General features: G+C 23.4%; 75 protein-coding genes, 6 tRNA genes and 4 pseudogenes (1 of these 85 running past the window's edge). 58 read left to right on the forward strand and 27 right to left on the reverse strand.

From position 1 onward, the window contains the following. Positions 1 to 181: 181 nt before the first annotated feature. From WEOB_RS01595 to WEOB_RS01605, 3 genes are all read right to left on the reverse strand, one after another. A complete protein-coding gene (locus WEOB_RS01595; RefSeq protein ID WP_281263802.1) occupies positions 182 to 1,096 on the reverse strand; it encodes a 5'-3' exonuclease in 915 nt (304 codons plus the stop codon). Positions 1,097 to 2,154: 1,058 nt separating this feature from the next. Beyond that, positions 2,155 to 2,868 carry an NAD(P)H-flavin reductase gene (gene fre / locus WEOB_RS01600; protein WP_281263803.1) on the reverse strand — a complete coding sequence of 238 codons (714 nt, stop codon included), beginning with the start codon at positions 2,866 to 2,868 and terminating at the stop codon, positions 2,155 to 2,157. A gap of 431 nt (positions 2,869 to 3,299) precedes the next feature. Continuing rightward, positions 3,300 to 3,372, reverse strand: a tRNA-Arg gene (locus WEOB_RS01605). A 168-nt stretch (positions 3,373 to 3,540) separates the two neighbouring features. Here WEOB_RS01605 and folD point away from each other — a divergent pair. Beyond that, complete coding sequence (gene folD, locus WEOB_RS01610; protein WP_281263804.1) at positions 3,541 to 4,389, forward strand: bifunctional methylenetetrahydrofolate dehydrogenase/methenyltetrahydrofolate cyclohydrolase FolD; 849 nt, start codon at positions 3,541 to 3,543, stop codon at positions 4,387 to 4,389. Between the two features lie 212 nt (positions 4,390 to 4,601). On the opposite strand, the gene cysS is transcribed toward folD, so the two are convergent. The 3 genes and pseudogenes from cysS to dnaX all read right to left on the reverse strand — a co-directional run bounded on the left by cysS (position 4,602) and on the right by dnaX (position 9,083). Further along, complete coding sequence (gene cysS, locus WEOB_RS01615) at positions 4,602 to 5,993, reverse strand: cysteine--tRNA ligase (RefSeq protein ID WP_281263805.1); 1,392 nt, start codon at positions 5,991 to 5,993, stop codon at positions 4,602 to 4,604. 482 nt (positions 5,994 to 6,475) lie between these two features. Continuing rightward, positions 6,476 to 7,122 (reverse strand): annotated as a pseudogene (gene adk, locus WEOB_RS01620) (adenylate kinase). An 833-nt stretch (positions 7,123 to 7,955) separates the two neighbouring features. Continuing rightward, on the reverse strand, positions 7,956 to 9,083 hold the full coding sequence (dnaX, locus tag WEOB_RS01625; RefSeq protein WP_281263806.1) for a DNA polymerase III subunit gamma/tau: 1,128 nt from the start codon (positions 9,081 to 9,083) through the stop codon (positions 7,956 to 7,958). A gap of 716 nt (positions 9,084 to 9,799) precedes the next feature. Between dnaX and rplY the strand changes: the two genes are divergently transcribed. Beyond that, positions 9,800 to 10,084, forward strand: a complete 285-nt coding sequence (rplY, locus tag WEOB_RS01630) for a 50S ribosomal protein L25 (RefSeq protein WP_281263807.1) — start codon at positions 9,800 to 9,802, stop codon at positions 10,082 to 10,084. A gap of 254 nt (positions 10,085 to 10,338) precedes the next feature. Here rplY and WEOB_RS01635 read toward each other — a convergent pair whose 3' ends face one another. Then, positions 10,339 to 11,445, reverse strand: a complete 1,107-nt coding sequence (locus WEOB_RS01635; protein ID WP_281263808.1) for a D-alanine--D-alanine ligase family protein — start codon at positions 11,443 to 11,445, stop codon at positions 10,339 to 10,341. Positions 11,446 to 12,346: 901 nt separating this feature from the next. Here WEOB_RS01635 and tkt point away from each other — a divergent pair. Continuing rightward, positions 12,347 to 14,359: a transketolase gene (gene tkt, locus WEOB_RS01640; RefSeq protein WP_281263809.1), complete on the forward strand. Its 2,013-nt coding sequence runs from the start codon at positions 12,347 to 12,349 to the stop codon at positions 14,357 to 14,359. Positions 14,360 to 14,745: 386 nt separating this feature from the next. Continuing rightward, on the forward strand, positions 14,746 to 15,735 hold the full coding sequence (ygfZ, locus tag WEOB_RS01645; protein WP_281263810.1) for a tRNA-modifying protein YgfZ: 990 nt from the start codon (positions 14,746 to 14,748) through the stop codon (positions 15,733 to 15,735). Positions 15,736 to 16,207: 472 nt separating this feature from the next. Here the strand turns inward: ygfZ and zapA are convergent, their stop codons facing one another. Next, a complete protein-coding gene (gene zapA / locus WEOB_RS01650) occupies positions 16,208 to 16,516 on the reverse strand; it encodes a cell division protein ZapA (RefSeq protein WP_281263811.1) in 309 nt (102 codons plus the stop codon). Positions 16,517 to 16,826: 310 nt separating this feature from the next. Next, entirely contained in the window at positions 16,827 to 17,372 is a 546-nt protein-coding gene (gene orn, locus WEOB_RS01655) for an oligoribonuclease (protein WP_281263812.1), read from the reverse strand. A gap of 638 nt (positions 17,373 to 18,010) precedes the next feature. On the opposite strand from orn, the gene asd reads away from it, so the two are divergent. The 3 genes and pseudogenes from asd to WEOB_RS02090 all read left to right on the forward strand — a co-directional run. Further along, positions 18,011 to 18,736 (forward strand): archaetidylserine decarboxylase, encoded by a 726-nt coding sequence (gene asd, locus WEOB_RS01660; protein ID WP_281263813.1) that lies wholly within the window; start codon positions 18,011 to 18,013, stop codon positions 18,734 to 18,736. A 1,003-nt stretch (positions 18,737 to 19,739) separates the two neighbouring features. Further along, entirely contained in the window at positions 19,740 to 19,943 is a 204-nt protein-coding gene (locus tag WEOB_RS02075) for a hypothetical protein (protein WP_420885192.1), read from the forward strand. Positions 19,944 to 20,354: 411 nt separating this feature from the next. Next, a pseudogene (locus tag WEOB_RS02090) lies at positions 20,355 to 21,511 on the forward strand (mechanosensitive ion channel domain-containing protein); the annotation flags it as partial. Between the two features lie 392 nt (positions 21,512 to 21,903). On the opposite strand, the gene rplS reads toward WEOB_RS02090, so the two are convergent. The 3 genes from rplS to rpsP all read right to left on the reverse strand — a co-directional run bounded on the left by rplS (position 21,904) and on the right by rpsP (position 23,512). Continuing rightward, the gene (rplS, locus tag WEOB_RS01685; RefSeq protein WP_281263817.1) at positions 21,904 to 22,257 is read right to left on the reverse strand and encodes a 50S ribosomal protein L19; all 354 of its coding nucleotides are present in this window, start codon (positions 22,255 to 22,257) and stop codon (positions 21,904 to 21,906) included. A 76-nt stretch (positions 22,258 to 22,333) separates the two neighbouring features. Next, complete coding sequence (trmD, locus tag WEOB_RS01690; protein ID WP_281263818.1) at positions 22,334 to 23,086, reverse strand: tRNA (guanosine(37)-N1)-methyltransferase TrmD; 753 nt, start codon at positions 23,084 to 23,086, stop codon at positions 22,334 to 22,336. 183 nt (positions 23,087 to 23,269) lie between these two features. After that, positions 23,270 to 23,512, reverse strand: coding sequence for a 30S ribosomal protein S16 (gene rpsP, locus WEOB_RS01695; protein WP_281263819.1), 243 nt, complete (start codon positions 23,510 to 23,512; stop codon positions 23,270 to 23,272). Positions 23,513 to 23,970: 458 nt separating this feature from the next. Between rpsP and WEOB_RS01700 the strand changes: the two genes are divergently transcribed. Continuing rightward, the gene (locus tag WEOB_RS01700) at positions 23,971 to 25,017 is read left to right on the forward strand and encodes a 3-deoxy-7-phosphoheptulonate synthase (protein ID WP_281263820.1); all 1,047 of its coding nucleotides are present in this window, start codon (positions 23,971 to 23,973) and stop codon (positions 25,015 to 25,017) included. Positions 25,018 to 25,046: 29 nt separating this feature from the next. Continuing rightward, a complete protein-coding gene (gene tyrA / locus WEOB_RS01705; RefSeq protein WP_281263821.1) occupies positions 25,047 to 26,165 on the forward strand; it encodes a bifunctional chorismate mutase/prephenate dehydrogenase in 1,119 nt (372 codons plus the stop codon). Between the two features lie 243 nt (positions 26,166 to 26,408). On the opposite strand, the gene bamD is transcribed toward tyrA, so the two are convergent. Further along, a complete protein-coding gene (bamD, locus tag WEOB_RS01710; RefSeq protein WP_281263822.1) occupies positions 26,409 to 27,077 on the reverse strand; it encodes an outer membrane protein assembly factor BamD in 669 nt (222 codons plus the stop codon). Positions 27,078 to 27,231: 154 nt separating this feature from the next. On the opposite strand from bamD, the gene rluD reads away from it, so the two are divergent. From rluD to WEOB_RS01730, 4 genes and pseudogenes are all read left to right on the forward strand, one after another. Beyond that, positions 27,232 to 28,182, forward strand: coding sequence for a 23S rRNA pseudouridine(1911/1915/1917) synthase RluD (gene rluD / locus WEOB_RS01715; RefSeq protein WP_281263823.1), 951 nt, complete (start codon positions 27,232 to 27,234; stop codon positions 28,180 to 28,182). A 216-nt stretch (positions 28,183 to 28,398) separates the two neighbouring features. Next, positions 28,399 to 30,486 (forward strand): annotated as a pseudogene (locus WEOB_RS01720) (ATP-dependent Clp protease ATP-binding subunit); the annotation flags it as partial. 694 nt (positions 30,487 to 31,180) lie between these two features. Continuing rightward, a tRNA-Asp gene (locus WEOB_RS01725) sits at positions 31,181 to 31,254 on the forward strand. 23 nt (positions 31,255 to 31,277) lie between these two features. Then, positions 31,278 to 31,351, forward strand: a tRNA-Trp gene (locus WEOB_RS01730). 195 nt (positions 31,352 to 31,546) lie between these two features. Here WEOB_RS01730 and map read toward each other — a convergent pair. Then, on the reverse strand, positions 31,547 to 32,338 hold the full coding sequence (map, locus tag WEOB_RS01735; protein WP_281263824.1) for a type I methionyl aminopeptidase: 792 nt from the start codon (positions 32,336 to 32,338) through the stop codon (positions 31,547 to 31,549). A gap of 372 nt (positions 32,339 to 32,710) precedes the next feature. Between map and rpsB the strand changes: the two genes are divergently transcribed. From rpsB to tilS, 13 genes are all read left to right on the forward strand, one after another. After that, entirely contained in the window at positions 32,711 to 33,412 is a 702-nt protein-coding gene (gene rpsB / locus WEOB_RS01740; protein WP_281263825.1) for a 30S ribosomal protein S2, read from the forward strand. Between the two features lie 65 nt (positions 33,413 to 33,477). Continuing rightward, a complete protein-coding gene (tsf, locus tag WEOB_RS01745) occupies positions 33,478 to 34,287 on the forward strand; it encodes a translation elongation factor Ts (RefSeq protein WP_281263826.1) in 810 nt (269 codons plus the stop codon). A gap of 123 nt (positions 34,288 to 34,410) precedes the next feature. Continuing rightward, complete coding sequence (pyrH, locus tag WEOB_RS01750) at positions 34,411 to 35,190, forward strand: UMP kinase (protein WP_281263827.1); 780 nt, start codon at positions 34,411 to 34,413, stop codon at positions 35,188 to 35,190. Positions 35,191 to 35,232: 42 nt separating this feature from the next. After that, entirely contained in the window at positions 35,233 to 35,790 is a 558-nt protein-coding gene (gene frr / locus WEOB_RS01755; RefSeq protein ID WP_281263828.1) for a ribosome recycling factor, read from the forward strand. A 626-nt stretch (positions 35,791 to 36,416) separates the two neighbouring features. Then, complete coding sequence (gene uppS, locus WEOB_RS01760) at positions 36,417 to 37,133, forward strand: polyprenyl diphosphate synthase (RefSeq protein ID WP_281263829.1); 717 nt, start codon at positions 36,417 to 36,419, stop codon at positions 37,131 to 37,133. Positions 37,134 to 37,173: 40 nt separating this feature from the next. Continuing rightward, positions 37,174 to 38,037, forward strand: a complete 864-nt coding sequence (locus tag WEOB_RS01765; RefSeq protein WP_281263830.1) for a phosphatidate cytidylyltransferase — start codon at positions 37,174 to 37,176, stop codon at positions 38,035 to 38,037. A gap of 34 nt (positions 38,038 to 38,071) precedes the next feature. After that, a complete protein-coding gene (rseP, locus tag WEOB_RS01770) occupies positions 38,072 to 39,439 on the forward strand; it encodes a sigma E protease regulator RseP (protein WP_281263831.1) in 1,368 nt (455 codons plus the stop codon). Positions 39,440 to 39,476: 37 nt separating this feature from the next. Continuing rightward, entirely contained in the window at positions 39,477 to 41,903 is a 2,427-nt protein-coding gene (gene bamA, locus WEOB_RS01775) for an outer membrane protein assembly factor BamA (RefSeq protein WP_281263832.1), read from the forward strand. 150 nt (positions 41,904 to 42,053) lie between these two features. Next, positions 42,054 to 42,515: an OmpH family outer membrane protein gene (locus tag WEOB_RS01780; protein WP_281263833.1), complete on the forward strand. Its 462-nt coding sequence runs from the start codon at positions 42,054 to 42,056 to the stop codon at positions 42,513 to 42,515. A 279-nt stretch (positions 42,516 to 42,794) separates the two neighbouring features. After that, positions 42,795 to 43,250, forward strand: a complete 456-nt coding sequence (gene fabZ, locus WEOB_RS01785; RefSeq protein WP_281263834.1) for a 3-hydroxyacyl-ACP dehydratase FabZ — start codon at positions 42,795 to 42,797, stop codon at positions 43,248 to 43,250. A gap of 1,120 nt (positions 43,251 to 44,370) precedes the next feature. After that, the gene (gene dnaE / locus WEOB_RS01790) at positions 44,371 to 47,895 is read left to right on the forward strand and encodes a DNA polymerase III subunit alpha (protein ID WP_281263835.1); all 3,525 of its coding nucleotides are present in this window, start codon (positions 44,371 to 44,373) and stop codon (positions 47,893 to 47,895) included. Further along, positions 47,892 to 48,851 (forward strand): acetyl-CoA carboxylase carboxyl transferase subunit alpha, encoded by a 960-nt coding sequence (accA, locus tag WEOB_RS01795; protein WP_281263836.1) that lies wholly within the window; start codon positions 47,892 to 47,894, stop codon positions 48,849 to 48,851. Before dnaE ends, accA begins: the two co-directional genes overlap by 4 nt. A 148-nt stretch (positions 48,852 to 48,999) precedes the next feature. Beyond that, the gene (gene tilS, locus WEOB_RS01800) at positions 49,000 to 50,535 is read left to right on the forward strand and encodes a tRNA lysidine(34) synthetase TilS (protein WP_281263837.1); all 1,536 of its coding nucleotides are present in this window, start codon (positions 49,000 to 49,002) and stop codon (positions 50,533 to 50,535) included. 392 nt (positions 50,536 to 50,927) lie between these two features. Here the strand turns inward: tilS and dapF are convergent, their stop codons facing one another. Together dapF and WEOB_RS01810 are read right to left on the reverse strand one after the other, a co-directional pair. Continuing rightward, positions 50,928 to 51,767 (reverse strand): diaminopimelate epimerase, encoded by an 840-nt coding sequence (dapF, locus tag WEOB_RS01805; protein ID WP_281263838.1) that lies wholly within the window; start codon positions 51,765 to 51,767, stop codon positions 50,928 to 50,930. Between the two features lie 264 nt (positions 51,768 to 52,031). Further along, the gene (locus WEOB_RS01810; RefSeq protein WP_281263839.1) at positions 52,032 to 53,828 is read right to left on the reverse strand and encodes a proline--tRNA ligase; all 1,797 of its coding nucleotides are present in this window, start codon (positions 53,826 to 53,828) and stop codon (positions 52,032 to 52,034) included. A 1,729-nt stretch (positions 53,829 to 55,557) separates the two neighbouring features. Here WEOB_RS01810 and prfB point away from each other — a divergent pair. The 6 genes from prfB (at position 55,558) to WEOB_RS01840 (ending at position 63,379) form a co-directional block, all read left to right on the forward strand. Further along, entirely contained in the window at positions 55,558 to 56,691 is a 1,134-nt protein-coding gene (prfB, locus tag WEOB_RS01815; RefSeq protein WP_281263840.1) for a peptide chain release factor 2, read from the forward strand. Next, complete coding sequence (gene lysS, locus WEOB_RS01820) at positions 56,675 to 58,195, forward strand: lysine--tRNA ligase (protein WP_281263841.1); 1,521 nt, start codon at positions 56,675 to 56,677, stop codon at positions 58,193 to 58,195. Before prfB ends, lysS begins: the two co-directional genes overlap by 17 nt. 528 nt (positions 58,196 to 58,723) lie before the next feature. Then, complete coding sequence (gene alaS / locus WEOB_RS01825) at positions 58,724 to 61,366, forward strand: alanine--tRNA ligase (protein ID WP_281263842.1); 2,643 nt, start codon at positions 58,724 to 58,726, stop codon at positions 61,364 to 61,366. Between the two features lie 331 nt (positions 61,367 to 61,697). Beyond that, positions 61,698 to 61,786, forward strand: a tRNA-Ser gene (locus WEOB_RS01830). A gap of 17 nt (positions 61,787 to 61,803) precedes the next feature. Further along, positions 61,804 to 61,877 (forward strand) — tRNA-Arg (locus WEOB_RS01835). A gap of 1,429 nt (positions 61,878 to 63,306) precedes the next feature. After that, positions 63,307 to 63,379: transfer RNA gene (locus WEOB_RS01840), tRNA-Arg, on the forward strand. A gap of 329 nt (positions 63,380 to 63,708) precedes the next feature. Here the strand turns inward: WEOB_RS01840 and rpiA are convergent. The 4 genes from rpiA to aroQ form a co-directional block, all read right to left on the reverse strand. After that, a complete protein-coding gene (gene rpiA / locus WEOB_RS01845) occupies positions 63,709 to 64,377 on the reverse strand; it encodes a ribose-5-phosphate isomerase RpiA (protein ID WP_281263843.1) in 669 nt (222 codons plus the stop codon). Between the two features lie 362 nt (positions 64,378 to 64,739). Further along, on the reverse strand, positions 64,740 to 66,077 hold the full coding sequence (gene accC / locus WEOB_RS01850) for an acetyl-CoA carboxylase biotin carboxylase subunit (RefSeq protein ID WP_281263844.1): 1,338 nt from the start codon (positions 66,075 to 66,077) through the stop codon (positions 64,740 to 64,742). Positions 66,078 to 66,090: 13 nt separating this feature from the next. Next, positions 66,091 to 66,570 (reverse strand): acetyl-CoA carboxylase biotin carboxyl carrier protein, encoded by a 480-nt coding sequence (gene accB / locus WEOB_RS01855; RefSeq protein WP_281263845.1) that lies wholly within the window; start codon positions 66,568 to 66,570, stop codon positions 66,091 to 66,093. 18 nt (positions 66,571 to 66,588) lie between these two features. After that, positions 66,589 to 67,044: a type II 3-dehydroquinate dehydratase gene (aroQ, locus tag WEOB_RS01860; RefSeq protein ID WP_281263846.1), complete on the reverse strand. Its 456-nt coding sequence runs from the start codon at positions 67,042 to 67,044 to the stop codon at positions 66,589 to 66,591. A gap of 795 nt (positions 67,045 to 67,839) precedes the next feature. Here aroQ and WEOB_RS01865 point away from each other — a divergent pair. The 5 genes from WEOB_RS01865 (at position 67,840) to WEOB_RS01885 (ending at position 75,102) form a co-directional block, all read left to right on the forward strand. Then, on the forward strand, positions 67,840 to 68,883 hold the full coding sequence (locus WEOB_RS01865; RefSeq protein ID WP_281263847.1) for a rod shape-determining protein: 1,044 nt from the start codon (positions 67,840 to 67,842) through the stop codon (positions 68,881 to 68,883). 87 nt (positions 68,884 to 68,970) lie between these two features. Further along, on the forward strand, positions 68,971 to 69,789 hold the full coding sequence (gene mreC, locus WEOB_RS01870) for a rod shape-determining protein MreC (RefSeq protein WP_281263848.1): 819 nt from the start codon (positions 68,971 to 68,973) through the stop codon (positions 69,787 to 69,789). 61 nt (positions 69,790 to 69,850) lie between these two features. Beyond that, positions 69,851 to 70,363: a rod shape-determining protein MreD gene (gene mreD, locus WEOB_RS01875; protein WP_281263849.1), complete on the forward strand. Its 513-nt coding sequence runs from the start codon at positions 69,851 to 69,853 to the stop codon at positions 70,361 to 70,363. 1,428 nt (positions 70,364 to 71,791) lie between these two features. Further along, positions 71,792 to 73,090 (forward strand): phosphopyruvate hydratase, encoded by a 1,299-nt coding sequence (gene eno, locus WEOB_RS01880; RefSeq protein WP_281263850.1) that lies wholly within the window; start codon positions 71,792 to 71,794, stop codon positions 73,088 to 73,090. 1,094 nt (positions 73,091 to 74,184) lie between these two features. Beyond that, positions 74,185 to 75,102 carry a peptidoglycan DD-metalloendopeptidase family protein gene (locus WEOB_RS01885; RefSeq protein WP_281263851.1) on the forward strand — a complete coding sequence of 306 codons (918 nt, stop codon included), beginning with the start codon at positions 74,185 to 74,187 and terminating at the stop codon, positions 75,100 to 75,102. A gap of 237 nt (positions 75,103 to 75,339) precedes the next feature. Here WEOB_RS01885 and aroC read toward each other — a convergent pair whose 3' ends face one another. Next, positions 75,340 to 76,419, reverse strand: a complete 1,080-nt coding sequence (gene aroC / locus WEOB_RS01890; RefSeq protein ID WP_281263852.1) for a chorismate synthase — start codon at positions 76,417 to 76,419, stop codon at positions 75,340 to 75,342. 267 nt (positions 76,420 to 76,686) lie between these two features. Then, the gene (gene rpoH, locus WEOB_RS01895; RefSeq protein WP_281264080.1) at positions 76,687 to 77,547 is read right to left on the reverse strand and encodes an RNA polymerase sigma factor RpoH; all 861 of its coding nucleotides are present in this window, start codon (positions 77,545 to 77,547) and stop codon (positions 76,687 to 76,689) included. A 1,249-nt stretch (positions 77,548 to 78,796) separates the two neighbouring features. Between rpoH and fabB the strand changes: the two genes are divergently transcribed. The 4 genes from fabB (at position 78,797) to folC (ending at position 84,135) form a co-directional block, all read left to right on the forward strand. Further along, positions 78,797 to 80,008, forward strand: a complete 1,212-nt coding sequence (gene fabB / locus WEOB_RS01900) for a beta-ketoacyl-ACP synthase I (protein WP_281264081.1) — start codon at positions 78,797 to 78,799, stop codon at positions 80,006 to 80,008. Positions 80,009 to 80,856: 848 nt separating this feature from the next. Further along, the gene (gene truA, locus WEOB_RS01905) at positions 80,857 to 81,642 is read left to right on the forward strand and encodes a tRNA pseudouridine(38-40) synthase TruA (RefSeq protein WP_281263853.1); all 786 of its coding nucleotides are present in this window, start codon (positions 80,857 to 80,859) and stop codon (positions 81,640 to 81,642) included. 284 nt (positions 81,643 to 81,926) lie between these two features. Beyond that, on the forward strand, positions 81,927 to 82,790 hold the full coding sequence (gene accD, locus WEOB_RS01910; protein WP_281263854.1) for an acetyl-CoA carboxylase, carboxyltransferase subunit beta: 864 nt from the start codon (positions 81,927 to 81,929) through the stop codon (positions 82,788 to 82,790). Positions 82,791 to 82,860: 70 nt separating this feature from the next. Continuing rightward, positions 82,861 to 84,135, forward strand: a complete 1,275-nt coding sequence (gene folC, locus WEOB_RS01915) for a bifunctional tetrahydrofolate synthase/dihydrofolate synthase (RefSeq protein ID WP_281263855.1) — start codon at positions 82,861 to 82,863, stop codon at positions 84,133 to 84,135. A 333-nt stretch (positions 84,136 to 84,468) separates the two neighbouring features. Here folC and pta read toward each other — a convergent pair whose 3' ends face one another. Together pta and WEOB_RS01925 are read right to left on the reverse strand one after the other, a co-directional pair. Then, positions 84,469 to 86,607, reverse strand: coding sequence for a phosphate acetyltransferase (gene pta / locus WEOB_RS01920; protein WP_420885196.1), 2,139 nt, complete (start codon positions 86,605 to 86,607; stop codon positions 84,469 to 84,471). Positions 86,608 to 86,659: 52 nt separating this feature from the next. Beyond that, entirely contained in the window at positions 86,660 to 87,883 is a 1,224-nt protein-coding gene (locus tag WEOB_RS01925; RefSeq protein ID WP_281263857.1) for an acetate kinase, read from the reverse strand. Between the two features lie 1,112 nt (positions 87,884 to 88,995). On the opposite strand from WEOB_RS01925, the gene ndhC reads away from it, so the two are divergent. From ndhC to WEOB_RS01990, 13 genes are all read left to right on the forward strand, one after another. Beyond that, the gene (ndhC, locus tag WEOB_RS01930; RefSeq protein ID WP_281263858.1) at positions 88,996 to 89,382 is read left to right on the forward strand and encodes an NADH-quinone oxidoreductase subunit A; all 387 of its coding nucleotides are present in this window, start codon (positions 88,996 to 88,998) and stop codon (positions 89,380 to 89,382) included. A 60-nt stretch (positions 89,383 to 89,442) separates the two neighbouring features. Beyond that, the gene (locus WEOB_RS01935) at positions 89,443 to 90,114 is read left to right on the forward strand and encodes an NADH-quinone oxidoreductase subunit B (RefSeq protein WP_281263859.1); all 672 of its coding nucleotides are present in this window, start codon (positions 89,443 to 89,445) and stop codon (positions 90,112 to 90,114) included. A gap of 73 nt (positions 90,115 to 90,187) precedes the next feature. Next, positions 90,188 to 91,990, forward strand: a complete 1,803-nt coding sequence (gene nuoC / locus WEOB_RS01940) for an NADH-quinone oxidoreductase subunit C/D (protein ID WP_281263860.1) — start codon at positions 90,188 to 90,190, stop codon at positions 91,988 to 91,990. 57 nt (positions 91,991 to 92,047) lie between these two features. Beyond that, positions 92,048 to 92,527, forward strand: coding sequence for an NADH-quinone oxidoreductase subunit NuoE (nuoE, locus tag WEOB_RS01945; RefSeq protein ID WP_281263861.1), 480 nt, complete (start codon positions 92,048 to 92,050; stop codon positions 92,525 to 92,527). Continuing rightward, positions 92,527 to 93,816: an NADH-quinone oxidoreductase subunit NuoF gene (gene nuoF, locus WEOB_RS01950; RefSeq protein ID WP_281263862.1), complete on the forward strand. Its 1,290-nt coding sequence runs from the start codon at positions 92,527 to 92,529 to the stop codon at positions 93,814 to 93,816. Before nuoE ends, nuoF begins: the two co-directional genes overlap by 1 nt. Positions 93,817 to 93,914: 98 nt before the next feature. Next, positions 93,915 to 96,668, forward strand: a complete 2,754-nt coding sequence (gene nuoG / locus WEOB_RS01955) for an NADH-quinone oxidoreductase subunit NuoG (RefSeq protein ID WP_281263863.1) — start codon at positions 93,915 to 93,917, stop codon at positions 96,666 to 96,668. Continuing rightward, positions 96,665 to 97,633, forward strand: a complete 969-nt coding sequence (gene nuoH / locus WEOB_RS01960; protein ID WP_281263864.1) for an NADH-quinone oxidoreductase subunit NuoH — start codon at positions 96,665 to 96,667, stop codon at positions 97,631 to 97,633. The genes nuoG and nuoH overlap by 4 nt, the downstream gene beginning before the upstream one ends. Next, positions 97,620 to 98,189 carry an NADH-quinone oxidoreductase subunit NuoI gene (gene nuoI, locus WEOB_RS01965; protein ID WP_281263865.1) on the forward strand — a complete coding sequence of 190 codons (570 nt, stop codon included), beginning with the start codon at positions 97,620 to 97,622 and terminating at the stop codon, positions 98,187 to 98,189. Before nuoH ends, nuoI begins: the two co-directional genes overlap by 14 nt. A gap of 19 nt (positions 98,190 to 98,208) precedes the next feature. Beyond that, positions 98,209 to 98,709 (forward strand): NADH-quinone oxidoreductase subunit J family protein, encoded by a 501-nt coding sequence (locus tag WEOB_RS01970; protein ID WP_281263866.1) that lies wholly within the window; start codon positions 98,209 to 98,211, stop codon positions 98,707 to 98,709. Between the two features lie 28 nt (positions 98,710 to 98,737). Further along, positions 98,738 to 99,049, forward strand: a complete 312-nt coding sequence (gene nuoK, locus WEOB_RS01975; RefSeq protein ID WP_420885185.1) for an NADH-quinone oxidoreductase subunit NuoK — start codon at positions 98,738 to 98,740, stop codon at positions 99,047 to 99,049. Positions 99,050 to 99,063: 14 nt separating this feature from the next. Beyond that, the gene (gene nuoL, locus WEOB_RS01980; RefSeq protein ID WP_281263867.1) at positions 99,064 to 100,935 is read left to right on the forward strand and encodes an NADH-quinone oxidoreductase subunit L; all 1,872 of its coding nucleotides are present in this window, start codon (positions 99,064 to 99,066) and stop codon (positions 100,933 to 100,935) included. A 76-nt stretch (positions 100,936 to 101,011) separates the two neighbouring features. Continuing rightward, positions 101,012 to 102,529 (forward strand): NADH-quinone oxidoreductase subunit M, encoded by a 1,518-nt coding sequence (gene nuoM / locus WEOB_RS01985; protein WP_281263868.1) that lies wholly within the window; start codon positions 101,012 to 101,014, stop codon positions 102,527 to 102,529. A 35-nt stretch (positions 102,530 to 102,564) separates the two neighbouring features. After that, on the forward strand, positions 102,565 to 104,049 hold the full coding sequence (locus WEOB_RS01990) for an NADH-quinone oxidoreductase subunit N (protein WP_281263869.1): 1,485 nt from the start codon (positions 102,565 to 102,567) through the stop codon (positions 104,047 to 104,049). A 44-nt stretch (positions 104,050 to 104,093) separates the two neighbouring features. On the opposite strand, the gene nrdB is transcribed toward WEOB_RS01990, so the two are convergent. Both nrdB and nrdA read right to left on the reverse strand, forming a co-directional pair. Then, a complete protein-coding gene (nrdB, locus tag WEOB_RS01995; protein WP_281263870.1) occupies positions 104,094 to 105,218 on the reverse strand; it encodes a class Ia ribonucleoside-diphosphate reductase subunit beta in 1,125 nt (374 codons plus the stop codon). 43 nt (positions 105,219 to 105,261) lie between these two features. Beyond that, entirely contained in the window at positions 105,262 to 107,553 is a 2,292-nt protein-coding gene (gene nrdA, locus WEOB_RS02000; RefSeq protein ID WP_281264083.1) for a class 1a ribonucleoside-diphosphate reductase subunit alpha, read from the reverse strand. 898 nt (positions 107,554 to 108,451) lie between these two features. Here nrdA and gyrA point away from each other — a divergent pair. The 3 genes and pseudogenes from gyrA to ssb all read left to right on the forward strand — a co-directional run. Next, positions 108,452 to 111,001 (forward strand): annotated as a pseudogene (gene gyrA / locus WEOB_RS02005) (DNA gyrase subunit A); the annotation flags it as partial. Between the two features lie 329 nt (positions 111,002 to 111,330). Beyond that, positions 111,331 to 112,692, forward strand: coding sequence for a replicative DNA helicase (gene dnaB / locus WEOB_RS02010; protein ID WP_281263871.1), 1,362 nt, complete (start codon positions 111,331 to 111,333; stop codon positions 112,690 to 112,692). Between the two features lie 626 nt (positions 112,693 to 113,318). Next, positions 113,319 to 113,807: a single-stranded DNA-binding protein gene (ssb, locus tag WEOB_RS02015; RefSeq protein WP_281263872.1), complete on the forward strand. Its 489-nt coding sequence runs from the start codon at positions 113,319 to 113,321 to the stop codon at positions 113,805 to 113,807. Positions 113,808 to 113,908: 101 nt separating this feature from the next. Here the strand turns inward: ssb and WEOB_RS02020 are convergent, their stop codons facing one another. After that, positions 113,909 to 114,340 (reverse strand): rhodanese-like domain-containing protein, encoded by a 432-nt coding sequence (locus WEOB_RS02020; protein ID WP_281263873.1) that lies wholly within the window; start codon positions 114,338 to 114,340, stop codon positions 113,909 to 113,911. 588 nt (positions 114,341 to 114,928) lie between these two features. Here WEOB_RS02020 and tal point away from each other — a divergent pair. Continuing rightward, on the forward strand, positions 114,929 to 115,343 hold the beginning of the coding sequence (tal, locus tag WEOB_RS02025; protein ID WP_281263874.1) for a transaldolase. Its footprint extends 548 nt past the window's final position; the window shows 415 of its 963 coding nt (coding positions 1–415); its start codon is at positions 114,929 to 114,931; the stop codon falls past the right edge of the window.

Raw genomic sequence — 115,343 nt, forward strand, 5'->3', positions numbered from 1 at the left:
TATGTAAATAAAAATAGTAAATTTATACTTACAAATTTCATTTTAACAACAAAATACTAATTTCTAATTAAACTATATAAATATATTATTATTTAGATTCCAAAACATAATACAAATATTTTGTTATAAAATACAAAAACCCATTATTCAATTAAAATTATTTTTATTATCATATTCATCATTATGACATTTTATTATAAAATTTCCATGGCCATTTTTTATTTTTTAAAACATTTAACCAATTTTTAAACTCATATTTTTGAAATAAAGAATAAAGAATATCAAACTTGGGTTTATCAACTATTAAATTTTCATAAGAAACATTTATTGCAACATCAGTTTTTATTTTAGCTAATTGATAAGAAAGTAGAGCAACATTATAATTTTTTTTTAATGTTAAAATTATTGATTTAGAATTACGTATATTTAAAAAATAAATTTTTTCTAAATTTTTATAAATATTTTTCAAATTACCAAAATTACATAACAAAATTTTAGCAATTTTTTTTCCAATTCCAGGAATACCTGGTATATTATCAGAATAATCCCCTACTAACGCCAAATAATCAACAAAACAATTTGGAAAAACACCAAATTTAACAAATATTTCCGTTGAACCAAAAACAGTTTTTGAAATTAAATTAAATAAAAAAACTTCTTCTGATACTAATTGCGCTATATCTTTGTCGCAAGTGCTAATTAACACACGAACATGGTTTTTTCGTAATAATGTCAAAGTCCCAATAGTATCATCAGCTTCCACACCAGACACCACTAATATACGCAACCCCATGGCTTTAATAATAGTTTGTAAAGGAATAATTTGTTTATATAAATCTTCAGGCATAAAAGGACGATGAATTTTATAATATTTAAACAATTTATTCCTAAAATTCACCCTTCCGTAATCAAATACAACAGCTACATGACTAGGGTTATATCGAGATAATAAACTAGATAGCATATTTAATACACAATATATTGCTCCAGTAGGCTCCCCAGAAACATTTTTTAAAAATGGAAAAGCATAATAAGCTCGATACAAATAAGAAGTTCCATCTATTATAATAAATGGATATGATAAAGAATCAATCAAAACACAATCCAATTTTCATAAAAACAACTTTATTAACATTAAACATCGAATTAAAAAATACCATTAAATACAATTTATTTTATTAAACATAAAATAATAAATACATAATTCATATTTATACAAAACAGAGATTATTTTATTAAATAAAAAATTATCTAATTAAAAATCATTATTTATAACAATAAATAAATTCATGTTCTTAATCATCTTAAGCAAATATATTTCTTCAAAAATAAATATAAAATCACTAAAATAACAAATTTTAAATATTACAAATAATTATTAAATAATTGCTTATTCTTAAAAATAAAAATTTTATAATTTAACAAATTAAACTCATTATAAAATAACATAAATTATTCATTATATTTACACATATTTTGTAATTTTAAAATTAATGAATACATAATAATGTTCAATATATAATTATTATAACTACGAAATAAAATACCTACTTTAACAAAATTAATAATTCAATATTAATTTTAATCTAACAAAAACATTTCAATTTAGTTTTATTATCAAAAAAAATAAAAAATATTTTACATATTAATTTTAAAATAAATTTATTTATCTTTCTTTCATATCAAAATTTATCCATTCAAATTAAATTCTAATTAATTTTTCATTTAAAAAATTAAAAAACTAACACAAAATTTTTGTATTTATTTTATATAAAATATTTAATTCATTATAAATAAGTAAATTAATTTAAATTAAAATAATAAAAGTACGATGCTAAAATAAAATTTCGAATTAATAAAACTATGAAAAATATTTATTTCTTCATAAAAAATTCACAACAATTACAAAAAATATATTCATAACAAACATTATAGACCTTTAACATTATGTACAAAATAAAATACAACTCAAAAATTAAACATAAATAAAATAAAAACTATAAATCATTTAATTACAATATCATAAATTAAAAAAATATACAATTTCAATCAACAAATATTTATTTTAAATAAAAAAATATAAAATTTCTATTCAAAAGATTTAAAAACATTTTATTTAACTATATTCAAATTTAATATTAGCTACTATAAAATTTAGTAATTCAATTCATAAAAAGAAAAAGCATCGCTAAATATACGATCCTCTTTAGCATCTCTCTCATTACAAAAACGATAACGAGCAGACATTGCAATTTCAAATTTTCCAGAAATATAAATATCATAAGGATTTAGTGTATGAAAATCTTGTATTATTATATTTAACAAATTACCAAATCGACCTTTCCAATACTCATCAAAAGTTTTTACAACTGGAATAAAAAATAACTGAGAATTTATTAAAACAAGTTTCTTTAATTCTTTTAAGTTATATAAGTGATACCACTTTTTTACACCCCAATATATTATAATTTTTCTATTAGGCTGATATTTTAATACTGTCAATAAAATAGAATGAACATAAGAAAAACCAATTCCTCCAGCAATTAGGATAATTGGTCTATTAGTATTATAGCGCAACCATGCCTTTCCGTTTGGCGCGTCTATCAAAATATCACGACCAGAACGAATATGTTGTATTACTCTAATAACATATTTATCATTTTTTTTAAAAGATTTCATATGTAATTCAATAAATCTATGCTCCATAGGAATTGAAGCTAAAGAAAAAGGACGAATACTCTCTTTATTCATTATAATAAACAAATATTGTCCAGCAAAAAAATGCAAAATTTTTTCTGGAATTAATCTAATTTTATAAATATTATTTGCAACAATATCTATAGAAAACAACTTGCAAAAAAATCTCATTAAATATTCTCTAATTTTCAAAAAATTCTATTTAAAATTTACAATTAAAACTTAATCAATATTTTTTAAAATTATATAAAATAAAATTTATATAAATAAAATCTTACATTTTAAAAATAAAATCTGAAATTTCATTTATATAAAATAAATACATATTTCAACAAATTTATCACAAACTTCACAAAATAATAATTACAAACTTAAATTTCATTTAAATAAAAATTTCATATATTTTAAAATTTAAATAATAAACTCTGTATTTACAAAAAATTAACTTTATAAAATACATAATAAAATACACTGAATTTAAAAAATATAAGCACACAACAAATATTTCAATATACTTTAAACTAATTAATTTTATATATTAATAAATATATAAAATATAAACTAATTATATCTGACAAACCAAAATTCTATTTTAAAATTCACGCGTCCTATAGGACTCGAACCTATGATCTACGACTTAGAAGGTCGTTGCTTTATCCACTAAGCTAAGGACGCACAAAATACATTAAAATAACACATAATACATAATCTAAAATTAATCAAAATCAACAAAATATAAACCTTTATAAAATATTGAAATTTTGTTCAAAAAATATTATTATTTACACACTTTATAAATTTCATAAACAAACATTTTATATTATACTACTAATACTTTTAGCAATGATAGCAAAAATTATTGATGGTAAACTTATTTCTAAAATAATTAGAAAAAAAATCATAAAAAAAATACAAAAAAATAAAAAAAAACGTACGCCAGGGCTTGCTATGATTCTAATAGGAAACAACCCTATTTCAACATTATATGTTTCTAATAAAAAAAAAGCTTGCAAAGAAATTGGAATTTTATCATTTTTTTATAATTTTCCTTCTTCTATTTCTGAAAAAAAATTACTTATTTTTATTGAAAAACTAAATAATGACAAACGCATAGATGGAATTTTAATACAACTACCACTTCCAAAAAATATTAATTATGAAAATATATTTAACAAAATACAACCAGATAAAGATGTTGACGGATTACATCCATATAACATTGGAAAATTATGCCAATCTCTTCCAATATTACGACCATGTACTTCAAAAGGAATTATTACATTATTAAAAATGTACAACATCGATATATCTAAACTATATTCTGTTGTAATAGGAAAATCTAATATTGTCGGAAAACCCATGATTATGGAATTACTCTTACAAGGTTGTACAGTCACAATAACACATGAATCAACAAAAAATTTACAAAAATATGTCAAAGAAGCTGAACTACTCATAGTAGCTATTGGAAAAGCAAAATTTATTCCTGGAAATTGGATAAAAATTGGATCAATTGTCATAGACGTAGGAATAAACCATTTAACAAACGGAAAAATAGTAGGAGATGTGGAATACAAAAACGCTATAAAAAGAGCATCATATATTACCCCAGTACCTGGGGGTGTAGGCCCAATGACCGTAACTACATTAATTCAAAATACTTTACTGGCATATGAAAAACATAACGAATAATAAAATTTTTATTTTATATGATAAGGTTTTTTAAACATAAATAAATTTACTTTTATACACCATGTTATTATACAAAATGTAAAAACAATTCAAATACAAAAATTAAACACATAATTAACATATATCCACACATTTACTATTTAAACAACTATTACAATACAACATAAAATTTACACATTTAAATTATATAAAAAAATAAAATTAAAATTTTATTAACGACGCCAAATTGTTCCATGTTCCGTATCTTCTAAAATAATTCCTATATCAGATAAGTTTTTCCTTATTTTATCTGCTAAACCCCATTTTTGAAACGCACGAGCTCTATTTCTTTCTTGAATCAACATTTCTATTTCATTACCATGTTTCTGCATCTTTTTTATATTCTCTTTTCTTAAAAATATTTCTGGATCTTGTTGTAATAATCCTAAAACTTTAGCTAATTGTCTTAATCTTGCAGCCATTTCTTGTGCTTTTTTAAAATCATCAACTTTCAATTTATTAATCTGATGAGAAATATCAAATAATATAGAAAAAGCTTTAGAAACATTAAAATCATCATTCATAGCTATACAAAACTTTTTTAAATAATGTTTGCTATTATCTAATGGTATAACATTTTTATTCATTCCAAGCAAAGAAATATATAAGCGATTTAACGAAATACATGCGTTATTTAAACTACTTTCTGTATATTCCAGCGGTTTTCGATAATGCGCTGAAATCAAAAAATAACGTATCACCTCCCAATCATAAAATTTCATAATATTACGCAAAGTTAAAAAATTTTGTAAAGACTTAGAAATCTTTTTTTTTCTCATAGTTACTAAACCAATATGTATCCAAACATTAACATAAGGGGAACCATACAAAGAAACAGATTGAGCAATTTCATTTTCATGATGTGGAAAAATTAAATCTGATCCTCCTCCATGTATATCAAAATGACAACCTAATTGACTAATACTCATAGTAGAACATCCGATATGCCAGCCGGGTCTGCCATGACCCCAAGGAGATGGCCAACCAAATTCATTATATCTAGAAATTTTCCACAACACAAAATCCATAAAATTATATTTTTTTTGACTATGAATATTTCGAGAATAATTTAAATGAAATTTTGTAAAATCTTGATGAGATAACATCCCATATTTGGTATAACTTGATATTGCAAACATAACATCACCATCATCAGATATATAAGCAAATTTTTTTTGCAAAAGTCCCATAATAAATTTTATAATTTCATTTATATATTCAGTCATTCTAGGTTCTTTATTAGGACACAATATATGCAACAAAGAAAAATCTTTATGCATTTCACTAATCATTCGATTAGTGAACATAGAAATTGTTTCATTATTTTTAATAGATTGATAAATAATTTTATCTTCAATATCAGTAATATTTCGTATATAATTTACCCGATATCCTTTAAAATTAAAATAGCGTATTATTATATCAAAAATTATAAAAGTACGTGCATGACCAATATGACATAAATCATGCACAGTAACACCACATACATAAATATTCACTATTCCAGGAATGATAGATGAAAAAACCTCTTTTTTTTTTGTTAATGTATTAAAAATTTTTAACATAGAAATCATTTAATCATCTTGTTATAATATAACTTATAAAATTAATATAAATTATTTAATAAATAATTTATAAAAACTTCAATTCTACTTAATTAAATAAAAAATAAAATTGTTTTTATAATTTAACAAAATTAAATTTATAATTCATTATTTAACTTATAATATTTAAAGATAAACTATATAAAAATCATACTACTTAATTATAAAATTAACTTTTACAATAAATAAACAACAACATTTACTATCTACACTAATTAACATATTATATTTACTAAACCACTATTTATATGAAACTTATACTTTATATTATTAATATAATATCTAATTTCGTATAAGACATATTTATTATCACTAATAAAGAAATAATTCAATTTTAATAAAAATTTTAAATTAAATTCAATATTTAAAAAACTTTAAAACAATAATTAAAATTAATTAATAAAATTTACAAAAATCCAATCATAATACATGTGTATACAATTTTATCCAATAATACTAGTCAATTCAGAATTAACCTCTAATATTTTTCTAGATCCATTAATTCTAAAAAATCTTAAATTTTGGTATAAAAAAGACTCTTTTTGATAAAAATTCTTCAACAACATACTTTGTTTATGGTATTCTATCAAACGATTTTTTACAATTTTTTCGATATCGTCTGTTCGAAACACTAAAGAATCTCCGGTAAAATCATCTTTATCTTTATTTTTCGGAGGATTAAATTTCGTATGATAAACTCTACCAGAAGGAATATGAATTCTTCTACCCTCAATTCTCTTTATAATAAAACTATCAGGAACAAAAATCTCAAATACAAAATCAATTTTTATACCTTCTTTTTTTAAAGAATGAGCTTGAAAAATAGTACGAGGAAACCCATCTAACAAAAAACCATTACAACAATCAATTTGATTAAGTCTATTCTTGATCAAAGAAATCATCAATATATCTGGAATTAATTTTCCAGAATTCAAAAATATTTCAACTTTTTTTTTAAATCGGATTCTTTTAATAATAAAAATCGCAATATTTCCCCACTAGAAATATGCGGAATACCATATCTTTCTGAAACCAATTTTGCTTGAGTACCTTTTCCAGACCCTGGAGCTCCAAAAAAAACAATACGCATATAAAATTTCCTATAAAAATCAACTCTCAATTAATTAAAAATAAAAAATAAAATTAACATAATCACAAATGATTATCTAAACATAAAATTTTTATAACAAAAAACTTTATTAATATTAAAAATTTAATATAAATCAAAATAATTCAATATTAAATTAAAAAACACCAAAAATAACGTATATAATTTAATATTAATTCTAGAACAATATTTTATTAATACAACATTAATTTTCTAAAACTAACTAAAATAAAATTAATACAAGATTTTATTCAAAAAATTTTTAATAATTAATTTATTTATACAAATCTCCTTTCATTATTTATTTTTCAAAAAAATTTTTACATTTTTTATATTCTAATAAAATAAAACGAGCTTTCAACAAATCATTAATAATTTCATTTTCTGATATTATTATTTTTTTTTTAAAAGATAAAAACATTTTTTCCCATAATTTATTATTAATTTTCATAATATAAGAATTTCTCTTTAAATATTATACATACATATAAAGTTTTATATAAACAAATTTATGATTTTATAAATATACAAAAATTTTATAGAAACACTAATTTATAACTTATATTTCAATATACTAAAATAAAATACATATTCATATCTAAAACATAATTTAAAACAAATTTAAAAATATAAAAAACCAAAAAATATTAACAATTTACAAATAACACATAAATACTTATCAAATATGTCAAACTGCCAACTTCATTCTGAAATTTTTGTTTTATAAAAATTTTATTAAAACATACAAAATCAACACATTAATTAAAATACCACTAATAATTATATAAATAATATATCATAAATATAAAAAATTACTATTTATCATAGAAAAAATTCTTCTTTTTATTAGAACGATGAATAATTATTTTAAATAAAATCATTTCAAAACCAATTCGACAATTAGGTGCATATAATAAATCCTTTCTCCCACGCAACAATATCTGATAATAAAGTTGCAAATCTGTTTTATTAATACAAAAAGCCAATCTATTTAAACGATACAAAGAAAAACCTTTTTCATAATCTTCTTTATTAATACAATCTTTAGAAAATAATTGAATAAGAGAAATACTATGTAAAACAAAAATCATATCTACTAATAAACCATCCCAATTCAAACCAAGTAAAAAATACTCTTCAAGTTTCTTCAATATTTTTTGTACATTTAAATTAATCAAAGATTCTAACAAAGATAAAGAATAACCTTTATGGATTATGCCTAACATGTGAAACACTGTATTTTCGTTAATTACACCATTCCCTAATGCAATCGCTTGATCAGCTAAACTAAGAGCATCGCGCATACTACCTCTAGATTCCCTAGAAATAGAATATAATGCACAATATTCAAATTGAATATCTTCTTTTAATAATATAAATTCCAACCTGTTTTTAATTTGATCAACAGACAAAGCTTGTAAATAAAACAATAAACAACGAGACAATATTGTGATTGGTAATTTTTGTAAATCAGTTGTGGCTAAAAAAAATTTTACATATGATGGAGGTTCTTCTAAAATTTTAAGTAATGCGTTAAAACTATAACGGGATAACATATGAACTTCATCAATTAAATAAATTTTAAATCTTCCTTTAATAGGCATATATTGTACATTATCTAATAATTCTCTAATATCTTCAATTTTCGCGCGAGAAGCAGCATCAATTTCAATAAAATCAACAAAATTACCATGTTCAATTTGCAAACAATGATCACAAGATCCACAAGATGTTATATTAATGCCTTTTTGACAATTCAAACTTTTTCCCATCAAACGAGCAATACTAGTCTTTCCAATTCCATGCATCCCAGAAAATAAATAAGCATGATGTACTCTTTTAAGAAAAAAACTATTTTTTAACGCCGTTAATATATGATTCTGACCTATAACATCATCAAAATTTTTTGGGCGCCATTTTCTAGCAAGAGCTTGATAAACCATTTTATTAATTCCCAATAATAATCTTATAAATAATAAAATTAACCTACAAAATTTTTTAAAAATTATTCAATTAATATTTTAAAATAATTTATACATACATATATTACAAATTATCCTAAATATTATATTAATTTATTAATAAAAATTAATTCCTTAACATACAAAATAAAACTTGTATACTTTATATATCCAATAAACTCAATTTTATTCCAAACAAAATAAATTAATAAAATATTTAATTAAATAATACTAATAATTTTATTACTCAAATCTTAATAAATTTAAATTAAAATGATATCATAAAATAAACTAATATTATTAAATTTACTAATATAATTGAGATTCATATAACAAAATTATTAAAAAAATATGTAAATTATACTAATATTATATAAAAATAAAAAATAAGCTCAAAATATTTTATTTAGAACTTATTATAATATCAGCTTTAAATATATAAAATTTAATAAACAAATACCTATAATTTTAACTAAATCAAATTAAAAACCTGCTAAATTTTTCACAATATCAAAAATCTACTTTTACTATCAAAAAATAGAATCTTAAATAAATTTAAACTAATAAACCAAATAATTCTATATATTTATAAATAAAATTTTACTTTACACAAATCAAAAAAATAGCAATAATATAATTTTTCCATATAAAAATTTATAAGATAAACTATTCTTTATAACTAATGAAACTATATAATTATGCTAACAATTCATGCAAAGATAAAAACAAAAAATGGGACAAAAGAAAGTCGTAAACTTCGAATTAAGAATAATATTCCAGCTATTATTTACGGAAAAAATAACATACAAATTTCAATTATACTAAACTATAATGATGTTACAAACATGCAAAGTAAAAACGAATATTCTGAAAAACCCCTTAAAATACTTATTGGAAAAAATGAAATATTAGTAAAAATTCAAAAAGTACAACATCATCCATTTCAAAAAAAACTAATACACATTGATTTTATTCGAATTTAAACACAAAAACAATTTTTTTTACTTTAAAATCATTTTTGATCTTAAAACGTTTATTTAATACATTTCAGTAACTATTTATAAACTCAACATTAAACACCCTGTGGAATATTACCTTAATTTTCTATATATATCAAAATATAAAATTTTTTATTTTCAATTAATCAATATAAAAATTAAAAATATCAAATTAAATTCTAAAAAATATCTTTTTATACATCAATATAAATTTTCACTTTCTTAATAAATATTTAATATTAAAAACTAAATTTTTTACTATCTCTTCCATAAAATCGTTCCAACGCTAATTTAATTACACGTGTAATAAGATCAGTATAACTTAAATTACTTTTTTTCCACAATTTTGGATATAAACTATCTGCAGAAAAACCAGGTAATGTATTAATTTCGTTAATAACTATTTCTTCATCCGCAGTTAAAAATAAATCCACTCTAATCATTTCATAAAAATTTAAACTCAAAAAAATTTTTTCACAAATATCCTGTATTCTATTATTAATATTATCGTTAATTCTTGCTGGAATTATTATTTTAACATTTTTATTATCAATATATTTTATATTATATGAATAAAAATCATCAGATAACAAAACTATTTCTCCACAAAAACTAATACATAAATTATTCTTATTTCCCAAAACAGCACATGTTATCTCCATTCCATGAATAAAACGTTCTAACAAAATTTCAGAGTCAAAATTAAACGCATTAACAAGAGATTGATAAAAATTATTTTGACTAATAACTTTTGATATTCCTAAAGAAGATCCTTGATTAACAGGCTTAACCAAAAACGGTAATCCAATACGCTTAACAACACTATCAAATGAAATATTATTTAATTCCGAATAAGATAAAGAAAAAGAAGGTGAAACCATCAAACCAATATCTCGTAAAAAACATTTTGTCATATTTTTATTCATACATATAGCAGAACTTAAAACCCCAGAACCAACATAAGGAACACCTAAAATTTGTAAAAATCCTTGTAAAGTTCCATCTTCTCCTAACATTCCATGCGTTACTGGAAAAACAATATCTAATTGATAAAAACAAACTATATCATTAATTTTCATAAATTTCCTTGGAAAACCAGGAAATAAAACAACCCCCTTTTGTATATTGTCAAAGTGAAAAATATTGTTATTTTCGAAATTATTTTTATAAACAAATTCGTCGATAGAATTTAAAACATACCATGTTCCATATCTATTAATTCCAAACAAAACAACCTTAAATATATTTTTGTTAATAGCACCAACAATACCTTTCGCAGAATTAATAGAAACACAATATTCTGCTGAACAACCCCCAAAAAGTATACCTACACATATTTTACGCATATTATCAAATATAGAATTTCAATATAATTTTGTTGCTGATTATTAAAAACAAAAACACACACTCAAATATTAAAAATTATAATAAATTTCATTTCTATAATTTATAATTTAATTAATTTAATCTCAATAAAAGGCATTATTTTAATAAAACATAAAATTTATTAAATTAAAAGTACAAATTTATTATTTAGCTAAATTAACAAAACATAAAAAATAATTCATTGATTCTTTAAAAATTTCCTAATATTATTTACATAATTTAAAATACAATAATTTTATATTACAATTAAAAATTACGAAATATTTATTCACAAAATTATCAAAATACATTTTGACACTTATAAAAAATAAATAATCTAATTTTTATTCCAACGCTCTACACAAAATTTCACACATCTTTAAAATAGATTTTCGAAATTTTATATATTATACAAAACACATCAAAAAGAAAATTCGAAAATCACTTAATCTTTATTAAAATTTTATCAAAAATAAAAACTAATAAAAACTTAATATAAAATAAGATATAATTATATTAGACTAATGTAAACAAAAACTAAAAATTATTACCATAAATTTAATACTTTCTATTGACAATATTTATCTTTCTATGAAAGAATCATGAAATAAATATCATTATATTGAAAAATATAATAAAATATTTAAAATTATAAAATTATTCACAGTTTTTCATAAAAACACAATTTTTATAAAAAAAAGACATAATGAGAAAAATATAATAAAATTACATAAAATATCTAATTGGAATTAGAAATATATACAAAGAAATTTTAATATCAAATTTACAAATTAATTATTAACAATTCATCATATTAATACTAAGATAAATATTTTTTTATAATTGTAAATTCATCTAAAAATAAAAATTTAGGAGATTTATATGCAATCAAGAAAAAACCTCGCTAATGCTATTCGATTTTTATCTATAGATTCCATTCAATACGCCAACTCAGGGCACCCAGGTGCTCCTATGGGAATGGCTGACATAGCTGAAGTCCTATGGAGAGATTACATGAATCATAACCCAAACAATCCTAAGTGGATAAATCGAGATCGTTTTGTACTTTCCAATGGACATGCATCTATGTTGATATACAGCATATTACATTTAACAGGATATAATATTTCAATAGAAGAACTAAAAAAATTTAGACAATTACATTCTAAAACCCCAGGACATCCTGAATATAAACAAACAGAAGGTATTGAAACTACTACTGGTCCTTTGGGACAAGGTCTAGCTAATGCAGTAGGATTTGCGATTGCAGAAAAAATACTAGCAACACAATTTAATAAACCAAATAATGAAATAATAAATCATTATACTTATGTATTTGCTGGGGACGGATGCATGATGGAAGGCATCTCTCATGAAGTATGTTCTTTAGCAGGAACATTAAAATTAGGAAAATTACTAATTTTTTATGATGACAACGGAATTTCCATTGATGGAAAAGTAAAAAATTGGTTCACAGATGATACCGCCTTACGATTTAGTTCCTATGGTTGGCATGTTATAAAAAATGTTGACGGACATAATAGTTATTCAATTAAACAAGCAATAGAAGAATCCCGATCTATTAAAGAAAAACCATCCCTATTAATATGCAAAACTACTATCGCGTATGGATCACCAAATAAATCTGGTACACATCACGCTCATGGAGCTCCTTTAGGAAAGGAAGAAATTCTTAATACAAGAAAACAACTAGAATGGAATTTTCCACCATTTATTATACCGGAAAATATCTATAAAAATTGGAATGCTAAAAAAGAAGGACAAAAAAAAGAAGATGATTGGAAAAAAAAATTTGATTTTTATAAAAAAAATCATCCAAAATTAGCAAAAGAACTAATAAGAAGAACAACAAACCAACTTCCAAAACAATGGAAAAAAAATAGTACAGCTATCATAGAAAAGTTAAAAGAAAATCAAAAACATATTTCCACCCGTCAAGCTTCCAATAACATATTGAATAAATTTTTTCCAATGCTTCCGGAAATTTTAGGTGGTTCAGCAGATTTAGCCCCTAGTAATCTCACCATTTGGTCAGAATACAAACCAATAAACAAAAATTTTTCTGGGAATTATATTCACTATGGTGTAAGAGAATTCGGAATGACAGCCATTGGAAATGGGATAGCAAATTACGGAGGATTTTTACCTTACACAGCAACCTTCTTAATATTTACAGAATATGCTCGTAACGCAATTAGAATGGCAGCATTAATGAAATCAAAACATATTATGATTTATACACATGATTCTATTGGATTAGGAGAAGATGGGCCAACCCATCAACCAATAGAACAATTATCAAATATAAGAATGATTCCACACATGAATGTTTGGAGACCATGCGATCAAATAGAAACAGCTATAGCTTGGAAAAATGCCATTGAACATCAAGGACCAACTGCGCTTATATTATCTAGACAAAATTTAAAACAACACCATCGAACAAAAAAACAAATAATGAATATTTATAAAGGGGGGTATATTATAAAAGGAGATTATAAAAACAATGAATTAGACCTAATTATTATATCCACCGGTTCTGAAATAGAATTAGCAATTAAAGCTTATGAAATATTAACAAATGAAAAATATAAAATTCGAGTTGTATCATTACCATCTACTAATATTTTCGATATACAAGATAAAAAATATAAAGAATCGGTATTACCAAAAAAAATTACCGCTCGTTTAGTAATTGAAGCGGGACATACAGAGTATTGGTATAAGTACATAGGATTAAACGGATATATCATAGGAATAAACACATTTGGAGAATCCGCACCAGCAGAAAAATTATTCACATTCTTCAATTTCACTCTTGAAAATGTACTAAATAAATCATACGAATTAATAAAAAAACATCATATTAATTAAATAACGCGTATATTTATACAACCAAAGATTTAATTAATATAAATTATTTTTTTAAAGTATAATTTTTATTCAAATAATATTATTTGAAATTAAACATAATATATATTGCATTTTTTATGAACATAAAAATTTGTATAAAATTTAAAATACAATTATAAAAATAATTAAAAATTATTCTTAAAATATCATTTTTAAATTTAAATATATAATTTTTGTTAAAAAAGATAACTTTCAATGTTACAATAAATTTATTAAATGTTATCAATATATCAAAAATCTTCACTATATAACACCTAAAAAAAATTACACCAAATTCTAACAATATTATTACTAATATAAAATTAAAATTTAAATATCTTCTATAAATTTTAATATGGAAATATTAAATGAATCGCACAACATTATGTAAATTATCTTCTTTTCCTGTTTCTTCTAAAAAATTACCTTTTACTATAATATCATTAAAAGATTGGAAACTAATTACAATTAAAGGAACTGACAATATACAATATTTACAAGGACAATTAACTTGCAATTTATTTTTTCTAAAAAAAAACCAATTTAGTTTTTCTGGACACTGCAATGAAAAAGGAAAGATTTTAAGTAGCGTTTACATATTTTATTACAAAAAAGAAAAATCCTTAGCTTACATTGTGAGAAAAAGTATATATCATAATCAGATGAAAATATTAAAAAAATATGCAATATTCTCTAAAATTACTATAACTGCTCATAACGATATTGTATTATTTGGTGTATCCGGACATAACACAAAAAAAATAATATCAACACTTCTTAATAAATTCAAAACATTACAACCTGTTATGCAAAATCCAGATTATACACTGCTATATTTTAATTTTCCTATTCCAAGATTTTTATTCATTACTTCAATTCAAACATCTAACATGCTAAAACACCGTTGGAAAAATTTTGCAAAATTTAATAATAGTAAACAATGGTTATCGTTAGAAATAGAAGCAGGATATCCAATTATAGACACAGTTTCGCAAAACAAATATCTTCCGCAAGATATCAATTTACAAATATTGAAAGGTGTTGATTTTAATAAAGGATGTTATATGGGACAAGAAATAATAACAAAATATCAATATCAAAAAATAAAAAAATACTCCTTATATTTTTTATCAGGGGAGGGAACAAATATTCCACATCCAGGAGATACATTAGAAGTAAAAATAGAAAATGACTGGTATTTTATAGGAACAATACTAACTTCTTGTAAAATGTTGAATAATATTATATGGATACAAGCAGTATTAAATAACAAATTAACATCGCATAAAAAAATCCGTGCAAAAAATAACAATACAATTTTATCTATAAAAAACCTTTATTATAAAAAATTTCTTTAACGTAAAAATAAAGAAAATATAAAAACATCTTATACAAATTTCACATTAAATAAACATGTAAAAATATGTATTTTATTATATAAATTAACACAATACCTTTATATTAAAATAATATGTCAATAGAAACCATCCTAATATTTCAAACATTTATTTTAATTACTGTTAAAAATTCTCAGAAAATACAGATTATCTATTTTATTATAAAATAAAAATCTTATCTTTACAAAAACCAAAACAAAAAAATAAATTTTTATATAAAACTCATATGAAATATAAAACAACTTTATTTAATAAAATAAATTCCAAACATTTAATAAAAACAAATTTCATAAAATATTTTTTTAAAAAATTCAATAAAACAAATATCCAAAAATTCAACTTAAATAACATAAATAATCAACATAAAAAATAAAAAAATAAATATTTATTCATTAAAAATTTACACAAAATTATATTCTTTTTATACACCATATTATTCAACTAAAACCTTATCAATCATATTATGTAACAAACAAACATATTTTTTCATATCATTAACATAATTTCTAACTTTCAATTTTTCCTTTATTAATTCATGAGAAATATTAAGAGCAACAATAAACATTAAATGTTCCGTATTTGCAGCTTTATTTTTAATTTTTAAATCATATAATCTTTTATTTATATCTTCCGCTGCTTGATCCAATTCACTTTTATGTTCCAATGGACAATTAACACGCAATGTACGACCAAAAATCTGTACCTCTACTGACTGTAACAAAGGAACTTGATCTTTACACATATTTTAAATATATCACACTCCTTTAATAAAAATACAAAAACAATCCTGTAAATAAATATTACAAATATTTATACATTTTAAAAATATAATTTTCTTTACTAAATTTTTTCAACTTAAAACATTTTCATATCCATATTCAAAATTAAAATTTAAAAAAACATAAGCAAAATTTTAACAAAAAAACAATTAAACAACTAAACATTCTTAAAAACAAACATATACATATATACTAAACAAAAGTAAAAATAAATACGAAAAACACATTATCACATTAACTTTGCTATATGAATTTTATACAACATACTGTTAGTTACAAACGAATAAAATGCTCTCGATAATATAACATTTCTTCCACTGACTCACGAATATCTAACAAAGCTTTATGAGTATTTCTTTTCTTTAATCCCAATAAAATCTCAGGTTTCCATCTTCGAACCAATTCCTTAACAGAAGAAACATCTAAATAATGATAATGAAAATATGCTTCCAAAGATGGCATATATCGAAATAAAAACCTACGATCTTGAGCAACAGTATTACCACAAATCGGGGATTTTCCACAAGGGACCCATTCAGATAAAAATGACAATGTTTTTAAAACCGCTAATTCTTCATCAATACAACTAACCTTAACTCTATCAATTAAACCACTGGACGTATGGACGCGAATATTCCATTTATCCATCAGAGATAATTGTTCGTCAGACTGATGTATTGCTAAAACGGGACCCTCTGATAAAATGTTTAAATTAGAATCAGTAACTAAAGTTGCAATCTCAATAATACGATCTTGTTCAGGATTTAATCCAGTCATCTCCAAATCAATCCAAATTAAATTATTAGCACTAAACGACATAATATCTATTCTTTTTCATAACGTAATATATCCTATCCACTATACCAAATTTGAAAACAAAATTATATAAATAATTTTACTACTATCTATCAAAACATTATTTAATGTACTCAATTTATTTTGCATATAAAAAATTTATTACAAATTTTTATAAGTGTTTAAACAAAACCATATAAAATTTTATAAATAACATTTTAATTATTCACAATTTCCAATAAGTATAACAATAAATTTTATTTATTGAAATAAAAAAATAACATTATTAATTTAACTAACATACATAAATAATTTTATAAAATTACATAAATTAATATAAATATATTGCAAATTAAATAACATGATTTATATTTAAATATAATTCAATACTATTACGTTCATATATCAAAATAAATTTAAATTAAAAATTGAACTATTTAAATAGAATTTAAAAACTTTTTACTATATTATGTATATTAACATATAACTTCCAAATCAAATTATCATAAGGAACTACTACGCTGAACAGATTAAATATAGTAATACAATATTTATTACCTAAACACTGGATAACTAAATTAACGGGTTGGTACGCAAATTTACATGGAGGTTGGATAACACGTTTTACAATTGCACTATTTGTACGATTCTACAATGTAAAAATGGAAGAAGCACAACAATCTGATATATCCTCTTATTTAACTTTCAATGATTTTTTCACTAGATCGTTACGTGTAGATGCACGTCCTATTAATCACGATCCTGGCAAACTGATATTTCCAGCTGATGGAAAAATTTTACAATTTGGATCAATTAACGAAGGATATCTCCTTCAAGCAAAAGGACATTATTATACTTTAGAAGCATTATTAGCTAAAAATAATTCTGAAATAGAATACTTTAAAAACGGAAATTTTATTACCACATACCTATCCCCAGGGGATTATCATAGAATACATATGCCTTGCGATGGAATTTTACAAGAAATGATATACATTCCTGGTGAACTTTTTTCAATAAGTAAACTAACAACCACTAATATACCTAATTTATTTACTAGAAATGAAAGGCTTGTTTGTTTGTTTAATACCAACTTTGGAATTATGGCGCAAATTTTAGTCGGAGCAACAATAGTAGGAAATATTGAAACAATATGGGAAAAAAATATTATCCCTTCCCAAAACAAAATTATTAAACATTGGGAATATTCAAAAAACAAGAATTCTAATATAACAAAGCTTTCAAAAGGGCAAGAAATGGGAAGATTTAGGTTAGGATCTACAGTGATCAACATATTTTCTAATCAAAAAATACAATTCAATCAACAACTTCATATTAACTATATTACGCGTGTCGGACAATATTTAGCAAAAGGTATTCAAAAATAAAAATAATTAATCCATTTAAATTTACAAAATTTAAACTGAACTAAAAATCGTACGTTACATGACCATTACAACTATTCTATTTTATTCATTAATATCAATGTATATTTTTGATATTAACAATGAAGATAGAATTAAAAAAAGTTTTAAACCTATTGAAAACAATGAAATTTTTTTTTACGAACACACTTCATATCCAAAAACAATTCACTAAAATACCAAAAAAAATTGCAATTTCAAAAAAAATTTATTTATCAATATACCCATAAACAAAAAAATAATCTAATATCTATAAAAAACATATAAAACAAAAAAATATAATACATCAAATAATCTTTTCTAAAATAAAAAACTATATACTCTTCCTTCTATTAAAAAAAACTAAAAAAATTAGATAATATTTATTATCAACAAAAACAACTTTATTTAGAAATCTTACAAATACAACACATAACAGAAATAATTAAGAAACAAATAAAATAGATCAACATTTATCCAAACTTAGTAGAAAATTTACATACAAAAATATCTAAAAAACTATTCAAAATAAAAAAAACACACCAAACTAAAAATAATACAACACAAGAAAAAATAAAATATTTTCATCACATTAATATTATAAAAAAAACGTTAAAAAATTTTCAAAAAAATTCATATAAAAACATTCTTCATTAAACTTAAATACATATTTTTTGTTGATAAAACAACAAAAATACAAAACAAGCTCTTTCACTTATTATCAATAGGATACAAAACCCAAATTTTAGAACTTAATAAACTAAAAATTATAAATAACTAATTTCAAAAAAAATAAAAGAAATACAAGAAGCATCCGATAAATACTTATTTTGGGTAGCAAATGTTACATTAATAAATATTTCTTTTCCATTAAATATAATACGAGATTTACAAAAAATATTTACAAAAAATTTTTCACATAACTTATATTTAACTATAAAAAAATAATAATCAATCAAGAATTATTTATCTCATTACTTTTACATGTATATTAGTCATTTTTAATTTCACTTCTCACCATAAATATTATAATTTTTTAGAAAATTCTAGTATACGAGTAGGAAAAATAAACCAAGACCACTTTTCATTGACACTATACATTATATTTTTATCAATATTACTCACATTGCCAATACTTATATTATGGACAACTTTAGATTATGAATTAAAAAAACTTGGGAATATTCAATAAAAATGTCTATCGGAGATAGCATCATAAAAAACCGCTAATACTATGAATATATTACATGTACATATTTTTATATCAAAAAAGATTATTTTTAATACATTTTAACAGGACTTACAAAAAATAAAAAAGCACTTCATTACTTTAAAACATCAATTAAAATTAACATTCCGTTAACAATAATGATACATACTTTTAATCATTATAATAACAAAGAATTTGCTGATACCCTTGGGGGATTATCATTTATATTATTATGTATTTGTTTAACATTAGTAAAATAAATTTAAAAAAGACAGAATTACCTTATATCTAGATAAAAACAATAACCATAATAATAACGTAATAAATAAAATATTATGAAACATAGTAATTTATGCATCTATCATATTAATTATTGCAATATGCTTCGGATATTTATCAACCCCACAAATTGTTTTAATAAGATTAGAAACATCAATACTTATTTTGTTTATATTATTAATATTTTACTATACCATCCAACGATGGATGTTCATACAAAAAAGACGTATTTCATTTGAAAGAGCAAAACAACACAGAGCAGAAATGTTAGCACAACGCGCTAGAAATAAAAAACACTATCACAATCTCAGCTAAACGAGACTGCTGATAAAGTAGAAAAAACAATACTAAATCTCGATACTATTAGTGCACAATCACTAGAATTAATTAGATCAATTTTAACATTAGTCGCTCTAGTGTTAATAATATTTTTATGGTCTAAGTTACACTCAACGTTTTCCTTTTTAGAGAATATTACTCTGTGGGAAGCTACTTCAAACACACAAGGAATTGAACATATTCAACCAATTACCTTATACTATATTAATTTCTATTTTAGCATTTCATTATTACAACACAAATGGTTAGAAACTTACCAGCTCTACTAGAATTATCATTGTTACAACATCTTAATCTTACACCAAAAACAAGATACGCTATTACTACTTTGACAAAGCACAGCTTAATGTTGCTTGTCGAAATTATCGGATTTTTAATAATAGGAATAGAATGGTCAACCTTTCAATGGCTAGTAGCAGAGCTAAGCGTAGGATTAAAATTTAGTTTACAAGAAATCTTTGCAAACTTCATATCAGGATTGATGATTTTATTTGAAAAACCAATTCGAATTGAAAATACAGTCACTATTCGAAAATTAACTGGAAATATTTTACAAAAATCAATATTCATGCAACCACTATTACTAATTGGAATAAAAAAGAAATAATTGTTCCAAATAAAATATTCATCACCGAACAATTTATTAATTGGTCACTTTCAGATACAATAACAAAAGTCGTTTTAAATATACCCACTCCACTACATTTTGATATTAAAAAAATAACTAATATTTTATTAAAAATAGCGCATTCTTGTCCATTAGTAATTTCATCATCCAAACCAGAAGTATTTTTAGTAAATTTACAAAAAGGAATACTATTTTTTTGAATTACATATATACTTCTGAAATGCGACATCGTACACCAATACGTCATCAAATCAATATTGCAATTGTAGGAAATTATAAAAAACTTGGATTAGAATTACCATTTCAGCAAATCAAATTTGTTACAAAAAACACAAAATTAGAAAAATCCCCTGGAAATAATCATACAAAATAAAAATTGATAACTTTAAAAAATTATCTTAAATATAAATTTAATCTTTATTTTAAAACCAATAAATTTTGGTTAAATTTTTAATATTTTAATTATAACTATATTATTTTATAATAATAAAAATTTTTTTACAAAAAACAAATTGAAACGTAAAAATTCAAATCCAAAATAATTTTAAAAAACATAAAAAATTATATGTAATATAAAACTTACTATTACAATATCAACATATCAAAATATTATTCATTATAAAACATATAAATTATTCATAAAAAATATATACTGCCAAAATTTTATATATTTAATCAAAAACATTATTTATTATCTTACAAACGTTTAAATCTCTCTTTAATTCTTGCTTTTTTCCCAACTCTTCTTCGTAAATAATAAAGTTTTGCTCTACGAGCAATGCCATACTTTTTAATAACAATACTTTCAATCACAGGAGAATACAATTGAAAAACACGTTCTACACCTTCCCCATTAGATATTTTACGAAGAGTAAAAGAAGAATTTAATCCTCTTTTACGTATTGAAATTACTATGCCTTCAAACAACTGCAATCTTTTCTTAGAACCTTCAAAAACCCAAATCTTAACGCTTAACAAATCACCAGATCTAAATAATGGAGCACAATATTTCATTTGTTCTTGCTCAATATATTTTATAATATCAACCATTAAATTCACTTCCTATATTTTTATATATAAATAATAAAAAATTATAAAAGAAAATTTTTTATCCTATAAAATTAAATTAAACATAATTTTTGCAATATTTTTTCTTAATTTGACATAACAATAAATTCTGTTCTTCTGTAAGAAACATTTTCTTTAAAATTTCAGGTCTTCTCTTCCAAGTTCTAATTAAAGATTGTTTTAAACGCCAACGATAAATTTTCACATGATTTCCAGATAAAAGAACCAAAGGTACCCCTATATTATTAAAATATCTTGGGCGAGTATAACATGGAAAACTTAACAATCCATTTGAAAATGAATCTTCAAATAAAGAACAAAAATTATTTAAAACACCTGGAATAAATCTAGCAATCACATCAATCAATGTCATTGCTGCCAATTCCCCACCACTTAATACATAATCACCAACAGACCATTCTTCATTAACTTCAGTCAATATCAACCTTTCATCAATTCCTTTATACCTTCCACATAACAAAATCATCTTTTCATTACAAGAAAGTTCCATAGCTCCTTTATGATCAAGTTTACGACCTTGTGGTGAAAGATATATAACTTTTATATTATTTTTTCCCATTATGTTTTTAGCTGCAAATATAGCTTCTTGCAGGGGTTTTGCTAACATAAGCATACCAGATCCCCCCCCATAAATACGATCATCAGTAATAAAATGCTTATCATTTGTAAAATCACGAGGATTCCAAAAATGTATTTTCAAAAAACCATTTTTTACAGCTCTACCAACTACCCCATAATCAGTAATAGCATGAAACATATCAGGAAACAAAGTAATAACACCAATCCACATAAAACCACCATAAATTAAATTACAAAAAAAACAACAATTAGCATCATACCATATTATACATAGTATAAAACCAATAAATTATAAATTTTAACAAAACTACATATACAAATAACAATAAATTAAATACTCGTGCATCAATAAAAATTGATATAAATTTTCTAACAAATTAATATAAAATATTCATCAGTTTTTAAAATTTTTTATTAAATTTAGAACACGTTTAGAAACTTTTGCCCCACAATTAATCCAATATTCTATGCGTTTATAATGTAAAAAAACACTTCGTGAAACATCCTTCAAAAAAGGATTTAAAAAACCTACTTTTTCAATAAAACGTCCATCTCTCGGGTTTCTGCAATCAGAAACAACAACTAAATAAAATGGATGATTTTTATTACCTCTTCTAGATAAACGAATTTTAATCATAAAAATTTCTCCCATTTAGGTTGAATTTAACATAGTATTTTATATAATATTTTCGAATGTACAATTAACATACAACATATGCAAAACATAAAACATAAATTATGTTTTCATATAAAATTCTATTTTCTACAATATAAATATTTTGTTTTCTGAACAAATCATATAAAATATTTTATATATTAATGTTTTGTAGTATTTGAATTTAATCACAATCTCTTTTTTAAGTTTATATTATAACCTATACGAAATATTAATATATTAAATAAAATTTAAGTCAATAAAACTTTTTTTTAGAAACAATATTCACAAACAATTATTTTTAAAATATAAATTCTACATATACTAGAAAATTATAATGAATTATGTTAGTATTAAAATCTAAATATGTAATTTACTATCCATTTTTTCTAAAATCATAAAAATATTAATAATAAAATTTAATTCAGGAATACATTATTATGGATACAACAAACAAAAATAATAACCATTCTTATAATGAAATTAAAACAATAATAACACCAAGGGAACTAAAAAATAATTTGCCTTTAAAACAAGATGAAAAAAATTTCATTCTTGAATCAAGAAACATAATCAGCAATATTATACATAAACATGATTCTCGTATTTTAGTAATATGTGGACCATGTTCAATTCATGATATTGACGCTGCTATAGATTACGCTAATAAATTAAAAAAACTTTCACAAAAAATACAAAATAAAATATATTTAGTAATGAGAACTTATTTCGAAAAACCAAGAACTATTATGGGATGGAAAGGATTAATTAATGATCCATACATGGATGGATCCTACAATATCGAAAAAGGATTATATATATCAAGATCTTTATTACTACAATTAACTAAAATGAAAATACCACTAGCAACGGAAGCATTAGATACAATAACCCCGAATTATTTAAACGATTTATTCAGTTGGTCTGCAATTGGGGCGCGAACTAACGAATCACAAATTCACAGAGAAATGGCATCTGGATTACCAATGCCAATTGGATTTAAAAATGGTACTGATGGAAATATTGATACAGCAATTAACTCAATACAAGTTGCATCTGTACAACATTACTCTATAGGAATAAATCAAAACGGAAGAGTCTGTATAATAAGAACCAAAGGAAATAAGAATGTTCATATTATTTTAAGAGGTGGAAAAAAACCAAATTATTACGAAACAGATATCATAAATTGTGAAAAAAAAATAAAACAAGCAAAACTTCCTGTTTCTTTAATGGTCGATTGTAGTCATGGAAACTCTAATAAAAATTACAAACAACAAACTGTCGTAGCTAAATATGTATTAGAAACAATAAAAAAAGGAAATGATTCTATTATTGGAATCATGTTAGAAAGTTATATTAATTCAGGAAATCAATCTTCTGAAATTAAAAAAGAAAATATGCAATACGGAGTTTCAGTAACTGACGCTTGTATAAATTGGAAAAATACAGAAAAATTATTACTTCACTTTCATGAAAAGTTATAACTCTTATTTGTCTAACACAGAGAAAAAATATGCAAAAAAATATAAACAAATTAAGAAAAAAAATTGACGAAATTGATCAAAATTTACTCCTATTAATAATACAACGTTTATCTATATCCTCAAAAATTGGAGAAATTAAAAAAAAATTGGGTATACCAATATACGACCAAAAAAGAGAAAAACAACTCATAAAAAAGAAAAAAAATGATGCAAATATATTAAAAACTTCCCCAGATTTAATAGAAAATATATTACGTTGCATTATAAATGAATCTTATAAACATGAAACAAACATAGGATTTAAAAAAATACAAAAAAACATAAATAAAATTGTAATCATAGGCGGAAATGGAAAAATGGGACTCCTTTTTGAAAAAATGTTATCTTTATCTGGATATACAGTTCTTCTTTTAGGAAGAAAAGATTGGAAAAATATTGAAATCCTATTGAAACATGTAAACTTAGTAATAATTAGCGTACCAATACATTCAACTATAAAAATTATAAAAAAACTTCCTACTTTACCAAAAGATTGCATATTGATGGATTTAACATCTATAAAATATGAACCTATACAAACAATGTTATCTTCACATACAGGCCCAGTTCTAGGTATGCATCCAATATTTGGTCCAGATATTAGTACATTTGTTAAACAAACCATTGTTTATTGTAACGGAAGGTATCCTGAATCATATCAATGGATACTTGATCAAATTAAAATATGGGGAGCAAACTTACAATGCATGAAACCTATTGAACATGATAAAATCATGTCATACATACAATCACTTCGTCAATTTATACATTTTATATACGGAATTTTCTTGAAAGAAAAGAAACAAGATATAAAAAAATTAATAATGTTTTCTACACCAATCTACAGAACAGAATTAATAATGGTGATGAGATTATTTTCTCAAAATCCAGAATTATGTTACGATATTATTACAAACTCAAAACATAATTTTTCACTATTTGAATCTTATGAAAAATATATAAAAAAAACAATAAATTTAATCAAATCATGTAAAAACCAGGAGTTCCTTAAAATTTTTACAGAAACAAAAGATTGGATAACGAAACATTCAGATGATTTCATGTTAGAAAATAAAACACTAATATATAACATAAAAAATAAAATATAAACAATAAACTCGATACTAAATTTAGTAAAAATTATATTTTATATATTTGAAAGATTAATTTAAAAAAATTACTTAAACTTAAAAATATCTATTAAATACAAAAACTTAATTTATCATAATTTTAATACTTAATTTTATAAAAAACAAAATATAATCTTTTAAAAATACAAATCATAAAACTAAATTAAAAATTCACATGAACATTCTCTAAAACATTAAATGATACAAATATTTTTTATATTTTCAATAAAATACAATCATATTCATTATTTTATCTGCCTGATTACATAATCCTAATTTTCTATAAGCTTTTTCCATATACAACAACCCTATATAAGAAGATTGCATATCATAAAAATTAAATAACATACCCTCTACTCGATTAATAACTGCTGTATAAGCACATTTTTTATCATAAAATTCTATAATAGATAACTCATTTTTAGATAACTTTTCTTTTAAATAAAATAAATAATAATCAACATTTAATAAATATTTAGTATTAGGATATTGTGATACTAATTTAGTAAAATTTAAAAAAGCTAATTTTGCATAAATAAAATTTTCATTAATATATCCTTTTGAAAAACACATATCAGAAATTATATAATCCAATTTCACATTAATTAATCCACGCATATACAATACATATTCCAACATACACGAATGAAAATAAGAATAAAGAAAATTATCAATCTCCATTTTTGCTTGAAAAAGTTTTCCTATTTTATAATAAGCATACACCAAATCTAATTTAATACGTTCTTTATAATCTCTACATAAACAATGCTCTTTCAAAAAAAGAAATTCTGAAATAGCAATATCATAATAACCATTATTCAATTTCTTCTTCGCTAAAAAATACGAATCAGGACACAAAAAATAATTAAATATTGCATAAGAATCATGCACAAATATCAAATTAAAAATATAAATTAAAATTATAATTAATATCATATATTTAAAAATTATTGTAATATTTTCAAATCAAACATATAAAATCATTTTTAAAATTTAAACAAAATTTTACATAACTAAATATTATACCAAATATTCTATTAACAACATGACAAAACAAAAAACAATTTATAAAAAAACAAAAAATAATTTACAATACAAGCAACGATTGGACAAAGCTTTAACTAAATTATTCCCGGAATACTCAAGATCAAAAATCAAAAATCATATTTTACATTCACTTGTTAAGATAAACGAAAAAATAATTACCTCCCCAAAAACATCCGTATACGGAGGAGAAATAATTGAAATAACAAAAATACAAAAAAAATTTTTTTGGAAAGCACAAAACATACCATTAAATATTATATATTACGACAAAGACATTATTGTAATAAATAAATCAAAAAACATGGTTGTACATCCAGGACACGGAAATATTGACGGAACATTACTAAACGCTTTATTGCATTACTACCCTCCAATCATTAATATTCCTAGAGCTGGAATTGTACATAGATTAGATAAAAATACAACTGGATTAATAGTAGTTGCAAAAACTATATTAGCACAAAATCGCTTAATTAACTTAATAAAAAAAAGAAAAATTACAAGAATATATGAAGCAATAGTTATAGGAACAATAAAAGAAAATGGATCTATAAATGAACCCATAAAACGTCATAATATTAAACGGACAAACATGATAGTACACCCAATGGGAAAAGAATCTATTACACATTATAGTGTTATAGAATCATTCTCTAACCACACACATTTAAAAATAATATTAGAAACTGGACGAACTCACCAAATTCGCGTACATATGAAACATATAAACCATCCAATTGTCGGAGATCCTACATATGGAAAATCATCTTTAAAAACTATCAAAAAAATCAAAAAAAACTATAAAACAATCTTATCTTTTCTAAATAGACAAGCTTTACACGCAAAATCTTTAATATTTCCACATCCTATCACTTTAAACAAAATGCAATTACACACTCCATTGCCTGATGATATAAAAAAATTAATAAAAATACTAAAAAAAAACTAATTTATTTTACTGAAATACAAAAATTTTAAGAAATCCAACTGTATTCAAAATAAAAATATCGACTAAATTATATTTTAGGTAAACTAATAAACACTGATAAAACCAAAAATAATATATTTAATCATAACAATATTTATTGTTTATAATAAATATAAAGTATAATATGATATATTCCATCAGAAAAACAAACAAGATAATAAAAGGTTAAAATAGATGCTAAACCAATTTACAATAGATCTCACTAAACAAGCAGAACAAGGAAAACTTGATCCAGTAATTGGTCGTGATGAAGAAATTCGAAGAACTATCCAAGTATTACAACGAAGAACAAAAAATAATCCTGTACTTATTGGAGATCCAGGAGTAGGAAAAACCGCAATAATAGAAGGATTAGCACAAAGAATAATAAACGAAGAAGTACCAGAAGGACTAAAAAGAAACAAAATATTATCATTAAACATGGGATCATTATTAGCAGGAACAAAATATAGAGGAGATTTCGAAGAAAGATTAAAAAATATACTTAATACTTTAACTAAAAAAAAAACAGGTATAATTTTATTTATAGATGAATTACATACTGTAGTAGGGTCTGGAAAAATAGACGGTTCAATAGACGCAGGAAATATGTTAAAACCTGCATTATCAAGAGGAGAACTGCATTGTGTTGGAGCAACAACTTTAAATGAGTATAATCAATATATAGAAAAAGATGCAGCCTTAGAAAGAAGATTTCAAAAAATTTTTATATCTGAACCAAATGTAAAAGATACTATTGCTATTCTTAGAGGAATAAAAAAACGTTATGAATTACATCATAATGTTCAAATTACTGATCGAGCTATAATTTCAGCAGCAACCTTATCTCATAGATATATCACAGACAGAAAATTACCGGATAAAGCCATTGATTTAATAGATGAAGCTGCATCTAGTATAAGGATACAAATTGATTCAAAACCAGAAGAACTTGATAGATTAGAACAAAAAATTATTCAACTAAAATTAGAAAAACAAGCACTAACAAAAGAACCCAATCAAAGTAACATCAAAATTTTAAATACAATAAGCAATACAATACAAAAAAAAGAAAAAGAATTTTCTATATTGAAAAAAAAATGGAAAAAAGAAAAATCTTCTTTATCATATATACAAAACTTAAAAAAAGAACTAGAAAAAATTAATCATTTAATGGATCAAGCCCGTCGTATCGGAAACTTAACCAAAATGTCCGAACTACAATACGGAAAAATTCCAGAAATAAAAAAAAAAATAAAACAATATTCAGAAACAAAACAAGAAGCATATTTATTACGAAATTGCGTAACTGATATAGAAATTGCTTCAATATTAGCTAAATGGACAGGAATTCCTGTAAATCGTATATTAGAAAGTGAAAGAAAAAAATTGTTATACATGGAAAAAAATTTAAATCTTCACATTATCGGACAAAAAGAAGCAATAGAATCAATTTCTAATGCAATTCGAAGAAATAGAACTGGACTATCAGACCCTAACAAACCGATAGGTTCGTTTATATTTCTAGGACCAACTGGAGTTGGAAAAACAGAATTATGTAAAATATTATCTTTATTACTTTTTAATAAAACAAATTCTCTAATACAATTAGATATGTCAGAATATATGGAAAAACACTCAATATCTCGATTAATAGGAGCTCCACCAGGATATATAGGATACGAAGAAGGGGGTTATTTGACACAAAAAATACAACAACAACCCTATTCTATTATCTTATTAGATGAAATCGAAAAAGCTCACCAAGATATTTTCAATATATTATTACAAATATTAGATGAAGGACATCTTACAGATGGAAAAGGAAAAACTGTAGATTTTAGAAACACTATTATAATTATGACATCAAATTTAGGATCTGAAATAATTCAAAAAAATTTTTTTCAAATTCATTACAAAAAAATGAAAAATATAGTTATTGATATAGTAAATAAACACTTTCGTCCAGAATTCGTAAATCGAATAGATGAAATCGTTGTATTTCATCCACTAGAATACAAACATATAATAGAAATAACAAAAATTCAATTACAAAAACTTCATAAACGATTAAAAGAACAAGGATATATTATTTACATCGATGAAAAAATTATAACATTCCTAGGAAAAACAGGGTTTCACCCTATTTATGGGGCTAGACCACTAAAACGTACTATACAACAAAAAATTGAAAATTTCTTATCCAAAAAACTTTTGTCAAAAGAAATAATTCCAGAAAAAAAAACATATTTAGATATTCAAAACAATACCATTTTTATAAAATAAATTTATCATAAATAAATTATATAAAATATGCATAAAATTTTTCAATATGATAAAATCATAAGTATAAAATTATAATTAATATACAATGATATTTATTCAAAATACTTAAATTTTATTTAATAAATATTCTTAAAATATAAAACAAATTTATAAAAATTTCTAAGCTAACAAAATATAAAAATACAATTTCTTGTAAATTTTATTTCTACTCTATAAAATTACTAAATTTAATAATAAATTTTTGATTTCTTAAATAAGAATATACAATTTATAAAACAAACATAATATAAAAATTCAAAATATAGTTTACAAAAAAATAATCCTAAAAATCTGAAACTAATAAAAATAACTTCTTCAAAAAATAAATTCTTTTCACTAAAAATACAATCTTATAAACATACACAACTTAACTTACAAATCTAAAAATAAAATATAGAAAAATAAAAAATTCACTCATATACTCTATATATATAAAATTATTTTCTTTTAAAAAAATTACAAAACTTTTATAAAAAATATTTTAACAAAATAACTCAATATTATTAATTATACATCATTCCAACTCATAAATTTTTATTAAAAATTAACCATCTTTATATATTTAATATTGAAAAATACAATATAATCATGATATATTCCGTAAAACTAAATAAATTTATCTACAAAATATTAAATAATAATTTTATACAATATGGGTGCGGTAGTTCAATAGGTCAGAACATCGGCTTGTCACGCCGGGAGTAGCGGGTTCGAATCCCGTCCGCACCGTGAATAATATTACATCGAAAAAAAGGGGCGTAGTTCAAATCGGAAGAGCGCCGGTCTCCAAAACCGAAAGTTGAGAGTTCAAATCTCTCCGCCCCTGTATAAATTAAAAAATGTAAATTATCCAAAAATAAAATAATGATTAAAATATAATAAAAAACATATTAAATAATTTTAATTAAATATCAAAAAATTTATCAAATTTTTATGTAAATTTATTTTATATACTATATAATCGAAAATACATACTGTTTATATAACAATATCTTATGAAAAAATACATAAAAATAACACTTTAAATATTATTATAAATATGGGGAATAATTTCATCAGATCGCAATGTCATAATTTCACATCCGTATTTTGTAACAAAAACAGTATGCTCATATTGTGCAGATAAACTATGATCTTTAGTTTTTACTGTCCAACCATCTCTCATAATATAAGTGTCTGCACAACCCGAATTAACCATTGGCTCAATTGTAAATGACATTCCTTGTTTTAAAATAACACCATTGTCATAAGCATCATAATGCAATACTTGGGGGTTATCATGGAATTTTCTTCCAATTCCATGCCCACAATAATTACGAACTACAGAAAAATTTTCTATTTCTACAAAATTTTGAATTGCTTTTCCAATCGCGCGCAACCGTAAACCAGGTTTAATCAACTGTATAGCTAAATAAAGACTTTTTTCAGTTACTTTACATAAACGATAAGCAAGAGAACATGGTGTGCCTACTATAAACATTTTGGAAGTATCCCCATAAAAACCATCTTTCATTATCGAAACATCAATATTCAAAATATCCCCATTTTTTAATTTTTTCTCATTAGATGGTATTCCATGACAAACAACATCATTAACTGAAATACAAACAGACTTAGGAAATCCTTTATACCCTAAAGCTGCTGGAACAGCATGTTTCTCATTTACAATAAATTGATGACATAAACTATCCAATTTTCCAGTGCTAACATTAGGTTTAATATAAGGAGCAATAAATTCTAATACTTCAGATGCAATTTTACAAACAATACGCATCTTTTTCATTTTATAAAAAAATTTTAAAGAAATATCCATAAATAGACCTTAAATATCCTATATAATAAACATATTAATTAAAAAATAAAATACAAACATAAAAATTCATTAGATAGTATATATTAAACAATGTACTATTTAAATTAAATAATGTATTCTATTACATATAAAAACATATTTTCACAAAATAAATCATGCCAACCTTAATCTTTAAAATAAAAACTCCAAAATTAATATCAGACTTATATAATAAAACAAATAATATCATTTAAAATAAGATATTAATATAAATATTAATGTAACAATATTATAAAATATATAATAAAAAGTTTCTGCATAATAAAAAAATTTTTTTATCCATATTTATAAATAAATTCAACTTAACAACATAAAATAAGGAAAAACATTGCAATGATTATTCCTTCTATGCATGATATGCTAAAAGCAGGTGTACATTTCGGACATAAAACTAGATATTGGAATCCAAAAATGAAACCATTCATTTTTGGATCTTATCACAAAATTCACATTATAAATTTAGAAAAAACAAAATATATGTTTAGCAAAGCCTTACTTGAACTAAAAAAAATAGCTTTAAATCATGGAAAAATTCTATTCGTCGGAACTAAACGAGCTGCAAGCAAACCAATAAAAAAAACAGCAAAAAGTTGTAATCAATTTTTTGTAAATTATAGATGGTTAGGAGGAATGCTTACGAATTGGAAAACAGTACGAAAATCAATAAAACAATTAAAAAACTTAGAAAAACAATCAAAAGATGGAACATTTGATAAATTAACAAAAAAAGAAGTATTAATACGTATAAGAAAATTAAAAAAATTAGAAAATAATTTAGGGGGAATAAAAAATATGAATGGTTTACCGGACGCACTATTTATTATTGATGCAGAAAAAGAACGCACTACTATTAAAGAAGCCAACAAAATTGGAATTCCCGTTTTTGCTATTGTTGATACAAATTCTGATCCAAGTGGGGTAAATTTTGTCATACCAGGAAATGATGACGCTATTAGATCTATAAATTTATATCTATTTACAATCTTATCAGTTATACAAAACTTAAAAAACCATAAAAACCAAAAAACAATATAAATAACTTTATAATAAAAATACAAAATAAAAAATATTTCATAAAATAATAAATAAGGAAAGAATATATGCTTGATATACAAAAAAACATAACTATAAATCTAATTAAAAAATTAAGAGAAAAAACTGGCGCTGGAATTATGGCATGCAAAACAGCTTTGATAAAAACAAACGGAAATATTAATTCTTCTATAAATTATATGAGAAAATTAGGAAAAATAAATTCCTACAAAAGAAAAAATTACACAACTTCCCAAGGATCCATTTTTATCAAAATATCAAAAGAAAATCAATATGGTATAATTCTTGAAATAAACTGCGAAAGTGACTTTGTTGCACAAACAAAAGAATTTAAAGAATTTGGAAAAAAAATTGTTTCTGAAGCCATTCAAAAAAATATTACAGACATTTATATCATAAAGAAAAAATTTAACACACAACATACAGAACTAATTAATAAAGTTAATGAAAATATTAATATTCGCAGAATAAATATTATACAAGGAAATACACTTGGCTATTATTTACACGGAACAAAAATTGGAGTAATAATTTCAGCTACTAATATAAATCAACAATTAATTAAACAAATAGCTATGCACATTGTTGCCAATACACCAGAATATATCAATGTTACTGACATTCCTAAAGAAATAATAGAAAATGAAAAAAAAATACAATCAGAAATTGTTTCAAAATTAAAAAAACCATCTAATATATCTGAAAAAATAATAGAAGGAAGAATGAAAAAATTTGTTAAAGATATCACATTATTAGAACAATCATTTATATTTAACGATAAAAAAAAAATTAAAGAATTACTAAAAGAAAACCAATCAAAAATTAACAAATTTGTTTATTTCAAAGTAGGAAAATAATATCAAATTCAATTATAATCATATCCATATTATATGTTACTTAATTCAATACTTACAAAATTTAATCAAACAAATATTAATAACACTCTTGTTTTATAAAACAAAATAAAAAATACCTAAAACATGTCAAAAAATTTAAAACCTATTTATCAAAGAATTATATTAAAATTAAGTGGAGAAGCACTTCAAAAATCTCATGAATCTGGTATTAATAATAAAACTTTAAACTATATAGCCAAGGAAATAAAAAAATTAGTACATATGCATATTCAAGTAGGAATAGTTATAGGAGGTGGAAATTTATTTCGGGGTAAATCTTTAAAAAAGACTGGAATGAATAGAGTAATTAGCGATCATATTGGAATATTAGCAACAATAATAAATGGATTAGCGATACAAGACGCGTTGCACAAAACATGTGTAAATTCCCATTTAATGTCACCTATTCCATTAAATAGCATTTGTGATTGTTATAATTGGTATAAAGCTATTGACTTGCTACAAAATAATAATGTAGTAATTTTTTCAGCTGGAATAGGAAATCCATTTTTTACTACAGATTCTGCAGCTTGTGTAAGAGGAATTGAAATTAAAGCAGATATTGTAATAAAAGCTACAAAAGTGGAAGGAGTATTTTCAGAAGATCCAAGAAAAAATCAAAACGCAACATTTTACAATCAAATAAGTTATAAAGATATCATCAGAAAAAAAATAAAAATTATGGATCTAACTGCTTTTTCTCTTGCAAAAGATCATAATTTACCAATATGCATATTCAATTTTAATAAACCAGGAGCATTACAAAGAATTATTATGGGAGATAAAACGGAAGGGACACTAATTACAAACAATTATAAAGTAATCAATAAAAAACATAAAAATAAATATAAAACTAATAGTTAATCAAATGTATAATTAATTTTTAACTCTTAAGAGAATAAAACAATGATAAAAAAAATTCAACAAAATACAAAACATAAAATGCAAAAATACATTGAAATATTTAAAAATAACATAAATAAATTTAGAAATAGCTCTATATCACCAAATTTGCTTAACGGAATTTTGGTAAAATCTCACTATTCTTCACAACCAATACAAAAAATAGCATATATTGTCAATATAAATCCAAATACTTTATGTATAACTGCATTTGATAAAACATCAATATCATCAATAAAAAAATCAATTTTAAATTCTAACTTAGGAATAACACCAATAATTATAGGAGAAAAAATTCATCTACAATTTCCTATAATAACTCAAGAAAATCGCATAAAATTAATAAAATTAGCACAAAAAGAAGCAGAAACATGTAAAATATCAATTAGAAAAATCAGAAAAGACATGAATGAAAAAACAAAAAAATTAAAAAAAGAAAAAACAATTAACCAAGATGAATATCATAAAATTAAAAAAATAATACAAAATATAACAGATAAAAATATAAAAAAAATAGATCATATACTACAAAAAAAAGAAAAAGACATAAATACAATCTAACTAAAATAGAAATCATAAAACATTAAACAAATAATTAAAAATATAAAAATAAAAATTTCATTATAAGTACTCACAATATAAAAAAACTAAATCTACTTCATAAAAACAAAAAATTAACAAATATCTACAAATGAATTAAAGATTCCTTACAACATATGCACAAATAAAATTAGAATATCAATTTCACTCATTTATAAAATTTTAAAATTATCAAATAAAATTTTTAATCCCAAATTTATATAAATAATTTCCAATAAATATTCTATATATCTATAAAATACTACACTATATAAAATATAAATAATAAATAAATATTATTTTACAAAACTTTTACAAAAACAAATCTTACTGATACAAACAATTTTAAAAAATCAATAAACCATATAAATGGTACTTAAAATCTGTATAAAAAAATATTACACAATAGTATTAAAACTATAACACCATTTTAATCCTAAATTTATTCATCCATATTATAAATAATCTATTATAAATAAAATTAATATAACACATTAATTTATCAATATTAAAAATAAAATAATCTAATCAATAAAAATATGATTACAAAATATAATTTTATTACTACTTTAAAATTTTTTCTAAACAACAAATAATTATTTAATAAAATGAAACATTTATTATCTACACCAAAACATGTAGCTATCATTATGGACGGAAATGGAAGATGGGCAACAAAAAAAGGAAAACTTCGAATTTTTGGGCATAAAGAGGGAATAAAATCAGCAAAACGCGCAATATATTTTGCAAAAAATCACAATTTTGATGCATTAACATTATATGCATTTAGCAAAGAAAATTGGAATAGATCCAAAACAGAAGTTTCTTTTCTAATGGAATTATTTGTTAAAACACTAGATGACGAAATAGATAATTTACATAAACGTAATATTCGACTTAAAGTTATAGGAGACATATCAAGATTTAAAATAAAATTACAAAATAGCATCAATAAATCTGAAAAATTAACTTATAACAATCAAGGATTAAATTTAAATATTGCCGCCAATTATAGTGGAAGATGGGATATTACGCAAGGAGCAAGAAAACTTGCAAAAAAAATTGAAAAAGGATCTTTGAAGTCAAATCAAATCAATGAAAATATGTTTTGTAAATATATTTGTATGAACAAATTATCTCCAGTAGATTTAGTTATTAGAACCGGAGGTGAATATAGAATTAGTAATTTTTTATTATGGCAAATAGCATACTCAGAATTATTTTTTACCGATACACTATGGCCAGACTTTAATGATTCCATTTTTGAAAACGCTATACAAGCGTTTTCAAAAAGAAAAAGAAAATTTGGAAAAATTATATCTTAACAAAATTTTTCATTTTTAAAAATCATATTCAGGAAAAAACTTGATAAAAAATCGTATAATCAGCACAATTTTTTTAACACCTATTGTCATAGGTATAATTTCTATGTTTACAATAGAAAAACTTATAATATTCTTATTCATATTAAATATATTTAGCATATTTGAATGGAATAAATTTATTATACCTTTATTATTATGGCAACGAATATTATTTTTAATATTTTATTTTACAATCATTGTAATTATTATATTAATCACAGTATATGAACCATATTTTCTATTAAAACATAAAATTAAATATATTTTTATACCAATAACCCTATCTTGGTGGATAACAGCATCACTCCTAATTTTATTTTACCCATATTCTACAAAATTATGGAATAATTCTAAAATTTTAAAAATGCTATTTGGTATGTTTATTATAATACCGTTCTTTTGGAGTATACTAATATTGCAACAAGAACAACATACATACAATTACGATCATTCTATGAATACATGGAAAATACTATATGTTATAATATTAATTTGGGGACTAGATTCTAGTTCTTATATATTTGGAAAATTATTAGGAAAACATAAATTGATACCAAAAATTTCCCCAAATAAAACTTGGGAAGGAACAATAGGTGGATTAACTACTTCATATATAATTCATGTAATATTTATAAAATATACAATTCTTTATAATATTTCACATACAAAATTAAATATCTGTTTTATTATTATTATAATCTCAGCAATACTTGGAGATCTAAACATGAGTATGTTTAAGCGAGTAATAAATATAAAAGACAGCGGAAATTTAATCCCAGGACACGGTGGAATATTAGATAGAATAGATAGTCTAAGTTCTGCTGTACCAATATTTACTTGCTTAACATTACTAATGAATTTTTAAAAATTAATTTATAGATATTTAAGGACATTCTTATATGGCACATATATTTTTTAACTTTTTTTCGTTTATTATTACTGTTGGACTACTAATAACAATACATGAACTTGGGCATTTTATAACAGCTAAATATTACGGAGTAATAATAGAAAAATTTTCTATAGGATTTGGTTACACACTATGGAAAAAATATGACAAATCTGGAACAGAATATATTATTGCATCCATACCTCTAGGTGGATATGTAAAAATGTTAGATGAAAAAAAAAATTTAGCAAAAACTATTCCAAAAAATAGACAATATTTTCAAAAAAAAAAAATTTGGAAACGCATTATAATTATAGCATCAGGTTCAATATTTAATTTCCTTTTCTCAATTTTCATTTATTGGATGATTTTCTTGATAGGTATTACACACTATAAACCGATTATAGAAAAAGTAATTCCTAATTCAACAGCCGATCATATCGGAATCACTTCTGGAATGGAAATACAATATATTAATAATCAAAAAACACTTAATTGGGATTCTGTATATTCCGAATTAATTAACACGAAAAATAAAGAAAACATTACCATTTGTACAACATATTTGGATAAAAACAACGATACAAAAACAAAAAAATTCTTTTTACATAAAAACTATATAAAAGATAAAAAAGATCCAATTTCCTCTTTAGGAATTATTCCGATACACCAAAAGATTGTACCAATTCTTACTAAAATAGAAAAAAATTCAGCAGCAATGAAATCCGGATTTAAACCAAAAGACAAAATCATATCTGTAAATGATGTAGAAATAAAAGAATGGAAAACTCTTACAGACGAAATTCAAAATAATCCAAACACAAAACTAAAAATAACTGTAGAAAGAAAAGGAATTCCAATAAATTTAATCTTATGTCCTGAAAGTAAAACAATATACGAAAACAAAAAAATAGGATTTGCAGGAATATATCCAACAATTATTCCTATACCCAAAGAATACAAGGCTACATACTCATTTCGCCCAATATCATCACTAATACACGCAGGAAATGAAACTTGGAAAGTAATGCGACTCATATTTGAAAATTTAATCAAACTATTTTATAACCAAGATTTCATCTTAAAAAACTTAGGCGGGCCTATTTCTATAGCTCATAACGCAGGAACAGCTATAAAATCTGGGTTAATACATTACTTAATATTTTTATCAATTATTAGTATTAACTTGGGAATTATAAATCTTTTACCTTTACCTATATTAGATGGAGGATATTTAGTTTTTCTTATAATAGAATCGTTTATAAAAAAACCAATTTCACAAAAAATTAAAAACACAAGTTATCAAATTAGTTTAATTTTACTCATAACACTAACAGGAATAGCGTTATTTAATGATTTCTCTAAATTTATAAAATAAAAATTTTATACAATATGCTTTAAATTACATAAATACAATGAAAAAAAAAATTCTAATAATATTTTTCTTTTTTTTTAATATTATCAATGCCTATGCTTACAATGAATTCAAAATACAAAATATTCATTTTGTAGGATTACAAAACATACCAGAAGGAGAAGTATTACTCAATATACCAGTTAGAATAGGAGATATAATTAATAAAGAAAACATTGCAAATACTATTCATATGTTATTTTCTACTAAATATTTTGAAAACATATATATATCATATAAAAAAAACACATTATTTATCTATGTAAAAGAAAAACCAATAATTACCAATATTTTCTTTTTTGGAAATGAAAAAATAAAACAAGATACTTTAAAAAAAATATTTCACATATATAATTTAAAAAGTGGAAAATTTTTAGATAAAAAATTAATATTCTACGTAAAAAAACATGTAGAAAATTTGTATTTATCCATAGGGAAATATAACACAATAATTACACCAATCATCATACCTATTGCAAACAATCACGTTTATATAAAATTAAAAATAAAAGAAGGAGAATACACTAAGGTTAAAAGTTTTCGTTTAATTGGAAATAAATCTTTTAACAATAAAGAATTAACCAAAAAAATCCAAATAAACGAAAATTTTCTAAATTGGAAAGAAAAAAAATTAAAAATATATCAACAAAAAAAACTAATTAACTATTTAAAATTATTACAAAATTTTTATCTATCTCGTGGATATGCAAATTTCAAAATTAATTCTACAAATATTCAATTAACAAAAAATAAAAAATATGCATATATAAAAATCAACATTTCTGAAGGAAAAAAATATAAAATATCCAAAATAAACCTTCAAGGAGACATAATTTCACACTATAAATATAAAAAAATTAACAAGTTAATACAAACAATTCTAATAAAACCATATGATTTAACACAATTGACTAATATAAAAAATAAAATTAAAAAATTACTAAGTTCCTACGGTTATATTTATCCTAATATAATAATTCAAATGAAAGAAAACAACGATAACAATACTATAGATTTACATATTTATATTGATCCAAATACTCAATTCTACGTACAAAAAATATTTTTTGAAGGAAACAACACCATAAAAGACAACATAATCCGAAGAGAAATAAATCAAATAGAAGGAACATACATAAATATGGAACTAATTAATCAAGGAAAAAAAAAACTAATAAATCTAGAATATTTTGAAAATATCAATGTAAAAATACAACATATACCAAATTCATTAAATAAAATAAATATATTATACAAAATGAAAGAAAAAAATACAGGATCATTTAATGCTGGAATAGGATTTAATCAAGAAAATAAACTAAATTTTCAATTTAATGTTAAAAAAAACAATTGGTTGAAAATTGGAAATTCTATATCTCTTGAAAGCAACAAAAGCAATAATCAATTTTATAATAAATTTTCAATAATCAGTCCTTATTACACAAATAATAAAATAAATTTTTCTAATAATATACTTTATAAAAATTTTAATATACATAAAATAATAAATAAATCAAACTATAATTTACTTCAATACGGAACAAATATCATATGTAATATTCCCGTAAAAAATTACAAAAGTCTATTTAATATAAAACTAGAATATATACATAATAGTGTAAATAACATTACATCACATATTTCTGAATATCATTCGATAAATTCTAAAATTAATCAAAAAAAAATAGCTAACAAAAAAATAAATAATATAAATTTAAGCGCTGAAGATATTTTTTTAAATTTGCATTGGAACTTCAATAACATCAATAAGAATATTTTTCCAACTACTGGGTCTAACACAGATCTAATGGGTAAAATTACCCTTCCAATTTCCCATAACAATTATTACAAAATAATTTTTAAATCTAACTACTTTATTCCTATCATAAAAAATATAAATTGGATATTTTTTGGAAAAACATACTTTGGATATTCAAATTCAAAAAACAGACAAAAAATACCTTTTTATGACCATTTTTGTCTAAAAGAATTTAATAAAATTAGAGGATTCTATTTAGAGAATATCGTACCAATAAATAAATGCAACAAATATAACAAAAATAAATTTAAAAATTTAAAATACAACACAAAAAAACCTATTTTTGGGGGAGATTCTATTTTTATCATCAACAATGAAATTACTATACCTATAACATCATTAATAAAAAAAAAATATCAAAATTTAATACGAACATCATTATTTATTGATATTGGAACTATCTGGAATAATAATTGGAAAAAAAATAAAAAATATTTAAAAAACACCTTTTATAATGAAAAATTTCAAAATATTAGAATTTCATCTGGAATAAATTTTCAATTAATATCACCATTAGGTCCTCTAATTTTTTCTTATGGATATCCTATAAAATTTTGTAAAGGGGATAAAATAGAAAAATTCCAATTTAATGTTGGAAAATCATGGTAAATAAATATTTAAAAACAATCCATACTATTTGCTAAATCAACTAAAATTTTTTTAAATACAAAATTAAATAATTTCTTAATTATCAAAATATATAAGGAAAAAATGAAAATATACTTCAATACTTTATTATTAAATACAATATTAATAATCATGCTTATTTCTAAAGCGCAAGCCAACGAAAAAATTGCTGTAGTAAATATTTACGACATATTCCAAAAATCTATACAAAAAATCATAATTACTGAAAAATTAGAAAAAGAATTTAAAAATAAAATAATTGATCTTCAAAAAATAGAAAACGATTTACAAAATAAAATACAACATTTAAAATACAACAATAAAAATATAAATACCCATGAAAAACAAGAATTAGAAAAATCAATTATTGCACAAAAAAAAATCTTTTCAAAAAAAGTAAAAATATTTGAAGAAGAAAACATAAAAAGACAAAATGAAGAAAAAAATAAATTTTTAGAATATATTCGAAAAATAATCAAAAATATAGCGGTTAAAAAAGGATATGATATTGTAATAGATTCCGATTCTATATTTTATATAAATAATAAAATTAAAAATATTACTCCTGAAATTTTAAATAAAATTAACGAATAACATTTTCTAAAATTAAATTTGTACATCAACGTGTAATTATTCAAAATCTCATCATATAATCAAGCGTCAATTACAAGCATAAATATAACAAATTTTACATATTCAAAAAAATTTGAAAATATTTCTAATAAAACAAAATTTATAAAGTTTTATTATAAAATTATATAAATAATATTAACAAAAATATTTTATCAATAAAAAATATTTTTTAGAAAATAAATGTTAAAAAATACAAAAACATAAATTATAACGCGATGTTTTAAAAATAGGAAACAAATTTTGACTATTAAAATACATAAATTATACGCCGAAGAAATACTAAAATTTTTACCTCATAGATTTCCATTTTTATTAATAGATAGAGTATTAAATTTTACAAAAGGAAGATACTTATGTGCCATTAAAAATGTTACATTCAATGAACCATTTTTTCAAGGACATTTTCCAAAAAAACCAATATTCCCTGGTGTATTAATTTTAGAAGCTATGGCGCAAGCTAGTGGAATCTTAGCATTGAAAAGTGAAATCAAATTATTACCTGAAGAATATTATTATTTAGCTGCTATAAATGAAGCTCAGTTCAAGCAGACAGTACAACCAGGAGACCAAATAATTTTTGAAATTAAATTTGTTAAAAAAAGAAAAAAAATAACAAAATTCAACGGAATTGCAAAAGTTGATGGAAAAATAACTTGTCAAGCTTCTTTAATGTGCACAAAACAAATAAAAAAATAATTTTACAATATATTTTATATAAATCAATAAACAAATTGAATCTATAAATTTACTATCTATTAAAATACTTATTCTTAAACTGTTTATTACGCAAATTCGTACAAAGTTAATTTATACAACATACAAAAAAATTTAGATTTTAATTAAAATATTAAAAAACACCATATTATACACCAAAACATCAAACATAAATACACAATTATAAAACACTAAATTAGTAATTTAAAATATTAACAATTAATATTTCGTTATTAATTCATAAAATATAGATTTACATATAAAAATATAATAAAACAAATTTTAAATTCATATACTTTATTAGAATAAAATATGTTAAAAAATCATTTTACAAAAAATTCATTCTAATACATTATTCAGTTCCAAAAATCATAAAATTTAAAATCAATTCTAAAATTACAATCTAAAATAACAAATAACACAATAAATACAATTCACATTTAATTTTAAAATTAAATATAAAAATAAACATCATACTAATCAATTATATATTTTTAAAATAAAATTTTAATAAAATTAACATCACATACATACAAACAAAAAGTCCATAAAATTAAATTTTAAATTACAAAATACTATTCATAATCAATATCCTGTAAATAAATATATTTAAATATGTATAAAAAAAAGTATAATAAAATTATAAAATAAATATTATATCTCATAAATTTTATACAAAATCAAATTATATAATGACTATTTTTGTATTTACTTACAAATACATAAAATTCTAAAATATTCCTATATACTAAATTAAATTTATATAATTTATAAAATAACCACAAAATTTCTATATATTTTATTAAAACAGTGCAAAAATTTAAATGTATTAACAAACTCAATAAAAATCTATTTCACTTTAAATAAAAAAATATTTTATAAAATAAATTTTTATAAAAATTTAAATAAATACAATTTAACTTTAATAAAACTTTTATAACAAAACCTATTAAAATAATTTTGTAAAATATCATTTATCCAAATGATTTAAATTATTAAATTATAATAAATTTATAGATAATAAAATTTTTATATTTTTAATATTAATATTCAAAATGTTAACATCAAAATTTTCAAAAACCATAAATTTCATACTATTAATATGATTACCCCAAAATTTATTCATTTACGTATGCATAGTGATTATTCAATAAAAGATGGATTAATTAAACTTAATTCATTAATAAAAAAAACTAAAGAACTTAAAATGCCAGCTATTGCATTAACAGACAATATGAATTTATTTGGATTAATTAAATTCTATAATATCTCTTTCAAAAAAGGAATAAAACCAATCATAGGATCAGACATTACTTTAAAAACTAACGAAATAATACCAGAATTCACAAAAATAACTGCTTTAGCAGCCAATAATATTGGATATAAAAATTTGATTCAATTATTAACAATTTCTTACAAACACGGTTATAATCCAACTATTGGACCTTTTATTGATATAAAACATCTTACAAAATATAATGAAGGAATTATCTTATTATCTGGAGGGATAAAAGGAGACATAGGAAACTGCATAATAAAAAACAACTTATCGAAAATAGAAAAATACATAATTTTTTACAAAAAATACTTTTTCAATCGATATTACCTTGAATTAACTAGAACAGGTAGACCATACGAAGAATATTATATAAAATCTGCAATACAACTTGCTATATTTAATGAACTTCCAGTAGTCGCTACTAATGACGTATTATTTTTAACAAAAGAAGACTTTTATGCACACGAAATTCGTGTTGCAATTCACGAAGGATACAAAATAAACAATAAAACAAATAAACAAAAACTTTATAGTCCTCAACAATATATGCGAAATGAACAAGAAATGTGTGAATTATTTTCTGATATACCAGAAGCGTTAACTAACAGTGTAAAAATAGCTGAAAGATGCAATGTTACTATCCATTTTGATAAATATACTTTTCCAAAATTTCCTAAAAAAAACCTTTCAAACAAAAACTATTTAATTAAACTTGCAAAAGACGGTTTAAAAACAAAATTAAATTTTCTTTATCCAAACAAAAACACAAGAAAAAAAAAATTTCCTATCTATGAAAAACGTTTAAAAAATGAATTGCAAACCATTGGAAATATGAATTTATCTAGTTATTTCCTCATAGTGATGGAGTTTATACAATGGGCTAAAAACAATAATATTCCAGTTGGACCAGGAAGAGGATCAGGAGCTGGATCATTAGTTGCGTACGTATTAAAAATCACTGAATTAGATCCATTATTATTCAACTTATTATTCGAACGATTTTTAAATCCTGAAAGAACATCACAACCTGATTTAGACATTGATTTTTGCATGAAAAAAAGAGATTTAGTAATTAAACATGTAATTGATTCTTACGGAAAAGACTCAGTATCACAAATCATTACTTTTGGAACAATGACTGCAAAAGCAGTAATTCGCGATGTAGGAAGGGCATTAGGGTATCCATATAATTTTGTGGATCATATTGCAAAACTAATACCATTTGACCCTAAAATAACAATAAAAAAATCATTCATAATAAATCCAATCTTAAAGAAAAAATATGAAACTGACCAAGAAATACAAACATTAATTAATATGGCAATAAAATTAGAAGGAACTATAAGAAATGTAGGAAAACATGCCGGAGGAATTGTAATAACTCCTAAAAATATCACTAATTTTTCACCATTATATTGTGATTTTTCCGGAGAAAATATTGTAACTCAATTTGATAAATATGACATTGAAAAACTTGGTTTAATAAAATTTGATTTTTTAGGATTACGAACTTTAACCATTATAGATAAAACATTAAAAATGATCAATAAACATCGAAAAGAAAAAAAATTACATTTAATAAAAATTAATGAAATTCCTACAAATGATAAAGAAAGTTTCAAAAAACTACAAAAATCAGAAACAACTGCAATATTCCAATTAGAATCAAACGGAATAAAAAACTTAATCAAAAGACTAAAACCAGATTGTTTTGAAGACATTATTGCGCTAATAGCATTATTCAGACCAGGTCCAATAAAATCAGGTATGATAAATAATTTTATAAATCGAAAAAATGGACGTGAAACTATTTCATACTTAGATCCAAAACTAACAAAAAATAAATTACTACAAAAAATCCTAAAACCCACTTACGGTATAATATTATATCAAGAACAAGTCATGCAAATAGCCCAAACATTAGCAGGTTATACACTTAAAAACGCAGATATATTACGTTGTGCTATGACAAAAAAAGAACCAAAAGAAATGATAAAACAACAATTATTATTCAATAAAGGAACAAAAAAAAACAAAATTGACTATGAATTATCAAAAAAAATTTTCAATATATTAGAAAAATTTTCTGGTTATAGTTTTAATAAATCTCATGCTGCAGCTTATGCGTTATTAACATATCAAACTCTTTGGTTAAAAACACATTATCCTGCAGAATTCATGGCTGCAACAATGAATGCTGATATAGATAATACAGAAAAAATAACAAATTGGATCAATGAATGTGCACGTATGAAAATAAAAGTTTTAAAACCAGATATTAATAATAGCCAATATCATTTTTATGTAGATAAAAATGAAAATATAGTCTACGGAATGGGAGCGATAAAAGGGATTGGTAAAAAAACAGTTAAAACAATTATTAATACAAGAAACAAAAATGGAAATTTTCATAATTTATTTGATTTTTTTTTGAAACATAATACTAATATAATTAATAAAAGAACACTAGAAAAATTAGCTATGTCTGGTTCCCTTGATGTATTTGGAATACATCGAGCAGCACTAATAGAATCAATTAAAAAAATCATAAATGTAAACAACCAATACGAAATAAACAAAAAATTCGGACAAATGGATATGTTTGAAACCGCTTCAAAAACAATATCAAGAATATTACAAAATAATAATGAAATAATTACCCCTTGGTCCAAACAAATTACTCTAGATAACGAACAAAAAACTTTAGGAATTTATCTAAGTGGAAATCCAATCACACAATTTTTAAAAGAAATCACATTTTACAATATACAATACACATTAATAAAATATATTAAATTTAAAATCGATAATATAAATAAAATAATAACTACTATTGGTATAGTTACTAATATTAAACTAATACATAATAAACAAAGTAAAAATATTGGTATTATAACAATTAGTGATGAATCAAAAAAACTATTAAACATAATATTGATTGATAAAATTTTAGAAAAAAACCAATATATGCTAAAAAAAAATTCAATTCTAATGATTCAAGGAAAAATAGTATTTAACAATTTTAGTAAAAAATATACAATCATCGCTACAACTATAATGAACATTATCAAAATCAGAGAAAAATATATACATAAAATAGCAATTTTATTAACCGAAAAGCAAATAAATCATAAATTTTTAAATAATCTTGAAAAAGTACTAAAAAACTATCAACCAGGAAAAATTCCAATATATCTATTCCATAAAAAAGAAAACAAACAAAAATCATATTTAAATATATGTTCAAAAATTACACCAAGCGATTCTTTATTTAATAAATTAAATATGCTTGTAGGAAAAAACAAAATAAAATTAAAATTTCAAAGAATTGTTAAAGATATTTTATGACTTCATATTTTCTTGATTTTGAAAAACCAATTATAGAATTAGAAGAAAAAATTAATTCTTTAATTGCAATTAAAGACAACAATAAAAAATTTGATACCAATTTAAATAAAAAAATAAAACAATTACAAAAAAAGAACAAAAAATTAACCAACAAAATATTCTCAAATTTAAATTCCTGGCAAATTGTTCAATTATCTAGACATCCTATGCGACCTTATACATTAGACTATATTCAAAATATATTTACAAATTTTGATGAATTAGCAGGAGATCGTATTTATTATGATGATAAAGCTATTATAGGAGGAATCGCTCGTCTTAATTCTAGACCAGTTATGATAATAGGACATCAAAAAGGAAGAACAATAAAAGAAAAGATACAAAGAAATTTTGGAATGCCAGTTCCAGAAGGATACAGAAAAGCACTAAGATTGATGAAAATAGCAAATAAATTTAATATGCCGCTATTAACATTTATAGACACACCAGGAGCTTATCCTGGTATTAAAGCAGAAGAAAGAGGACAATCTGCAGCAATTGCAAAAAATTTACAAGAAATGTCAAATTTGAAAATACCTATTATTTGCACTATAATAGGAGAAGGAGGATCTGGAGGTGCATTAGCGATTGGAATTGGGGATAAAATTAACATGTTAGAATACAGTATATATTCTGTAATTTCCCCAGAGGGTTGCGCATCCATCTTATGGAACAACATAAAAAAAACACAAAAAGCAGCCGAAGAAATGAAAATTGTTGCAAAAAAACTTAAAAAATTAAATTTAATTGACAATATTATATTAGAACCAATAGGAGGAGCACATAAAAACATCCTATCTATTTCAAATGCATTAAAAACACAACTACTAACAGATCTAATGGAATTAGATATTTTAAGTAAAACAGAATTATTAAAAAAAAGATACAAAAAAATAATGAATTATGGATATTGTTAATAAATGTAAAAATATTACACAATAACTTATAAATTTTATAAATTATATTTTACATAATTTAATAAATATTATACTTAATACTAATTTATAAATTTAACAAATTAACATAAAATAAATTTTACTTACGATTTATTATTTTAATAATTATATGAAAAAAAGAAAAGAAAATAGTTTAAATCAACAAACTGAAATAAACATCAATAACCATAAAAAAATATTATTAGCATTCAGCGGAGGACTAGATTCCACAGTATTATTAAATATTTTGATAAAATTACAAAATAAATACAAAATTTATCAAAAAAAAAAATTTTTTTCATTACGTGCCATCCATATACATCATGGATTACACAAAAAAGCTGATAATTGGGCTTTGCATTGTAAAAATGAATGTATACAAAAAAATATACCTATCAATATAATAAAAATACCAAAAATTATCTCATTTACAAGAAAAAATATAGAAGCAAAAATGAGAAATGAAAGATACAAAATACTAACAAAATTTTTATTACCAAATGAAATACTAGTCACTGCTCATCATCAAGATGATCAAGCTGAAACTATATTATTAGCATTAAAAAGAGGAAGTGGTCCAAATGGAATAAAATCCATGTCCCCTGACATTTTATTTATCAAAAAAAATAAACTAATACGACCCTTATTAAATTGTAGTCGAGAAAAACTAGAAAAATATGCAAAACAACACAAATTAAATTGGATACAAGATGAAAGCAATTTAGATATAAATTTTGACAGAAACTTTTTACGAATTAATATTCTTCCTATATTGAAAAAAAGATGGCCATGGTTTTCTAATTCTGCTGCTCGCACCGCTCAATTATGTTCAAACCAAGAAATACTATTAAACGAATTACTACAAAATATTTTAAAAAAACTAATACAAAAAGATGGTTCAATTCGATTTACAAAACTCATAACACTGAATACTATACAACGAACAGCTTTATTACGAAAATGGATTACAAATAAAAAAATCACACCATCAAAAAAACAATTAGAATGTTTGTGGAATAATGTAGTGACCAGCAAAAGAGATTCTGCTCCAAAATTCAAATTAAGTAACAAATTTATATGCCGCTTTCAAGATCGCTTATATTTAATTTCCGAAAAAAAAATAAACAAAAATATCAACAACATAATTCTTACTTGGAACAAACAAGACAAAAAAATAAAATTACCAAAAAATTTAGGAATCATATTTCGCTGTTCAATAAAAAAAAATTATGAAAACATAATAAAAAACCTTTTTTCCCAAAATAAACATTGCATTACAATACAAAAAGAAAATTCAGAAATAGAATTTATTCTTAGTAATTTACTTATAAAAAAACACTTTGAATATATGATACCAAAAAATAAAATAATCAAAAAAAATACAAAAATTCAAATTGTTCGTTCCCCAAAAAAAAATGAAACAACATTCATACGATTCGAAAAAATTCATAACCCAATACATATATTTAATCAAAAAAAAAGCAAAACTCTAAAAAAAATATGGAAAGAATTATCTATTCCCCCTTGGGAAAGAACAAAAATACCATTTTTATTTTACAATGAAAAATTAATAGCAGCAATGGGAATTTTTGTTACAAAGGAAGGGAATAAAAATTGTAAAAAAGCACAATTATATTTTTATTGTAAAAATTTTGAACATCCATAAAAATTTTTAAAAATATAATAAATATCATATAAGAAAATTATATAATAAACTCTAACAAATTTTTAAATATAAAAAATATTCACTTATTAAAAATTAAATCTTATGAATAATCAATATTTACAATTTTATAAATAAACCATAATATATAACCCTAAAAACTATAATTAATTTAACATTGTATAAATACTTTAATAAAACAAAACATTAAAATAATAATTCTTTCTTACAAATTTTTCTTAAGCCAATTCTAAAAAATAAATATATATATATTTTTTTTATAAACAAAACTTCTCTACACAAAATATAAAAATTTAATAAAATAATATATTTTAAAAAATTAAAATATTTACAAAATCATACTATTTTATTAATAAAAATATTATCAAAAATCACTAAACCCACTTCTTTAAATCAATAAATCCATCATAAACATGAATAGCTGTTCCTAACATGAATACAGGAGAATCATATCCACCCCAATTTATTTTTAATGTTCCATGCAGTAAATTTACTAATACATTTTTTTCTAATTTACCTTGTTGAATTCCCAATGAAACAGATGCACATGCCCCAATTTCAGATCCTTTAATTTCCCCTAAGTTATATTCATAAACTCGTAAAATAACATTTTTTGTATCCATAATTTGCATAACATTAATGTCAATATTTGTCAAAAAAACTAAATCACCTTTTAATATTAAATGTTTCATCAAACATTCAAAACAATTTATATCATTTACAATAACAACATAATGAAAATTTCCTAAAAACACTATTCCAGTGTATACTATTTTTTTTACTAAACTAATTCGACGAATATTATGACTAATTTCATTTTTACACAAAAAATCTTTACTTAGATAAAACTGAGGCTTACCCATATTAACACAAATCAAATTTTTCTTATTTATATTCAATTTTATCTTCCATTTATTTATGCTAACAGATATATTCTTTTTATAGACTAATTTTTTTATAAAAACAAAAATAGAAAAACATAAAATCCCATTTCCATATTTTCGTATTTCAATTCCATTTTTATCAAACACTCGATAATGAAAATCTACATTAGAATAAAAAGGGGGTTCTATTAATAACAATTTATTAAAACCTATTCCAAAATTTCTATTAGAAAGTCTCCGTACAATTTTAGATTTTAAATAAATATCTTGCGTTACAGAATCTACAACAACAAAATCATTTTCTATATCGTACATCTTAGAAAATTGCATTTACTATCCCAAATAAATATTTAAAAATTATTCAAACTAACTTTAAAAAATTAAATAACAAAAAATCTACATAAAATATAATTTTGTTTAAAATACATTAAAATTAAACTTCATATAATTTAATTTACTATACAAACATTACACGTATTAAAATCTTTAAAATAATTTCCAAATTAAATTTAACTATAATAAAAAAATATATTTTTAATTTTATAAAATTAAAATTTAAATCTTAAAATAACCAAATAAAAAACAATTAAAATTTTAAAAACAAAAAATTTTTTTTAATAAAAAATCTACTAAAGAAGATATTTTAATTATTTCACTTCTTCCGTTTCTTCTATTTTTATATTCAATATTTTTCTTTTGTATATTTCTATCACTAATAATTAAAATATGAGGAATACCTATTAATTCTATATCAGAAAACATAACCCCTGGTCTTTCATTTCGATCATCAAACAAAACATCAATTTTTTCTTTCGTTAATTGTCTATAAATTATTTCAGAAATTTCTTTTACTTGAAAAGATTTGTACATATTAATAGGTAAAATTGCAACACTAAATGGTGCTAAATTTTCAGGCCAAAGTATACCATATTTATCATGATTTTGCTCAATTATAGCTGCTACTAACCTAGTAATACCAATACCATAACATCCCATATTTATAATTTGTTTTTTTCCATTTTTTCCTAAAAAAAAAGCTTTCATAATTTTAGAATACTTTAAACCTAATTGAAAAATATGAGCAACTTCTATCGTATTTTCTATTTTAAATTTACTTTCATGTTCCATAGATAATTTAATATAAGAAAATTTTTTTAAACTAGATTTTTCTAATAATGAAACTTTATATTTTAAATCAAAACTTTTACAAATATTTTTTTTAAAAAGAATACCAACTACAATACTATAAATGCTATTATCTACAATAATAGGAAAAGAAAAATTTTCTAAATTAACCCAATTCATATTAAAATTATTAAAAAGAAAACAAACTTCTTCATCACTAGCAAACACTAAAGGAGATAAAACATGAGATAATCTCTCAATTTTTTTATAATCTAATTGATGATCTCCGCGCAAAACTAACGCTACAAATGAACAACCAGAATTTTTTTTAGATGAATAAACCACAAAAATTTTTATCATTTTTTTTAATGAAAACAAGGAATTTTTATCATTTTCTTTATTATGAACAAATCTAAAATAACTAAATGAACTCACAATTTTTTCATATTTATTACCTTTATTAAAATTCAACTGAAGAAGAACTGGATTTAATCTTCCTTTTAAACCATAACAAATAATATTTGAATTACTAGAAGAAAAAACATTATCTTTATGATGATATTGATTGAGACTTACATGAAATTCATGCGAAAAATCTCCTCCAATAGACTTCGATTTTGTTCTTACTATAAAAAATTTTAATTTTACTCTCTTAAAAAAATTTTCATACATTTGATGCATAACATCATAAGTGTTTCTTAAAGATTTTTCATTAACATGAAAAGAATAAGAATCTTTCATAAGAAATTCTCTAGAACGAATTACGCCAAATTTTGGTCGTAATTCATCTCGAAACTTTGTTTGAATTTGATAAAAATGCAAAGGAAACATTTTATAAGAAAAAAATTCATGACGCATAATATCAGTAATGACCTCTTCATTAGTAGGGCATAATATAAATTTTTTTGAACTTCTATTTAAAAATTGCAATAATTCTGAACCATACTGTAATAATCTACCACTTTTTCTCCATAAATTTTCTGGTTGCATAATTGGCATAGATATTTCAAATGCGCCAATATTATCCATTTCTAATCGTAAAATATTTTCTATCTTACGCAAAACACGAAGACCAATAGGAAGCCAAGAATATAACCCAGAAGATAATTTTCGAATTATACCAGATCGCAACATTAATTTGTAACTCACTACATTTATATTAGAAGAAACTTGTTTGGTGGTAAACAAAGGATATTTACTAATACGCATAATTATTTTATTAATAAAAGTAATATAATTAAATTCAATTTGATAATTATCAAACATATAATCCCAATATGGATTAATATGTTTAAAATAAATATTTATATAAAATATTATGAACAAATTATTTATGAAAATTAATTAAAAAACAACTATAATATAAAACACATAAATTTCATATTTTCAACTAAACTAATAAAATTATACAATGTTAAATAAAATATTAAAATTAATATTTATTTAAATAAATTAAACTTTTTATTACACTATCAAAAATTTATTAAATTTAATATTTATAAAAATAAATTTATATCTTCAACATAACTAAATTTCAAAAATTAAAATGTTAATTCCTTAAACATAACATATTTATTAACTATTAAAAATATAATTAATTTTAAATAAAATTAAATTTTTAAAAAACATAATATCATATGAATAATTAATTTCAATTAAACAAATATTCAAATTAATAAATCAAAATATCCATTTTAAATCTAAAAGAAAAAATTTTATTATAAATCTATATCATAAAAATAAAATTATTTTTAATATTTACATTTTATATTAAAATCCAAACTTTATTTTAATGAATATTTATATACAAAATACATAATACAAATATAATTTAAGTACTAAACACAATCATAATATATTTAACATTAATTTCCATCATAATTTTATTCAAAATTATTCATAAAATTAATTAATACTATTAAATATAATCATTGCAAACTAACCTTATAATTTCTACATTATTCATTACTTATTGTATATAGAATTCTTAACAATTTATTGTAAATAATAAAATTTATTATGTACAATTAACAACAATCAGTATGAATCATAATAATCTCAATATAAAATACAATTTTTAATAAATTAAAAATATTTAAATCGAATTTTATAATATAAAACAACATTTATTTTGCGTACAATATTAATAATAAAATACAAAAAATACAATTTATTTTATATAGATTATCGAACTATATTCTCTATTTTATTCACATACTCATTATATAAAATATTTATTTTAATACTTTTAATCAAACCTATCCAATAATAAAAACTATTTTGATAAATTTTTATATACGCATATAATACACTTATACAATTCTAATATTACAAAAACATTTTAATTCTAAAATATTACATAAAATACCAATTTAAATTAAACGCCCCTATATAAATATTAAAATGTTTATGAAAACTTAAATTTGACGCAATTATATAACTTATAATATCTATAATGTACATATTTTAAATAAAAAAACATTTATGCATATATAAAACAATATAAATTAATTAACAAATTAACATATAATCCTTTATCTATCATTAACACCAAAAAACAACCAAAAAATATTATACATATAATATAATGATTTATTATAAATTACATAATTTTTCAAAATTTACTTATAAAATAAATGAACAAAATAATTATTAAATATAAACTGCTTCAAAATTTATTATAGGAAAATAATTAATAATTTACTACTCAATAAATCTATTTCAACCTTATTTAAAAAACATATATAATTAAATAAAATTAAATAATAAAATAAATATTAAACTATAAAAATATCAACTTACATTTTTCAATAATACAATATTATTTTATATAAATAAATCTATCAATAATATAAAATTATAAATAAAATATTTTATGTAAAATATGAACAAATAATATATTATCATATCAAAATCTTATATTAATTTAATAAATATATAATATTTATTATACAAATTTATCAAATCACTATAACTAGACATTTTGAGAAATTTTATGTTTGAAATTAATCTTATAAAAAATCGAATCCTGAATCTATTTCAAAAAATTAACATATTAAAAAACATTTTACATTACAAAAAAAAAATAAATGAACTTAAAAAAATTGAAAGTATTTTGCAAAAACCAAATCTGTGGAAAAATCCAAAATATGCACAAAAAATAAATAAAAAACAATCTTCATTGTCTTCTATAATTAATATTATTAAAAAAATAACAAAAAAATTAAAAAAAATAAATGAAATAATAAAATCATATAAAAAAGAAAACAACCAAAATTCTTTATTAATTTCAAAAATAACAAAAAAATTAAATACTTTAGAAACAGAAATAAAAAAAATAGAATTTCTTCGTATGTTTTATGGGAAACATGATAAGGAAAATTGCTATATAGATATTCAAGCGGGATCTGGTGGAATCGAAGCACAAGATTGGGCTAAAATACTACTAAAAATGTATTTACGTTGGGCAGAAAATCACAATTTTAAAACAGAAATTATAGAAGAAATAACAGGAGAAATTACAGGGATAAAATCAGCAACAATAAAAATAATCGGAGAATACTCTTATGGATGGTTACATACCGAAACTGGAATACATAGATTAGTAAGAAAAAGCCCGTTTGATTCCAACAAAAAACGACATACTTCATTTAGTTCCGTATTTGTATATCCAGAAATAAATGATGAAATAAATATAAAAATTGATCCAGAAAATCTCCGTATTGACGTTTATCGTTCCTCTGGAGCTGGTGGACAACATGTAAACCGCGTGGAATCAGCAGTTCGAATTACTCATTTACCAACTAATACAGTAACACAATGCCAAAATGAAAGATCACAACACAAAAATAAAAGTCAAGCTATGAAACAACTAAAAATTAAATTATACAAATTAGAAATAAAAAAAAAACAAGAAGAAAAAAAAATACTAGAAAACAAAAAATCAGAAATCAGTTGGGGAAGACAAATCCGATCCTACATTCTAGATGATTCTAGAATAAAAGACTTAAGAACAGGAATAGAAACAAGAAACGTACAAATGATTTTAAACGGAAATTTAGATGAACTTATTAAAGCAAATTTAGAAAATAAATTACTCAGGAAAAATAAATATGCACGAAACACATAAAAAATCAAACAATAATAACAAAAAGAAAATATATGATGAATTATTTATACGAAGAAAAAAATTAAAAAAAATCCAAGAAAAAGGAAACGCATTCCCTAATAATTTCCGAAAAGATATTATTTCTGATAAAATACACAAAATGCATGGGGAAAAAAGCAAACAAAAATTAAAAAAAATTAAAATTATAGTTAATGTTGCAGGAAGAATAATGAGCAAACGCACTATAGGAAAAAGTTCATTTATAACATTACAAGATATGGGCGGTAAAATTCAATTATATATCACCAGCAAGGATATTTCAGAAAATTTTTACAAAAAAATTTTTAAAACATGGGATATAGGAGATATTATCGGAGCAAATGGTATATTATTTAAAACAAATACTGGAGAATTATCTGTTCGATGTTACAAAATTTTATTACTAACCAAAGCAATACGTCCTCTTCCAGACAAATTTCATGGATTAAACAACAGAGAAATAAAATATAGAAAACGTTATTTAGATCTCATTACGAATAAAAACACAAGAAAAATATTTAAAATTAGATCACGTGTAATTTTAGAAATACGAAATTACATGACAAAAAATAATTTTATAGAAGTAGAAACTCCAATAATGCAAAATATACCTGGAGGAGCTACAGCAAATCCATTTAATACTTATCATAATGCTCTAAAAGCAAATATGTATCTAAGAATTTCCCCAGAATTATATCTAAAACAATTAGTCATAGGAGGTTTTGAAAAAATATTCGAAATAAACAAAAATTTTAGGAATGAAGGACTATCTCCATATCATAATCCAGAATTTACCATGATGGAACTTTATATTGCTTATGAAGATTATAGAGGACTCATCGTTTTAATAGAAAACTTGTTTCAAATATTAACTAAAAAAATATTAGGAACCAATATAATAAAATACAAAAATTGTGTTTTCAATTTCAATAAACCATTTTGCAAAATGACAATGAAAGAAGCAATTTGTCATTTTAACAAAAACATTATACCAAAAGAACTAGATAATATTGTCAAAATAAATCATATTGCAAATTCTCTTAAAATAAAAATAGAAAAAGAATGGGGTTTAGGAAAAATACAAACAAAAATATTTGAAAATATAACAAAAAACCATTTAATTCAACCGACAATTATTACACATTATCCAGCAGAAGTTTCTCCTTTAGCAAGAAAAAATGATAAAAATCCATTCTTTACAGATCGTTTTGAACTTTTTATAGGTGGGTTTGAAATTGGAAATGGTTTTTCAGAATTAAATGATTCAGAAGACCAAAAAATACGTTTCAAAAAAAAACAGAAAAAAAATAATTTACATAATAAAAAAAACATACCATACGACAAAAATTATATTACAGCTTTGGAATACGGACTACCTCCTACCGCTGGTCTGGGGATTGGAATTGATCGTTTAATCATGTTATTCACTAACACTAAAAATATTCGAGATGTTATCTTATTCCCTTTGCTAAAACCAAATAAATAAAAAACAAACTTCTACAAAATTCATTTATATCAAAACTTTACACATAATACATTAATCATTCATATCAAAATTAATACAAAATCATATTTAAACAATATTTTCATAAAAACTAAAAAAATAATTATATAAAATTTCATATATTAAAATCATTAAAATAATTAACTTATAATATAAAATTATAATTTAACATCATAAATTTATTATACAAAAGGAATTTTTACACAAAATTAATTTCATATAAAATTAAAAAATAAATTTTTAAAAAATCATTAAATTTAAATACATATTAATTTTTCAATAAAACATGCATATAAATTATTCATACATATAAGTACAAATTTTAAAAAACTATCTAATTTATTAAAACTTAACTATTACTTAATACATCTAAAAACAAAAACATTTTGAACAAAAATAAAACTACAAAAAAACAATTATATATTATATATTACATATTATGTAATAAATAAAATTCTATTAATATTACAATACTAAATAAATTTTATTCTAAAATATAAAATATTAACAATGAAAAAAAATATTTCCGAAATTCGACAAATGTTTTTTGACTTTTTTGAAAAAAAAAATCATAAAATTATTACAGGAAGTTCCTTAATACCTGAAAATGATACATCATTATTATTTACTAATGCTGGGATGAATCAATTTAAAGATATTTTTTTAGAAAAAATTATCCCCACAAACAAAAGAGTTGTTACATCACAATATTGCATACGTGCAGGAGGTAAGCATAATGATTTAGAAAACGTTGGTTATACTACACAACATCATACTTTCTTTGAAATGTTAGGAAATTTTAGTTTTGGTGATTATTTTAAAAATGAAGCTATACAATTTGCATGGGAATTGTTAACAAGCAAAAAATGGTTTAATCTTTCAAAAGATAAATTATTTGTTACAATACATGAACAAGATTATGAAACTTATAACATATGGAAAAACAAAATCGGTATTCCTGATAAACACATTTTTTTAACAAAGAATAAAAAATATAATTCTGAAAATTTTTGGAAAATGGGTGATACTGGTCCATGTGGACCATGCACAGAAATATTTTACAATAACCAAAAAAATATAAAAAACAACAATCTAACCACTATAACAAACATAAATAAAAACCAATATATTGAAATATGGAATTTGGTATTCATACAATTTAATCAAAAAAACAATAAAACTTTAATTCCATTATCCACCCCATTTGTAGACACTGGAATGGGATTAGAAAGAATTACTTCTATCATTCAAAAAGTTTATTCAAATTACGATATTGATATATTTAGAAAATTAATTTTTTCTATATCACAAATATTAAAAATAAATAATTTAAATCATAAGTCATTATATGTTTTAGCTGACCACATACGTTCATGTTCTTTTTTAATTAACTATGGAATAACACCTTCTAGCGAAGGAAGAGGATATGTTCTTCGTAGAATTATTCGACGAGCAATACGACATGGATACGCTCTAGGTGTAAAAGATATATTTTTTTATAAATTATTAAAACCACTCATTAGTATAATGAATGATACAAATAATCAATTAAAAAAAAAACAACTAAAAATAGAAAAAATATTACGAACGGAAGAAAAACAATTTATTTATATATTAAAACGGGGAATACATATTTTAAAAAAAAAATTAAAAAACACTAAAAAAAACACTATAACAGGAAAAGTTGCATTCAATTTATACGACACTTATGGATTTCCAATTGATTTAACTATTGAAATTTGCAAAGAACATAAAACAAAAGTAGATATCGAAGAATTAAAAAAAATTATGAAAAAAAAATGCAAAAACACAAGAAAAAAAAATTTAACACATTTTAAAAATATAGAATCACAAATAAATCAAAAACCTACCAAATTTCTTGGATACAAAAAAAAAGAATGTCAAGGAAAAATAATAACATTACTTAAAAATAATCAAGAAACGAAAATAATTTATGAAAAAGAAGAAGCTACTGTAATATTAGACAAAACATCTTTCTATGGAGAATCTGGAGGGCAAATAGGTGATAGTGGAATATTACAATCAAACAATGGAACAATTTTTGAAGTATTCAACACAAAAAAATATAAAAATGGCATATTTGCACATATAGGAATATTAAAGAATGGAAAATTAATATTAGGAGAAAAACTAAATGCAAAAATAAATGTTAAAAAAAGAAATCTAATACAATCTAATCATTCTTCCACACATCTTTTATATGCAACTTTAAAAAAAGTACTAGATAAAAACATACAAAAAAAAGGTTCTTTCATTAACGAAAAATATCTACATTTTGATTTTACCTATTCAAAATCAATAAATAATAAACAAATATACCAAATAGAAAATATCATAAATAAACATATAAAAAAAAATATTCCAATAATTACAAAAATTATCACATTAAATGAAAATAATATTAACAAAAAAAACACAATAAAGTCATTATATGATAAGTATGGAAAAAAAATACGAATATTAATTATAAAGAATATTTCTACTGAATTTTGTTGTGGGACGCATGCTAATAAAACAGGAGATATCAAAATATTTCATATCATTTCTGAATACAGCATAGCATCTGGGGTTCGTAGAATAAAAGCAATCACTGGAGAAACAGCAATAAAATCCTTTTATGAAAAAAGAAAATTAATAGATAATATTAATGAAATTATAAATAATAATGACGAAAAAATAATATTAAATAAAATACAAAAATTACAAAATTTCTATTACAAATACAAAAAAGAAATTCAAAAATCACAACTCAAAAAATATTTACAAACAAATATCCTATCAAATAATAATATTAAAAAAATTAATGGAATACGAATTTTATCAAAAAATATAAATAATATCGACACAAAAAAATTAAGAATTATAGCAAAAAATTTAAAAAACAAAGAAAAAAATATGATTATTATACTAACAACAAAAAAAAAAGAAAAAATTATAATCATAGTATGTGTTACTAATGACCTTATAAATCAAATTCAAGCCAACACTATTATTTATAAAATTATACAAAAAATTGATGGAAAAGGAGGAGGAAAAAAAGATTTTGCAGAAGGAGGAGGAAACAATATTATTTCCTTACAAGACATATTATCAGAATTAAAAATTCTTATATCTAATATAATCATTAAATAAAACTAATTCTTAATTTTTACAAATTGATAAAATAACATAAAATTTTTACACAAATCTAAAATACAAATATTGTATAAACAACAAATGTATTAAATATTTTACAAATACATAAAACTACAAAAGTAATAAAATTCATTAATTTTAAAAACAACTTATTATAATCAAGTCCAATTTATATGAAATATTAGAATAAAATTTTAAAAATCTATTTAACTTTATTTTTTTTAAATCATGTAAAATTTTATATTAAATAAAAATAAATAAAACACATTATACAAAATATAAAATCTTGCAATTATCGAATTTTAATTTATACTCTTATAAGATATGTGGTGAAATGGCCGAGTGGCTAAAGGCGTTCCCCTGCTAAGGGAATATACGAATAATATCGTATCGAGAGTTCGAATCTCTCTTTCACCGTCATTAAAAAAACAAATGCATCCGTAACTCAGATGGATAGAGTACTCGGCTACGAACCGAGCTGTCAGGGGTTCAAATCCTCTCGGATGCGTATTATTTTATTCATAATAAAATAAATAAAAATAAATACAATATACTTAAACATCCAAATTAAATTAATCATCAACAACTAATAAAAACAAATACAAAAAATTCATACAAAGTTTTAATATCAAAAAATTATATGTAAATTATTTTAAATTATTAAACTACAAAAACCAACCAAAAACAAAATACTTAATTATATTAAAACTTTCTTTGTAATTCATATGAATATAGTTAAACATCTAAAAAAGATACTTCTCAAAATATATCATGTGTGTAAAACATGTAATTTATGGAATCAAACAACATAAAAACAAAATATAAACAAATAAAACATTATATAGAAACACTAAAACATCAACATAAACAACATAAACAAATTCTATTAAAAAAATTCAATACAAGTTTCTATTTATCATTAAATTTTAAATGTTTTACAAAAATTTTCTGCTAATCTTGCAAAACACTTTTATTTAATATATTTTTAATAAAACTAACATATTTATGTTATAAGAATTATTTTTTAAAATTCACTTTCAAATAAAAAATAATCTCATAAAAATTTATATTTTACAATCCCATTCAATCAAATGATAATATCACACATAACTAAAATATAAAAATTAAGTAATAAAATCTCTTACAATCTAAACATAAATGCTTTATATAAAACATTACACAAAAATCAAAATAAATATAATTAATTACAAAATATATATTGTAAAAATTATCAAAAATATAAATATACAAAATTCGCTATTAAATCTCAACTTATTTGCATAAGACAGAATAAAAAATAAACTATTCTAAATATATTTAAATTTAATACTAAAGAACAAAATATAAAAATAAAAATTTTTTATAGTAAATATAATTAATTTGAATAAAAATAAACATAAATATATAAAACAAACCTTGAAAAAAATAAACACCTAATAATTTACCAAAATAATCTTTCAAATAAAGTTACAAAAAATTTATAAAATAACTGAATCTCTTAATTATATCGATAACAATACGAAATTTTTTAAATACAAAAAACAAAAGTACACGAAATTAAATTAATATTCTTCAGCTTCTATATTATAATTCTCTTAAAAACTAAAAACAAATTAAAATTCCATTATACAAACAGAAAATGATACTAACAATTTTTTAAAAACCAACTTCGAATATAAAAATTTAAAATTACCTACCAGCTTATTAACATAAAATTATATTTAAAACAAATCTTACACATAATCTCTATAACATTAAATAAAATTACTTCTTTAATAATTAAATATATATTTAATCTAAAATTTTTAAATTATGATTAGCTCAAATCTTTACAAACAAATTTTAATAAGAATGAATATAAAACACCACTTTATAAATATTCATATTCGTATATATAAAATATTTGTATAAAACTTTCTAAAATAAAATAATAATATGTCTTCGTAGTTAAAATGGATATAACAAGTTCCTCCTAAGAACTCATTGCAGGTTCAATTCCTGTCGAAGACATTATTAAACTTCAAATTTTAATTCTTCATAAAATATTATGAAATTTAATAAATATCAAACCAACAACTATTAAAAAATAATTCAATATTATTTTCAACCAAACAAATACAAAATTGTAATAACCTATTCTCATTAAAATAATTCATATAAAACATCATTATGTTCTAACTAAACAAAAATCAAAACTACAAACATAAAACCACAAAAATAAAAATTCATAATACATACTCACATAAAATAAAACACCCATGAAAATATTAAAATTTAATTTTCATACATATAATTTTCATAACTACAATATTAAATTCTAAAAATATTTTAAAATATAACTAAAATTTAGTAACATTAACTGTTTTTATCCCATTCTCCCCACTAATAAGCACAATATCAGCTTTCCGACATGAAAATAAGCCAACAGTCACAATACCTGGAATATTATTTAAAAAAACTTCTAAATCCATTGCATTTATAATATTTAAATTATGTACATCTATTATAATATTTCCATTATCTGTTATCACATTTTCACGATACACAGGATTTCCTCCTAAACGCACCAGCTCTGTTGATACTACAGAACGAGCCATAGGAATTACCTCAATAGGAAGAGGAAATTTACCCAACATTTTTACTTGTTTACTTTCATCAACAATACAAATAAACTTTTTAGCAAAAAAAGAAATAATTTTTTCTCTAGTTAAAGCAGCACCACCACCTTTTATCATTTGCATATCTTGATCAATTTCATCAGCACTATCTATATAAACTTCTAATGAATTTACATTATTTAAATCCAATAAAGGAACTCCTACCTTTCTTAATTTTATTGATGAAATTTTCGAACTAGAAATTGCTCCTTTTATTTTTCCCTTAACCAAATCTAACAACGAAATAAAATATGAAATGGTAGATCCAGTCCCAACACCAATAACATCACCAGACTTAATATACTTCAATGCTTCTAAAGAAACTATCTTTTTTAACTCATCTCGTCTCATAAAATATACTCATCTAATTTTATCTCATTAAAAAAATACAAACACAAAATCTATACTAATATCAATAAAATGCAAAAACTAAATTAAGATATTTTACAAATCAATACACCATAATATAAATTCATTCAACTTGAAAATAAAATTTTCAATTAAACATTTATTTTGTAATTTATTTTAAAATACCATTCACATAAATATAAATAACTAAACACACAAATTAAAATTTATTGATATTAAAACTTTATTCATCACAAAAATATTTTAACACAATTTAACATATCTTAACACCAATAATAAAACTACAAAATAAAACTTGTTCAAATTAATTTACAAATTAAATAAATTATCACCATAATACTTTATTAAAACTTTTTTAAAAAATGAATATCAATATTCTCACCTCTCTGAAAAAAAATATCATTTACTATTTTACAATGTAAACTAATATTAGTCTGAATACCATCAATAATTATTTCAGATAATGCATTTTTCATCCTAGCAATAGAAACTTCTCTATTTTCCCCAAAACAAATAATTTTTCCGATCATAGAATCATAATGTGGAGGAACAAAATAACCAGAATAAATATGCGATTCCCAACGTATACCAAATCCGCAAGGGGCGTGGAAACGAGTAATTTTTCCAGAACTAGGAAAAAAACTTATCGGATTTTCAGCATTAATACGACATTCTAAAGCATGACCGAATGTTCTTATTTGATCTTGTTTCACGGATAAAATTTCCCCTGAAGCAATACGCAATTGTTCTTTAATCAAGTCAATTTCAGTAATCATTTCTGTTATGGCATGTTCTACTTGTATTCTAGTATTCATCTCAATAAAAAAAAACTTGCCATCTTTATATAAAAATTCAAATGTACCAACACCGCGGTAATTAATTTCCAAACACACTTTTACACAACATTCCCCAATATAATTTCGCAATTCATTATCAATTCCAACTGCGGGAGCTTCTTCCAAAACTTTTTGATGAAATCTTTGTATAGAACAATCTCGGTCAGATAAATAAACTGCATTCCCCTTTCCATCAGATAATACTTGCACTTCGATGTGTCTAGTATTCTCTATATATTTTTCTATATACACCATATTATTATTAAATATAGAATGAGATGCCATATTTACAATATGAAACAAAGAATTTAAATCTTTTTCACTACGCACAACATAAATTCCGTTCCCCTTTCCCCCAAACACAGATTTAATAATAAAAGGATATTGTATATTCTTAGCAATATCATAAATCATACTAATATCTTTTTTATCTAAAATTTTATTAAATCCAGGAATACATGGTATACCCATATTTTTCATAACTTGAATAGCAGAAATTTTATTACTCATTAATCGTATAGTCTCTGGTTTTGGACCAATAAAAACAAAACCGGATTTCTCAACTTGCTCAGCGAAATTAGCATCTTCAGATAAAAAACCATACCCTGGATGAATAGCAACTGCCCCGGTTATTTCAGCTGCAGAAATAATAGCTGGAATGTTTAAATAACTCTTTTCTGGAGAAGGAGGACCAATACAAACGCTTTCGTCAGACAATAAAACATGCTTTAAGTTTCGATCCGCTGTAGAATATACAGCAACAGTTTTAATACCCAACTCTTTGCACGCACGCAAAATTCGTAACGCAATCTCTCCGCGATTCGCAATAACTACTTTATCTAACATGAAAAGATCCAGTTCATTTAATAACAATCAACGGTTCATCAAACTCAACTGGTTGTCCATCGTTTAAAAAAATAATTTGCACTACACCTGATTTATCTGATTGAATCCTATGCATCATCTTCATCGCTTCAATAATAAATAAAGTATCACCAACATTAACTTCCTCTCCAATTTCCACAAAAGGTTTTGAATTTGGACACGCCGCTCTGTAAAAAGTACCTACCATAGGGGATCGTATAATATGTCCATCAATATCAAAATTAGAAGAAATAGATTTCGTATTTTCCTTTAAATCTGATAAAACAGAAAACTTAGGTACAATATCCTTATTTTTTTTTGAAAGAAAATTTTTTCTTTTTCGAATTATCGAATCATAAGAATTACTTATAAAACGACTTATACGAATAGAATCTTTTCCTTGAGAAAACTCTAACTCAGAAACACTAGATTCTTCTATTAATTTAATGAGTCTTTTAATTTTACGAATATCCATAAAATGACCAAGTTTAACCTAATTAGAAGTTGATAATTTTTTAGATATCATATGTAAAGCAAAAAAATATCCATCTAATCCAAAACCACATATTACCCCAACTGCAATATCAGAAATATAAGAGTGGTGACGAAAAGATTCCCTAGAAAAAATATTAGAAATATGCACCTCAATACATGGAATATTCACTGCTAATAAAGCATCCCGAAGAGCAACACTTGTATGTGTAAAAGAAGCTGGATTAATAATAATAAAATCTATTTTATTACATATAGATTGATGAATAACATCGATTAAAATATGTTCTGCGTTAGATTGCACATGACTTAATTCAATATTCAAACTACAAGATAATTTACACAATTTATCAACAAGGCCATCTAAATTTTCGTATCCATATTTTTCTGGTTCACGAATACCAAGTAAATTTAAATTAGGACCATTAACAAGCAAAACTCGAAAAATTTTAGACATATTCTAAATACCTCAAAACTATTTCACATAATAAATACACACAAATATTCACTAAACTTAAAATCCTAATCAAATAATCAACAAATGAATGTGATAATAATTCATAAAAATAATTTTATAAATTATAAAATCTGACAAAATCAAATACCAAAACATAATTTAACATACAACAAAATTATTATAATCAAATATAATGTACTAATATAATATCGATTTAATATAAACAAATAATATTTACAATCAAAAATCAATTTATAACATATCTAAAAATTTCTGCTTTTTATAATATCATAAATTTTTTAAATTTTACTTTAAATTAATTTTATTAAAAATCAAAATTACAAATCCAAAAAACCACCCATATCTCTCATGTTAATACAATTTTATTTAAATTTAAAATAAAGCCTGAAAATTTATATAAATATCATATAAATCAATACTAAACAATACAAATGTAATTAATAAATTAACAACTTTAAAAATAAAATACAAAAACACATAAAAATTCACACTATTTATAAATTAATAAAATATTTTTTAAATAAATATCTATTATATAAAATAAATAATAAACATATATTCTCACATCTAATTTAAAGCAATCACAAATATTTTACAACAAAATCTATTCAATTTATAGTATAATAAAATATTTGTAAGTATTTTTCTGAATACCCAATAAAATCTAAAAAATTTACACAAACTTTTATACAAAATATCACATAATATTCAATAAAACATAAAATTTTGAAAACACAAACTATTTCCTAATTCATTTAAAGGATATTTTCAAAAATGTTTAAAAAAATCAGGGGAATATTTTCTAACGATTTGTCCATAGATTTAGGTACAGCGAATACCCTCATTTACGTTAAAGGAGAAGGAATTGTTTTAAATGAACCATCCGTTGTTGCTATTAGACAAGACAAAGCAGGATTTCCAAAAAATGTGGCAGCAGTAGGAACAGCAGCTAAACAAATGCTAGGAAGAACACCAGGAAACATCGCAGCAATACGACCTATGAAAGATGGTGTTATTGCCGATTTTTATATAACAGAAAAAATGTTACAATATTTTATCAAACAGGTGCATAAAAATAACTTTATGCGCCCTAGCCCTAGGGTTCTCATTTGTGTTCCAGCCGGGGCGACGCAAGTAGAAAGAAGAGCTATTAGAGAATCGGCACAAGGAGCCGGAGCAAGAGAAGTATTTCTTATTGAAGAACCAATGGCAGCCGCAATAGGATCTGGGTTACCAGTGTCAGAAGCTACCGGTTCTATGGTAATTGATATAGGAGGAGGAACTACTGAAGTTGCAGTTATTTCATTAAACGGTGTTGTATATTCTTCATCTGTCAGAATCGGAGGAGACAGATTCGATGAAGCAATTATTAATTATGTTCGAAGACATTATGGATCTCTTATTGGTGAAGCAACAGCAGAACGAATTAAACACACTATCGGCTCTGCATACTCTGACGACAAAACATATGAAATTGAAGTAAGAGGAAGAAATTTGGCAGAAGGAGTACCTAGAAGCTTCACGCTCAATTCCAAAGAAATATTAGAAGCATTACAAGAACCACTTACAGGAATTGTTAGTGCTGTAATGGTAGCATTAGAACAATCTCCTCCAGAATTAGCTTCTGATATTTCAGAAAGGGGAATAGTACTTACTGGTGGAGGTGCATTATTACGAAATATAGATCGTCTATTAATGAAAGAAACTGATATTCCAGTAGTTATTGCAGAAAACCCATTAACCTGTGTTGCTTGTGGCGGGGGAAAAGCATTAGAAATGATTGAAATACACGGAGGAGATATATTTGATGAAGAATAAACTTATATAATAAATTACAAAACTAATATTATCTAAACTTATTAACATGAATATTACTACTATTCCATAATATTAAAGTGTAACTTTATGAAAAAAATTTTTAAAAAAAAATTTCTTCCAAAATTAAAAATTTTATTAGCTATTTTATTATCCTGTTCACTTATTTTTATAGAAAAACATTCAAATGCATTAGATAAAATAAAATACTATTTAGAAAATATTATTAATCCGATTTATTACATAATTAATGTTCCATTTGAAACATTGCATCACATAATCGACGTATTTATAAAATACGATAAACTAAAATTCGAAAATTATAATTTATACAAAAAATATTTAATAAAAAATAATGAACAACTTCTTTTAGAATATTATAAAAAAGAAAATATGCAATTATCAAAATTACTAAGATTTCCTATTAAAAAAAACGAAAAAAAAATAGTTGCTAAAGTTTTGTTAAACTACTTACATATTAACAAAGACCAAATAATAATTAATAAAGGTTCAAAACATGATGTTTATTTAGGACAACCAACATTAAATGAATCAGGAATAATAGGAAAAGTTGTTGCAATTGATAAAAATATAAGCAAAATCTCACCAATTTGTAGTAAATTACATGCAATACCAGTAAAAATACTACGAAACAACATTCATGCCATACTAATTGGAAACGGCTGTGACAAAAGCTTAATTTTAAAACATATTCCAAAAAAAAATAATATAAAAATAGGAGACATATTAATAACATCAGGTTTAGACGGAAACTTCCCTAATGGATATCCAATAGCTATTATATCTTCAATATTAAAAAGCTTTAAATATCCATATTATACTTTTTTAGCAAAACCAATAGCACAATTAAAATATATAAATTACTTACTTCTGTACTGGAAAATATAAATCTTTTCTCAATTTCTACAAACAAAATAAATCTTGATAGTAAATATTTAAAAAAATTAAAATGAAACTTTACGAAAAAAAACAAAACAAATACTACATTCAATTAAAAATATGGATCTCATTCGTAATTGTAATAATACTTCAAATTACTTATTTGAAAATTCAAAATTACTTTTCAACATATAAAATATCACTCATAAATCTTTTTTTAATATATTGGTTATCAACAGAACCAAACAAAATAAATATAGGAAATAGCTTTTTAATCGGATTAATAACAGATATAATGTTTTATTCAATATTAGGAACACACGCACTATCATTCAGCATACTAAGTTATTTGATAACAGTTAAATTCCAAAATTTCAAAAAAATGCACTATATCAAACAAATAATAATAATAACATTATTATTTTTAATAACAGAATTTATCATATCTTACAACAAATTACTTTATATAAAAACTAAAACATTCAACATAAATACAATTCAATTATTAATAGAATGTATAATAAATAATATATTATGGATATGCATACAAAAAATTATGAACAAATTACATAATAAAAAATAACAAAATTAGAATAAATATTGATATAAAATTCACTTATATCCCATATAAAAAACTTTTCTTTTATATAAAAACATTTGTTTCATAAAATATCTTTTAATTCATAAAATAAAGACTGAATAATATTTAATATTATAAAACATTTATTACAAAAATAGAATAATTTATCCAAAAAAATCAAACACCTGATTAAAATTTTGTAAATTATTTCATTGTATAATTTTAAAATTAATTTCCACAAAACAAAAACTAACTAATTCTACTCAAACAAACATCAAAACTATAATAAAATATAAAAAATTTCAAACATACATATTTAATCAAAATTAAACAAATTTCTTTAAATATCTTTTATGCCTATAAAATCAATAATCATTAAATTAATATTTAATATAATATATTTAAAATTTACTAAATAATACTACACGAACAACATATACAATCAATATAACACACTCTTTAATAATCAAAATTGCAAACATAATAAAATATTAATTAATATACTTATCAAAACAAAATTCAATTGGTTCAAATAAAATAATCTTTTATACATAAATGATCTATTTATAAAACATCCATAAATAGCTCAGCACTTATTTATACGCATATTACAACTTGAAAACAAAATATCAATTAAAATAAATTGTAATAAATATTATATAAATTCAAAAATTTATGTTAACAAATATTCATATAAAATTTATGAATTTACAAAAATTTATCATTTTAACTAAAATCAATTAATTGTTTATTTCTTAACAACTGCTATAGTTAATCTAATACAAAATTAAACATTAAATATCTTTAATATTTATTCTTTATCTCTATAAAAAAATAAAATTTTAAATTTATAAAACTTTAAAACCCTAACTTACACTAATTAGCGCTAGAAAACTAAAAATTTTTCAAATACAAAATTTCTTAAAATACAAAATTAATTTAAATCACATGTTTACAAAACAATAAATCTATTACAAAAAACAATACAGTGATAGCATTATAATAAATATAAAATCTTAAAATATAAAAACCAAATTTTCATATATCACAACATTATTTAGAATAAAACAACTACAATATACTCCATCAATTATTTACTTTTCTTATTTTTCGAAATAGAGTATAGTATATTCATACAAGTTTAATAATAAAAATGAGTATTTTAAAAAAAATAAAATTTTTATTTATAATTATCCAATACAATTTAATATACATCTAAAAATAAAAAAATTTACTTTCATACACACAACAAAAATTCAAAATTATAAATTAACACTTTATGATAAAAATAAATTATCTAAAATAATAACATAATTATTCATAATAAAATCATATTACCTGTTACTTTTTATTAAAAATCATCATATTAACTAATCATGTAAATAAACAAAAACAAATAACATATAATTTATTAATATTTAGGTAAATATAATGTCTAAAATTACAAAAATTATTGGAAGAGAAATTATTGATTCTAGAGGAAACCCTACTGTGGAAGCAGAAGTACATTTAGAAAAAAATTTCATTGGTTTAGCTTCTGTTCCATCAGGAGCTTCTACCGGATCTCGTGAATCTTTAGAATTACGAGATAATGATATCTCCAGATATTTCGGAAAAGGAGTAAAAAAATCTGTTCAAATAATAAATAAAAAAATAATGAAAGCACTAAAAGGATATGATGCACAAAATCAAGATATTATAGATAAAATAATGATCGAACTTGATGGAACAGAAAAAAAAAGTAAAATTGGTGCTAATAGTATATTAGCTGTTTCATTAGCTGTAGCGAAATCTGCTTCAGCGTATAAAAACATGTATTTGTATGAACATATTGCGGAATTAAACGGAACACATAAACAATTTTCTCTACCGTTACCTATGATGAATATATTGAACGGAGGAAAACACGCCTATAATAATCTTGATATACAAGAATTTATGATACAACCAATTAGTGCTACTAATATAAAAGAAGCAATAAGAATGGGTGTAGAAATATTCCACAATCTAAAAAACATACTAATATCTCAAAAAAAACAAATTATTACAGGAGATGAAGGGGGATACGCACCTAATTTAAAATCTCATAAAGAAGCTTTATCTCTTATCAAAAAAGCAATAAAAAAATCAAATTATATACTTGGAAAAGATATAACTTTAGCGATTGATTGTGCGGCATCAGAATTCTTCGAAAAAAACACTAAAAAATATTATCTAAAAAATGAAAATCAAAAATTTACTTCAAAAGAATTTACACATTACCTAGAAAAATTAATTCAAAAATATCCAATCTTATCTATAGAAGATGGTATGCACGAATCAGATTGGGAAGGATTTTCCTACCAAACCAAAATTTTAGGAAAAAAAATTCAATTAGTAGGTGATGATTTGTTTGTAACTGATACTAAACTCCTAAAGAAAGGAATAAAAAATAATATTGCAAATTCTATATTAATCAAATTAAACCAAATTGGAACATTAACCGAAACTCTTAAAACAATAAGAACAGCAAAAAAATATGGATACACCACAATCATTTCACATAGATCTGGAGAAACAGAAGATACCAGCATAGCTGATTTATCAGTAGGAACTCAATCTGGACAAATAAAAACAGGATCACTTAGCAGATCAGAAAGAACATCAAAATACAATCAATTAATCAGAATAGAAGAACATTTAGGCGATAATGCTATTTTTAATGGATTAAAAGAAATTAAAAATCAATAAATTAAAACATGAATTTTAAATTTTCATGATTAATTTTATTTATATTATTAAAATAATATATCATTTCATGTTATCATATATAATGATAAACAACTTTTATAAATTTTTACAAAAATTTATATACTATAATTCTTAAAAAATATTTATAAATTTAATTTTTTGAAACTCATTAAAATATAATCAAAATTTTTTCTCCTATTACGAAAATAAAATTATTTTAATAACGCTCATTTTATATTTAATCAACAAATATCAAATATCTCCATATATATATAAAATATATAATTTTAAAAAATCATTAATTTAAACATAAAAATTGAATCATTTCATTGAAAAATCATATTTTTAAATAACAATACTCAATAAAATTTATAAAAAACAATAGATAATTTATTATATATAATATTAAAATATAAAGTTTTCTTTATTTTTAAATACAATTCCATTTTTAAATTACTAAATTATAGTAAAATATATAAAATAATAAAATATATAAAACTTTTAAACAAATTTTCTTTTCAATAAATATGTTAAAAAACACTATTTTATTATAAAAACTCTATATTATTTTAAAACATAAAAATTAAATAAAGTAATTTATAAAAACTAATTTATATCTTCAAAAATATACAAACAATATTTAAAATTATCGCTATTACTAATAAAATTAATATAACATAACATCAAAACAAAATTAAATTTCCAACCAAAACAAAAATTAAATAATTAATTTTAATAAAATTCTATAAAATATCTGTTAAAATTTCTAATTTATCAAAAACTAAAATATAATAAAACCTCAAATGCAATCTTACAAAAAATCAACACAATTTTATAATTCAAATATAAACAAACTTAAAAATTCACAAAAATATTTTCTCAATCTTGCATTTATATTAATGCAATATATCAAATACATAAAATTATTTAACTAATAAATTCAAAATATTTAAAAAATGATAAACAAAAAATAAAGGAGACATATAATGTTGTATAGTTGGAAATACTATATTTCTATCTATACTATAATAACGATAAATATTACAAATCCTATATATAATAATAATTATTACACATATATAAAAAAAAATGATATGACATTACCCCAAGCAAAGAAACAAATTTCTTGCATGCTAACAAAAAACAAAAAATTAAATTTTATAAAAAAATTTTTTCACAATAACAAAAAAAAAAATATTTACTTGCATTCTCATTACAATCATCTATATCAAAAAAAAAATAAAAATAATTTAATTTATTATAGTATTAATAATAAAAAAAATCATATATTCCATACAAATTTATTGTATCTTAAAAATTTTTTCACAATAACCAAAAAAAAAATATTTTTTATACTAAATGTTTTATCTAAAAAAAAAAATAAACCTCATTACAAAAACCAATCTAATACTACATCTTCATTATATTATTTAAAAAACAATAAAATTTTAATAACAAATATCATTAAAACCAATAAAATTAAAAACATTTTTCATAAAAAAAATAAAAAGATTACATTATTAACACACATACAACATAGTATAAAAAAAATAAAAATAAAAAAAGAAAATTCATTACATTCAAAAAACTCCAAAAAAAGCTCTCTAAATAATAATTACAAAAAAAGTACTATTATTAACTGGAATTGGCCAGTAAAAAATGAAAATATACCAAATTACACATCCATAAAAAATAACAAAAATAAAAGTATCGACATATCTGGAAATTTAGGACAACCAATTTTATCTGTAGCTAATGGAAAAGTAGTATATATAGGAAACGATTTAAAAGAATACGGAAATTTAATCATAATTAAACACGAAAACCACAATTATTTAAGCGTATATGCACATAATGAAAAAATATTAGTTAATGAAACAGATAGAGTCAAAACAGGACAAAAAATTGCTACTATGGGAAAAACAGAAACTAACAAAATAAAATTACATTTTTCAATGTATTATAAAGGAAAACCAATAAACCCACTACATTATTTGCGAATAAATAAATAAAAAATATACAAATAAAATATTTCATAAAACTAATTTTATAAAAACTTTCTTTAAATATTCATAAAAAAATACCCTCAATACATTTATATAATAAAAATTCATAAAACAATATCCCAAAATTATTTAAAATATTAAAAAATCAAAACCTATATCTTCAAATATTATTTTATCTAATTTTAAACAAACTAATAAAAATATTATAATAAATCAAAATTTCACATCTAATTTATTTAACAATTATTTCAAATATTTTTGAAACACATCTATACATTGAGCTTGCTGTCTTAACCAATGATCCATTAAAACAATAGCCATCATAGCCTCAACAATAGGAACAGCCCTGATTCCAACACAAGGATCGTGCCTTCCCTTAGTCACTATTTCTACTAACTTCCCTACATTATTGATAGTCCTACCCGGAATTCTAATACTAGAAGTAGGTTTAAAAGCAATATGTGCTATAATATCCTGACCACTACTTATTCCCCCCAGAATTCCTCCAGCATGATTACTCATAAAACCTTTAGAAGTAATTTCATCTCTATTTTCACTTCCATACTTACTTATTACAGAAAATCCATCACCAATCTCAACTCCTTTCACAGCATTAATACTCATAAATGCATGCGCCAAATCAGCATCCAATCTATCGAAAACAGGTTCCCCTAATCCTGGAGGAACATTTTTTGCAATAACTGTAATTTTCGCCCCCAAGGAATCTCCTGACTTTTTTAATTTACGAATTAAAACATCTAATTCTTCCAAACGATTAATATCCGGACAAAAAAAATCATTTTTTTCAATTTCATCTAAATCTTTCAACTCTAAACAAATATCTCCTATTTGTGATAAAAAACCTCGTACTTCTACACCATATTTAGATAAATATTTCTTTGCAATTGCACCAGCAGCAACACGAACAGTTGTTTCTCTTGCTGAAGATCTTCCCCCACCTCGATAATCACGATACCCATATTTACAATCATACGTATAATCTGCGTGACCAGGTCGATATACATGTTGTATCTCATTATAATCTTGGGATCGAAAATCAGTATTTTTAATTATTAAACCAATACTGGTTCCTGTAGTCAAGCCCTTAAAAGTTCCAGAAAGAATTTCCACTATATCCAACTCACGCCTCTGAGTAGTATAACGAGATTTTCCTGGTCTTCTACGATTAAGATCGTGTTGTATATCTGTTTCATCAAGAAAAATTCCTGGAGGCATTCCATCTATTACACCCCCCAAAGCAACACCGTGAGATTCTCCAAAACTAGTAACACGGAAAAATTGTCCAATACTATTACCAGCCATTCTTCCTCCAAATATACTTTAATTTTATAAAATTCCAATAAACAAAAACATAAAAAATCTAAAAAAAATAACTTCAACAAATATAAACAAACCGCGTTCCAAGAAAAACAAAATTATATAAAAAAATAAAAATTAAAATACCTTTCACAATTCATTTTATATTATTCTATCTCATTTTATGATAAAATCCATTAAAATAGTAAAAAATAAATACATATAAATTCCCGCAATTATTGTATTAAATATACAATATACATCAAATTTAATTTAAGATTCAATCGATAAACGAATTTTTTTCATAGCATTTTTTTCCAACTGTCGAACTCTTTCGGCAGAAAGACCATATTGATCAGCCAATTTTTGTAAAGTTATTTTATTTTCCCCGTTTAACCAACGAGACCGTATGATATTTTGACTACGGGGGTCCAATTTCTTCAAAGCCGTATTTAATTTATCTGAAGTATAATTATCCCAATTATTCTCTTCAATATTATTAGCAAAATCAGAAGATTTATCATACAAATACAATATCGGAGCTAGCTTTTGTCCTTCACAACATTCTTCTGAAGAAATCAAATCAAATGTCACATCTTTTTCAGTCATACGAGACTCCATTTCACGAACATCCTTACTAGTTACACCTAATTCTTTAGCAACCATGTCTATTTCCCTCTGACTAAACCAAGAAAAACGACGCTTAGTTTTTCGAAGATTAAAAAATAACTTACGTTGCGATTTAGTTGTAGCTACTTTTACTATGCGCCAATTTCGTAATATATATTCATGAATTTCAGCCTTTATCCAATGAACAGCAAAAGATACCAATCTGACCCCTACCTCTGGATTAAAACGACGAACCGCTTTCATCAAACCAATATTTCCTTCTTGGATTAAATCAGCTTGAGATAAACCATATCCAGAGTAATTTCTAGAAATATGAATAACAAAACGTAAATGCGCTAAAATTAATTTTTTCGCTGCATTTAAATCACTTTTATAATATAAACGTTCAGCCAATTTCTTTTCTTCTTGCTCTGTTAATATCGAATAATAAGTATTAACAATTTTAATATATGTACTCAAACCAGCAGAAAAAATTGGAGACAACATTTTTATACTTTTAACCATTTTTTTACCCTGCATACAAAATAACATAATAAAATATTTTATTTCATAAAATAACATTAAATTCTACACAAATTCCATCTATACAAAATAGAATTCACTTCAATATATAACTTAACATCTACAATACAATATATTTGCAAAGAAACATTTTTTTACAATACATTAATTACTCAAACCAATATCTATTTTATAAAAAACAATATACAACATCTTAAAAATTATTTTACAAAATTTGCATATAAATAATATATACAAATATTAAATACATATAAAATAAATACAACATTATTTAACTCTTATTAAAATAATATAAAATTAAATTATGATAAATACTAATTCAAAAAATTTCCATTTAAATTATGGAATCTAAATATTAATATATCCAATAACAAAACATTTAAAATACAATACCATCAAAAACATATCAAATTTATACAAACATACAAATCAAACAATGAAAATAATAATTTCATAAAATAATCATTAAATATAATTTTTATAATACTCATATTAAAAAAATAAAATCAAATACAAACATAACATACTTAACATTTACTACACATAAATTGAATTTCAAAAAAACTAACATTCAACATTTTAAAAATTTTTGTTCAAAAAACTTTAAACATCCAAAAAAACAATCTATAATTTTTATTATATTTATATTATAAAATACAAAATCATTGAACTAAAAATCAAATATTAATTTTTACAAATCTACAAGCGTATAATTTATACGTTTATCCAATAAAATTAATATTACAATTTAAACTAAATATAAAAACTACAAAATAAAATACTTATTTATATCTAATAAATACATAAAAAATAAACAAATATAAATTACGCAAATATAACAAAATAAAATTTTTCTATTTAATACAAACCAAAAATTTTTTCTTGAAAAAATATTACATAACATGATACAACATATTCAAATTAAACATCATAATTTAAACTATAAAGCTATAAATATATACTATATTCTCATTATATATAAATTTCTTATTTTTGTACAAAAATAATAAAATATTTTAAAATAAAACAAAAAATTTATTCTAAAAATTTTGTTATTTATTAAAATTAATAAAATTTCACAATAATTAAAATAAACTATAAAACTAAATAAACACAAAAAACAATTTCTAAATTTAATAAATCATCTAAAATAGAATACATCTTAAAATATACTACAAATAAATCAAAAACTATATACAATATGAAAAATCAAAAACCTTCAAAATCCCAAATTAAATGCGCTGTAATTACAGGAATTGGTATTATATCAAGCATTGGAAATAACAAAAAAGAAGTTCTACAATCTCTAAAAAAAGGAAATTCAGGGGTTGTATTATCCCAAGAACTAAAAAATTCAGGAATGCGAAGCCATATTTGGGGAAATATTAAACTTGATACAAACGGATTAATTGATAGAAGAAATTCCCGATTTATGAACAACGCTTCAATTTACACATACTTATCTATGGAAGAAGCTATCAAAGATTCAAAACTAACAACTAACATGGTTTCTAATGATAGAACCGGTTTAATTGTAGGTTCAGGAAATGGATCCCCCAAAAATCAAGCATCAAGTTCTAATAAAATGTTAACTAAAGGATTACATAGAGTAGGACCATATATGGTAACAAAAACAATGTCTTCAGGAATATCAGCATGTTTAGCAACATCATTTAAAATACGAGGAGTAAATTATTCCATTAGTTCTGCTTGTTCCACATCTGCACATTGTATAGGAAACGCTGCAGAAATGATACAATTTGGAAAACAAGACATAGTATTTGCGGGAGGAGGAGAAGAATTATGTTGGGAAATGGCTTGTGAATTTGATGCTATGGGAGCACTTTCTACACATTATAACAATTTTCCAAAAAAAGCTTCCAGAACTTACGATATAAATAGAGACGGATTTGTTATATCTGGAGGTGGAGGAATAGTAGTAATAGAAGAGCTAGAACATGCTTTATCAAGAGATGCTTATATTTACGCTAAAATCATCGGATACGGAGCAAACTCTGATGGATATAATATGGTAATACCTTCGGGGGAAGGAGCCGTTCGATGTATGAAAATGGCTACAAACAACATTAAAAAACCAATAGATTATTTAAATGTACATGGAACATCAACAAAAATTGGAGACATAAAAGAAATATGGGCTATAAAAAAAACATTTGGAAAAAAACATCCAAATTTCTCTTCAACAAAATCAATAACTGGACATTCCTTGGGTGCTTCCGGAGTTCATGAAATAATTTTTACACTACTAATGCTCAAACACAATTTTATTGCACCAAGTATCAATATAGAAAAATTAGACCCAGAAGTAAAAAATATGAACCTAATAACAAAATTCACCAAAAAAAACTTAAATATTGCTATGAGCAATAGTTTTGGATTTGGAGGAACTAACGCAAGTATTGTTGTATCTAAATACAACTAATATATTAATTTAGATACAAATCTATTGTAATATATTCAAAAAAATATAATATTTCAAAACACATTTAAATAAACAAAATTAAATTTCTCTAATACACAACATTATTATAAATTATTAATTTAATAAAAATAATACAAATAATATTCTTAAAATAAAATATTTTTAAATAAAAATTAAAAATCAAAATAACCATTCTATAAATTAGATATAAACACAAATTTACAAAAACGATTATAATCATTTCAAAATTAATATTTAATTTTTGATATAAATTCATTAACACTTTGAAATCAAACGAAATTGATTCGATATATTTACAATAAATATAAAATTTTTAAAAAATAAACATATTAAAACTATGTAAAATATAAGTTATTCTTTACATGTCAATTAAATAATTAAAATTAGACTTCAAATTATTTCTACAAAATAATTTCATAATATTATATTCCAAGAAATTTTAAAATTTCCCTTTTCTAAATTTCTTACTATATTGCATATTTAATACCATTTATTATAAAATAATATTTTTTCGTAAAACCATAATAATTTTATAAAATTAATTAAACTTAAATTAATATAATAAAACTTTGTATTCTAAAAACAAACAAAAAATTCTTATATCTAGATTTTCATCAAATATGCAAAATAATATTTAACAACTTCAGTAATAACAACACTATTGTTCTTAATTCATACATTACATAATTCAAATAATTAAAATTTACAAAATATTTAACATCTAAAAATTTCATTAACAAATATAACATATAAAAACTAATAAATTAATTAAACTTCTATATGGTTAAATTTATTTCAATTTATTCAACAAAAATTGGTTGTAAAAAATGAAAATAGCACTCAGCATAGGGTATGATGGAAGCAAATTTTTTGGTTGGCAACGTCAAAAAAATCTTTTAAGCATACAAGAAAATATTGAATATGCTTTATCAAAAATTGCAAATGAAAAAATAAAAACATCATGCGCTAGTAGAACAGATACTGGAGTACACGCAACTTCACAAATAATACACTTTAACACTAACAAAATACTTCCAATAAACGCATGGACATTAGGAGTAAATTCAAACTTAAAAAAAAATATTAATGTAAATTGGGCAAAACCAGTACAAAACAATTTTCATGCAAGATTTAGTGCGATCTCAAGAAGATACCGATACATAATTTATAATTTTCCAACTAGACCATCATTATTCAATAATGGGTTAATGCATTGCAAAAAAAAGTTAAACATTCAAAACATGAATTTTTCAGCAAAATATCTATTAGGAGAAAAAAATTTTGTTTCTTTTCGTTCTTCAAAATGTCAATCAAAAACCTCTTGGAGAAATATATACTTATTACAAATTAAAAGCATTAATAATTACATTATAATCGACATTAAAGCAAATTCATTTCTGCACCATATGGTACGAAATATTGTAGGAAGTTTCATAGAAATAGGAAAAGAAAAACAAACCAAACATTGGATACAAGAATTATTAAAAAATAAAAACAGAAAATTAGCAGGACCCACCGCTCCAGCAAAAGGATTATATTTAGTAGAAATTAAATATCCAACAAAATTTAATTTACCCATTACACCTATTGGACCATTATTTTTAACAGAATAATTTTATTCTGTTCTGTAATTATTTGATATTCAATTAATAGCTACAAATACCTAATATCCAATAAATAATTTTAATAAAATACAAATTTCTCAACAAAATAATTCAATTTATCTTTTAAAAATTTTATATTACAATAAACAAGATTTAAATTATAAAATTTTAAAATATAAACATTTGAATTTTATTCAAACAAAAAATTAATATTAAAATCACTTAATTATTAAAAATAATATTTAACACATAATTATCCAATAAATTTAATCAAAATCATTAATAAAATATATATGAATTGGATTGAACGAATCACAAAAAAAAATATTACCTCTTCGCATAAAACAAATATACCAAAAGGTATATGGGTTAAATGCGAAAATTGCAAACAAATATTATATTATGAAGAATTAAAAAAAAATTTAGAAGTATGCCCAAAATGCGACTATCATAGACAAATCAGTGCAAGATCTAGACTACATTCTTTTCTAGATATAGAAAACAATTACAAAGAAATTGGTAAAGAACTAGAACCAAAAGACATTCTAAAATTTAAAGATTCAAAAAAATATAAAGATCGATTAATAAAAGCACAAAAAAATACAAACGAAAAAGATGCGTTAATAGCTATGCAAGGAAAATTATATAAAATGCCAATAATAGCTGTTTCTTTTGAATTTGCATTTATAGGTGGTTCAATGTCTTCTGTAGTTGGAACACGTTTTGTTTACGCAATAAAAAAAGCATTACAAGAAAATTGTCCACTGGTTTGTTTTTCAGCAAGTGGAGGAGCAAGAATACAAGAATCATTATTCTCTTTAATGCAAATGGCAAAAACAAGTGCAGCTTTAAAAAAATTAAAAAAAAAACATCTACCCTACATTTCTGTATTAACCAACCCTACCATGGGCGGTGTATCCGCTAGTTTAGCTATGTTAGGAGACATAAATATTGCAGAACCTAAAGCGCTTATTGGTTTCACTGGAGCAAAAGTTATCAAACAAACAGTAAAAGAAACCCTTCCATCTGGATTTCAAAGGAGCGAATTTCTACTAAAAAAAGGTATGATTGATATTATCATTAGAAGACAAGATATGAGAAAAAGATTAGCAAATATATTAGCAAAATTAATGAATAAACCTAAACCCAATTTTTAGAATAAAATTAAAATAAATTTTAACGTAAAATTGTAATATATAATTTTTATTGAAACTAAACTAACATAAAATGTTTACTAATACTAAAAGTTCTTCGTTATCTTCCTGGATAAATCATATTAAACATTTACATCATAGAAACATGGATCTTGGATTAGAAAGAGTAAAATACGTTGCTAAAAAATTAAAATTACTACATCCATCACCATACACTATTATAGTGGGGGGAACCAACGGAAAAGGAACAACATGCCATCTTCTAGAAAGAATCCTAATTTCCAGTGGAATACGCGTAGGTGTCTATAATTCTCCACACATACTATATTATAACGAAAGAATACGAATACAAGGCAAAATATTACAAGATACTGATCTTGTTCAATCCATGAAAATTATAGAAAAACATAGACATAATATATCTTTAAGTTATTTTGAATTTAGCACCCTTTCAGCCTTACAACTATTTAAAAAATTTTCAGTAGATGTAGCAATTTTAGAAGTAGGTTTAGGAGGAAAATTAGACGCAACAAATATAATAAATTCCGACATTTCAGTAATTACAAATATTGCTCTAGATCATACAGAAATATTAGGAACTAATAGAAATAGTATTGCTAAGCAAAAATCTGGAATTTTTCGAAACAAAAAACCAGCAATTTTTGGAGAAGAAAATGTACCTAAAACATTATTTAATGAAGCCAATAAAATTGGAGCTTTATTATACGTAAAAAATAAAAATTGGTGGATAAAAATAAAAAAAAACAAAAAAAAATGGTCCTGGTGGAACAAAAATTATATTTTAACAGCTCTTCCAATACCTAAAATTCCAATAGAAAACGCTGCTACTGCATTAGCTATTGTTTCATGTTTACCATTCAATATATCAAAAAAAAACATTAAAAATGAATTACAAAAAATACAACTTCCTGGAAGATTTCAATGTATAAAAAAAAATCCATTAATAATATTAGATGCTGCGCATAATCCACATGCATCCGCTTATCTTTCTAACAATATAAAAAAAATATTAAAAAAAACTAAAAAAATAACAGTAATAGTTGGAATGTTAAAAGACAAAAATATACAAGGAACACTTGCAAATTTTAAAGGAATAGCAAAAAATTGGAATTGTGCTTCTATAAAACATGAAAGAGGCGCTACATCAGAAGAACTATCCATACATCTTAGAGGGGAAAACATAAAACAATTCAATAATGTAGTAAGCGCTTGGAACCAAGCTATAAAAGACAGTTCTAAAACAGACTGCATACTAATATTTGGTTCATTCCACACTATTTCCCCAATAATGAAATTATTACGAATAAGCACTTATCCTAAAATATAAAACTGTTTCTAAATATATTAGAACAAACAAAAAATTTTTCACAAAACATATTTTAAAAATTAAATATTCAAAAACACAATCACATAATTTATATAAAATATATTATTTTATACATAAATTACAATTAATCATATTTAATATATTAAAATATACAAAACCACCACATACAAATTTTCTAAACTATATCTAACCATGCGAAATAAAACTTATAAAACTATTTTCTAATAAACGAACTTAACAATTATTAACTTACATAATAAAAATAGTTAAATAAATCTTAATATAAAATACAAAATTTTATTTTCAAACTAAAATGTAAAAATTTTTCTATTACTAAGATTGAATGCTAGTTATTGCTACAGTATAAATAATATCTTCAAGTAACGCTCCTCTAGACAAATCATTCACGGGTTTACATATTCCTTGTAATATAGGACCAATAGATATCAAATTTGCCGAACGCTGCACTGCCTTATAAGTCACATTTCCTGTATTAAGATCAGGAAAAATAAATACATTAGCATTCCCAGCAACAGAAGAAAATGGAGCTTTTATACGTGCAACATCTTGAGAAATTGCTGCATCATATTGCAAAGGTCCATCAATAATTAAAGATGGACATTTTTTTTTCGCCAAAAGAGTAGCTTTTCTAACTTTATCAACATCTTTACCAAATCCAGAATTTCCTGTAGCATAAGAAATCATAGCAACTCTCGGTTCTATTCCAAAAGTAATAGCAGAATTAGCAGATTGCAAAGCAATTTCCGATAATTGTTCAGCAGTAGGATTAGGGTTAATTGCGCAATCTCCGTAAATCAACACCTGATCTGAAAATAACATAAAAAATATAGAAGATACTAATGAAACCCCCGGTACCATCTTAATAATTTGTAAAGCAGGACGAATAGTATCGGCGGTAGTATTAACAACGCCAGAAACTAAACCATCTACATCTCCACTTTCAAGCATCAATGTACCAAATACTACATTATTCGACAATTGTTTACGAGCCATAAACTCATTCATACCCTTATTCTTACGTAATTCAACAAGACGAGAAACATATTTCTCTATAAATGCTAAAGGATTAATTATTTGAATATTTCTATGCAATGTTATTCCTTCTGTAAAAGCTATTCTTTTAATAATATCCGCATTTCCTAATAATATACAACTTGCAATACCCCTTTCAGAACAAACAGAAGACGCCCTAATTATACGAGAATCATTTCCTTCTGGAAATACAATACGTTTCTTATGTTGACAAGCCAATTCAATCAAACGATAACAAAAAAAAGAAGAAGAAACAAAAAAAGATTTTTTCAAACTCTTAGCTTTCCTAATACGCAACCAAGAATAATCAATATAATCAACAAAAAATTTTTGTATTCTTCTTATTCTAACTCGATCATTTACAAACACCTTTAAATTAAAATTTCTTAAATCCAATAAAACTTCCACAATATTACTTTTCACAAAAAAAAATGAAATATTACACTTGTTCAAAAGAGTTTGAAAATGTTGATTAATATACAATTTTTTATCTTCATTAAAATCAGTTAATAATATTGAACTTACTTCAATTCTATTTATTAATATAAAATATATTGCTACCAATGCTTCATAAAAATTTAAAGAAATTATTAATAAAGATTCAGAATTACAATATTTTAATACACAAAACAAATTATTAGAACAAATAACTATTTCTTTAATTCTTCGAATATATATTTCCCCTTCATATATAACATGAGCATTTATATGAGAAATTACATCAACGACTCGAGTAGAAAGCAAATTAATATTCCATGGAATACAACCCAAAATAGGAAACGGAATATCTTTAAATAAACAAGAAAAACGATTCTCTAATTTCATTAGAAACGGAAAATAATTCAAATTTTTAAAAATATTAGAAAAAACATATTTATATTCATATTTTGGCGCATCAATTTTATTGAAAATAATTCCAATAACATTTTTTTTACAACTATCAAAATATATATCCACTAATTTAATACATTTTTTTAAATTAAAATATGATTTATCCAGCGAACTTACAAAAATAATCTCAGCATTTAATAATTTTGCAATATCTAAATTCAATTTAAAAAAATACGGATTTTGAAAAGAAGACATTACACCCTCTATTAATACCACGCTTTCTTTTGAAAAAGTTTGATAAAAACGAAACGCAATTTCCTCCATTAAAATATTTAATTTATTAGAATCAAAAAGATACTCAACATAATTTATATCTAATGAGCATGCATAAGAAACCTGTGGATAATAATGTTTAATAAAGTATGAAATAGAATCAGAAGTGTAAAAAAAATCCACTTCACTTAAATTACAATCTGTAACGGGTTTAAAAAAACCAAATCTTATCTTTTGTTTTTCCATAGCATACATCATGCTAAGAACAACACTACTCAACCCAACCCCAATATCAATAGAAATTAACATAATCACACGAGACAAAATTTAATCCTTTACGTTATTAATACACCACATTAAAATGTTATTATCCTATTAAACGAACAACATCTTGAGAAATTATCAACTCTTCATTGGTTGGGATTACAATAGCTGGACGACTATCACGAGAAGTTATAAAACCAGATTTCCCACCACGTGTTGATGAGTTTAAATCATAATCCAATTTAAAATTTAATAAAATTAATTTTTTTAACGTTAATTCGCGTATTAGTGCGGAATTTTCACCAATCCCTCCGGTAAAAATAACTGCGTCTAATTCTCCATCCATTAAAATACTATAAGATCCAATATATTTCGCTAATCGATGACAAAAAACATTTATAGCGCGATGAGAACTAGAAAAAACATTATGATAATGTTTTTCCATATAACGACAATCGCTACTAATACCACCACTTAACCCTAACAATCCAGATTTCTTATACAACATCTTTTTAATATCTTCAATCGACATACCCAATTCTTCATATAGATAAAAGATAATAGAAGGATCAATATCTCCGCAACGTGTTCCCATAACTAATCCTTCTAAAGGAGTCATACCCATTGAAGTATCTACACACTTTCCTTTTCGAATAGCTGAAATAGAACTACCATTTCCTAAATGACATGTAATAACATTAATTTCATTAACTGATTTATTCAAAAATTCTGCAGATTTACGAGATACATAAAAATGGCTTATTCCATGCGCCCCGTAACGTCGAACACCATAATCCGTATACAAAAAATATGGTAAAGGATACAGATATGAATCCTCTTTTATAGTTTGGTGGAAAGCTGTATCAAAAACTGCAACGTTTTTTTTAGAAACATATGGGAACTTTTTTAAAACTTTCCTAATACCAATCAAATGCGCTGGATTATGCAAAGGAGCAAAAGAAATAGAATCTTCTATATTTTTTATAACATCATCACTAATAATTTCGGATTTAATAAAATGCATACCACCATGAACAACACGATGACCTACAGCAAATAATTTTCCTAAATTTTTTAGTTCTTTTTTTAAAATATCATCAATAATAAAATCTAAAACCATGTCAACGGTGTTCATAATGTCAGAATTCATAATATTCAATACTCTATTTTTCCGTACATTATCTATTTTCCATTCAATACACACCTCTTTTGATAAGAAAAATTCAGCCAAACCAAAAAGACATTTTTCTTTTTTAGAAAAATCAATAACAGAAAATTTTATTGAAGAACTACCACAATTCAATACTAATATTAATTTATTAAACATATTTTATACGAAAAAATTACATAAAAACAATTTATTTTAAACATCTAATCTCACAAATTAAAACATACAAAACAACAATACCATTCAATATACAAAACAATTCAAAACCAATTCTATAAAATATAAAATCAAAAAATATTTAACGATATACACTGTAATTAAAAACTGAAAATTTAATATTTTCTACTTTAAAAAAATAAAAAATCTAAATTATATTGTATTAAAACAACACATGCATAAAAACAAAGTTATCAAAAATAAATCAATACCACATTACACATTCAAACAATTACAAAGATTTCAAAATCAAATGAAATTAAAATGCAAAAAATTAAATAATGTTATCAAACCACAAACTTGTAAAAATTTAAAAATTAAATTTCAAAATAACATAAGGAAGCATAATTGAATCATATAAACCTACAAACCAAAAATATTGTAATAATCTTTATTTTTGTTAGAATCAATAAACTCATTTTCAGAATTCCATTATATAATACTACAATTTAAATTAAAAAGCAAATAAAATCAGAACCTAAATTTTATAAAATCTTATAGAAACTAAACATATGACAGTAAATAAAATTTTATATACAACTGCAAAATTATTTTATACAATTGTAATGATATATTTAATATTAAAAGATTATAAACTTAGAATCATACAAAATTGACACAAATGTAACAAACAAAAACGAAAAACTAAAGCTATACAATATTCCAATTATGCTCTTTTAAAAACACATAATGAAGTAATCTATTATAAAAAAAACTAAAACTTATTTACTTTATTATGTTACAAAACTAAAGTTATTTTAAATTTAACAAAATAAACATCTTCTATTAAATATTCCAAAATATATTAAAGTTTTGGTTGAAATAAATTTCAATTTTTTATATTCTAAAATAGACTAAACTAAAATTTTTAAAATTTAACAATTCATACTTCAAAATAAAAACGAATAAAATAATTTATTTAAATATAAAAATTCATTCCATTTTGTTATAATAAAATCCTATCTAAAATTAAAATTTTTGATAAAAATTCAATACAACAATATAAAATAACCTATAACTGCTCTATACTAAACAAACGGAAATTTAAAATATAAATGCATATAGTATCATTCATAACATTTTTCACTCTCGCTTTAATTCTATGCGCGTTATTGCTTATTATCAGTTATTTTCTTGGGGAACGTCCTACTAATCTTAATACATCATCTTCTAAAAATATTCCATTTGAATCAGGAGTGAATCCAATAAAACAAGAAAAATTACAATTTTTTGCAAAGTTCTATTTACTAGCAATGTCTTTCGTTATTTTTGATATAGAATCTATCTACATATATACTTGGGCTACTATAATCCGCGAAGCAAATTGGATAGGGTTTATTGAAGCAATAATATTTATAGTAAATTTATTAGTTTCACTTTTATATCTAATAAAAAAAGATGTACTAAATTGGAAAAGTCTCTCAAATAAAAAACAAACATAAATTCTAAACTAACTATAAATTATTAAACACAAAATCTCATTTTACTATTAAAATCTAAAAATGAAATATACTCTTACTGATATAAAAATAAAAAATAAAAAAAAACATCATCTAACAAACAAAATAAACAAAACGAAAAATACTCAAAACAACATAACAAATAACATTTATTTATATAAATTAAAAAAAATTGTACAAAATATCGTAAACTGGAGCAGAAGTAATTCTATTTGGCCTCTCAATTTTGGATTATCTTGTTGTTATGTCGAAATGACTACTGCATTTACATCCATTCACGACATAGCACGTTTTGGTTCTGAAGTTATTAGAGCATCACCGAGACAAGCAGATCTTATGGTAATAGCTGGAACTCCGTTTATAAAAATGGTCCCGGTTATTAAACGTCTATATGATCAAATGTTAGAACCAAAATGGGTGATATCAATGGGATCATGTGCAAATTCAGGAGGAATGTATGATATTTATTCTGTAGTACAAGGTATCGATAAATTTCTTCCTGTCGATATTTATATACCTGGGTGTCCTCCAAGACCAGAAGCTTATATTCAAGCACTTCTTCTTTTGCAAAAATCTATAAAAAAAGAAAAAAGACCATTATCCTGGGTCATAGGAAATCAAAAAAAATACAAAATAAAAATAAACGCAGAACGTTACAAAAAAAGAAAAAAAAACCAAAAAATCAAAACATTACAATCCATAAATGATATTTAAATTTTGCTGAAAACTTTTATTAATTCTGATTTATAATTGAACATATCATGAAAAATAAAAAACCTTAAAACATATGAAAAAAACCAATGAACAAAATTTAAACCCAGAAACTTTAAAAGAAAAAAATTATCAAGATAATTTAACAATTCAAAACATTTATCAAAAATTCGGAAAAAAAAACTTTTTTTTACAATCAACTAAAATAAACAGTCCAGTAATATGGGTAAATAAAAAACAAATACTACAAATATTAAATTTTTTAAAACAAAACGAAAAAAAACCATATAATATGCTATATGACTTACATGCAATAGATGAGCGATTAAGAATAAACAAACAACATTTACCAAAAACAGATTTTACCATTTTTTATCATTTATTATCCATTCCCAATAACTTAGATATTATTATAAAAGTTGCATTATTAGAAAATAATTTACATATCCCAACAGTAACAAAAATTTTTCCTAATGCTAATTGGTACGAACGAGAAACTTGGGAAATGTTTGGAATAATATTTGATAATCATCCAAACCTCACACATCTGATTATGCCAAAAAATTGGCAGGGATATCCTCTTCGAAAAGATCATCCAGCCAGAGCTACCGAAATGGAACCGTTCTTTTTAGATAAAGAAAAAGAAAATCTATCTATGCGAAATTTAAATTTTAACCCAAAAGAATGGGGAATGAGCAAAAAAACAAAAAATGAAAATTTCATGTTTCTCAACTTAGGGCCAAATCATCCATCAGTACATGGAGTATTTCGTATCATTTTGCAATTGAAAGGTGAAGAAATAATCAACTGCGTTCCAGATATAGGGTACCACCATAGAGGAGCAGAAAAAATGGGGGAACGACAATCATGGCATAATTATATCCCATACACCGACCGCGTTGAATATTTAGGGGGGTGTATCAACGAAATGCCATATATATTAGCTGTAGAAAAATTAGCTAATATAAAAGTACCAAATCGAGTAAAAGTCATCAGAATTATGCTATCAGAATTGTTTCGGATAAATAGCCACCTTTTATACATTAGCACATATATTCAAGATGTAGGAGGAATGACACCAGTATTTTTAGCGTTTACAGATAGACAAAAAATATATAATGTTATTGAAGGAATAACGGGAGCTAGAATGCATCCAGCTTGGTTCCGAATCGGAGGAGTAGCAAATGATTTACCAAATGGGTGGAATAAACTATTACAAGAATGTTTATTATGGATACCAAAAAGGTTGAATAAATATGTAAAACTATCTATAAAAAACTCTATTTTTCAAGCAAGAACTAAAGGAGTTGCTTCATATAATTTTAAAGAAGCATTAAAATGGGGAGTAACAGGATCAGCTTTACGGGCAACTGGTATTAATTTTGACATAAGAAAAAAAAGACCTTACTCCTATTATGAAAATTTTGAATTTGAAATCCCTATTGGAAAAGGTATCAGTGATTGCTATAGTAGAATCATAATAAAAATTGAAGAAATCTATCAAAGTCTTCGAATACTTGAGCAGTGTTTAAAAAATATGCCATCTGGACCGTACAAAGCTGATCATCCATTAACTACTCCACCTTTAAAACATCACACAACAAAAAACATTGAAACTCTTATTACACATTTTTTACAAGTATCTTGGGGTCCAGTAATACCAGCAAATGAATCATTTCAAATGATAGAAGCTACAAAAGGAATAAACAGTTACTACTTAATTAGTGATGGAAGCACTATGAGTTATAGAACTAGAATTAGAACACCTAGTTTTCCACATTTACAACAAATACCTTCAGTAATAAAAGGAAGTATATTATCAGATTTAATTACATACTTAGGAAGTATTGATTTTGTTATGTCTGATGTAGACAGATAGTAAAATATAAAAAAATTGTTACACAAAAATAAAATCTTAAAATTTTACAATAAAATTATGAATAAAAAATTATTTTTAGATGAACAAGATAAAAAAATCATAGAAAAAGAAAAAAAAAACTATGAAAGCCCACGTGCTGCTTCTATTGAAGTATTAAAATTCATACAAAAAAAGTACAATTGGATACCAGACGAACTTATGAATCCTATAGCAAAAACATTAAATATGTCTAGTAGTGAATTAGAAGAAATAACAACTTTTTACAGTCAAATTTTTAGAAAACCAGTTGGAAAAAATATTATTAGATATTGTGATAGTATCGTTTGTTACATTACAGGATATGAAATCATTAAAAAAAAAATTGAATTTTTACTTAAAATCAAACCTGGACAAACTACAAAAAACAAAAAATTTACGTTACTACCTACTTGTTGTCTAGGAAATTGTGATAAAAGTCCAGTAATTATGATTAACGATAACACTTATACAAACATAACACCAAAAAAAATTTCTCTTTTATTAAAAAAATATAAATAATGAATACCATAAATCGAATCATGGAAACACATCCTTTAACTTGGCGGTTACGAAATGATCATGAACCAGTATGGATAAAAGAATATAAAGAAAAACATGGATATTTAGGAGCAAAAATTGCTTTGAAAAATCAACCAAACGAAATTATCCAATTAATAAAAGATTCAGGTCTTAAAGGAAGAGGAGGGGCTGGATTCCCAACAGGATTAAAATGGAGTCTCATACCCAATAATCCAAAAATACATACCAAATATTTAATATGTAATGCAGATGAAATGGAACCTGGAACATATAAAGATCGTTTACTTATGGAAAAATTGCCACACCTTCTAATAGAAGGGATGTTAATTGCTTCATATGCTATACAAGCAAACAATGGATATATTTTTCTAAGAGGAGAATATATTGAAGCAGCTATCCATTTACAAAAAGCAATTTCTGAAGCAAAAAAAAACAATCTTTTAGGACAAAATATCTTAAACAGCAATTTTAACTTCAATTTAATTTTGCACACTGGAGCCGGAAGATATATTTGTGGAGAAGAAACGGCGTTACTCAATTCACTAGAAGGTTATAGAGCTATTCCTAGAAATAAACCACCATTTCCAGCAAATTCTGGATTGTGGGGAAAACCAACTTGTATAAATAATGTTGAAACATTATGTAATATACCTGCTATTGTTGAACACGGTATAAAATGGTACAAAAATCTTTCGTTAAAACTCAGCAATGATAGCGGAACAAAATTAATGGGATTTTCGGGAAAAGTAAAAAATCCAGGGGTATGGGAATTACCATTAGGAATTACAGCGCGAGAAATTTTAGAAGATTATGCGCAAGGAATGAAAAATAATTATACATTAAAAGCATGGCAACCTGGAGGAGCAGGAACTGAGTTTCTTATGCCAGAACATTTAGATACTCCAATGGACTCTGTTCACATCAGAAACATAGGAAGTAGACTAGGAACTGCTTTATCAATAGCAATTGATCATAAAACTAACATGGTATCACTAACTAAAAACTTAGAAAAATTTTTTTCCAGAGAATCATGTGGATGGTGCACACCATGTCGAGATGGTTTACCATGGATCGTAAAAATTCTCAAATCTTTAGAAAAAAAAGAAGGAAAAAAAGAAGATATTAAAATTTTAAAGAATTTATGCTATTTTATTAAGCCTGGAACAACATTTTGCGCGCATGCACCATCAGCAATTGGACCACTAAAAAGCGCCATGCAATATTTTAAAATAGAATTTGAAGAAGGAATTAAAAAAATCATTAAATAATAAAAAATATCTTATTAATAATACGCTTATGAAACAAATCTACGTAAACTAAAATACTAAATTAATATAATAAAATTCCCAAATCATCATTAATAACTATGACCATTATATATATAAATAAAAAAAAATATAAAGTTGATCAAAAAGATAATCTACTTAAAACATGTTTAAACCTTGGTTTTAATATTCCTTATTTTTGCTGGCACCCAGAACTAGGAAGCATAGGTTCCTGTCGACAATGTGCAATAAAAAAATATAAAGATAAAGAAGATACAACTGGACAAATTATTATGTCGTGCATGACACCTCCTGATGATAATATGATTATCTCCACTAAAGATAAAGAAACAAAAAATTTCAGAAAAAACATCATAGAATTATTAATGATTAATCACCCTCATGACTGCCCAGTTTGCGAAGAAGGAGGAAATTGTCATCTACAAGATATGACTGTCATGGCTCAACATACAAATAGAAAATACCATTTCAAAAAAAGAACACATAAAAATCAATATATTGGTCCATTTATAACACATGAAATGAACAGATGCATAACATGTTATCGTTGTGTTCGTTACTATAAAGATTATGCTGGTGGAAATGATTTTGGAGTATACGGAATACATGATAATATATATTTTGGAAGATACGAAAACGGAACATTAGAAAACGAATTCTCAGGAAATTTGATAGAAATATGTCCAACAGGTGTTTTCACAGATAAAACTCATTCTAAAAATTACAACAGAAAATGGGACATGCAAAGCTCTCCAAGTATATGTCAACAATGTAGCATAGGATGCAACATTTTTCTTGAAGAAAGATATGGAAAATTAAGACGAATAGAAAATCGTTATAATGAAAATATTAATCACCATTTTTTGTGTGATAGAGGACGTTTTAGTTATGATTATATAAACTTAAAAAACAGACCACATCAACCAAAAAAGAAAAAAAATGAAAAATGGATAAATTTAACTGCAAATGAAGCTATAAAATATGCCACAAAAATTCTAAAAAAATCCACAAAAATTTGGGGGATAGGTTCTCCAAGAGCTAGTATTGAAAGTAATTTCGCGTTAAAAGAATTAGTAGGAAAAGAAAATTTTTCTATAGGAATACCAAATCAAGAAAAAAATGAATTAAACTTAATCTTAAATATATTAGAAAACAGTGGTATTCACACCCCATCAATTAGAGAAATAGAAGATTATGATGCAATATTAATACTTGGAGAAGATATCACACAAACTGGTGCAAGAATGGCTTTATCAATAAGACAAGCTATAAAAAATACAAAAAAAAAATACATAAAAGAACAAAATATACCAAATTGGAATATTCGCGCAATTATGAATATTCGTCAGAATAAAAAAAATCCACTTTTTATCACTAATGTAGATAAAACAAAATTAGATGATATCGCAACATGGACATATTATGCAACAACTGAAGAACAAGCAAAATTTGGATTTTCTATAGCACACAAATTAGATAAAAAATCTCCTCATATAAAAAATATGAATCCAGAGCTAAAAGAAGAAATAAATTTAATAACAAAAACATTATCTCAAGCCAAAAAACCTCTAATAATATCTGGAAATGGATCAGGAAACAAAAAAATTATTTCTGCTGCTGCAAATATTGCCTTTGCCTTAAAAAAAAGAGGTAAAAAAACCGTAGGAATCAGCTTTGTTCTATCTAATGTTAATAGTATGGGATCAATTATAATTGGAGGAACCAGTTTAAATAAAATAATAAATACAATAAAAATCGAAAAACAAAGTTCCAAAAATAATACAACTCTAATCGTATTAGAAAATGACTTATACAGATATCTATCAACAAAAACAATCAACTCTTTAATGAAAAAAATAAAATATCTAATAGTATTAGATCACCAATTTAATCTAACTCACAAACAATCTCATTTAATATTTTCAGCAACAAGTTATGCAGAAAGTAGCGGTACTGTAATCAATCACGAAGGAAGAGCACAAAGATTCTTTCAAACATATGACCCTTCCTATTATAATTCCAATATTATTATGTTAGAAAGTTGGCGTTGGCTACATTGGTTACACTCATCTTATACAAAAAAAAATCTAAAATGGAAAAAACTCGATCATATTATCCACGCAATAACAAAAAAAATAAAAAAATTAGAAAAAATAAAATACGTATCCCCAAAAGAAAGTTTCCGAATTCACGGACAAAAATTAGCTAGAATGCCTCATTGTTATAGCGGAAAAGCTGCAATACGCGCACATATTAACATTCATGAAAAAACTACAAAAAAAGATTTTGATAGTATGTTTGCGTTTTCTATGGAAGGAAATAATTCCCTTCAATTCCCCCACCAACAAATAGCATTTTCCTGGTCCCCTGGATGGAATTCATCACATTCTTGGAATAAATTTAAAAATGAAATAAAATGTAACTCACATTTGAACAATTCCGGAGTTTTATTATTCAAAAAAAATAAAAAAAACAATTTAAAATATTTTAACTTCTCTACAGAAAAACAAGATTCATATATAAGCGATAATTGGTATATTGCTCCTTACTGGCACCTTTTTGGAAGCGAAGAAACATCGCAAAATTCAAAATTTATAAAAAAAAGAATGCCTTCCATTTATATTATAATTAGCGAAAAAGACGTAAACATATTAGGAAACATCAATTCTACTACACTACTTTCCTTTAATTGCAAAAACTTTAAATATTGTTTTCCAATTAAAATAAGTAAAAAACTAAACAGAAAACACCTAGGTTTACCATTAGGTTTTCCTGGTATACCAACAACACTTTCAGGTATGAAAGTAACAAATTTAAACATAATTAATGTATGAAACAATTAATATCAAAAATTATAGAAATATTTCCTAAAACAATTACTACACTTATATTACTAGTAAGTTTTGGTGCTTATATGAGTTTTATTGAACGAAGATTGTTAGGGTTGTTTCAAAATAGATATGGTCCAAACCGGGTAGGTTGGGGTGGATCATTACAACTAATAGCAGATTTTTTAAAAATGATTTTTAAAGAAGAATGGACTCCTCCATTTGCACACAAAACATTATTTATTTTAGCACCTATACTTTCTTTTACGTTACCCATAATGACATTTTCAATTATACCAATCTCTCCTACTTGGATAATATCTGACTTTAACATAGGGGTTTTATTTTTCTTAATGATAACAGGGTTAGGAATATATCCAATTTTACTAGCTGGGTGGTCAAGTAATAATAAATATTCTTTGCTAGGTTCTATGCGAGCAGTAACTCAAACAATAAGTTACGAAATATTTATGGGGCTTTCACTAATGGGGGTTGTAGCTAAAACAGAATCGTTTAACTTAGAATATATTGTAAATTCTCAACAAAATTTGTGGAATATCATACCACAATTTTTAGGATTTTTTTCTTTTATATTGGCTGGAATTGCAATTTGCCATAGACATCCATTTGATCAACCAGAGGCAGAACAAGAACTATCAGATGGTTATCATATTGAATATTCAGGAATAAAGTTTGGATTATTTTTTGTTGGAGAATATATCAATATGATTGTAATTTCATCGCTGGTAACAACATTTTTCTTGGGAGGATGGCAAGGTCCTTTCTTGCCACCATTTTGTTGGTTTTTCATAAAAACCGCTATTTTCATGATATTCTTTGTTTTAATACGGGCAGCAATTCCTAGACCATCATATGAACAAACTATGACAATAAGTTGGAAAATCCTATTTCCAATTACATTAACTAATTTTTTAATAACTGCAATAATAATTCTATATGAACAAAACTAATAAAAAGCTTTTTCTTTATATAAAAAAATTTTTTCTTAACTTATTCAGTATATTACATAGTATTTGGATAGTTGGAGTACAATCCTTTAGTAAAAGAGAAACACATTTATATCCGGATATACCAGTTAAATTATATCCAAGGTACCGGGGAAGAATCGTATTAACAAGAGATCCAGAAAATCAAGAAAGATGCGTTGCATGCAATTTATGTTCTGTAGTATGTCCGGTAAGCTGTATTTCCTTACAAAAAAAAACAAATAAAAACGGACGTTGGTACCCAAAATTTTTTCGAATAAACTTTTCTCGGTGCATTTTTTGCGGTTTGTGTGAAGAAGCTTGTCCAACTTTTGCTATTCAACTCATCCCAGATTTCGAAATGAGTGAATATAATCGAAAAGATCTTATATATGAAAAAGAAGATTTACTCATTTCAGGGACTGGAAAGTATCCAAAATATAATTTTTATCAACATACGGGAATAAAAATAAAAGGAAAGAAAAAAGGTCATGCAAAAAATGAATATCAACCCATTGATATAAAAGAATTGCTTCCATAAATTTAATACGAGGAGACATATGAAATTAATATTTCATATATTTGAATTAATTTTGATTATATCTACAATAAACGTGATTATACAAAAAAATTTAATGTATTCACTTTTATATTTTATACTTTCTTTACTATCTATATCATGTATATTTTTTTTAATAAATTGTTATTTTATCGGGTCTCTAACGATTATCATATACGCTGGAACCATCATGGTATTATTTATCTTCGCAATTATGACACTAGATACAGATAATAAAAAAAAACAAAGAAAATTTTTTTGGAAAAACCAAAAAAATTACATAAAACTTCTATTACCAATAACACTATCATGTTTCATTTTATATAACATACCAAATAAAAATTATCTAAATACTGAATTAAACGAATATATAATTAACGAAAAAGAAATAGGTCTTGCGTTATTCGGTGGACCATATTTTTTGATAACCGAATTAGCATCAATGCTTCTTTTATCCAGTCTTATAATTACTCTTTATTTTAATAAATTCAATATTAATTAAAAAATAAAAATAAATATACTTTACAAAAATGAAAGGAAAAATTATATTTATGATGTTATCTCTATTTCATATTTCGATTTTATCAACTATCCTATTTATAATAGGATTTTCAGGAACAATATTTTGTAGAAATCTATTATCCATATTTTTATCAATAGAAATCATGACAAATTCTGCATCCATAATATTTGTTGCAGCTGGAAACTTTTGGAAAAATATAGACGGACAAATTCTATACATAACTATCATGACTGTAATTGCTTCAGAAGCGAGTATTTTTTTAATACTATTATTACAATTACACAAAAAAATAAATACCTTAAATATTGCAAAATATTAATGAGATAAACAATAATGAACCTATTATTCTTAATACCAATATCTCCCCTAATAGGGTTCTTGTTATTAACATATCCAAAATGGAAAAATAACAAAACATATTCAACCTCAATAGGAATAGGAAGTATTGGAATATCTGCTATTATCAACGCTTGGGTGGGAATAAAATTTTTACTCCTAAACAATGAAAAAGAAAAAATCTATTTTAAACAACACTTATGGGATTGGATTTCATTAGATAAATTTAACATTACAATAACACTACATTTAGATGGATTATCATTTACTATGATGTCAATCATAGTTAATATCGGATTTATTATTCTTCTTTATTCCACGTGGTATATGAATATGAATAAAGATTATGCTTGCTTTTTTTCTTATACTAATTTATTTATGTCAAACATGATATTTCTTGTATTAGTTGATAATTTATTATCAATGTATTTTTTTTGGGAAATTGTTGGTTTTTGTAGCTACCTTTTGATAGGTTTTTATAATAAAATACCTAAAAATGGAACAGCAGCAATAAAATCTTTTATAACAACAAGAATTAGTGACATATTTTTGTTATTATCATTACTTTTAATATATACACAATTAGAAACTCTAAATTTTCACAATTTATCACAACTAGATGAGAAAAATTCCCCTATTATCAAAATTTCAATTTCGATATTATTACTAATTGGAGCAATAGGAAAATCTGCACAATTTCCTTTTCATACTTGGTTAACAAGTGCGATGGTCGGACCCACACCAGTGTCCGCACTAATTCATGCAACTACCATGGTAACTTCTGGAATATATTTAATTGCTAGAACTCACGAAATATTCATCAATACACCAAAAATATTAAATATACTTTGCATACTAAGTATAATAACAATATTAATTTCAGGAACCTCAGCTTTAACACAAAAAAATATAAAAAAAATCTTAGCTTATTCTACTATTAGTCAATTAGGATACATATTTCTTTCTCTTAGCATACAAGCATGGCATGCTGCTATATTTCATTTAATGATTCATTCATTTTTTAAAGCTCTGTTATTCTTATCTTCGGGTGCATTAATTTTAGCATGCAATCACGAACAAAATATTTTCAAAATGGGTGGATTACAAAAAACCTTACCTTTAATTTATATATCTTTTATGATAGGAAGTTCTGCATTAACAGGAATTCCTTGGATCAGTTCAGGATTCTATTCAAAAGAACAAATTTTTCATTTTATACTTCAACATAATAATATATTAATATTAGGAGAAATTTTAGGAACACTCCTTACTACAATGTATACATTTAGAATGATCTTTATAATATTTTATGGAAAATCAAAAATTATTCCAAAGAATAAAAAAAATATTTTTTGTAACTTCTCTTTATTCATTCTCTCAATATTATCAACATTTATAGGTTCGTATATTACACCACCATTAAAAGAAATATTTCCGAAAAACAATCAAGAAATTCCAATTAATATATTTCAAGTACAATGGATATATGGAACCCTAATAATAATTGGAAGTTATTTTATAACAAAATTTTGGATCGAAAAAAAACACACTTTAAAAGATTTTAAAAAACTCATGAAATTACAAAATTCTATATCATCATTTTTTTACCAAGGATGGAAATTAAACTTAATATATGAATATATATTACAAAGACCGTATTATAAAATAATTCAATACGTATCAAAAGATCCAATAAATAAATACTTCGAAACATACTTAATCATAATAATTAATTACATAACACACATTTTTTTAAATATTGAAAATAACAAAAAAATATATAAATGGTATATACCATCAATAGGAATAAATATTATTTTAATAATAACATTTTTATTTTTTCTTTCCGATTACACAAAACTTAAATAAAATTTAAACAATTCATAAAATTCTGGTATAATTTCTAAATTAATATTAAACTTTTATTATCAAATTTAGGTTTTCTATGTTATTACCTTACCTAATTCTTATTCCATTTACAGGCGGAATATTATCTTGGCAATTAGAAAAATTTACTAGCAATACAAAAATAATAAAATGGATATCATTAATTTCCACAGTTATGACTTTTGTTCTTTCTATTATAGTTTGGGTACAAGGAGAACAAACATATCAAATTAGTAACAAAACATATCCAAAATGGAAATTAGAATATGTATATCCATGGATATCTGATCTCGGAATAAATATCCATTTCGCAATAGATGGGCTATCTGGTTTAATGATTATACTCAGCGGGTTATTAGGTATGGCGTCCATTCTTTGTTCCTGGTCTGAAATTAATTATAAACCTGGAACATTTTATTTTCATTTGTTATGGATAATAGGGAGTGTAATAGGGATATTTTTATCAATCAATATGTTTATTTTTTTTATATTTTGGGAAATAATACTAATTCCAACATATTTCTTAATTATACTATGGGGGTGTCCAACATATAACATTTATGCTCGAATAATTTCAGCAAAAAAACTGCTTCTTTATTTTCAAATAAGTGGACTAATAATGTTAATGGCAATTTTAAATTTGGCATCAATACATTATTATAATAACGGATTTTGGACTTTTGAATACGAAGATTTATTACAAACAAAAACAACAAAAACACTAGAATATCTCAATATGTTAAGCTTCTTTTTAGCTTTCACTATCAAAATACCAATAATACCAATACATGGTTGGGCGGCAACAGTGCATAAACAATCCCCAACCGCTAACTCAATAGAATTAACTAGTTTACTATTAAAAACTGGAGTATATGGATTACTTCGATTCAACTTAACTCTATTTCCTCAAGCTTCTAATCATTTTTCTTATGCAGCCGTATTAATAGGAATGACAAGTATGTTCTATGGAGCTTGGATGGCATACTCTCAAATGAATATGAAAACATTCATCGCTTATACTAATATATCACATATGGGATTAATCATTATTGCAATTTACAGCAACAGCTTAATAGCATATCAAGGTGCTATCATATATATGATAGCAAACACTTTATCATCATCTGGAATGTTCATTATATGTGGACAGTTATACGAACGATTACGAACCCATAATATGAGAATAATGGGAGGATTATGGGATAAACTAAATACCATACCAAAAATTTCTTTATTTTTTTTTGCGGCAACCTTTTCTATACCAGGAACTGGAAATTTTATAGGTGAAATTATTATTTTATTTGGAACATTTCAAAACATGCCTATTATTACAATAATAATATCTTTTTGGTTAATATTCTCCGCTATTTATTCTTTAAAAAAAATGCAACAAGTATATTATGGAAAAAACAAAATAAAAAATCCACTTAAAAAAGTAACAAAAAGAGAAAAATTCATAATTTATCTAATAACATATTCCATAATATTTATCGGGTTATTTCCAAAATCAATAATCAATATATATTTTAATACTATTAATAATATTCATCACTATATTATCACACACAAACATTAACTTTATATAACTTACTTAAAAAATTTTTCTCTATTATGATAAAACTCTCCCAAGAATTAATTGCACTATTACCAATATTCATCATTGGATTTACAATTCTAATAATATTATTAAATATAATATGGACAAAAAACCATACTATCAGTATGTATATAACAAACATAGGATTAAATTTAGCACTTTATTTTATTAAATACCAAAACAACAAAATTCCAATTTATATCACACCATTAATATCCATTGATACATTTTCAATATTTTACACAAATTTAATACTGTTAGGAAACTTAATAAATAGTGTATTATCCTACACGTGGTTAAAATCTGTTCCAAACAATCAAAAAAATGAATTTTATTTATTCATTTTAATCGCTTCCATAGGAAATATAATTTTATGTAGCGCTGAACATTGCATAACAATGTTCGTCGGAATAGAATTAATTTCCTTATCATTATTTGGAATAATAGGATATAACATTCTATACAATAAAGAATCATTAAAAATAATAATTAATTACATAATTTTATCAATGATATCTTCATCATTCTTTTTATTTGGTATTGCTTTAATATATGCATATATTGGAGAACTATCTTTTTGTAAAATAAAAGAATTATTAAATAATTCTATTGTATATTCAAATATTATTTTAATAGCATTGAGTATGATAATAGCAGGACTAGGATTTAAATTATCTCTAGTTCCATTCCATTTAATAATACCAAAATTATACCAAACTTCTCATCCACAAACCATAATATTTTTACTTCTCAATAAAACTACAATATTTTTGACAACATTACGTTTTTTATTACAAACCTCAATAGCACAAAATAAAAATTTTTGCACACTATTAATTGTACTCTCTTCTATCTCCATTATCTTGGGAACATGCATGGCTTTAAAACAAGACAATATTAAAAAACTTCTCAGTTATTCTTCTATTTCTAATTTTGGATATTTAACTATTGGGTTAACTACTATAAAACAAAACTACTCTCTCACTATGGAAGCTATAGGAATATATCTAATTTCCTATCTTTTAGCTAATATAGGTATATTAAATATTATCGATATAATAACACATATTTATTCTAAAAAAAAATTATGCACAAATAAAATCAAAACAAACTCTTTATCCTTTTATAAAGGATTATTTTGGAAACATCCATATATTTCTTTATTACTTACAATTTTCCTTTTATCCTTAGCTGGAATTCCTATGACATTAGGATTTGTTGGAAAAATTTATATTATGACTTTAGGAATACATAATAAAATATATTGGTTAAATATTATTATTATCATTGGAAACACAATAAGCATAATTTACTACATATATATTATCACTATCCTATTTATCCCAAATTCTATAAATAACAAAACTAAATTTCATCTAAACCAATATTATAAAAACATCATAATTCTTACACTATTTACACTGTGTATCATAATACTTGGAATCTATCCAAAACCATTAATTACAATTCTAAAAACCATTAAAACAATAGAAATATAAATAAAACAATAATCATAAAACTTAACTTTTCTAAAAAATAAATTTCACAATTTAAAATTACTTAAATCATCATGAACAATTTCAGAATTAATCTGTCCAACTAAATATGAACCAACTTCTACCTCTTGAGGAGCAACTTGCACATTATCCGAATCCAACCAAAAATCAATCCATGGGATGGGATTAGAAGAAATGTCAAAAATGCAATCTAAACCAACAGCTTGCATACGAACATTAGTGATATACTCTATATATTGACATAAAATGTCTCTATTCAAACCTATCATAGAACCACTATGAAATAAATAATCTGCCCAGTCTTTTTCTTGATTCGAAGCAATTAAAAAAATATCACGACACTCTTTTCTACACTCAACAGATATTTCTCTCATTTCAACATCATTAGAACAAATTAAATTTAATATATTCTGTGTACCAATTAAATGTAACGACTCATCTCGAGCAATTAAACGAATTATTTTAGCATTCCCTTCCATTAATTCTCGTTCAGCAAAAGCAAAAGAACATGCAAAACTAACATAAAATCGAATTGCTTCTAACACATTAACGCTCAACAAGCACAAATAAAGTTTCTTTTTTAGCTCTTTTAAATTAATAATAACAGTTTTATCATTAATTTTATGTTTTCCTTCCCCAAAAAGATGATAATAACTAACATACTTAATAAGACTGTCATAATAACCAGAAATATCTTTTGCACGTTTTAAGATTTCTTTATCACTAACAATTTCATCAAATATACAAGATGGATCATTTACAATATTACGAATAATATGTGTGTAAGATCTAGAATGAATTGTTTCAGAAAATGACCAAGTTTCTATCCAAGTTTCTAATTCTGGAATAGAAACTATTGGCAAAAACGCAACATTAGGACTCCTTCCCTGAATAGAATCTAATAATGTTTGATATTTTAAATTACTAATAAAAATATGTTTTTCATGATCAGGTAAATTTTGATAATCAACACGATCACGAGATACATCAACTTCTTCCGGTCTCCAAAAAAAAGACAATTGTTTCTCAATCAACTGTTCAAAAATTTTATATCTTTGTTGATCAAAACGAACAATATTAACTGATTGCCCTAAAAACATTGGTTCCAACAATTGGTTATTTTTATTTTGAGAAAATGTAGTATAAATCATACAATTTTATCCTTAATCAAATATATAAATAAACGCTTTCCTTTTAAATATCACAACAAGAAAAATCATTCTCTCGATAATTTGTTACTTTTATCGAATTAAAATCTTTCTGGGGATTAATTGAGCCATCACGGGTATTATGATAATATAAAGTTTTCAATCCAAATTTATAAGCAGTTAACAAATCTTTTAACAACTGCGTCATTGGAACTTTTCCATATAAAAAAATAGAAGGATCATAGTTAGTGTTCGCAGAAACAGATTGATCAATAAATTTCTGCATTATACCAACTAGACGTAAATATCCATCATTTCCAGGAATATTCCAAAGAAATTCATACTTATCTTTTAAATGAATAGAATCTGGAATTATTTGTCTTAAAACTCCGTCCTTAGAAGTTTTAACAACCAAAATAGAACGAGGTGGTTCAATTCCATTTGTAGCATTAGAAATCTGAGAAGAAGTTTCTGACGGCATCAATGCTGATAAAGTAGAATTTCTCAAACCATATTTCTTTATTTTTTCTCGCAAAATTTTCCAATCACAATGCAACGGTTCATCAACAATATCATCTATGTCTCGTTTATACGTATCAATAGGAAAAATCCCCTTTGCATAATTTGTTTCACAAAATAACGGACACGATCCATATTCTTTAGCTAAATTACAAGATGCTTGTAATAAATAATATTGCATTGCTTCAAAAGTACGATGAGTTAAATTATTTGCACTACCATCAGAATAACGTACTCCGTTCTTTGCTAAATAATATGCATAATTAATTACACCGATGCCTAAAGATCTTCTACCTATAGCTCCCTTTTTAGAAGAATTTAAAAGATAACTCTGATAATCTAATAATGCATCAAGAGCGCGAACTATTAAATCTGATAAATTATTCAATTCACTAAGATCACTAATACTTCCAAGATTAAATGCAGACAACATACACAAAGCAACTTCTGCATTATTATCATCAATATGTTGTATTGGTTCGGTAGGAAGAGTTACTTCCATGCACAAATTAGATTGACGTATTGGAGCTAAATTAGCATCAAATGCACTGTGAGTATTACAATGATCCACATTTTGTATATAAATACGACCAGTAGAAGCTCTCTCCTGCATCATTAAAGAAAATAGCTCTCTTGCATTAACTTTATTAGAACGAATATTACTATCATTTTCATACATTAAATATAATTCTGAAAATTTTTTTTGATCAGAAAAAAAAGCATCATATAACCCAGGAACATCGGAAGGACTAAATAACGTAATTTTTTCATCTTTTAATAATCGTTGATACATTAATTTATTTAATTGAACAGCATAATCTACATGACGAACTCTATTTTCTTCTATTCCACGATTATTTTTTAATACCAATAAACTTTCTACTTCTAAATGCCAAATTGGATAAAACAAAGTAGCTGCACCACCACGGACACCCCCTTGTGAACAAGACTTAACAGCGGTTTGAAAATGCTTATAAAATGGAATACAACCTGTATGAAAAGCTTCTCCATTTCTTATAGAACTTCCTAATGCACGAATACGACCAACATTAATTCCTAAACCAGCTCTTTGAGAAACATATTTAACAATAGCGCTAGAAGTAGCATTAATTGAATCTAAATTATCATCACATTCAATTAAAACACAAGAACTAAATTGACAACTAGGAGTTCGAACACCTGACATGATAGGAGTTGGAAGAGAAATTTTCCAATTTGATATTGCATCATAAAAGCGTTCTATATAATCTAATCTCACATTTTTAGAATAATTTATAAATATAAAAGCTGCAATTAAAATATATAAAAACTGAACGCTTTCATAAATATCTCCAGTAACACGATCCTGTACTAAATATTTATTTTCAAATTGCTTTATTGCAGCATAAGAAAATTTCATATCTCGAGAATGATCTACAAAACTATTTATTGTAGAAATTTCACTAAAACTATATTTCTCAAGAAAACATTTATCATATTTATTTAATTTCACTAATTTATAAACATGATTATACAATGTTGGGGGAATAAATTGGCCATATGCTTTTTTTCGCAAATGAAATACTGTTAATCTTGCAGCAAGATACTGATAATTAGGATATTTTGGAGAAATCAAATCCGCCGCAGCTTTTATAATAGTTTCATGAATATCAGATGTTTTAATTCCATGATAAAACTGAATACGAGAACGTAATTCTACCTGAGATACAGAAACATCACTTAATCCATGTGCAGCCCAATTAATCACTCGGTGAATTTTATCAAGATTGATATTTTCTTTTCTTCCATTACGCTTTACAACTAATAAAGGTTGACTCACTTTATAACTTCCCTTCGTAATTATTAATATATAACACATTTATTGTGAATGATTCAAAAAATTATAAAGAAAAACACATTTGAATATTAATAAAATACATAAATATACACTTAGTGCTTTAAATTTACTAATGAAACCATAATCAATACTTATACTCTTAATTTTTTTATTTGGATTTAAAAAAAATCTAATACAAAAAACAATATTCAAAATATAAATTTTTAAATATAAAAACAGCACCAAGTATTATATAAAACTTTTTAATACAATGAAATAACTTTTTCTAAAAAAATAAAATTTCGCTAGAATAAAATTCTATTTTCAATAATATTAAAAATTTAAGATAATTTTTAAAAAATTTTTAATAAAAACATCACCTCATAGTATTAAAAACAGAAAATTCCACAAAAATATAAAAATTTTTAAACACAAACCAACAATAAACATAAATGATATATTGAAAACAATATTAAATCTCCGTTTATTAAAAACTAACAAAAGAACATTTTGTGTATAATTAACTACAAAAAAATAATAACTCAATATAAAAAATCCTTATAATATTAAGACTCAATATGATATTCTAAAGTAAATTAAAATATTTCAAAAATTTTCATACAACATGTTACATAATAAAATAAATTTATTTATTGATTAACATACAAAATTTATAAAAATTTAAAATAAACAAAACTAAACAATTATAAATATAATATAAACCAAAAAACATATTCACCAAAATAAATATTAAACATAAAAATAACAAAAACAATAAACTTAAAATTCTAAAATTTTAATTTATAAACATAAAAAATAAACTTCTCTTGATTATAAACGTAAAAAAATATACTATAAATTTTCTTAAACAAAACTTTTCATATAAAATTAACTACATTCCATGAAAAATCAAAACAAAAATATTACAACTGTTTATATTGAAGAAGAACTAAAACAATCTTATTTAGATTATGCCATGTCGGTTATTATTGGCCGTGCGTTACCAGATGTTCGGGATGGATTAAAACCAGTTCATAGACGAATTTTATACGCTATGAATATTCTTGGAAATGATTGGAACAAACCACATAAAAAATCCGCAAGAATAGTTGGAGATGTCATTGGAAAATACCACCCTCATGGAGATAATGCTGTATATGAAACTATTGTTCGAATGGCACAACTATTTTCATTACGATATATATTAATAGATGGGCAAGGAAATTTTGGATCTATAGATGGAGATTCTGCAGCAGCAATGCGATATACAGAAATACGAATGACAAAGATTGCTCACGAATTACTATTCGATTTAAAAAAAAATACTGTCGATTACGTACCAAATTATGATGAAACAGAAAAAATTCCTAGTATTCTTCCAAGTAAAATACCAAATTTATTAATTAATGGATCCTCTGGAATTGCAGTAGGAATGGCAACTAATATCCCCCCACATAACCTCACCGAAGTAATCAACGCTTGTTTAATATACATAAACAACAAAAATGTTACTGTAGAAGATCTTATGAAACACATTCAGGGGCCAGATTTTCCAACTGCTGCTATCATAAACGGAACTAAAGGAATCTACGATGCATACAATACAGGAAAAGGAAAAATCTATATACAAGCACGAGCAAAAATCAAAATAAATAAAAAAAACGGAAGAGAAACTATTATTATTAGTGAAATTCCTTATCAAATAAATAAAGCAAAATTAATTGAAAAAATTGCTAATCTAACAAAAGAAAAAAGAATAGAAGGAATTAGTAATCTACGAGATGAATCTGACAAAGATGGAATACGTATTGTCATTAATATTAAAAAAAATGCAATAGGAAATATCGTGCTTAAAAATTTATATCTACTAAGTCAAATGCAAACATCATTCGGAATAAATATGGTAGCTTTATATAAAGGAAAGCCAAAAACTTTATCTCTCAAAGAAATATTATCCGCATTTTTAGATCATAGAAAAGAAATAGTAACAAGAAGAACAATATTTGAATTGAAAAAAACTAAGGAACGAATTCATGTTCTTAAAGCATTAGCAATTGCAATAGATAATATTGACTCAATTATACCAATAATACAAAAATCTCTCACTTCAACAGAAGCAAAAAAAACCTTAAAAACTTATTCTTGGAATGCAACATTACAATACAAAAAGAATCAAAATATACAAAACACCATTAACAATAACAATTATATAAAAAAAGAAAAAAACAATATTTCTACAAACACCAAAAAAAAACAAAAAAATTATAAATTTATTAAAGAATATTATCTAAGCGAAAAACAAGTCCAATCAATTTTAAATTTAAAATTATACAAATTAACTAATTTAGAAAAAAAACAAATAATAGAAGAATATAGCAATATGCTAGAAAAAAAATATGAACTAATTCATATTTTACAACATTCAAATAAATTAAAAGAAATTATACAACAAGAACTCATCCTAATAAAAAATGAATATAATGATCTAAGAAGAACAAAAATCATAAAATATCCAACAAAAATTCATACTGAAGATTTAATAAATAAAAAAAAAGTCATTGTAACTTTATCAAACCATGGATATGTAAAATATCAACCACTTACAGAATATGATGCACAAAAAAGAGGGGGAAAAGGAAAATCAGCAGCCAATATCAAAAATAAAGATTTCATACATTTTCTATTAGTAACCAACACTCACGATACTATTTTACTTTTTTCTAATCAGGGAAAAGTATATTGGATGAAAGTATACCAATTACCTGAATCTAATCGAACTTCAAGAGGAAGACCTATTGTAAATCTATTACCATTAAAACCTAACGAAAAAATTACCACTATTCTTCCTGTAAAAAAATATGAAGAAGCAAGTCATATTTTTATGGCTACTGCAAACGGAACAGTAAAAAAAACATCCTTTAATGAATTTATTCATCCAAGAAACACAGGACTTATAGCTATTAATTTAAATAAGGGAGATGAATTAATTGGAGTAGATTTAACAAATGGAAATAGCGATATTATGTTATTTTCTTCTTATGGAAAAGTAGTTCGTTTTTCAGAAAAACAAGTACGAAACATGGGTAGAAAAGTAATTGGTGTACAAGGAATTAATCTAAAAAAAGGAGATAAAGTAGTTTCATTAATTATACCAAAAAATAAAAGCCCCATATTAACAATTACAAAAAATGGGTATGGAAAAAGAACAAAACAATCGGAATATCCAAAAAAATCGCGCGCAACCCAAGGTGTTATTTCAATAAAAGTGACAAAAAGAAACGGAAAAGTTGTTAGCGCAGTGCAAGCAGACAATTCTAATCAAATCATGATCATTACCGATGCAGGAACGTTAGTCCGAATTCGCGTGTCTGAAATTAATATTGTTAGCAGAAATACCCAAGGGGTTCGATTAATTCGAACTATAGATAATGAACATGTAGTAGGATTGCAACGCATAATATAAAATACTTTCATATATGCTATTTTTTGAATATAACTAATAAAATAAATCTAAAAATTTTTAATTAACATTACTAATCACTATTTATTATATATTTAGCTTTATTTTGTACAAATATATTATTTCAATACCAATTCATCGTACAAAAATTCAAAATAATATGTAAAAATAAATTAAGCACTACTTATATAAACAAAGTAATAATAAAATTTTTATAATTAAATTTAGTACTTAATTAAATTAAGTAAATCCTGCAACAAAAACTTTTATATACTATTTTTATAGTAACATTTTACTCAATAATTTATTCAATAAAATATATGCAAAATGATCAGAAAATAAATCAACTTAAAATACCTCCACATTCAATTGAAGCAGAACAATCAATTTTAGGTGGATTAATGCTAGATAACAATAGATGGGATGATGTTTTCGAAAAAATAAACGAAAATAATTTTTTTCATTATTCACATAAATTAATTTTTCTAGAAATGCAAAACTTATTAAGTATAGGAAAACCTATTGATTTAATTACCCTATCTGAATCTTTAGAAAAAAAAGGAACATTACAAAAAATAGGAGGATTTTCTTACCTTGCTGAATTATCAAAAAACATACCCAGCGCTGCAAATATTATTGCATACGCTGATATAGTTCGAGAAAGATCTATAATACGAGAAATAATTTCTGTAGCAAATAAAATTGCTGATGCTGGATATAACCCGAAAGGAAGAAATTCTGAAGATATATTAGACTTTGCTGAATCAAACGTATTTCAAATAGCAGAACATTATTTAAACAGAAACACAGGACCTAAAAATATAAATCATATTCTTAATAAAACAATAAAAAATATAGAAAAACTTTACAATAATCCATACAATAATGGAATCACTGGAATTTCCAGTGGATATCAAGATGTAGATAAAAAAACTGCAGGATTACAAAAATCAGATTTAATTATAATTGCAGCAAGACCCGCAATGGGTAAAACTACATTTGCTATAAATTTGTGTGAAAATATTTCTATGACAGAAAATAAACCAGCACTAATTTTTAGCTTAGAAATGTCTAGTACACAAATTATAATAAAAATTATAGCATCATTATCACGTGTTAACCAAACAAAAATCAGAACCGGAAAATTAAAACATGAAGATTGGACCCGAGTGTACAACACTGCTAATATCTTGTTAAAAAAAAATAATATATATATTGATGATTCATCAGATCTTACCCCAATAACTTTAAAATCACGGGCTAGGAGAATATTCAAAGAACATGGAGGTTTAAGTGTAATTATGATAGATTATCTTCAACTTATGCGTGTTCCAACATTATCATACAATAGAACATTAGAAATTACCGAAATTTCTAGATCACTTAAAGAATTAGCAAAAGAATTACAAGTACCAATCATAGCATTATCACAACTAAATCGAAGTTTAGAACAACGATTCGATAAAAGACCTATAAATTCCGATTTACGTGAATCAGGATCTATTGAACAAGACGCGGATTTAATTATGTTTATTTACAGAGACGAACTTTATAATGAAAAAAGTGAAATGAAAGGAATAGCGGAAATCATCTTCAGCAAACAAAGAAACGGACCAACAGGTACTATAAAACTAACATTCAACGGACAATGGTCAAGATTTGACAATTACGCTAATATCTAAAAATTTATAAACACATTATTTTCCATATATTTATACATAAAAATAAAAATTTTAAATTATAAAAATTTTAAATTTTAATTTATTTAGCTAAAATTATTAAATTTATAAAATTAGTACGTACAAATATATAAATAAAAAAAATTTTTTCTCATAAAAACTTTTTTTCAAAAACAAAATATATTTTATTATTCAATATTACAAAAATTTCAATATTTTCCACAATTAACTAATTTTATTTATTTAAAATTAAATTATTCTAAAAATAAATTTCTTTAATTTCAATAACATACAAAACAATATTCATAATACTAAATCCAATTAAACATCTTAGAATTATTTAATTACTTTTTTTAGATAAAATATTTTACAAAATAAAGTTATAAATTTATAAACCAACAAAATTAAATATAAATAATTATCAACACTCAAACTTAATACTATAAATTATACATAAAATCAAATTATTTAAAAGTCGCAATTATATACAAATAATATAATCCATTAAAACAAAAAATAAATCTATAACCATATAACTATACAAATAATCATATTTTCTGATAACATCACATAATATAACTCTTTAACATAAAATTCTATAAAATTTGTAAAACTAGGAGAATATAACAATGAACAGAAGCATTAATAAAGTTATTTTAATAGGAAATTTAGGAAAAGACCCAGAAATTCGTTATATACCAAACAGTGAAATAGCAATAGCTAACATCACTCTAGCCACTTCAGAAAATTGGAAAGATAAAAAAACTAAATGCATCAAAAAAAAAACAGAATGGCATAAAATAATATTATTTGGAAGATTAGCTGAAATCGCAAAAGAATTTTTACGAAAAGGTTCAAAAATTTATGTAGAAGGATCATTACAAACTAGAAAATGGCAAGATCAAAATGGAAAAAATCATTACACAACAGAAATATTAGTTAATTCTAATGGTACTATGCAAATGTTAGGAAATAATTATGATAATACTATGAAAAACAAACAAACTCAAACAAATCATACAAAACTTACAGAAAATAAAGAAAATCTAACCAATATACCAAATAAAAAAAATGAAAACATATCTATAATGGATTTTGAAGATGATATTCCATTTTAATTATCAAAATCCTAAAATACAGGAAACATAAAATTTTTTCTATTTTTTTAATCTTCAAAATAAATATAAATTTAAGTAACATTTTTAAAAATAAAATATTTCTAAATATTAGAAACTAAAGGAAATTTTTTTTCTTTCCAACCAAAGATCCCTTCCTTAAGTACATAAACTCTTTTAAAATCATGCGAAATTAAGTTTTCAGCAAAACTGCGAGAAGAAAAACCATTACTACAAACCAAAACAATAGGTTGATTTCTTATCACATACAATGTATTAAATTTTTTTGATTTAATTTCTTCTGGAAGAAAATTTATACTATTAATAATATGTCCCCTCTTGTACTCACTTCTACTTCGTAAATCAACAATAACTGCATTTTCTCTATTAATTAAATTGATAACATCTGTATGAAAAATTTCTTCAACTTTAGAAAAAAAATTCCAAATAAATAAAAATATTAAAAGAAAAAAAAGAACCAACCATATCATGCTTAATATAAAATGATTCATAAAAAATTGTGTAATTCTTTGCATAAACATTTCACACATAAAATCGTAAAAATAAAAAAAATATAAAAATATTATTAACAAAATTAAATTTTAATAAATAAAACACTATTTATACAAAAAAATCAAATATAAAAAATTAAAATCCTCCAAGTATTCTAAAACTGTTACAACATAACAAAATTATTAATATACAAAATATATCTAACGATAAAACCAATTTTATCAAACATTTCTTCATAAACCAATTAAAAAAACCAAAAATTTTATAAAATTTTCAAACAAACATAGAAAATAAAATAAAACACATGTAAAATTACAAAATAACACATTTTAAAAACATATACATAAATCATAAATTTTATAAAATATTTTTTATAATTATATAACTTAATAAACTATATAAAATATAATTTTATATAAAATACAAATTGATTTTTTAATTCTAATTGAATATTATTAATTTAAAATAAAATTTACAAATAAAAAATTCTACACACACTCTAAATAATGAAAATAAAAAATTGAATTCTATATCTTATTACATTACAAAAAAAACAACACAAAATAATTACAAAAAATACGATTCTAATTTAATCATTTCGAGATAATACTATGATCAACAAACTAAATGCACTACGAAAAATTACAACAATAGTAGCAGATAGCAGTAATATACACGATATACACCGCTATAAACCTCAAGACGCAACTACAAACCCGTCTTTAATACTACATGCTATAAACCAACCAGAATATAAAAAACACATAAAAAAAGCAATATTTTGGTCTAAACAAAAAAATACAAATAATAAAAAAAAACAAGCAAAATATGCAGCAGAATATCTTGCAGTTAGTATTGGGATAGAAATTCTAAAAATTATTCCAGGACGTATATCAACTGAAATCGATTCTCATCTTTCATATAATATTGAATACAGTATAAAAAAAGCAAAAGATCTGATCAAATTATATAATAACGCAAATATTAAAAATAATCGCATACTTATAAAATTAGCTGCAACTTGGC

Source organism: Candidatus Westeberhardia cardiocondylae (assembly GCA_001242845.1).
Classification (GTDB): Bacteria; Pseudomonadota; Gammaproteobacteria; order Enterobacterales; family Enterobacteriaceae; genus Westeberhardia; species Westeberhardia cardiocondylae.

Excerpts from the sequence above, each read along its gene's own strand:
- nuoM (WP_281263868.1), top strand. The coding sequence starts at position 101,012 with ATGTTATTACCTTACCTAATTCTTATTCCATTTACAGGCGGAATATTA.
- pyrH (WP_281263827.1), top strand. The coding sequence starts at position 34,411 with ATGTCAAAAAATTTAAAACCTATTTATCAAAGAATTATATTAAAATTA.
- cysS (WP_281263805.1), bottom strand. The coding sequence starts at position 5,993 with ATGTTAAAAATTTTTAATACATTAACAAAAAAAAAAGAGGTTTTTTCA.
- rplY (WP_281263807.1), top strand. The coding sequence starts at position 9,800 with ATGCTAACAATTCATGCAAAGATAAAAACAAAAAATGGGACAAAAGAA.
- folC (WP_281263855.1), top strand. The coding sequence starts at position 82,861 with ATGTTTACTAATACTAAAAGTTCTTCGTTATCTTCCTGGATAAATCAT.
- prfB (WP_281263840.1), top strand. The coding sequence starts at position 55,558 with ATGTTTGAAATTAATCTTATAAAAAATCGAATCCTGAATCTATTTCAA.
- zapA (WP_281263811.1), bottom strand. The coding sequence starts at position 16,516 with ATGTGTAAAGATCAAGTTCCTTTGTTACAGTCAGTAGAGGTACAGATT.
- WEOB_RS01635 (WP_281263808.1), bottom strand. The coding sequence starts at position 11,445 with ATGCGTAAAATATGTGTAGGTATACTTTTTGGGGGTTGTTCAGCAGAA.
- WEOB_RS01780 (WP_281263833.1), top strand. The coding sequence starts at position 42,054 with ATGCTTATTTCTAAAGCGCAAGCCAACGAAAAAATTGCTGTAGTAAAT.
- frr (WP_281263828.1), top strand. The coding sequence starts at position 35,233 with ATGATAAAAAAAATTCAACAAAATACAAAACATAAAATGCAAAAATAC.
- WEOB_RS01700 (WP_281263820.1), top strand. The coding sequence starts at position 23,971 with ATGGATACAACAAACAAAAATAATAACCATTCTTATAATGAAATTAAA.
- nuoH (WP_281263864.1), top strand. The coding sequence starts at position 96,665 with ATGAAACAATTAATATCAAAAATTATAGAAATATTTCCTAAAACAATT.
- accC (WP_281263844.1), bottom strand. The coding sequence starts at position 66,077 with ATGTTAGATAAAGTAGTTATTGCGAATCGCGGAGAGATTGCGTTACGA.
- dapF (WP_281263838.1), bottom strand. The coding sequence starts at position 51,767 with ATGCAATTTTCTAAGATGTACGATATAGAAAATGATTTTGTTGTTGTA.
- accA (WP_281263836.1), top strand. The coding sequence starts at position 47,892 with ATGACTTCATATTTTCTTGATTTTGAAAAACCAATTATAGAATTAGAA.
- WEOB_RS01970 (WP_281263866.1), top strand. The coding sequence starts at position 98,209 with ATGAAATTAATATTTCATATATTTGAATTAATTTTGATTATATCTACA.
- fre (WP_281263803.1), bottom strand. The coding sequence starts at position 2,868 with ATGAGATTTTTTTGCAAGTTGTTTTCTATAGATATTGTTGCAAATAAT.
- ndhC (WP_281263858.1), top strand. The coding sequence starts at position 88,996 with ATGCATATAGTATCATTCATAACATTTTTCACTCTCGCTTTAATTCTA.
- WEOB_RS01935 (WP_281263859.1), top strand. The coding sequence starts at position 89,443 with ATGAAATATACTCTTACTGATATAAAAATAAAAAATAAAAAAAAACAT.
- accD (WP_281263854.1), top strand. The coding sequence starts at position 81,927 with ATGAATTGGATTGAACGAATCACAAAAAAAAATATTACCTCTTCGCAT.
- folD (WP_281263804.1), top strand. The coding sequence starts at position 3,541 with ATGATAGCAAAAATTATTGATGGTAAACTTATTTCTAAAATAATTAGA.
- alaS (WP_281263842.1), top strand. The coding sequence starts at position 58,724 with ATGAAAAAAAATATTTCCGAAATTCGACAAATGTTTTTTGACTTTTTT.
- WEOB_RS01990 (WP_281263869.1), top strand. The coding sequence starts at position 102,565 with ATGATAAAACTCTCCCAAGAATTAATTGCACTATTACCAATATTCATC.
- WEOB_RS02020 (WP_281263873.1), bottom strand. The coding sequence starts at position 114,340 with ATGCAAAGAATTACACAATTTTTTATGAATCATTTTATATTAAGCATG.
- map (WP_281263824.1), bottom strand. The coding sequence starts at position 32,338 with ATGGATATTTCTTTAAAATTTTTTTATAAAATGAAAAAGATGCGTATT.
- nuoK (WP_420885185.1), top strand. The coding sequence starts at position 98,738 with ATGAAAGGAAAAATTATATTTATGATGTTATCTCTATTTCATATTTCG.
- lysS (WP_281263841.1), top strand. The coding sequence starts at position 56,675 with ATGCACGAAACACATAAAAAATCAAACAATAATAACAAAAAGAAAATA.
- trmD (WP_281263818.1), bottom strand. The coding sequence starts at position 23,086 with ATGTGGATTGGTGTTATTACTTTGTTTCCTGATATGTTTCATGCTATT.
- bamA (WP_281263832.1), top strand. The coding sequence starts at position 39,477 with ATGAAAAAAAAAATTCTAATAATATTTTTCTTTTTTTTTAATATTATC.
- aroC (WP_281263852.1), bottom strand. The coding sequence starts at position 76,419 with ATGGCTGGTAATAGTATTGGACAATTTTTCCGTGTTACTAGTTTTGGA.
- rpsP (WP_281263819.1), bottom strand. The coding sequence starts at position 23,512 with ATGATTAAAATTCGTTTATCTAGAAGAGGTAATAAAAATCATCCATTT.
- WEOB_RS01810 (WP_281263839.1), bottom strand. The coding sequence starts at position 53,828 with ATGTTTGATAATTATCAAATTGAATTTAATTATATTACTTTTATTAAT.
- nuoL (WP_281263867.1), top strand. The coding sequence starts at position 99,064 with ATGAACCTATTATTCTTAATACCAATATCTCCCCTAATAGGGTTCTTG.
- nuoF (WP_281263862.1), top strand. The coding sequence starts at position 92,527 with ATGAATACCATAAATCGAATCATGGAAACACATCCTTTAACTTGGCGG.
- mreC (WP_281263848.1), top strand. The coding sequence starts at position 68,971 with ATGAAAAAAATTTTTAAAAAAAAATTTCTTCCAAAATTAAAAATTTTA.
- ygfZ (WP_281263810.1), top strand. The coding sequence starts at position 14,746 with ATGAATCGCACAACATTATGTAAATTATCTTCTTTTCCTGTTTCTTCT.
- tsf (WP_281263826.1), top strand. The coding sequence starts at position 33,478 with ATGCTTGATATACAAAAAAACATAACTATAAATCTAATTAAAAAATTA.
- WEOB_RS01885 (WP_281263851.1), top strand. The coding sequence starts at position 74,185 with ATGACATTACCCCAAGCAAAGAAACAAATTTCTTGCATGCTAACAAAA.
- rpiA (WP_281263843.1), bottom strand. The coding sequence starts at position 64,377 with ATGAGACGAGATGAGTTAAAAAAGATAGTTTCTTTAGAAGCATTGAAG.
- accB (WP_281263845.1), bottom strand. The coding sequence starts at position 66,570 with ATGGATATTCGTAAAATTAAAAGACTCATTAAATTAATAGAAGAATCT.
- nuoI (WP_281263865.1), top strand. The coding sequence starts at position 97,620 with ATGAACAAAACTAATAAAAAGCTTTTTCTTTATATAAAAAAATTTTTT.
- tkt (WP_281263809.1), top strand. The coding sequence starts at position 12,347 with ATGCAATCAAGAAAAAACCTCGCTAATGCTATTCGATTTTTATCTATA.
- nrdB (WP_281263870.1), bottom strand. The coding sequence starts at position 105,218 with ATGATTTATACTACATTTTCTCAAAATAAAAATAACCAATTGTTGGAA.
- WEOB_RS01925 (WP_281263857.1), bottom strand. The coding sequence starts at position 87,883 with ATGTTTAATAAATTAATATTAGTATTGAATTGTGGTAGTTCTTCAATA.
- WEOB_RS01865 (WP_281263847.1), top strand. The coding sequence starts at position 67,840 with ATGTTTAAAAAAATCAGGGGAATATTTTCTAACGATTTGTCCATAGAT.
- uppS (WP_281263829.1), top strand. The coding sequence starts at position 36,417 with ATGAAACATTTATTATCTACACCAAAACATGTAGCTATCATTATGGAC.
- ssb (WP_281263872.1), top strand. The coding sequence starts at position 113,319 with ATGAACAGAAGCATTAATAAAGTTATTTTAATAGGAAATTTAGGAAAA.
- tilS (WP_281263837.1), top strand. The coding sequence starts at position 49,000 with ATGAAAAAAAGAAAAGAAAATAGTTTAAATCAACAAACTGAAATAAAC.
- rplS (WP_281263817.1), bottom strand. The coding sequence starts at position 22,257 with ATGGTTGATATTATAAAATATATTGAGCAAGAACAAATGAAATATTGT.
- mreD (WP_281263849.1), top strand. The coding sequence starts at position 69,851 with ATGAAACTTTACGAAAAAAAACAAAACAAATACTACATTCAATTAAAA.
- rpoH (WP_281264080.1), bottom strand. The coding sequence starts at position 77,547 with ATGGTTAAAAGTATAAAAATGTTGTCTCCAATTTTTTCTGCTGGTTTG.
- dnaB (WP_281263871.1), top strand. The coding sequence starts at position 111,331 with ATGCAAAATGATCAGAAAATAAATCAACTTAAAATACCTCCACATTCA.
- rseP (WP_281263831.1), top strand. The coding sequence starts at position 38,072 with ATGGCACATATATTTTTTAACTTTTTTTCGTTTATTATTACTGTTGGA.
- orn (WP_281263812.1), bottom strand. The coding sequence starts at position 17,372 with ATGTCGTTTAGTGCTAATAATTTAATTTGGATTGATTTGGAGATGACT.
- dnaX (WP_281263806.1), bottom strand. The coding sequence starts at position 9,083 with ATGGTTTATCAAGCTCTTGCTAGAAAATGGCGCCCAAAAAATTTTGAT.
- aroQ (WP_281263846.1), bottom strand. The coding sequence starts at position 67,044 with ATGTCTAAAATTTTTCGAGTTTTGCTTGTTAATGGTCCTAATTTAAAT.
- eno (WP_281263850.1), top strand. The coding sequence starts at position 71,792 with ATGTCTAAAATTACAAAAATTATTGGAAGAGAAATTATTGATTCTAGA.
- nuoE (WP_281263861.1), top strand. The coding sequence starts at position 92,048 with ATGAATAAAAAATTATTTTTAGATGAACAAGATAAAAAAATCATAGAA.
- nuoC (WP_281263860.1), top strand. The coding sequence starts at position 90,188 with ATGAAAAAAACCAATGAACAAAATTTAAACCCAGAAACTTTAAAAGAA.
- rpsB (WP_281263825.1), top strand. The coding sequence starts at position 32,711 with ATGATTATTCCTTCTATGCATGATATGCTAAAAGCAGGTGTACATTTC.
- nuoG (WP_281263863.1), top strand. The coding sequence starts at position 93,915 with ATGACCATTATATATATAAATAAAAAAAAATATAAAGTTGATCAAAAA.
- dnaE (WP_281263835.1), top strand. The coding sequence starts at position 44,371 with ATGATTACCCCAAAATTTATTCATTTACGTATGCATAGTGATTATTCA.
- rluD (WP_281263823.1), top strand. The coding sequence starts at position 27,232 with ATGACAAAACAAAAAACAATTTATAAAAAAACAAAAAATAATTTACAA.
- truA (WP_281263853.1), top strand. The coding sequence starts at position 80,857 with ATGAAAATAGCACTCAGCATAGGGTATGATGGAAGCAAATTTTTTGGT.
- asd (WP_281263813.1), top strand. The coding sequence starts at position 18,011 with ATGGAAGAAGCACAACAATCTGATATATCCTCTTATTTAACTTTCAAT.
- tyrA (WP_281263821.1), top strand. The coding sequence starts at position 25,047 with ATGCAAAAAAATATAAACAAATTAAGAAAAAAAATTGACGAAATTGAT.